Source organism: Halogranum rubrum (genome assembly GCF_900114455.1).
GTDB lineage: Archaea > Halobacteriota > Halobacteria > Halobacteriales > Haloferacaceae > Halogranum > Halogranum rubrum.
The window spans coordinates 53953-169295 of sequence record NZ_FOTC01000007.1; the positions used below are offsets into that span (position 1 = coordinate 53953).

107 protein-coding genes, 2 tRNA genes and 1 pseudogene (2 of these 110 only partly in view) are annotated in these 115343 nt (G+C 62.5%); 54 read left to right on the forward strand and 56 right to left on the reverse strand.

The features are described from left to right. On the reverse strand, nt 1-486 hold the 5' portion of the coding sequence (dacZ, locus tag BM083_RS19350; protein ID WP_009365465.1) for a diadenylate cyclase. It extends 324 nt beyond the left edge of the window; only the first 486 of its 810 coding nucleotides appear in the window; its start codon is at nt 484-486; the stop codon falls past the left edge of the window. A gap of 267 nt (nt 487-753) precedes the next feature. On the opposite strand from dacZ, the gene BM083_RS19355 reads away from it, so the two are divergent. Then, a complete protein-coding gene (locus BM083_RS19355) occupies nt 754-1536 on the forward strand; it encodes a hypothetical protein (RefSeq protein ID WP_089871767.1) in 783 nt (260 codons plus the stop codon). Here BM083_RS19355 and BM083_RS19360 read toward each other — a convergent pair. Then, entirely contained in the window at nt 1521-2552 is a 1032-nt protein-coding gene (locus tag BM083_RS19360; RefSeq protein WP_089871769.1) for a PAS domain-containing sensor histidine kinase, read from the reverse strand. The genes BM083_RS19355 and BM083_RS19360 overlap by 16 nt on opposite strands. Nucleotides 2553-2709: 157 nt before the next feature. Between BM083_RS19360 and BM083_RS19365 the strand changes: the two genes are divergently transcribed. Then, entirely contained in the window at nt 2710-3684 is a 975-nt protein-coding gene (locus tag BM083_RS19365; RefSeq protein WP_089871771.1) for a hypothetical protein, read from the forward strand. Between the two features lie 106 nt (nt 3685-3790). Here BM083_RS19365 and BM083_RS19370 read toward each other — a convergent pair whose 3' ends face one another. Continuing rightward, nucleotides 3791-4300, reverse strand: a complete 510-nt coding sequence (locus tag BM083_RS19370) for a DUF7344 domain-containing protein (protein ID WP_089871773.1) — start codon at nt 4298-4300, stop codon at nt 3791-3793. 1063 nt (nt 4301-5363) lie between these two features. Here BM083_RS19370 and BM083_RS19375 point away from each other — a divergent pair. The 3 genes from BM083_RS19375 to BM083_RS19385 are packed head-to-tail and all read left to right on the forward strand — an operon-like array spanning nt 5364 to nt 9520. Continuing rightward, nucleotides 5364-6347: a DUF2334 domain-containing protein gene (locus tag BM083_RS19375; protein WP_245756951.1), complete on the forward strand. Its 984-nt coding sequence runs from the start codon at nt 5364-5366 to the stop codon at nt 6345-6347. 4 nt (nt 6348-6351) lie between these two features. Then, entirely contained in the window at nt 6352-7845 is a 1494-nt protein-coding gene (locus BM083_RS19380; protein WP_089871777.1) for a glycosyltransferase family 2 protein, read from the forward strand. Nucleotides 7846-7894: 49 nt separating this feature from the next. Beyond that, nucleotides 7895-9520: a glycosyltransferase family 39 protein gene (locus tag BM083_RS19385; protein WP_089871778.1), complete on the forward strand. Its 1626-nt coding sequence runs from the start codon at nt 7895-7897 to the stop codon at nt 9518-9520. On the opposite strand, the gene BM083_RS19390 is transcribed toward BM083_RS19385, so the two are convergent. Together BM083_RS19390 and BM083_RS19395 are read right to left on the reverse strand one after the other, a co-directional pair. Further along, nucleotides 9499-10587, reverse strand: coding sequence for a glycoside hydrolase family 26 protein (locus BM083_RS19390; RefSeq protein WP_177197710.1), 1089 nt, complete (start codon nt 10585-10587; stop codon nt 9499-9501). The two genes, BM083_RS19385 and BM083_RS19390, sit on opposite strands and share 22 nt — an antisense overlap. 426 nt (nt 10588-11013) lie before the next feature. Beyond that, nucleotides 11014-11097 (reverse strand) — tRNA-Leu (locus BM083_RS19395). A gap of 89 nt (nt 11098-11186) precedes the next feature. Here BM083_RS19395 and BM083_RS19400 point away from each other — a divergent pair. Next, complete coding sequence (locus BM083_RS19400) at nt 11187-11495, forward strand: cyclin family protein (RefSeq protein WP_009365460.1); 309 nt, start codon at nt 11187-11189, stop codon at nt 11493-11495. A 21-nt stretch (nt 11496-11516) separates the two neighbouring features. Here the strand turns inward: BM083_RS19400 and BM083_RS19405 are convergent, their stop codons facing one another. From BM083_RS19405 to BM083_RS19435, 7 genes are all read right to left on the reverse strand, one after another. Further along, nucleotides 11517-12011, reverse strand: coding sequence for a phosphopantetheine adenylyltransferase (locus tag BM083_RS19405; protein ID WP_089871782.1), 495 nt, complete (start codon nt 12009-12011; stop codon nt 11517-11519). A gap of 56 nt (nt 12012-12067) precedes the next feature. Beyond that, nucleotides 12068-12607: a helix-turn-helix domain-containing protein gene (locus tag BM083_RS19410; protein ID WP_089871784.1), complete on the reverse strand. Its 540-nt coding sequence runs from the start codon at nt 12605-12607 to the stop codon at nt 12068-12070. Between the two features lie 84 nt (nt 12608-12691). Further along, on the reverse strand, nt 12692-13768 hold the full coding sequence (locus tag BM083_RS19415; protein ID WP_089871786.1) for a glutamate--cysteine ligase: 1077 nt from the start codon (nt 13766-13768) through the stop codon (nt 12692-12694). A gap of 104 nt (nt 13769-13872) precedes the next feature. Next, complete coding sequence (locus tag BM083_RS19420) at nt 13873-14562, reverse strand: TenA family protein (protein ID WP_089871787.1); 690 nt, start codon at nt 14560-14562, stop codon at nt 13873-13875. Further along, a complete protein-coding gene (gene tenA / locus BM083_RS19425; RefSeq protein ID WP_089871789.1) occupies nt 14559-15224 on the reverse strand; it encodes a thiaminase II in 666 nt (221 codons plus the stop codon). The genes BM083_RS19420 and tenA overlap by 4 nt, the downstream gene beginning before the upstream one ends. A gap of 82 nt (nt 15225-15306) precedes the next feature. Further along, nucleotides 15307-15951 (reverse strand): fibrillarin-like rRNA/tRNA 2'-O-methyltransferase, encoded by a 645-nt coding sequence (locus BM083_RS19430; protein WP_089871791.1) that lies wholly within the window; start codon nt 15949-15951, stop codon nt 15307-15309. Next, the gene (locus BM083_RS19435; RefSeq protein WP_245756952.1) at nt 15948-16826 is read right to left on the reverse strand and encodes an NOP5/NOP56 family protein; all 879 of its coding nucleotides are present in this window, start codon (nt 16824-16826) and stop codon (nt 15948-15950) included. Before BM083_RS19435 ends, BM083_RS19430 begins: the two co-directional genes overlap by 4 nt. 191 nt (nt 16827-17017) lie before the next feature. Here BM083_RS19435 and BM083_RS19440 point away from each other — a divergent pair, with 191 nt between their 5' ends. The 3 genes from BM083_RS19440 (at nt 17018) to BM083_RS19450 (ending at nt 19447) form a co-directional block, all read left to right on the forward strand. Beyond that, on the forward strand, nt 17018-17344 hold the full coding sequence (locus BM083_RS19440; RefSeq protein WP_089871792.1) for a DUF8106 domain-containing protein: 327 nt from the start codon (nt 17018-17020) through the stop codon (nt 17342-17344). An 82-nt stretch (nt 17345-17426) separates the two neighbouring features. Beyond that, nucleotides 17427-18653 (forward strand): tryptophan synthase subunit beta, encoded by a 1227-nt coding sequence (trpB, locus tag BM083_RS19445; RefSeq protein ID WP_089871795.1) that lies wholly within the window; start codon nt 17427-17429, stop codon nt 18651-18653. A 299-nt stretch (nt 18654-18952) separates the two neighbouring features. Then, entirely contained in the window at nt 18953-19447 is a 495-nt protein-coding gene (locus BM083_RS19450; protein WP_089871797.1) for a hypothetical protein, read from the forward strand. Between the two features lie 21 nt (nt 19448-19468). On the opposite strand, the gene paaE is transcribed toward BM083_RS19450, so the two are convergent. From paaE to paaA, 5 genes are read right to left on the reverse strand one after another with little or no spacing between them, the layout of a single operon-like run. Further along, nucleotides 19469-19639, reverse strand: a complete 171-nt coding sequence (gene paaE / locus BM083_RS23530) for a 1,2-phenylacetyl-CoA epoxidase subunit PaaE (RefSeq protein WP_009365447.1) — start codon at nt 19637-19639, stop codon at nt 19469-19471. 2 nt (nt 19640-19641) lie between these two features. After that, nucleotides 19642-20052 carry a 1,2-phenylacetyl-CoA epoxidase subunit PaaD gene (gene paaD / locus BM083_RS19455; protein ID WP_177197711.1) on the reverse strand — a complete coding sequence of 137 codons (411 nt, stop codon included), beginning with the start codon at nt 20050-20052 and terminating at the stop codon, nt 19642-19644. Between the two features lie 2 nt (nt 20053-20054). Further along, nucleotides 20055-20867: a 1,2-phenylacetyl-CoA epoxidase subunit PaaC gene (paaC, locus tag BM083_RS19460; protein ID WP_089871801.1), complete on the reverse strand. Its 813-nt coding sequence runs from the start codon at nt 20865-20867 to the stop codon at nt 20055-20057. After that, complete coding sequence (gene paaB / locus BM083_RS19465; protein ID WP_089871803.1) at nt 20864-21205, reverse strand: 1,2-phenylacetyl-CoA epoxidase subunit PaaB; 342 nt, start codon at nt 21203-21205, stop codon at nt 20864-20866. Before paaB ends, paaC begins: the two co-directional genes overlap by 4 nt. Before the next feature lie 9 nt (nt 21206-21214). Next, nucleotides 21215-22159 (reverse strand): 1,2-phenylacetyl-CoA epoxidase subunit PaaA, encoded by a 945-nt coding sequence (gene paaA, locus BM083_RS19470; RefSeq protein ID WP_009365443.1) that lies wholly within the window; start codon nt 22157-22159, stop codon nt 21215-21217. 94 nt (nt 22160-22253) lie between these two features. Between paaA and BM083_RS19475 the strand changes: the two genes are divergently transcribed. Next, a complete protein-coding gene (locus BM083_RS19475; protein ID WP_089871805.1) occupies nt 22254-22901 on the forward strand; it encodes a helix-turn-helix domain-containing protein in 648 nt (215 codons plus the stop codon). 262 nt (nt 22902-23163) lie between these two features. Further along, nucleotides 23164-23925, forward strand: coding sequence for an enoyl-CoA hydratase/isomerase family protein (locus BM083_RS19480; protein ID WP_089871807.1), 762 nt, complete (start codon nt 23164-23166; stop codon nt 23923-23925). Nucleotides 23926-23928: 3 nt separating this feature from the next. Here BM083_RS19480 and BM083_RS19485 read toward each other — a convergent pair whose 3' ends face one another. The 3 genes from BM083_RS19485 to BM083_RS19495 form a co-directional block, all read right to left on the reverse strand. Beyond that, nucleotides 23929-24819, reverse strand: a complete 891-nt coding sequence (locus BM083_RS19485) for a PhzF family phenazine biosynthesis protein (RefSeq protein ID WP_089871969.1) — start codon at nt 24817-24819, stop codon at nt 23929-23931. Nucleotides 24820-24825: 6 nt separating this feature from the next. Then, on the reverse strand, nt 24826-25707 hold the full coding sequence (locus BM083_RS19490) for an amidohydrolase family protein (protein ID WP_089871809.1): 882 nt from the start codon (nt 25705-25707) through the stop codon (nt 24826-24828). A 70-nt stretch (nt 25708-25777) separates the two neighbouring features. Beyond that, nucleotides 25778-26377, reverse strand: a complete 600-nt coding sequence (locus tag BM083_RS19495) for a TetR/AcrR family transcriptional regulator (RefSeq protein WP_177197712.1) — start codon at nt 26375-26377, stop codon at nt 25778-25780. Between the two features lie 130 nt (nt 26378-26507). Between BM083_RS19495 and BM083_RS19500 the strand changes: the two genes are divergently transcribed. Both BM083_RS19500 and BM083_RS19505 read left to right on the forward strand, forming a co-directional pair. After that, nucleotides 26508-27437 (forward strand): ABC transporter ATP-binding protein, encoded by a 930-nt coding sequence (locus BM083_RS19500; RefSeq protein ID WP_089871811.1) that lies wholly within the window; start codon nt 26508-26510, stop codon nt 27435-27437. Next, nucleotides 27434-28915 (forward strand): fluoroquinolone export ABC transporter permease subunit, encoded by a 1482-nt coding sequence (locus BM083_RS19505; RefSeq protein WP_089871813.1) that lies wholly within the window; start codon nt 27434-27436, stop codon nt 28913-28915. Before BM083_RS19500 ends, BM083_RS19505 begins: the two co-directional genes overlap by 4 nt. A 10-nt stretch (nt 28916-28925) precedes the next feature. On the opposite strand, the gene BM083_RS19510 is transcribed toward BM083_RS19505, so the two are convergent. Then, nucleotides 28926-29396, reverse strand: coding sequence for a MaoC/PaaZ C-terminal domain-containing protein (locus BM083_RS19510; RefSeq protein WP_009365434.1), 471 nt, complete (start codon nt 29394-29396; stop codon nt 28926-28928). A 405-nt stretch (nt 29397-29801) separates the two neighbouring features. On the opposite strand from BM083_RS19510, the gene BM083_RS19515 reads away from it, so the two are divergent. Then, nucleotides 29802-30266 (forward strand): DUF8009 family protein, encoded by a 465-nt coding sequence (locus tag BM083_RS19515; RefSeq protein ID WP_089871973.1) that lies wholly within the window; start codon nt 29802-29804, stop codon nt 30264-30266. Between the two features lie 78 nt (nt 30267-30344). Here BM083_RS19515 and BM083_RS19520 read toward each other — a convergent pair whose 3' ends face one another. Next, the gene (locus BM083_RS19520) at nt 30345-30539 is read right to left on the reverse strand and encodes a cold-shock protein (protein ID WP_009365432.1); all 195 of its coding nucleotides are present in this window, start codon (nt 30537-30539) and stop codon (nt 30345-30347) included. Between the two features lie 111 nt (nt 30540-30650). On the opposite strand from BM083_RS19520, the gene BM083_RS19525 reads away from it, so the two are divergent. The 4 genes and pseudogenes from BM083_RS19525 (at nt 30651) to BM083_RS19540 (ending at nt 34707) form a co-directional block, all read left to right on the forward strand. Continuing rightward, complete coding sequence (locus BM083_RS19525) at nt 30651-31484, forward strand: hypothetical protein (RefSeq protein ID WP_089871815.1); 834 nt, start codon at nt 30651-30653, stop codon at nt 31482-31484. Between the two features lie 81 nt (nt 31485-31565). Then, nucleotides 31566-31913 (forward strand): annotated as a pseudogene (locus BM083_RS19530) (hypothetical protein); the annotation flags it as partial. A gap of 131 nt (nt 31914-32044) precedes the next feature. Continuing rightward, entirely contained in the window at nt 32045-33277 is a 1233-nt protein-coding gene (locus tag BM083_RS19535) for a thiolase domain-containing protein (RefSeq protein ID WP_089871817.1), read from the forward strand. Then, a complete protein-coding gene (locus BM083_RS19540; RefSeq protein ID WP_089871819.1) occupies nt 33274-34707 on the forward strand; it encodes a zinc ribbon domain-containing protein in 1434 nt (477 codons plus the stop codon). Before BM083_RS19535 ends, BM083_RS19540 begins: the two co-directional genes overlap by 4 nt. Nucleotides 34708-34712: 5 nt before the next feature. On the opposite strand, the gene BM083_RS19545 is transcribed toward BM083_RS19540, so the two are convergent. Together BM083_RS19545 and BM083_RS19550 are read right to left on the reverse strand one after the other, a co-directional pair. Further along, a complete protein-coding gene (locus BM083_RS19545) occupies nt 34713-35117 on the reverse strand; it encodes a methylated-DNA--[protein]-cysteine S-methyltransferase (protein WP_089871822.1) in 405 nt (134 codons plus the stop codon). 159 nt (nt 35118-35276) lie between these two features. Next, nucleotides 35277-35645, reverse strand: a complete 369-nt coding sequence (locus BM083_RS19550; protein WP_089871824.1) for a hypothetical protein — start codon at nt 35643-35645, stop codon at nt 35277-35279. A 92-nt stretch (nt 35646-35737) separates the two neighbouring features. On the opposite strand from BM083_RS19550, the gene BM083_RS19555 reads away from it, so the two are divergent. The 8 genes from BM083_RS19555 to BM083_RS19585 all read left to right on the forward strand — a co-directional run bounded on the left by BM083_RS19555 (nt 35738) and on the right by BM083_RS19585 (nt 41501). Then, a complete protein-coding gene (locus BM083_RS19555) occupies nt 35738-36622 on the forward strand; it encodes a 3-hydroxyacyl-CoA dehydrogenase family protein (protein WP_089871826.1) in 885 nt (294 codons plus the stop codon). After that, the gene (locus tag BM083_RS19560; protein ID WP_089871828.1) at nt 36619-37446 is read left to right on the forward strand and encodes an enoyl-CoA hydratase/isomerase family protein; all 828 of its coding nucleotides are present in this window, start codon (nt 36619-36621) and stop codon (nt 37444-37446) included. The genes BM083_RS19555 and BM083_RS19560 overlap by 4 nt, the downstream gene beginning before the upstream one ends. A gap of 45 nt (nt 37447-37491) precedes the next feature. Then, nucleotides 37492-38097 carry a DUF2391 family protein gene (locus tag BM083_RS19565; protein WP_177197713.1) on the forward strand — a complete coding sequence of 202 codons (606 nt, stop codon included), beginning with the start codon at nt 37492-37494 and terminating at the stop codon, nt 38095-38097. Between the two features lie 65 nt (nt 38098-38162). Beyond that, the gene (locus tag BM083_RS19570; RefSeq protein ID WP_089871829.1) at nt 38163-38780 is read left to right on the forward strand and encodes a DUF6517 family protein; all 618 of its coding nucleotides are present in this window, start codon (nt 38163-38165) and stop codon (nt 38778-38780) included. Between the two features lie 49 nt (nt 38781-38829). Next, complete coding sequence (locus BM083_RS23535) at nt 38830-38991, forward strand: hypothetical protein (protein ID WP_177197714.1); 162 nt, start codon at nt 38830-38832, stop codon at nt 38989-38991. After that, entirely contained in the window at nt 38988-39965 is a 978-nt protein-coding gene (gene corA / locus BM083_RS19575) for a magnesium/cobalt transporter CorA (RefSeq protein WP_394327630.1), read from the forward strand. The genes BM083_RS23535 and corA overlap by 4 nt, the downstream gene beginning before the upstream one ends. A 252-nt stretch (nt 39966-40217) precedes the next feature. Beyond that, entirely contained in the window at nt 40218-41192 is a 975-nt protein-coding gene (locus BM083_RS19580; protein ID WP_009365419.1) for a transcription initiation factor IIB, read from the forward strand. 129 nt (nt 41193-41321) lie between these two features. After that, nucleotides 41322-41501 (forward strand): DUF7836 family putative zinc-binding protein, encoded by a 180-nt coding sequence (locus BM083_RS19585; protein WP_009365418.1) that lies wholly within the window; start codon nt 41322-41324, stop codon nt 41499-41501. Nucleotides 41502-41524: 23 nt separating this feature from the next. Here BM083_RS19585 and BM083_RS19590 read toward each other — a convergent pair whose 3' ends face one another. Then, nucleotides 41525-41932 (reverse strand): translation initiation factor IF-2 subunit beta, encoded by a 408-nt coding sequence (locus BM083_RS19590; RefSeq protein ID WP_089871833.1) that lies wholly within the window; start codon nt 41930-41932, stop codon nt 41525-41527. Between the two features lie 151 nt (nt 41933-42083). Between BM083_RS19590 and BM083_RS19595 the strand changes: the two genes are divergently transcribed. Then, nucleotides 42084-42320: a UPF0058 family protein gene (locus BM083_RS19595; RefSeq protein WP_049893391.1), complete on the forward strand. Its 237-nt coding sequence runs from the start codon at nt 42084-42086 to the stop codon at nt 42318-42320. 47 nt (nt 42321-42367) lie between these two features. On the opposite strand, the gene BM083_RS19600 is transcribed toward BM083_RS19595, so the two are convergent. Next, nucleotides 42368-42769, reverse strand: coding sequence for a DUF555 domain-containing protein (locus BM083_RS19600; protein WP_089871835.1), 402 nt, complete (start codon nt 42767-42769; stop codon nt 42368-42370). A 103-nt stretch (nt 42770-42872) separates the two neighbouring features. On the opposite strand from BM083_RS19600, the gene BM083_RS19605 reads away from it, so the two are divergent. The 3 genes from BM083_RS19605 (at nt 42873) to BM083_RS19615 (ending at nt 45552) form a co-directional block, all read left to right on the forward strand. Continuing rightward, a complete protein-coding gene (locus tag BM083_RS19605; RefSeq protein ID WP_089871837.1) occupies nt 42873-43298 on the forward strand; it encodes a GIY-YIG nuclease family protein in 426 nt (141 codons plus the stop codon). A 314-nt stretch (nt 43299-43612) separates the two neighbouring features. Further along, nucleotides 43613-44395 (forward strand): helix-turn-helix transcriptional regulator, encoded by a 783-nt coding sequence (locus BM083_RS19610; RefSeq protein WP_089871840.1) that lies wholly within the window; start codon nt 43613-43615, stop codon nt 44393-44395. Between the two features lie 44 nt (nt 44396-44439). Then, entirely contained in the window at nt 44440-45552 is a 1113-nt protein-coding gene (locus BM083_RS19615; RefSeq protein ID WP_089871842.1) for a pyridoxal phosphate-dependent aminotransferase, read from the forward strand. A 179-nt stretch (nt 45553-45731) separates the two neighbouring features. On the opposite strand, the gene BM083_RS19620 is transcribed toward BM083_RS19615, so the two are convergent. Next, nucleotides 45732-48854, reverse strand: coding sequence for an FAD-binding and (Fe-S)-binding domain-containing protein (locus tag BM083_RS19620; protein WP_089871844.1), 3123 nt, complete (start codon nt 48852-48854; stop codon nt 45732-45734). Between the two features lie 108 nt (nt 48855-48962). Next, nucleotides 48963-50729, reverse strand: coding sequence for an L-lactate permease (locus BM083_RS19625; RefSeq protein WP_089871846.1), 1767 nt, complete (start codon nt 50727-50729; stop codon nt 48963-48965). A 433-nt stretch (nt 50730-51162) separates the two neighbouring features. On the opposite strand from BM083_RS19625, the gene BM083_RS19630 reads away from it, so the two are divergent. The 5 genes from BM083_RS19630 to BM083_RS19650 all read left to right on the forward strand — a co-directional run bounded on the left by BM083_RS19630 (nt 51163) and on the right by BM083_RS19650 (nt 57027). Then, nucleotides 51163-51732, forward strand: coding sequence for a helix-turn-helix transcriptional regulator (locus tag BM083_RS19630; RefSeq protein WP_089871848.1), 570 nt, complete (start codon nt 51163-51165; stop codon nt 51730-51732). 112 nt (nt 51733-51844) lie between these two features. After that, nucleotides 51845-53650 (forward strand): Nramp family divalent metal transporter, encoded by a 1806-nt coding sequence (locus BM083_RS19635; RefSeq protein WP_089871850.1) that lies wholly within the window; start codon nt 51845-51847, stop codon nt 53648-53650. 68 nt (nt 53651-53718) lie between these two features. Beyond that, complete coding sequence (locus BM083_RS19640) at nt 53719-54264, forward strand: LutC/YkgG family protein (RefSeq protein WP_089871852.1); 546 nt, start codon at nt 53719-53721, stop codon at nt 54262-54264. After that, the gene (locus BM083_RS19645) at nt 54257-56494 is read left to right on the forward strand and encodes an LUD domain-containing protein (RefSeq protein WP_089871854.1); all 2238 of its coding nucleotides are present in this window, start codon (nt 54257-54259) and stop codon (nt 56492-56494) included. The genes BM083_RS19640 and BM083_RS19645 overlap by 8 nt, the downstream gene beginning before the upstream one ends. Nucleotides 56495-56736: 242 nt before the next feature. Further along, complete coding sequence (locus tag BM083_RS19650) at nt 56737-57027, forward strand: PRC-barrel domain-containing protein (protein WP_009365404.1); 291 nt, start codon at nt 56737-56739, stop codon at nt 57025-57027. 128 nt (nt 57028-57155) lie between these two features. Here BM083_RS19650 and BM083_RS19655 read toward each other — a convergent pair whose 3' ends face one another. Beyond that, nucleotides 57156-58628 carry a DHH family phosphoesterase gene (locus BM083_RS19655; RefSeq protein ID WP_009365403.1) on the reverse strand — a complete coding sequence of 491 codons (1473 nt, stop codon included), beginning with the start codon at nt 58626-58628 and terminating at the stop codon, nt 57156-57158. Between the two features lie 134 nt (nt 58629-58762). On the opposite strand from BM083_RS19655, the gene BM083_RS19660 reads away from it, so the two are divergent. The 3 genes from BM083_RS19660 to BM083_RS19670 all read left to right on the forward strand — a co-directional run bounded on the left by BM083_RS19660 (nt 58763) and on the right by BM083_RS19670 (nt 61027). After that, nucleotides 58763-58836, forward strand: a tRNA-Lys gene (locus BM083_RS19660). A gap of 627 nt (nt 58837-59463) precedes the next feature. Beyond that, the gene (locus tag BM083_RS19665) at nt 59464-59769 is read left to right on the forward strand and encodes a hypothetical protein (protein ID WP_089871856.1); all 306 of its coding nucleotides are present in this window, start codon (nt 59464-59466) and stop codon (nt 59767-59769) included. Continuing rightward, nucleotides 59756-61027 (forward strand): hypothetical protein, encoded by a 1272-nt coding sequence (locus BM083_RS19670; RefSeq protein WP_089871858.1) that lies wholly within the window; start codon nt 59756-59758, stop codon nt 61025-61027. Before BM083_RS19665 ends, BM083_RS19670 begins: the two co-directional genes overlap by 14 nt. Nucleotides 61028-61533: 506 nt before the next feature. Here the strand turns inward: BM083_RS19670 and BM083_RS19675 are convergent. The 3 genes from BM083_RS19675 to BM083_RS19685 form a co-directional block, all read right to left on the reverse strand. After that, nucleotides 61534-61944 carry a hypothetical protein gene (locus tag BM083_RS19675; protein ID WP_089871860.1) on the reverse strand — a complete coding sequence of 137 codons (411 nt, stop codon included), beginning with the start codon at nt 61942-61944 and terminating at the stop codon, nt 61534-61536. A 268-nt stretch (nt 61945-62212) separates the two neighbouring features. Next, nucleotides 62213-63004 (reverse strand): DNA-3-methyladenine glycosylase I, encoded by a 792-nt coding sequence (locus BM083_RS19680; protein WP_089871862.1) that lies wholly within the window; start codon nt 63002-63004, stop codon nt 62213-62215. Nucleotides 63005-63217: 213 nt separating this feature from the next. Then, complete coding sequence (locus tag BM083_RS19685; protein ID WP_143085775.1) at nt 63218-63997, reverse strand: HFX_2341 family transcriptional regulator domain-containing protein; 780 nt, start codon at nt 63995-63997, stop codon at nt 63218-63220. Between the two features lie 405 nt (nt 63998-64402). Between BM083_RS19685 and BM083_RS19690 the strand changes: the two genes are divergently transcribed. Continuing rightward, nucleotides 64403-64954: a hypothetical protein gene (locus tag BM083_RS19690; RefSeq protein WP_245756953.1), complete on the forward strand. Its 552-nt coding sequence runs from the start codon at nt 64403-64405 to the stop codon at nt 64952-64954. A 46-nt stretch (nt 64955-65000) separates the two neighbouring features. On the opposite strand, the gene BM083_RS19695 is transcribed toward BM083_RS19690, so the two are convergent. The 5 genes from BM083_RS19695 to BM083_RS19710 form a co-directional block, all read right to left on the reverse strand. Further along, nucleotides 65001-66014 carry a tyrosine-type recombinase/integrase gene (locus BM083_RS19695; protein ID WP_089871866.1) on the reverse strand — a complete coding sequence of 338 codons (1014 nt, stop codon included), beginning with the start codon at nt 66012-66014 and terminating at the stop codon, nt 65001-65003. A 302-nt stretch (nt 66015-66316) separates the two neighbouring features. Beyond that, nucleotides 66317-66472 carry a hypothetical protein gene (locus BM083_RS23540; RefSeq protein WP_177197715.1) on the reverse strand — a complete coding sequence of 52 codons (156 nt, stop codon included), beginning with the start codon at nt 66470-66472 and terminating at the stop codon, nt 66317-66319. A 3-nt stretch (nt 66473-66475) separates the two neighbouring features. Then, nucleotides 66476-66766, reverse strand: coding sequence for a hypothetical protein (locus BM083_RS19700; RefSeq protein ID WP_143085776.1), 291 nt, complete (start codon nt 66764-66766; stop codon nt 66476-66478). A gap of 121 nt (nt 66767-66887) precedes the next feature. Next, complete coding sequence (locus tag BM083_RS19705) at nt 66888-67244, reverse strand: hypothetical protein (protein WP_009365401.1); 357 nt, start codon at nt 67242-67244, stop codon at nt 66888-66890. 51 nt (nt 67245-67295) lie between these two features. Further along, nucleotides 67296-68483, reverse strand: coding sequence for a pyridoxal-phosphate-dependent aminotransferase family protein (locus BM083_RS19710; RefSeq protein WP_089871870.1), 1188 nt, complete (start codon nt 68481-68483; stop codon nt 67296-67298). Nucleotides 68484-68621: 138 nt separating this feature from the next. Here BM083_RS19710 and BM083_RS19715 point away from each other — a divergent pair, with 138 nt between their 5' ends. Continuing rightward, nucleotides 68622-70178 carry a Na+/H+ antiporter NhaC family protein gene (locus tag BM083_RS19715; protein ID WP_089871872.1) on the forward strand — a complete coding sequence of 519 codons (1557 nt, stop codon included), beginning with the start codon at nt 68622-68624 and terminating at the stop codon, nt 70176-70178. Nucleotides 70179-70183: 5 nt separating this feature from the next. Here the strand turns inward: BM083_RS19715 and BM083_RS19720 are convergent, their stop codons facing one another. Then, on the reverse strand, nt 70184-73171 hold the full coding sequence (locus BM083_RS19720) for an FAD-binding and (Fe-S)-binding domain-containing protein (protein WP_089871874.1): 2988 nt from the start codon (nt 73169-73171) through the stop codon (nt 70184-70186). A gap of 104 nt (nt 73172-73275) precedes the next feature. On the opposite strand from BM083_RS19720, the gene BM083_RS19725 reads away from it, so the two are divergent. From BM083_RS19725 to BM083_RS19735, 3 genes are all read left to right on the forward strand, one after another. After that, nucleotides 73276-73737: a hypothetical protein gene (locus BM083_RS19725; protein ID WP_089871876.1), complete on the forward strand. Its 462-nt coding sequence runs from the start codon at nt 73276-73278 to the stop codon at nt 73735-73737. Between the two features lie 66 nt (nt 73738-73803). Further along, on the forward strand, nt 73804-75096 hold the full coding sequence (locus BM083_RS19730; protein WP_089871878.1) for an MFS transporter: 1293 nt from the start codon (nt 73804-73806) through the stop codon (nt 75094-75096). Between the two features lie 92 nt (nt 75097-75188). Further along, the gene (locus BM083_RS19735; RefSeq protein WP_089871880.1) at nt 75189-76622 is read left to right on the forward strand and encodes an alpha/beta hydrolase family protein; all 1434 of its coding nucleotides are present in this window, start codon (nt 75189-75191) and stop codon (nt 76620-76622) included. Between the two features lie 8 nt (nt 76623-76630). Here the strand turns inward: BM083_RS19735 and thrS are convergent, their stop codons facing one another. Both thrS and BM083_RS19745 read right to left on the reverse strand, forming a co-directional pair. Then, nucleotides 76631-78559: a threonine--tRNA ligase gene (gene thrS / locus BM083_RS19740; protein ID WP_089871882.1), complete on the reverse strand. Its 1929-nt coding sequence runs from the start codon at nt 78557-78559 to the stop codon at nt 76631-76633. An 85-nt stretch (nt 78560-78644) separates the two neighbouring features. After that, nucleotides 78645-78914 carry a hypothetical protein gene (locus BM083_RS19745; protein WP_089871884.1) on the reverse strand — a complete coding sequence of 90 codons (270 nt, stop codon included), beginning with the start codon at nt 78912-78914 and terminating at the stop codon, nt 78645-78647. A 140-nt stretch (nt 78915-79054) separates the two neighbouring features. Here BM083_RS19745 and malQ point away from each other — a divergent pair, with 140 nt between their 5' ends. After that, nucleotides 79055-80548 carry a 4-alpha-glucanotransferase gene (gene malQ, locus BM083_RS19750; protein ID WP_089871886.1) on the forward strand — a complete coding sequence of 498 codons (1494 nt, stop codon included), beginning with the start codon at nt 79055-79057 and terminating at the stop codon, nt 80546-80548. 209 nt (nt 80549-80757) lie between these two features. Here malQ and BM083_RS19755 read toward each other — a convergent pair whose 3' ends face one another. After that, a complete protein-coding gene (locus tag BM083_RS19755) occupies nt 80758-80991 on the reverse strand; it encodes a hypothetical protein (RefSeq protein ID WP_089871888.1) in 234 nt (77 codons plus the stop codon). A gap of 169 nt (nt 80992-81160) precedes the next feature. On the opposite strand from BM083_RS19755, the gene BM083_RS19760 reads away from it, so the two are divergent. The 6 genes from BM083_RS19760 (at nt 81161) to BM083_RS19785 (ending at nt 88092) form a co-directional block, all read left to right on the forward strand. Then, nucleotides 81161-82117: a mechanosensitive ion channel family protein gene (locus BM083_RS19760; RefSeq protein WP_089871889.1), complete on the forward strand. Its 957-nt coding sequence runs from the start codon at nt 81161-81163 to the stop codon at nt 82115-82117. A 157-nt stretch (nt 82118-82274) separates the two neighbouring features. Beyond that, on the forward strand, nt 82275-83189 hold the full coding sequence (locus tag BM083_RS19765) for a DNA-3-methyladenine glycosylase family protein (RefSeq protein ID WP_089871890.1): 915 nt from the start codon (nt 82275-82277) through the stop codon (nt 83187-83189). A gap of 128 nt (nt 83190-83317) precedes the next feature. Then, complete coding sequence (locus BM083_RS19770; RefSeq protein WP_089871892.1) at nt 83318-83701, forward strand: hypothetical protein; 384 nt, start codon at nt 83318-83320, stop codon at nt 83699-83701. Nucleotides 83702-83741: 40 nt separating this feature from the next. Next, nucleotides 83742-84086 (forward strand): hypothetical protein, encoded by a 345-nt coding sequence (locus BM083_RS19775; protein ID WP_089871894.1) that lies wholly within the window; start codon nt 83742-83744, stop codon nt 84084-84086. Nucleotides 84087-84361: 275 nt separating this feature from the next. Then, entirely contained in the window at nt 84362-86683 is a 2322-nt protein-coding gene (locus tag BM083_RS19780; RefSeq protein ID WP_089871896.1) for a DEAD/DEAH box helicase, read from the forward strand. 752 nt (nt 86684-87435) lie between these two features. Beyond that, the gene (locus tag BM083_RS19785; protein ID WP_089871898.1) at nt 87436-88092 is read left to right on the forward strand and encodes a helix-turn-helix domain-containing protein; all 657 of its coding nucleotides are present in this window, start codon (nt 87436-87438) and stop codon (nt 88090-88092) included. 443 nt (nt 88093-88535) lie between these two features. Here BM083_RS19785 and BM083_RS19790 read toward each other — a convergent pair whose 3' ends face one another. After that, nucleotides 88536-89717: a sensor histidine kinase gene (locus BM083_RS19790; RefSeq protein ID WP_089871900.1), complete on the reverse strand. Its 1182-nt coding sequence runs from the start codon at nt 89715-89717 to the stop codon at nt 88536-88538. Between the two features lie 202 nt (nt 89718-89919). Here BM083_RS19790 and BM083_RS19795 point away from each other — a divergent pair, with 202 nt between their 5' ends. Beyond that, the gene (locus BM083_RS19795) at nt 89920-92067 is read left to right on the forward strand and encodes an ArnT family glycosyltransferase (protein WP_089871902.1); all 2148 of its coding nucleotides are present in this window, start codon (nt 89920-89922) and stop codon (nt 92065-92067) included. Between the two features lie 329 nt (nt 92068-92396). On the opposite strand, the gene gghA is transcribed toward BM083_RS19795, so the two are convergent. Both gghA and malA read right to left on the reverse strand, forming a co-directional pair. After that, the gene (gene gghA / locus BM083_RS19805; protein WP_089871904.1) at nt 92397-94805 is read right to left on the reverse strand and encodes a glucosylglycerol hydrolase; all 2409 of its coding nucleotides are present in this window, start codon (nt 94803-94805) and stop codon (nt 92397-92399) included. A 72-nt stretch (nt 94806-94877) separates the two neighbouring features. Beyond that, nucleotides 94878-96836 (reverse strand): alpha-amylase MalA, encoded by a 1959-nt coding sequence (gene malA, locus BM083_RS19810; RefSeq protein WP_089871906.1) that lies wholly within the window; start codon nt 96834-96836, stop codon nt 94878-94880. Nucleotides 96837-97066: 230 nt separating this feature from the next. On the opposite strand from malA, the gene BM083_RS19815 reads away from it, so the two are divergent. Continuing rightward, nucleotides 97067-101608 (forward strand): DUF7997 domain-containing protein, encoded by a 4542-nt coding sequence (locus BM083_RS19815; RefSeq protein WP_089871908.1) that lies wholly within the window; start codon nt 97067-97069, stop codon nt 101606-101608. 238 nt (nt 101609-101846) lie between these two features. Continuing rightward, entirely contained in the window at nt 101847-102842 is a 996-nt protein-coding gene (locus tag BM083_RS19820) for a peptidoglycan hydrolase (RefSeq protein WP_089871910.1), read from the forward strand. Between the two features lie 51 nt (nt 102843-102893). Here the strand turns inward: BM083_RS19820 and BM083_RS19825 are convergent, their stop codons facing one another. Continuing rightward, a complete protein-coding gene (locus tag BM083_RS19825; protein WP_089871912.1) occupies nt 102894-104480 on the reverse strand; it encodes an FAD-binding domain-containing protein in 1587 nt (528 codons plus the stop codon). A gap of 116 nt (nt 104481-104596) precedes the next feature. Between BM083_RS19825 and BM083_RS19830 the strand changes: the two genes are divergently transcribed. Then, nucleotides 104597-105094 (forward strand): SRPBCC family protein, encoded by a 498-nt coding sequence (locus BM083_RS19830; RefSeq protein WP_089871914.1) that lies wholly within the window; start codon nt 104597-104599, stop codon nt 105092-105094. Between the two features lie 12 nt (nt 105095-105106). On the opposite strand, the gene BM083_RS19835 is transcribed toward BM083_RS19830, so the two are convergent. From BM083_RS19835 to BM083_RS19885, 11 genes are all read right to left on the reverse strand, one after another. Further along, on the reverse strand, nt 105107-107494 hold the full coding sequence (locus BM083_RS19835; RefSeq protein WP_089871915.1) for a PAS domain S-box protein: 2388 nt from the start codon (nt 107492-107494) through the stop codon (nt 105107-105109). Nucleotides 107495-107552: 58 nt separating this feature from the next. Beyond that, nucleotides 107553-108500 (reverse strand): DMT family transporter, encoded by a 948-nt coding sequence (locus BM083_RS19840; RefSeq protein WP_089871917.1) that lies wholly within the window; start codon nt 108498-108500, stop codon nt 107553-107555. Nucleotides 108501-108549: 49 nt separating this feature from the next. Further along, nucleotides 108550-109320 carry a class I SAM-dependent methyltransferase gene (locus tag BM083_RS19845; protein WP_089871919.1) on the reverse strand — a complete coding sequence of 257 codons (771 nt, stop codon included), beginning with the start codon at nt 109318-109320 and terminating at the stop codon, nt 108550-108552. Nucleotides 109321-109404: 84 nt separating this feature from the next. After that, nucleotides 109405-110169, reverse strand: a complete 765-nt coding sequence (gene queC / locus BM083_RS19850) for a 7-cyano-7-deazaguanine synthase QueC (protein WP_089871921.1) — start codon at nt 110167-110169, stop codon at nt 109405-109407. A gap of 20 nt (nt 110170-110189) precedes the next feature. Continuing rightward, the gene (locus tag BM083_RS19855) at nt 110190-110963 is read right to left on the reverse strand and encodes a 7-carboxy-7-deazaguanine synthase QueE (RefSeq protein ID WP_089871923.1); all 774 of its coding nucleotides are present in this window, start codon (nt 110961-110963) and stop codon (nt 110190-110192) included. Beyond that, the gene (locus BM083_RS19860) at nt 110963-111424 is read right to left on the reverse strand and encodes a 6-pyruvoyl trahydropterin synthase family protein (protein ID WP_049893377.1); all 462 of its coding nucleotides are present in this window, start codon (nt 111422-111424) and stop codon (nt 110963-110965) included. Before BM083_RS19860 ends, BM083_RS19855 begins: the two co-directional genes overlap by 1 nt. A 106-nt stretch (nt 111425-111530) precedes the next feature. Then, nucleotides 111531-111935: an acyl-CoA thioesterase gene (locus BM083_RS19865; protein ID WP_009365365.1), complete on the reverse strand. Its 405-nt coding sequence runs from the start codon at nt 111933-111935 to the stop codon at nt 111531-111533. A 58-nt stretch (nt 111936-111993) separates the two neighbouring features. Next, nucleotides 111994-112443: an NUDIX domain-containing protein gene (locus BM083_RS19870; protein WP_009365364.1), complete on the reverse strand. Its 450-nt coding sequence runs from the start codon at nt 112441-112443 to the stop codon at nt 111994-111996. Nucleotides 112444-112530: 87 nt separating this feature from the next. Beyond that, nucleotides 112531-114135: an AMP-binding protein gene (locus tag BM083_RS19875; RefSeq protein ID WP_089871926.1), complete on the reverse strand. Its 1605-nt coding sequence runs from the start codon at nt 114133-114135 to the stop codon at nt 112531-112533. Further along, complete coding sequence (locus tag BM083_RS19880) at nt 114125-114937, reverse strand: alpha/beta fold hydrolase (RefSeq protein WP_089871928.1); 813 nt, start codon at nt 114935-114937, stop codon at nt 114125-114127. The genes BM083_RS19875 and BM083_RS19880 overlap by 11 nt, the downstream gene beginning before the upstream one ends. A gap of 144 nt (nt 114938-115081) precedes the next feature. Further along, nucleotides 115082-115343 carry the 3' portion of a DUF7999 family protein gene (locus tag BM083_RS19885; protein ID WP_089871930.1) on the reverse strand. 23 nt of this gene lie beyond the right edge of the window, so only the last 262 of its 285 coding nucleotides appear in the window; the start codon falls outside the window, past its right edge; it ends in the stop codon at nt 115082-115084.

A 115343-nucleotide genomic window follows, 5' to 3' on the forward strand; every position in this document is an offset into this window, starting at 1 on the left:
AGACTTGTTCATCACCTTGCCCGCGTCGCCGACGACGAACAGCGCACCGACGGGCTTGCCTTTCTGTCCCTTCTGCCCGAGTTCGATGGCGACTTCGAAGACGTCACGGATGACGCCGGGGTCGGCTCGAGAGTTGACGAAGAGGTCGTAGACGCCCGAGCGCATCGACTCCCCGACGCGGACCCGAATAGTGGTGTCGATGTCACCACCGAACGTCGAGACGACGCAGGCGACGACGTCACCCTCCTCGAACATGCCACGGTCCATCGCCCCCTCGATAGAGAACTTGACTCGGTCACGGACGTTGTCGAACTCCAGAGGGAGTTCGACGAACGTCTCTGCACCGACGGTGTTCTCCGGTGCGACGACGACGAGTTCCTCGTCGAGTTCGGTAAAGCGCTCGTAGTACGAGCTGCTTGGAGAAAAGAGAAACACACCATCGACATCCACCACGAGGTCCGCGAGGAGTTCGCTCAACGTCGCCATTGGCACGTAAAAATCAGGCTACGGAGAAAAAGGTTTGTGAGCGGGTACTGGTAGTAAGAGTGCCCGGTCGTTTGCGACTCGACGACGTGGGTCGTGTGCTCGTTTCACTTACTCGTCGCTGATGTACATCTTACTCGGCTGTCGTTATTCAGTTTATTTGAACAGTGTCAAAGTTTATAAACGTCCCACCTAACTCTCTGCCGATTGCCCTCTGTCATCACCCAGAAGGGTGAGGAGTCGACGAGACAGAGCGGTTGGAGAGGCGAGATGACGACACCAACCATATTCACAGACCGAATCGGACGCCGAAAGCTGCTTGCTGCGTTGAAGCGATTCGAGACGAGTGACGTCGACGTCACTGTCTCGACAGCGCTCCGCGCAGACGGAGGAGACGATGAGGAGTTGACACCGCTGGAGCCAACGGCGACCTACTTCGCCGTCTACACAGGTACTGGCACCGAACCCAACGCGTTTCAGTACCCCGACGGGCCGACAGATTTTCGCGGGTTCGACCCCGGCGGAGTGCTGTTCGACACGAGTGCGCTCTTGAAGACACACGATGGAACCGTTCTGCACTACGACTTTCACTTCACGCCCGACAACAGTATCGTCGGGTCGAAGAGACCGTACGTACTGGTCCACGAGGGCGATGGACAGTACCACTCACGTGGGCAACTCGCCGAGTTCGATGTCGAAGAGACGCCTCCCCTGTTCGAGTTTTTGACGCCAGGGACGTGGCGAGCAGTCGGGTTCGACATCGTCCAACTACACGAGAAAGGTGGACAGTTCGACTGGGCGGCCACGCGTGTCGACTTCTACCGACTCGACGGCGACCACCCCGAGTACGCAGTTTCGCTCGTCTACCTCCTCTGGAGTGACGAGTTCGGTAGTGAAGTGAGAGACCCAGAGAATCCACAGCGGGACGCGCCACAACTCGTCGTCGACGTCGGACGGACGCTCGTCGAGCGTGGTCCTCGGACCACGGCCCCACCAATCGAACGAGACGGAGACGAAAGCAGGGTCGAAGAGGACTGTTACGGCGGTGATTGACGGCGAAGGTAGAAGGTAAACACGGTTCCGCGTGGCTGGTTCGGTTCGAGGGAGATACGGCCGCTGTACTCGTTCATCAACTCGGAGACGAAAAAGAGGTCGATACCCTGGCCGTGTCGAACCTGGTCGCCTTCTTCGAGTCCGAGCACGAGATCGAGGTCTTCTTCGAGGATTCCCGGACCGTTGTCGGCGACGGTGACGATGACACTCTTCTCGTCGACGTCGAGCGAGACGTCGACGATCGGAGTTTCGGCGTCGTTGTGCTCGACGGCGTTTTCGAGGACGGCCTCGAACGCCTTCGTGAGCGCGGTGTTCGCTGTTGCGTAGGCTTCGGGGAACTCTCCGACCGAGAACTCTGCGTTCGGGAAGCGCTCACGTATCGCGTCGACCTCTCGAAGGAGCATCTCGTCGACACGAACCGGCTTGATGTCGATCTCTTCCTCTGCCGAGAGCAGGTCTTCGAGCGCGCGAGCAGTGTCTGCGCGAGCGAGCAGGCGAGTCAACCGGGATTCGGCGATGTCGATGCTCTCTGCTTCCTCCGAACCAGGTTCGAGAGCGCTTCGGAGGAGGTCCAGATGACCGAGGATGACGTTGGCGTCGTTCCGGAGGTTGTGTCGGAGGACACGGTTCAGGATGCGCGTCGTCTGTTCGGCACGGCGTCGTTTCGTGATGTCCACGAAGACGCCACCGTAGGCGATGACTTCGTCGCCGTCGTAGAGCGGGGTCGCCGTCGCGTAGCCGTAGCGAAATCGGTCGTCTCTTGCCTTCAGTTCGGTACTTCCGATCCACGGTTCTCCCGCGTACAGTGCTGGGGCGATTTCGCCGAAGAACAGTTCGGGGTCGGAGATGAGTGCGTCCGGCGTCTGACCGATGATCTCGTCTCGGTCGTACCCGGTAAACTCTAAGAGGGCATCGTTGACGTCGCGGATGACGTAGTCTCTCCCCGCGATGATGGCAGGGTTCGGTGTCTCCCGGAACGCCCGCTTGTATGCGACTAGCTCTATCTCCTCACCCATTCGTTAGTAAGAATCTGACAGCGACGTGGATAAACATTGTGCGCACACGACAGTACAGCGTCCGTTCTGGAGCGGAGTACATATTATCTGACAGTGAAATTTATAGACGACGAGAAATAACGGTAAAACAGTGACTCTTAATACGAGAAATTACACATTGAAAGAATCGAGAGGAGCCGACGGCTCGAAGATTCCGATCGAGGAGATCGACGACGTCGTGCTCCCGGAGTCGCTGACCGAACTCGTCGAGACGTACGAGGCCGTCGTACAGACACGAGACTCGTACATCTGGCGGTGGTTCTATTCGGTCTCACAGCAGTTCCAACTCTCGTGTGTGCCGTCTTCGAACCACGAGCACGCTCTCGAGCAGAAGTCGATACTCACCATGTTCGTGACGATGCTCGACGACCTCGCAGAACACGACGGCGACCGCCAGACGTTCCAAGAGGCACGCAAGATTCCGTTCCCGAGTGAGCACCCAGTCTCTGACAGAGACGGCGTCGATACAGCGTTCGTCGAGTTCGCCCAGCAGGTGTGGGAGGCGTTCGAGACACGTCTCCAGACGGCACCTCGATACGAGGAGTTCGTCGAGTTGTTCCGGTTCGACTTCCGACAAGTGATAAACGCTATCGACTACAGTCTCGTCACGAACGAACACCCCGACGCCTCGACACTCGGCGGATGTGAGCAGTACGACGCACACAACATGGTCGTCTTCTCCTACGTCGACGTCGACCTCATGCACTCGCCGTCGTTCGAACGAGACGAACTCGTCGAACTCCGAGACGTCGTCTGGGACGCACAGATGATGGCCCGTATCGGGAACTGGGTCACGACGTGGGAGCGAGAACTCGAAGAGGGCGATTTCTCCTCGGGCGTCATCGTGTACGCCCTCCAACGAGACATCGTCACCGTCGACGAACTCCGGAGTGACGACGTCGACGAGAAGGCCGAACTCGCCGAACGAATCCGTGACCACCAAGTCGAGGAGTACTTCATGACCGAGTGGGAGACGCGCTACAGTAGTTTGAAGAGTGGACGAGTGACGGCGTCGTCGGTCGATATCGACGCGTTCGTCGAGGGGATGAAGATGGTACTGACGTACCACCTCGCAAGTCGCGGGAAGAAGTGATTCGAGCCTCGGTCGAAAGAAACCGAGCGGGTATTCTTGGCTGTACGAGTGAATCGCTGTCGGGTAGACCGACGGTTTCGGTCGTTTCTCGTCTTCTCGCGTAGACTCACGGGACCCGGCGATAGTCGTCGTCGCCAGTGAAGAGATTCGAAGCGACAACCAAGAAAATCGCTAACGAGATACCGAGACTCACAAACTCGGCGCTCGTCGGGTCGAGGCCAAGAATACCGAGTAACACCGCAGAGAGAAACACCAGACTGACCAAACTCAACCCGAACACGAGTACGTTGATGTACCGACGTCGGTTGCCAGCGTGGGTGTATAACTCCACGTCGTCCAGTCGAGGTCCCCGGCGTATCGTGTTCGACTCGTCTTCGTAGTGGACGATGTTCCGTTCGTCGAGCACGGGAAGATGCGTCTGTTGAAGCGACACGTAGACGCTCTTGTAGGTGTCTTCGTCGCTCGCTTCGCCAGCGATGAATGTTGCGAGTTCGTCGAGAGCCGTCCGCTCGTGTTGTCGAACGTACTCGATGACGTGGCGGCGACGAGCGTTACTCAGTACGTAGAAGACGTCCTGCCAGTCGAGGGTTTTCGTCGTTAGAGTTGTCTCATTCATCGATAGTGAGTCGTGGTGGAGTGTCGCATTCGTTTGACTGCTCTCGAGAATAGTGTTTACAGGATCCAAGAAAAATGTTGCTGAATTTATAACTATGGCCGAAGGTGTGATATTCTGTACTGGCGGGCCGCAACGAATAGGTAGCCCATAACGTACTCACAGAGTTTCACAGAGAGGTGACTGTTCGGTACAACCAGAACTCGGCGAGATGTGAAATCGCTCCGGGTGGCAGTCGGTCGTACAGTCAGTGCGTAGTGCCGATTAATGTCGGTTTACTGTTGGGTTATCTACTACGTTCGGTTGCATCCGTCTCTCTGGTTACGAAGCACGCAGGCTATGACTGTAGTTCGAACCGTGTATGGCGTCGGATAAGCATACGTTATTTTTGCCGTTCTAGTTACGTTCCTGAAAAATGTCGAGATCTGTCGGCGCTGTGTAGGCGAGTTCTCTCGGTGTCTCTCGATACAGGGACATGATAAATAATGGATAGCAATGGGAGGAGAGAGTCACTCAGAGACACGACTGTCGTTCTACGCAGAGTGCGTATTAGTCAGGTTTACGGATGAAAGACAGACGTAACGACGGGCTAAGGAGATAGTACGCGCAGAATTACAATAGTCGTTTCTCTCGCAGGGCCCAACACATGACCAACAGGGACTCGGATGAGAGGAGTCCACCGTGTCCAGCGTGTGGGTCCTCTCAGATTTCTCCTCTCGAGATTGCCGAGCACAAACGGTGCGGCGCCGTAAAACCGCTCGAAGAGTTTCGAGTAGAGTCGGGGTACGAGTGTCCAGACTGCCATCTGGACTGTAGTACAGATAGTCTCTCTTCTGTCGGCCGTGGCTCGCTCGTCAGTTGTGCGGACTGTGGGAAGCGATACGACTCTGACGTCGCATCAGATGACGTTCGAGACCGAGAGACGTCGTTCAGTCGGGATTCGCTTCCCTCGTTCGGGAACGGAAATACACGAACAGGAGACCGACTCACCCTTCCAGTCGGTGGGCGTGTGTTTCGGAAGGCACTGACAGTCTTTCTCATGTTGTTTATCATCTCGTCGGCAGTTGTGACTGCGGTAGGGACCGCACCACTCCTGGAAGACCAAGCAGAGTCGAGTGGCGACTGGAAACAGTACCAGTCGGTCGTTATCTTCAGAAACGACGATATCCAACCGTACTATCGTCGGGCAGAGATGGAAGCCGTCGACGAAGTGTTCGTCGAAGAAGGAGTACCAGTCACACAGGGAGTGATTCCGAGAAACGACAACGAGTCACTCGACCCGAACCAACAGCTCTGTCAGTATCTTCGAGACAGAGCGACGGCGCATCCAGATCTCTTCGAGTTCGCACTGCACGGCTACACCCACGAGGAGTTGACCTCCTTCCACAGTGGAAGTGAGTTTGGGGGACTGGCCTACGAGAAGCAACACCACCGAATCAGCGAAGGGACGCGCACGCTCGAATCGTGTATCGGAGAGCGTCCACGCACGTTCATTCCGCCGCTCGACACCTACGACAACAATACGGTACGTGCACTGGTAGAAGCGAACTATACGGTCGTCTCCGGAGGAGGATGGTTCACGAACCAGTATTACGGAGAGACCCGTCCGTTCGAGACGAACGGTCTCCTCCACGTCCCGAACTCACAGTCGTTCGTCAAAAACTGGTCCACGAACGAGTTCTACAGCGAGCGAGCGATCGAGCGGCGGTTCGATAGAGCATACCAGAATCAGTCGTTGTACATGCAGATGCTCCACTATCCGACCTTCACCGACGAGTCGAAGCTGGAGACACTGCGTGGTGTCATCGAACACATGAAGTCGAAAGAAGGCGTTCGGTTCATGACCGTAGGGTCGTTCGCAGAGAAGTACCAGTCGGGAGAACTGAAGCGAGTCGACGATGGGTGGTTAGTGTGGGAGGAGAGCGACAGTTCCACGACGACACTCTCCGACCGTGTCGACGGCTGGATGCACGAGATAGGCGAGAAGGTTTCTTCGACGGTCCGAGTCACGGAGCCAGACGTTCGGCTGCTGAAACAGGAGGTGAACTGAGTCGATGGCCTCGAAACTCTCTGATGCGATTTCGGCCTTGATTTGCCTCGTCGCACTTATCCCGTATGGCCTACTTCTGGGAACGCTTCCCCAGCGCACGTTCTTCGCTATCGCGACGTTCACGGTCGTACTCGCGGGCTATCTCCTCTGGTCGTACTACGTCGTGGAGTGGCGTCCCGAGTACGAGTCCGTCTTCTCTGTTCGGGGTCTCGCCGTCGTCCTCGTACTGACTGCCGTCGGCGTCGTCCTACTCAAGTGGGTGCCGCCGTCACCGGTCGCGTTCGTCCACCTCGGGGCGCTCGTACTGTTCTTCTCGTACTGGCTCGTCATGGTCATCGCACTGTACCACGAACTACGGGCGAAAGACGAGTTCGTTCCGCTCTCTTCACCGGAACCGATCTCTGTTCTCGTCCCTGCGTACAACGAAGAGGGATACATCGGCGGAACGATCGAGGCGCTACTCGCGACCGAGTTTCCGAGAGACAAACTCTCCATCGTCGTCGTCGACGACGGAAGTACAGACGAGACGTACGAAGAGGCCGCAGCCTACGAGTCGGACATCGTCTCCGTGGTGCGAAAAGAGAACGGAGGAAAGTATTCGGCGCTGAACTACGGACTACTCTTCACCGACGACGAATTCATCGTTACGGTCGATGCGGACAGTGTCGTCCACCCGACTGCACTCACGGAGATCGTCACTCCACTCCAGACCGATTCGACCGTCGGGGCCGTCGCAGGCAACGTCAAAGTCTCCAACCGTGACTCGCTGGTGACCAAGTGTCAATCGCTCGAATACATCTTCGGAATCAACATCTATCGCCGAGTGTTCGACCACTTCGGCGTCGTCCCAATCGTCCCAGGGTGTCTGGGTGCGTATCGACGAGATGCACTGGAGGCGGTGTGCGCGTACGACCCCCAGACGTTGACAGAGGATTTCGATACCACGGTGAAGGTGCTCAAAGCCGGCTACGACGTTCGCGTGAGCAAGGCGCAGGTGTTTACCGAGGCACCCGATACGTGGAAAGACCTCTACAAGCAACGGCTACGGTGGTATCGCGGGAACTTCATGACCTTCCTGAAACACTTCGACGACCTGATGGACACGAGACACAGGATGGTCCATCGCCTCTGGCTCCCACTCAGCATCGTCGAGATGTTCTTTCTCCCCTTCGCGAGTTGGGTCATCCTCGGTGTCATCGTCTATCTGCTCGTCAGTGGACTCGTCGCCCAGACCATCGCACTGTTTGCGTTCTTCACCAGTATCGTGATTCTCATCAACGTACTCGCGCTCAAGATCGAGGGAGAAGAGTTCGAACACATCCTCTATGCGCCGCTGTTCGTCATCGGCTACAAGCATTTCCACGACGCGATCATGGTCAAGAGCCTGATCGACGTCGTTCGAGACACCGATATGCAGTGGACCAGTGCAAGCAGAATCAAACAGCGTGACCAGTCGAAGCCAGCAACTCACACGCAACCCGAGACTCGCTCCGACTGACACCTCTCGACCACCCTACAACAGTTTCGACGATATCCAGAGACACTTTATGGCTCACCAATCGAACGAATCTCGGCGAAGTACGCTCGTATCGGCGCTCCCATCGATTACGCGGACGCAGCTAACGCTCGGCGGTATTCTGCTCGTTGCGATGGGGCTTCGGCTCTACCGCTTGACGAGTACGAGCCTGTGGCTCGACGAAGTCACTACACTCACTGCGAGGGCAAACCTCCCCGTCGAGCAACTCATCTCAGTGGCGGTCAACTCTTCGCCTCATCCGCCAGGGTATTTCCTCGCGCTTCACTACTGGCTCTCGTTCGCCGGGACGACCCCGTTTGCAGCGCGGTTCTTCTCTGTCGTCTGTGGGGTCGGAGCGGTCTTTTTCACCTACAAGATAGGCCGTCGACTGTTCACACCACGGACCGGGTTGGGTGCCGCACTCCTCCTCGCGATATCACCGATGCACATTCAATACTCGCGAGAGGCCCGGATGTACGCACTCTTGTGCTTCTTGACGGTGGTCTCGATGTACTACTTCGTCCGACTACTCGAAGGGGAGAGAACGGTCTCTGTCTTCCTCGGCTACACCATCGGTAGCATCTGTCTGATGTATACGCACATGTTCGCGCTGTTCGTTATCCTCGCCCAGAACAGTTACGTGCTCTTCGTTACCGTCTGGAGCGGGTCGGAGTTGAAGCCTCGTCTGACCGTCTGGGTCGGATTACAGGCACTCCTCGGCGCGGCGTTCGCACCGTGGTTGGTTCTCATCCGCAGTTACCTCCTCGGCGTGCTCGAAGGAGGTGGTGGGTCGCTCATCGGTTGGCTCACCGAACCGACGCTCAAGACGCTGCTTCAGACGCTTCTCTCGTACACTGGTTACGTGAGGAACTACCCGTTTTGGTCCGACCAACTCTACAGCTATCTCATCTCGTTCGTCGTCTTGTTCGTCGCCCTCGCGTCGGTGGGGGTTGCATTCCTCGGCTATCGCTCCGAAACGATGGACTACTCACTCCGTGCGTATCTCCGACGGTACTGCGTCGTTCTCACGTGGGGCGCCGCTGCGGTCTTGGTTCCCTACGCCTTCTCACTCTTCGTCACACCGATTTACTACACCCGCTACACGATCGGTGCACTCCCGGCGTTCTATCTTCTTGCAAGCCGCGGAGTCGATACACTTCGTTCGCCGGCTATCCGGAGAACGATGGCTACTATTCTCGTCGGTGGGCTGTTGATAACCGCCGGTATCTACCACACCACTCCCTCCAGTGAGCAGTGGAAAAGCGCAGGGGAGTATATCGATTCGGAGTCCGAACCTGGTGAACTCGTCTTTCTCACACCGTCCTACCTCGACCGCCCAACGACGTACTACCTCAACGGGTCGAACCTCACGTTCGAGACCGTTCCACCTGCGGCCAGCGGGTTCGACGACGGGCCCGATCCAGAGAGGACGGTGTCCACGCGACGGTTCTGGGTCGTGACTGCGACGACGTACGAGCAATCGACTGGGTGGCTCGGTGCGATCAACTCGTCGTACACACTCCGTGAGCATCGCCGGTTCGGAAGTGTACAGGTCTATCTCTACACGACAGAGACGACGGCGTCGAACTCGACGACGAATCGTGTCACACCCCATCGAGAGCGCGAACAGTTCGCTCAGAAGTTACCGGCGAACTGATCGTCCGTCAACAGTCGTTCTGGCCGCTCTCCGTTCGAGAGGACGTCACGTGTCACCGCACGCTTGTACGAGTCGTAGACGTTGTACTGGCGGTCGTCGGTCTCGTAGGTGTCCGTCCCTCGCGTTCCATCGAATACGGCCCAGTCGGTCTCTTTGTCGACGTTGAACCAACACGCCATCTTCACGTCTTCGCGTCTCATGAACTCGTAGACGTCGGTAATCCACTGTGACTTCGCTGCCGGACGTGGAGTCCCCTCTTTGAACGACGTCGACCCGAACTCCGGAAACGCGACTGGCTTCTGTGTCAGCGTACGAACTCTCGACAGCATGGGAGCGAACACCTCGTCGGGCGACATCCACTCCGACCAATCCTGCGTGCTCCCAAAGTTGTAGCCGTCGATTCCGACCCAATCGACGAACTCGTCACCAGGATAGTACTCCTCAGTTGCGACGCCGCCGACTTCTCTGAAGTTGGGGTTCCACATCCACTGAACGTGTGTCGCTGTCAGCCCCGCCTCTCGGAACCGGTTGTAGAGATACTGCCACGCGGACCGATAGTCGGCCGGCGTCGTCTCTGTTCCGACCGCACTCCACGGCAGCCAGTTTCCGTTCATCTCGGGCAGTGGCCGAAAGTAGAGTCGTCTGTCTTCACCGTCGCCGTCGAGAACCCACTCCGTCAGTGCAGATATCCATCTGTCGATGATGTCGTCGTACTGGCCGGTGTGGATTCGGCGCTCGATATCCGCCGGCGTCTGTTCGGGAGTGCCGAGGTAGGGCAACCACGTAATCACCGGTACGTGTCCCGTCTGCCAGACCGGGGTCAACTGCGTGTCGAGGTAGTCCCGAATGCTGTCTTCCGAGAGATTGGCGTTCACGTACAGCGTGAGTACAGTCGGAACCCGGCCGAGCCACTTCTCGAACGGTCGAAAAGTCGCTGGCGACGCCGCTTTCCGACCGGGATAAAACCCGTGAAGGAGAGGAGAACGCGAGCCAGCGGCCTCTAAACAGCCGCTGCTGGCGACGACACAGCCAGTAGAGAACAGCGTGAGACACTCTCGTCTCTTCATGTCTGGCTCTTCTCGGCGGAATCCGTTATACTCTGTCATACAGTGAACGAATCACACTGCCAGTGCGAACGAACCGGTAGTGAGTTTCTACGGCTGTCCAGAGAGACTGGGGATAGCGAGAGTGCCAGTGAACACATAATCGAATGGAACTGGAGAGTGCCTCGGAGTTAGAGCCGAATACGGTCAGCAAAAGTAGAACCAGTCGTGTAGATAGATATCTAAATAAGTATTTAGATGGCAGAGGGATTGTCGAGTACGACGCCGTTTTCCGTTTCAACTCGGCCTCGCCCCACAGTCACGTGTCTGACTGCTGTTCGGACAGAATATGCATGGGACCGGATTTGAACCTCGGTCACTCCGCGTCGCTCCGTTCCCTGCCCCAAATCCGCTCGTGAGCATTCACTGCTCACTTCGTTCGCAGTAGAATGCGTGGGACCGGATTTGAACCGGCGGACTCCTACGAGACAGCGTCCTAAGCGCTGCGCCGTTTCCTGGCTTGGCTACCCACGCGCGTTCGTTGCTACAGGAAACGTCAGTAAGAAGGTGTCGTTCGACGTCGTCGCCGACCGTTTATATCCCGTCGCGCCGAAGGTCGGTCTATGTATCGTGCTCGTGACCACGTCGACAACGAGGAGTGGCTGGCCGCCATCGACCGGGCCGGAGACAGCCTCGAACTGGGGTCGGAGGCACGCTCGAACGCCACCGATCTCTTCTTGTCACACGTCCCCGACGCCGACCGGTCGAAACCGGCGACTGCCGCCGCGAGCATCTACGCCGGCGCACTCATCGCTGGCGAAGAACGATCACAGACGGCCGTCGCCGAGTCGATGGGTGTGACGCGACTCAGCGTGCAAAAGCGATGGAAGACGATTCTCGAAGATGCGGGGTTTCGACCGCCGAGTTGGTAGAGCGGTAGTGAACCGAGTGTCTCAGTCGAGAGACGTCTTCTCGCGGCCGTCGCGTTCCGGCGTCAGCTTGCCGTGTTCGTCGATTTCGCCCATGACGATACGCGTCGAGGAGATTCGTTCGCCGTCTTCGGCGGGGACGTGGTCGACGATTTCGAGACGAAGAGGCGAGAGTTCGTTCTCTGCACGAATCTCGTTGACGTGCTCGCCGCCGTCGACCGTCTCCGGAGAGACGATGAGCACGTCGAACCCCGCTTCGGTCGCGATGCCGGTCGGTTCGTCGAGACGGCGAATCGTGAACTCCCGGTCGTACTCGTCGGCGAACCGAGTCAGTTCGGCGCGCAGGTCGTGCGCTCGCTCTTCGTAGGGTCTGACGTACCGGTCGACGTGTCTCGTCGTGGGTGCGAGTTCGTCAGAAGTGAGTCCGACCGTCACGTCGCCGAGTTCGAACGCCCGGTCGAACAGCGCACGGTGCCCGTCGTGAATCGGGTCGAAAGTCCCGCCGAGCACGACGTCCATATTTCGGCGTAGATGCGGGAGGACTTAAACCGGTCGGCTGATTGCGGTTCGGTGGGTTACTCGTCGTTTCGTGCAACGACAGTCGAGCGGTCGTCACCGTTGACGGTGATAGTGACCGGGCCACTCTCTGCGTCGCGAGACTCGTCGTCGAGTCGCTGGTCGAGGTTGAACACCGTGTTCAACTGCTGTTGGACCTGTCCGACCGCGCCACGGACGAGTTCGCTCGGGGCAATCGCCTCGTACTCGTAGGGGTTGTTGCCCGCACCAGCGCTCTCGCGTTTCTTCCGTGAGACGATTTCCTCGCCGTGGAGTTCGGCGAGCGCCTCTCGAACGGTCGACGGGTAGAGACCGGTTCCGTCGGCGACTTCCTCGCTCGTGCTCTCGGAGCGTTTTCGGAGATAGACGTAGATACGGGCGCGGGTCTCGGTGTCGAGAAGCCACGCGAGCAGGTCGATGACGCTCTGGTCGAGTTCCTCGACGGCCCGGTCGGCGCTCTCTTCGATTCGCTCGCGTGCCGTTCGTCCCTCGTCACTCGGCGTCTCGTCTCCCGAATCGGTCCTCTCTGTGGCTTCGTCAGGAGCATCGTCTGCGGACATGTGTTCTGCACCGCAGGTCAGAACTACGCCGGGAAAAACGTTTGCTTGTCAGAGAGATCAGAGCGATTAGAGCGATTAGAGTAATCAGAGCAGGACAGACGTACAGAGCCCATCGAGTCCTTCTTTCTCGTGGATGCGGCGCTGTCGCTCGGCCCCACTCTCATGGTCGAACAGTTCGCGTAGTCCGGAGACGCCGAGTCGGTCGCACTCGTCGTCGACGAACGTCGCGAGGTCCACCGTCTCCTCGCACGAGCGGTCGAGGAAACTCGCCTCGTGGCCGTAGCGCATCGCTCGCCACTTGTTCTCGTCGAGCAGTTCGCGGCGGATGTCTGTTCCCGACTCGCCGTCGTCGTACCGCTCGGCGAGGTCCATCACGAGCGCGTGGACGTACTCGACGAACGCGAGGACGGCCTCGGGGTCCGACTGCCCGTCCGGCGTCCGGACTTCGACCGTCCCGTGGCCGGTGTGCGGGCGGACGTCGTACCAGAGTTCGCCTCGGTCGTCGATCGAACCCAGTTCGACCATTCGACGCTCGAACCGCTGGAACGCCTCGAAGTCCTCGAACGCCGACGGCATCCCGGTGTTCGGGAGTCCCTCGAAAATCTTCGCTCGCGCCGAGTGGAGGCCCGTATCGAAACCGTTCCAGTACGGCGAGTTCGCCGAGAGGGCGAGAAGCGGCGGGAGGAACCACCGCAGTTCGTTCGCAATCCACGTCGCCTTGTCCGCGTCGTCGACGCCGACGTGGACGTGAAGCCCCGCGGTCGTGTTCCGGTGTTGTGGATACTGAATTCGGTCGAGTTGCGCCCGATAGCGCGGCTTCTGTGCGTGGTCGAGTTCGCGCCACTTCGCGGCCGGGTGGAGACCCGCGCCCGCAATCTGGTAGCCGTGGTTGTCGGCGTGTTCGACGAGTGCGTCTCGAATCGAGCGGACTGCCTCCGGTGCGTCTTCGGGGTGTTCGATGAGCGGTGTCTGCGTCTCGATGGTGAACTGGAACAGTTCGTGGTCGAGGCGTCCTGCGAGTGGTTCCGGGGGTTCGTCGTCCCCGTACACCAGGTCGTCGATACCCGAGGTCGGTCGTCCCGCGTCGTCGACAATGTAGAACTCCTCTTCGACTCCGAGCGTTCCGAGTCGCGTGAACGACTCCGGCGACCCTAACTCCATTGCCCGCCCCTTCGAGTCGGTCCATTAAATAGGTCTTGGCATTGGCAGAGTAGACGAACACGCCCGACAGCGTTCAGCACGGCCGAATCCGTGTTCGAAGGCTGTCACTCGGGGCGATACGCGGCGTCGAAGAACGCGACTTCGAGGTGGACCGCTCGGACGAACAGCGAGGCGACGCGTCGCTGTCGACGCGGTGAGAGCGTCGGACCCAGCGTGTCCATCTCGTCACGAAGCCACGAGACGAACGACGCGAACCCGGGGTTGTCGTGGAGCGTCACCCACTCTCGGTAGGAGAACGGGTCGTCCGGCGTGTCGACCGATTCGGCCCACGTCAGATACACCCACTCGACGGGGAGCAACACGGCCAACGTCTCGGCGTAGCCACCGGTCGTCGCCGCTCTCCCGACCACGTCGCATAGCGCCGCCGTCGGTTCGGTGAGCGGCGGGTTCTCGTAGGCCGTTGGCGCGACACCGAGTGCCTCGAAGGACCGCTCGAAGTAGTCGTCCTCGTCGTCGGTGACCGTGTTAAGGAACTCGACGAGTCGGCGCTTCTGTGCCATCGTCGGCGCTTGGCCGGCGCCGTAGCCAACGAGACTGACGAGCGACTCGACGAACGCATAATCCTGCACGAGATAGTCGGCGTAACACTCCGAGTCGAGCGAGCCGTCGCCGAGTTCGTGGGTGAACGCGTGCGTCGTCGCGTCGGTCCACGCCGGTTCCGACTGTGCACGAAGCCACTCGGAGAACCCAGTTTCGTCGCTCTCGGCGAACGAGGGGAGGCGTGACTCGCTCATACAGACCACTCCTCTCGTCGCCACGCGGCGTCCCAGAAGGCGTACTCGTACCGGGCCGAGGTGAGAAACAGTTCTCTGTATCGCTTGCGCTCGCTCTCCGTCGCCGACGCCGCGACGTCGTCCACGAGGGATTTGCACCACTCGGTGAGTTCGGTGAACTCGTCGCTACTGTACGTTCGAATCCACTCGGTGTACCGTTCCTCGTCCGGTAAGCCGTCTTCGCGCAGTCGGAGTCCAGTGTCGTTGAACCCCCACATACAAGGGAGCAGCACGACGACGAGTTCGCCGAAGGTCCCCATCGAAGCGATGCGGACGAGGAAGTCGGTGTACGCCTGCGTCGTCGGCGACGCCGTCGTCGCCTCCAACTCGGCCGCAGAGATGCCGAAGTCGGCGGCGTACTCGCGGTGGAGGTCCATCTCGGTGTGGAGCGTCTCCGAGAGGAGCGTCGCGAACGTCCCCATCCGCTCCAGCGTAGGTGCTTGCGCCGCCCCGAGCGCAAACAGACGACAGTAGTCGACGAGATAGACGTAGTCCTGTCGCAGCCAGTAGCGAAAGTTCTCTTCGTCGAGCGTCCCGTCGCCGATACCAGCGACCATCGGATGGTCGTAGATGGCCGACCAGACCTCGTCGGCGTCGTCACGGAGTTCGTCGGTGAACGACATAGTGGACCGTTCTCGTCCAAGAACAAAATACCACTAGATGATACAACCACAGAATACAGCGACTGAGGAAGCCAACAGAGGCTTACTTCGGTCGAGCGACCACACCGAGATGGTCGTCGTGGAACCGGTCGAGTCGAGTCGTCTCCAGAATCTCGAACGCCTCCGCGAGTTCGTCGACGACGTCGTCGAACACGTCGCTCGGGTCGGCGGTTACGTCCTCGCTGCGGGCCTTGATGGCCGCGAGCAGTCGGCCGTCGTCCCGGAGGAACTGTGCGTTGCGAGCGGCGACGCGGGCCTGCCCGCGGGTGGCGACGTCTTGGACGAGAACGTCGACGTCGGCTTCGACGACGTGGGCGTACGTCTCGGGTTTCCGTGCGTCCTTCAGCAGCGGAAAGAGGTTGTCTCGGTCCTCGGCGACGCCGACGAGGTCACGGACGGGTCGAGGCGCAAACTCGACGGCGTAGGTCGGTCCGGCGAAGTCGGCGACGTGCGAGACGGTGGTTCCGCTCGCGGCGCCGAGATAGAGTACCGTCTCGTCGCCGACGAGACCAGTGTCCATCCCGAGTTCGAGCATCGCGCCGAGCTTCGACCGCCCTGCGTCCCAGACACGCCAGTCGCCGTCAGTCGGTTCGCCGTAGACCGGTAGTCCCTGCGTGGCGAGACGTTCGCGCTCGTCGAAGGTTCGGCGTTCGACACCCGACGGAAGCGATTGGTCGCGGTCGCTCACTCGTCGTCACCTCCGTCTTCGTCGCCCTCGTCGGCGCGTGCACGAATCGTCTCGATGCGCTCGCGCAAGTCGTCGTGGAGTTCCTGCTTGAACTCGTCGCCGTAGTGGTCGACTCGGGCGGCGAGCGTCAGTTTCCCGGCGAAGGCGCGAGCGGCGGAGCCACGGTCCTCGGAGCGAGTGCCGCGGACGTACTCGTGGGTGAAGATGACGCCGTGTTTCGGCGACGTCGCTCGACCGGCGAGGTGAGCGAACAGGGCGTCTTCGGCACCGAGAACTTGGACGGTGCCGCTCGGTTTCTTCGCCAGCGCGTCGAGACCACCCGCCAGCGACATGAGGCGGGCGGCGAGCACCGGCCCGGCCATCTCCGCGAGGTTCGGCGCGACGTCGGGGGCGCGTCGTTCGATGAACTCCCGGAGGTCGTCGGCCTCGTCTGCGAGGTCGGCGACGCGCCCGGCGAAGGAGACGACGGGCTGTTCTGCTGGTGTCTCCGCCTCTCTTCCGGCCAACTCGCGGGCGTAGCCCACGCCGGACCCGGCGTCGTCGAACAGCGTCCCGGCCCACTCGGCGAGTCGCTCGGCGAGTTCGTTGGCGGTGCGTTCGGCGTCGTCCATCGCTCTCACGGCGTGGACGAGTTGTTTGTCGTCGGCGCGTTCGCGCTCGGCGGCGGCCGTGCGAGCGGCGGCGAGCGTCGCGGCGCGGAGTTTCTGATAGTACTCCTCTTCGGTGGCGGCGAACCCGCTCTCGACGGCCTGCGCTGGCCAGTCGGCCGGAGCGTCGGCGCGCCCCTCGCGGATGTGCGCCACCGCCTCGTCCGTGTCGTCGGGCCCGTCGGATTCGTCGGAGGTGACCCCGGCGAACCACGCGTCGGTTGTCATGCGTAGGGCTTTCCCGCCCCCCGGATTAAACGTGCCTCGTTCGACTCCTCACGGGTACGGCATATCCGGTAACCGAAGCGACAGGTGCGCCGGCGCGAACCGCAAGGACATGCGGGGCGTTCACAAGGGTATTAATTCCGTTGAACTCACTAAGGAGGAGGCTTATCCCGCCCGAGACCGGACGACGAGTGATGACTCACTATGGGTCACAGTCCCCGCAGACGACCCTCGCCCCAGACCGGAAAGGGGTCTTGTTCTGTCCGTCGTGTGAACACACCAGCCCGTTCGACGGCGATTGGCGGGTTCGCGAGACGTGCGGTGGACTCACCTACCGTTGTCCTGTCTGCCACGAACTGGTTCAGCGGCGGCCCGTGTTCGACTCGACGCCGAGACCCACACCTGCGACGGCACAGGCGACACCGTTCGGCCCGTCGCCGAAGGCCGTCCAGAACTGGGCACGCGTCTGGTCCTCGTGGACGACGGCGTGGGTCCAGTTCGTCAGACAGAGCCAGCGCTGAGAACAGGCCACGACACCACGAGAGTGGAGCGAACGCTGTCACCACCGCAACACATTTGTGAGCGAACGAAAGCAGTTGTGCTATGAGTGACCACGAACCAAGCGACCGTTCCGGTAATGCAGTCGAGTCCAGCAAGTCCGACGAATCCGACGATTCCGGCGACTTCGGCGGCTTCGGCGGCCGATACGTTCCCGAGGTGATGGAAGAACCGCTCGACCAGTTGACCGAGGCGTTCGAGACAATCGTCCAGACGCCGGAGTTCCACGCCGAGTTCCGCGAGATTCTCGAACAGTACGCCGGACGGCCGACACCGCTCTACTACGCCGCGAACCTCTCGGAAGAGTACGGCGCGGACATCTTTCTCAAGCGCGAGGACCTGTTGCACGGCGGCGCACACAAGATGAACAACGCCGTCGGGCAAGCCCTGCTGGCGAAGAAAGCCGGGAAAGAGCGCCTCATCGCCGAAACTGGCGCGGGCCAACACGGGACGGCGACGGCGATGGTCGGCGCGCTGTTCGACCTCGACACCGAGATTTACATGGGGAAGAAAGATGCGAACCGCCAGCGGATGAACGTCTTTCGGATGCGGCTGATGGGCGCGGAGGTCAACGAGGTCACCCGCGGTGGGAAGGGCCTCGCGGACGCCGTCGACGCCGCCCTCGAAGACTTCGCCCACAACGTCGAAGACACCCACTACCTCGTCGGGTCCGCCGTCGGCCCGGACCCGTTCCCGTGGATGGTCCGAGAGTTCCAATCCGTCATCGGCGAGGAAGCCAGAAAGCAGATTCGAGAGCAGACTGGCTCGCTCCCGGACGCCGCCGTCGCCTGCGTCGGCGGCGGGTCGAACGCCATCGGCCTCTTCCACGCCTTCCGCGACGACGATGTCGCCTTCTACGGCGGCGAAGGTGGCGGCGAGGGCGCAGACTCCAAGCGCCACGCCGCTCCCCTCACCAAAGGACGAGACGACGTCATCCACGGGATGCGTACGAGGGTCATCGACGACGACGTAGAGGTCCACTCCGTCTCCGCCGGACTCGACTACCCCGGCGTCGGCCCGGAGCACGCGATGTTTCGCGCTATCGGCCGGTGTGAGTACCGCGGCATCACCGACGACGAGGCGCTGGAAGCGTTCCGGACGCTCAGCGAGACAGAGGGCATCATCCCCGCCCTGGAGTCGAGCCACGGGCTCGCGCTGGCGAAGCAGTTGGCCGAAGAGGGCGAACACGAGACTATCGTGGTGAACCTCTCCGGTCGTGGCGACAAAGACATGGAGCAGGCCGCAGAGCTGTTTTTCCTCCAGTCGGAGTGAGAAGACGAAACGGCGCGCGGCTTTCCAGCCTACGTGTCTCCGCGAGGGAATCGAGCGGAGACCAGCAAGAGCCTCTGGCTCTTGCGTCGCCGGAAGCCGCCTGTGCGAGGGAGGTGCTGGCTCTCGTGCCAGCACCGAGAGTCCCGCGAGCACCGCGAACGGGACGACGGAAGACGAACTCTTCCGGAATGGGGGAGGACTGAGGCTGTCGCGGGCGGGGCTTTCGAAGTGCTCTCAGTTCTATCTCTTCTCGAAACCCAGACGAGCATTATTGCGTTTTCACCACGAACAGTCAACTGATGAACAGAGCCGACAACGAAGCGTCGCTCCTCTTCGAAGGCCCCGACAGGAAGTGGGGGGTTGCCAGATTCTACAAAGATGCCACCTCCGAGACGAGGGTCGGAATCGACGAACTCGGCTGGAACGACGGATTCTGGCAGTTCCCGTCTCGGGCACTCTCGCAGGGGGACCGTATGGTAGCATCGGAGGCAGAGACAGTCACTGTGCCAGACCACCGAGTCTACCACGCCTCCTCTACCCGGACAGCACCCGAGTTCACCGTTCCCGAAGAGCAACCGCTCGACATCAGCATCACCTACGAACGGTTCGAAGGAGAGACAACCCTCAGTAACGACGAACTGTGGCTCGTAGAACCGCTGGAATACGACTCAGAGCGAGATTACTGGACGGTGGTTGCGGTCTACGCACTCCATCGTGACGACGGGGACCCGCTCGTATCGACGATTCAAATCCCCAACCACCGCGTCTACCACGTCGACGGTCACGAGTTCTGACGGTTCTCGGCCGACGACGACCTACCCAAACTTCTCGAACGGCTGTTCACAGCCGTTACAGTAGTGCATCGACCGGCAGAGACCCGGTCCTTTCGGGTGTTCCCGCACCGTCTCCGTCGAGCCACAGTAGGGACACTCCGCACCCTCCGTCTCGCCGCTGGTCGAAATCGACGGGTCGAACGAGCGTCTCATAGTTACACACTCAGGCCGAACTCACGCAAATGTTCTTTGCCCTGTTCAGTGACCATGTTGACGTTCCACGGCGGGTTGTAGCGGAGGTTCACCTCGGCGTCGTCGATACCCGAGGCGGTCATCGCCGCACACCGGACGTCGTTGAGAATCATGTCCCGCGCGGGGCACCCGGTGTAGGTCAGCGTCATCTCGACGATAGCCTTCGACCCGTCCACCTCGACGTTGTAGATGAGCCCCAAGTCGACGACGCTGACGGGCATCTCCGGGTCCTGTACCTCGTACAGCGCCTCCCAAATCTCGGCTTCGACGCCCGTCGCGCCCTCGCCGGTCTTCGGGAACTCCTCAGGAGCCTCACCCGGCGTGTAATCGGTGTAGGCGCAGGCGTCGGAACCGAGCGGCGCACCGGAGTCCATGCTCATCCCTCACCCCGGAGCCGAATCGGCTCTTCGAGTTCGAGTTCGTTGTAGGTGTGCGTGAAGTCCTCGTAGAGGTCGAACCACGCGTCGGTGTGGCTGGCGTCGCGGCCGGTCTCCTCGGGTAACGCCACCTCGTCCGGTTCGGGCACCGTCAGGTCGAGCGATTCGAGGAACGGCACGACGATTTCGAGCCACTCCTCGCGAAGGTCGTCGAGGTTCTCGGTTCGCAGACCGAGTTCGACGATGGCGTCCTCGTTCGGCCCGGCGGCGAACAGCGTCAGCGCGTACGGGAACAAGCGGTCGACGGCGGCCTGGACCTTCTCGTGGTGTTCACCACCCGTGAGCCGTTCGAGCCAACTCTGGGCGTGCTCGCGGTGGTAGCGCTCTTCGGCGAGCACCTTCGCAACGCGGTCGGCGATAGGTGGGTACGACGAGTCGACGAGCGCCTCCATCCGGAGATTCTCGGCGGTGTCGTAGAGGTAGCTCCGGAGGATGGCGTCCGCCCAATCGCCCTCCTCGAAGGGCTGTTCGACGAGCGTCGAGTGCGTCCACGTCGCCGGGTCGCGCTCCCAGATACACTCCTGCTCGCTGTAACCCATGTCCTGCAACAGGTCGTACCAGAGGCGTGCATGGCCGAACTCGTCCTGTGCGATGTTCGAGAGTGCGAGGTCGGATTCGAGCGTCGGCGCGAATATCTGCCACTCGATGTAGCGCTCGGCGGCGACGTACTCGTCGTCGGCCATCCGAAAGAGCAGTTCCTCGACTGCGTCCCGTTCGTCGGGGGTCAGGGAGTGGGGGCCGTCGAGGCTCACGAGTCAGCCTCCTCTTTCTTGGCCGCTTCGCGTTTCTTCGCGGCGGCGCGCTGTTCGGCTTCGGACTCGACGACTTCCTGGATGCCGCTGGCGTCGACGCGGTTGTACGTCATCGCCCAGCGGTACGCTTTGTCGGTCGTGCCGCCGAACGAGGTGTCTTCGTCGTCGACTTCGGAAATCTCGTCCTGCGGAGCGACCCAGATACTGTGCGTCTGCATCCGCCGACCGTGTTGAATCTGCGCGAACAGTTTGGCCATCTCGCGGTCCGGTGCGTGGACGTTCCCCACGTGTCGGTGGTAGCCGCCCGGTTTCTCTTGTCTGAAGACTTCCCAAATCATGGTTCTAAGTTAGTCGGCCGCCTGTGGGGCGGTTCCCGAGTGTGCGGTCTCGTAGCTGTCCATCTGTTCGCGGACCCACTCGACCGCCTCCTGGCGGTCGGCGCGGGAACCAATCTGCTCGTAGCTGCCGTCGTAGTCGTTCTTCGCGATGGTCCAGAACTGGTCCCAGTCGAGGTCCTCCTCGACGACTTCGTAGCGGCCCTCGTCCTCGTGATAGATAATCTCCGGCGTGTCCGGAATCTCCAGGCCGTAGCGTTCGGCCTTCGGGATGTACGTGTTGAGGAACGCCTGTCGGAGTTCGTCGTTGCTCTTGGTCTTGAGGCCGACTTCGGCCGCGAACCCGTGGTGGGTACTCTGGGAGTTGACGGGGCCGAAGAACTGGATGACGCGGGGCCACCACTCTTCGAACGCTTCCTGCGTGCGCTCTTGGTTGGCCTTCGAGGACGTCATCAGTTCGCGGAGCATGTCCTCGCCGTGTTTGACGTGGAACCCCTCCTCGAAACAGACCTTGTCCATCGCGTGCGCGTAGGGTTCCCACGACGTGCTCTTCAGCGTCGCCTGCCGCCGCATGGCCGCGCCGTCGACGAAGAAACCGATCATCGGCACTTCGTACCACGTCTTCATTGGGTAGTGGAAGCAGTTGAGGAACTTCCCCTTCCCCTCGGCCAACTCGTCGAGCATCTCGTCGCGGGTCTTCACGCCCAGCGATTCGGCGGCGCGGTAGAGCAACTGCGCGTGGCCGATTTCGTCCTGCACCTTCGCGGAGAACGCGAGCTTTCGGTCCAAACTCGGCGCTTGCCGAATGAACGGCTTTTCGAGGTAGCCACCCATCACCTCGGAGTTCGCGTGGAACTGGATCATCCGCGTCGCCGCCTCGCGGTACTCCTGTGGCATGTCGTCTTTGGGGCTGAACTGGCGCGGGCCAGCACGCTCCTTGACGGTGTCGAGGTCCATGTACGATAATTATAAATCCGACCACATACGAATTGGCCCGTCTATAGACTGGATTTATATATTCTGACAGCCTCCAGACGCTCGTGAGTGACCGATGATAGACGAGTGTCTCGTCGTGGAGTTCCGCGTCACCGGCGACGACTGCCCGCTCGCGGAGGCGTCGGCGGCGGCCGGGTTGACCATCGAGTGCCAACCACCACAACTTCGTGACGACGGGAACGCGCTCCTGCGGTTCGGTGCGCCCGCGAGCGACGAACTCGCGTCGGTGCTCGATTCGGATAATCGGATTCGCTACCTCCATCGCTCATCCGGGAGCGAGCGAACCGCCCGCGACGAGTATCGATGTCTCTCGAAACAGCCCTGTGTCGTCCACGAGTTGACCGACGCCGGGTTCATGGCCGAGTCGCTCACGTACCGCAACGGCGAGGAGCGATACACCGGTGCCGTCGTCGGCAACGACGTCCTCCGCGGCGTCCTCGAAGCCGCAGGTGCGACAGTCGGCGTCACCCTCGAACGGGTCTACCCACTGGGTCCAGAGGGAGAGACGTCGACGACGGGTCGGTGGGACGTCACACCGGCGCAGGAAGACGCGATTCGGACGGCGCTCTCGATGGGCTACTTCTCGGTGCCGCGAGAGGCGACGGCGAGCGAGGTTGCCAGCGAGTTAGGAATCAGCAAGTCGGCGTTTCTGGAACGGTTGCGACGCGGACAGTCGGGTCTCATGACGCAAGTGTTCGGCTAACGACGAGTGTGAGTTTACAACAGAAGTGTCGCTTCGGCGGTAAGTGGTCCGCTGACGCGTGGCGGCGCGTCAGCGTTCGCCACGAAACCACACGGGTCACGTCTTGCCTGAGACGGAACTCGCCGCTTCGTCCGGCGAACTGGATGTCGACGAGCAACTCAGTTGAGACCCGGGTGAAAGAAAACGGTTTCCTTTCTCTAGATTTCGTCTGACATCTGACCGACAGGGGCGACTTTACAACCACCCCCGACGATGCCCTTGCATGCGCATCTCTGACGAGGACGGCGTTCGACAGGTGACGTTCGACCGACCGGAAGCGATGAACGCGATGACGACGGACATCGCCGCGGACCTCGCCGACGCCTTCGAATCGCTCGACGCCGACGAACACGACGCCTGTATCGTCACGGGAGAGGGGAAAGCGTTCTCCGCCGGCGGCGACATCCAGATGATGGCTGACCGCGACTGGAACGCCCAAGAGTCCTACGAGGTGATGACGACGACGTTCGGCCGCGTCGCCGAGGCAGCCATCGAGTCACCGGTACCCATCGTCGCGAAGGTCAACGGCGACGCCGTCGGCGCCGGGATGGCCGTCGTGCTCGTCTCGGACTTCGCCATCACCGTCGACTCCGCGCGCTTCGGCGCGGGGTTCGTCAAAGTCGGCCTCGTGCCCGACACCGGGGGTACGTTCCTCATGCCGCAACTCTTGGGTCTCCGGACGGCGAAAGACCTCGCCATCACGGGGCGTCTTGTCGACGCCGCGGAGGCGGCCGAGATGGGAATCGTGAACCGAACGGTGAGCGCCGAAGAACTCGACGGCGCCGTCGCCGAACTCGTCGAGACGCTGAAGAAGCGACCGACTCAGACCATCGGTCTCATCAAAGAGGGCATCCACGGCAACGCCGGACGCGGGTGGGAAGACGCCCTCGACCGCGAAGCGATGCTGCAGGCGCGTGCCTACGACACACCCGAACACGAGGAGGGCGTGAGCGCCTTCTTGGAGAAACGTGAGCCGGAGTTCTGAGAGCTAGAGTAGGTGGCCTTCGAAGACGGGGACGACGCGCCCGCCGACGCGGACGTCGACGTCGCCGTTTTCCTTCGTCGCTCGCAGGTGAAGCCGCGACGGTCGGCCCATCTCGTAGCCCTGTTCGACCTGTACGTCGATGTCGCGTGAGCCGAAGTACTCGTGTTCGACGAGGTACGCGGCGAGACAACCGTTCGACGACCCTGTTGCCGGGTCTTCGGGCACGCCTGCGGAGTCGGAGAACACGCGGACGTGCAGGTCGGTATCGTCGACCGCCTCGGTCGTGAATACGAGGATGTTTACGTTGCCGTAGGGGTCGACGATGTCTCTCTCGTACGGGCCGTGATTCGTCGACGCGCGTTCGGCGGCGTCGAGCGAGTCGAGTGGAACGACGAGCGTCGGCAGACCGGTCGAGACGAACTGGATGGGGAAATCTTCGTCGACGTCTCTCGCGTCGAGTCCGAGCACGCGAGCGGCGGTTTCGTGGTCGAGTTCGTCTTCGAACGTCGGCGGAATCTGACGCATCCAGTACTGTTCGTCGACTGCGTCCTCCTCGACCCACACCGGAATCTGCCCGACGCCGAGGTTGAGCGTCAGTTCGTCCGGTCGGTCCTCACAGACGAACTCTCGAATCACGGCCGCCGTACCGAGCGTCGGGTGACCCGCGAACGGAATCTCCTCGGCGGGGTCGAAGATCCGAACGTCGTAGCCGCCGTCACGTGGCTCTACTGACTCGATGAACGTCGCCTCCGAGAAGTTGGTCTCGCGGATAATCGCTTGCATCTCCTCGGTCGAGAGGTCGGCGGCGTCGTGGACGACGGCGAGTTGGTTACCCGCGTACTTCTCCTCGGCGAACACGTCGACGACGTGCATTCGGTTTCGGTGACTACTCATCGTCACTCACAACCCGAAGAACGTCTCCGCGTTCTCCCAGAGAATCTTTCGCTCGACCTCGTCGGAGAAGTCGGTGTACTCCTCGAACTGGTCGAGCCACTTCTCGGGGCGAATCATCGGGTAGTCCGTCCCGAACATCACCTTGTCCTTCAAGACCGTTCCGGCGTAGTGGAGCACTTGCTCGTCGATATATTTGGGAAGCCACCCCGAGAGGTCCATGTAGACGTTCCCTTTCTGCTGGCAGATGGCGAGTTGCTGTTTCTCCCACGGGAAGGCGGGATGGGCGATGAGTATCTGGAGGTCCGGATGCTCGGCGGCGACGTCGTCGATGAGCATCGGATTTCCGTACTTGATCTTCAATCCCCGGCCGCCCGGACTGCCCGCGCCGAGCGTCGAGTTGCCGCCGTGGAAGACGACGGGGACGCCGAGGTCCTCGATAGTGCTCCAGAGTTCGTCGTGTTCGGGAGCACTTGGGTCGAACCCTTGGGCAATCTGTTGGAACTTGAACCCCGAGAGGTCGAGGTCCTCGACGCAGCGTTGGGCCTCCTCGATACAGTCGTCTTTCAGCGGGTCGATGCCTCCGAACCCGATGAGGAAATCCGAGTAGTCGTCGCGGACTTCGGCGACGTAGTCGTTCGGAACCGGTGGGTTACCAGTGTTGGTCTCGGCGTCCCACCCGAGCATGACCGCACGCCCGATACCGGCGTCGTGGTACTCTTCGAGCATCGCGTCGTAGTCCCACGTGTAGATGTCGGTGCCGAACTTCTTCGCGGCGTCTTGCATCATCTCACCGCCCGCGTCCCTCAGGAACTCCGCGGTCGGTTGATGGGCGTGAGTGTCGATGGCGCGAGGTTCGTCCTCGGCTTCGAGGATGGGTATTCGTGGCATACGACCGGAAAGGGTTGGTGACGAGAAAAACGTATGCAGCGGCTTCGAGTACAGTGCTCGCGGGTGAGTTCTACAGGTCTGAGAGGCCGGCGGCGACGGCGTCGATCAGCAGGTTGCGCGTGTCGGGATAGAGGTCCTCGCCGATGTCGTCCTGATGCAGTGTGATGAACACCGCCGCGCGGATGACGCTCGCGACGACTGTCGGGTCCGTGTCGCCGATTTTTCCCTGCTCCTGCCAGCGTTCGACGTACGGGAGAATCTGTGCCAGTTCGTCCTCTCGCTCCGCTCGCTTCTCGGCTTCGGTACCGCGGGCGACGTACTCGTGTGCCGTCCCGTCGACGAGCACGTGTCGCAACAGCGGATTCGACTCGATTTCGTCGAGGAGGAGTCGCAAGAACTGACGAATCGCCTCCTCGGGGTCGTCCGTCGACTCGAAGGAGTTCGCCATGATGGGGCCGACTATCTCCTCGCTCTCGCGCTCTAGAATCTCCGCGTACAACTCCTCCTTGGAGTCGAAGAACTGGTAGAACGTGCTCGGCGCGATACCGACTGGCTCGGTGAGTTCGGCGATAGTCGTCTTCTTCAAGCCGTACTGGGTGAACAGCTCCTGACCCGTCTCTACCAAGCCATCTCGAATCCGGTCGCGTTCGTCGTCGGTGAACCCTCTCACACACCACTCATGAATCGGTGAACGCTTAATTTTTCGCTATTCATTCGCCGTGTTCGGTCGCCACAGACGCTCTACCAACCGAAAATGAAAATACGATATATTCATAGGTTCGCACACCGAGAGAGAACGTATGAGTCAGACGGACCACGTCGACACGTCCCCCGTCGACGCTGACACCGAGGCGAGAACGTCCCACGCCGACCCAGCGATTCGCGTCGACGGGTTGACCTACACGTATCCCGGTAGCGACGAACCCGCGGTGCGAGACATCAGCTTCGACGTCGCGGAGGGCGAGATATTCGGCTTCCTCGGGCCGAGTGGTGCCGGAAAGAGTACGACACAGAAGATTCTCGTCGGCCTCCTCGACGGGTACGAAGGGTCTGTGACAGTGTTTGGAACCGAAGTCGCCGACCACGGCGGCGACTACTACGAGCGCATCGGCATCTCGGCGGAGGCACCGAACCACTACCTCAAACTGACGGGACACGAGAACCTCGCGCTCTTCGCCTCGCTCTACGGTGGCGAGACTCGTGACCCGAAGGAACTGCTCGCGCTCGTCGGCCTCTCGGACGCCGCCGACCAACCGGTAAGAGCGTACTCGAAAGGGATGCGGATGCGACTGAACCTCGCGCGGTCGCTCCTGAACGACCCCGACCTACTGTTTCTCGACGAACCGACGAACGGGTTGGACCCGGGGAACGCCCGGAACGTGAAGGACATCGTCCGCGAGTTGCGCGACGCGGGGACGACGGTGTTCGTCACCACCCACGACATGAGCGTCGCCGACCAACTCTGTGACCGCGTGGCGTTCATGATAGACGGCGAGTTGCCCGTCGTCGACACGCCGAAGGCGTTGAAAGTGCGCCACGGACGCCGACGGGTTCGTGTCGAAGTTCGCCGAAACGGAGCGGTCGAGACGGCAGAGTTCGCGTTAGACGGTCTCGCAGACGACGCCGCGTTCGACGACCTGCTGGCCTCCGGAACCGTCGAGACGATTCACACCGAGGAGGCGACGCTGGAAGACGTCTTCTTGCGTGTCACCGGCGAGGAACTACGATGACGGCGACGAGTCGTCTCTCGTCAATGCTCCGCTGGGACGTCCAGTTGCAGATACGGTACGGCTTCTACGCGGTCTACGCCGTCCTCGTCGCTATCTACGTTCTCGGTCTGTGGCAACTCAGCCCCGAACTCACGCCGACGGCGCTGACGCTCGTCGTCTTCGGCGACCCGGCGTTCCTCGGGTTCTACTTCATCGCCGCCCTCGTCCTCTTCGAGAAGCGCGAGGGCGTCCTCGAAGCGTTCACAACCTCGCCGCTCCGCGGCGACGAGTATCTGCTCTCGAAAGCACTCTCACTCACGTTCTTGGCCGTCGTCGCCAGTCTGGCCATCGTCCTCCTCACCGTTGGCATCGAGTTCGCACTCGCACCGTTCCTCGCGGGTGTCGTGCTCACCTCGTTGCTCTTCGTCTTCGTCGGCTTCGTCGCCGTCGCTCGCTTCGACACGCTCAACGCCTACTTCATGACGTCGCTCGTCTACCTGTTCCCCACGGGACTGCCGTTTCTGGACTACTTCGGACTGGTCGAGAGTCCGCTGTTCTACCTGATTCCGACACAGGCCTCGCTCGTTCTCATCGGTGCGGCGTTCGAGCCAGTACCGACGTGGCAACTGGCGTACGGTGTCGGCTACCTCAGTGTCACGACTGTCGTCGCCGCCGCGTTCGCCCGACGAGCGTTCCAGCGTCACATCGTCCGTGGGCAGTCCAGTGCTACGTCGCGGACGGCCGTCCCGCGCAGTTCGACGGTGGGCGCTGGCCGAGAGTTCGGCCCCGTCGCGACGCTCGCACTCGCAGACCTGAAAAACTGGTTCCGCGACCCGCTTCTGGCGTTCATCGCCACCGTTCCGCTGCTCTACGCCGTCGTCGGACGCTTCCTCACGCCGTCTCTGGCGACGCTCCTCGGACCCACGTTCGACATCGTCCCCTACTACCCGCTCGTCGTCGCGATGTTTCTGTTCATCTCGCCGGTGGTTCTCGGCTTCGTCACCGGGTTCTTGATGCTCGAAGAGCGCGAGCAGAACGTCTTTGCGGCCCTCTGGACGACGCCGCTGTCCGGACGTGGCTACCTCCTCTATCGCGGCATCTCGGTGACGGCCGTCTCGTTCCTCCTGATGCTCGTCGTCGCCCCGCTCGTCGGCCTCGTGTCTGTTCCGCTCACGCTTCTCGTCTCCGTCTCGCTCGTCGGGTCGCTGTGGGCGTTCGGGTCGGCGCTCCTGCTCGCGACGTTCGCCAGTAACTCGGTCGAAGGCATCGCGGTGAGCAAGTTCATGGGAGTGACGGTGATGGTGCCGCTCGTCGCCATCGCCGTCGTCTCGACGCCGTGGGTCTATCTCGCGGGCGTTCTCCCACCGTTCTGGCCGCTCCGAGCGTTCGTTCTCGGTCTCGGTGGCGCATCGGCGACGACAGTCGCGCTCCACCTCGTGGTAGGAGTCGTGGCTCACGCCGTCGTCGTCGGTGCGTTCGTGCGAAAGATTCGGCCGTAGCGAGAGTAGACTATTCGTCGGCCGCGCGGGTCTTGACGAGGAACTTCATGTCGCCTTCGAGGACGACAGTCCCGTCTTGTTTCGTCGTCGTGCAGTCGATGACGACGAGTCCGGCGTCGTCACGGCTACTCAACTCTTTCTGCTCGGTGACGACCATCTCCTGTGTGATGGTGTCGCCGACGAAGACGGGGGCCGGGAGGTCCATGTAGTTCATCCCGAGGAAGGCGATGGCCGTGCGCTCGACGATGCCAGAGCGGTAGACGAACCCCGTCGCCTGCACGAACGTCATCGGGCCGTGGGCGATGCGCTGGCCGAACTGCGTGTCCTCGGCGTACTCCTTGTTCGTGTGGAGTTCGGTCCAGTCACCCGAGAGCGCAGAGTGCATGACGAAATCCGCTTCGGTGACGGTCCGACCGACGCTCTCGAACTCCGTCCCGACGGTGAAATCTTCGAAGTAGTGTGGCTCGTAACTGTAGGCCATGTCCTCCCTTCCCGTAACGATGGTAAAAAATTATGTCCTTTGTAGAGGTCACACAGTGGCGGTAACATTTAACACACGTCGTGCCAAACACCGGCACGATGTTAGAACGGCGCCCGTTCATGTGTCAAGAGTGTAACACCCGCGTGAGCTCGATGGCCTATCGGTCGTGTTGCCCCGACTGCGGTGGGGGACTCAAACCGACGCGGGCGAACGGCTGAACGAATCTCCGACGCCTCGGCAGTCTCTCCAGAGCGTAGCGTGTTCGAGTCTTCCGAGTCGTGAGAGGCGCCTGAGAGCTTCGAGAGCGTCCAGAGAGTGCGAGAAGTCGACGGGTTCGAGAAGGTAGGCGAGGTAGGCGAGTCCGGAGTGGTCTTATCGACGTGGTTCCTACGGCGAGACAGAGCGATGAGTGACGAACGAGGAGACGACGTCGGCGGTCCAGACCCGAGCGTGATTCGGTCGGTCGCCGTGACGGTCGACGACGTGGTGGCGGCCGTCGAGGCGGCCGAACGGGGACGGCCTCGACTCGTCCTCCGTATCACCCCGCCGTTCTACGGCCGGATGCGTGCCCGAATCCACCGCGAGGGTGGCGAGGGCGACTACGGTGACTACGAGGGAAACGTCGACGCCGACCCGATTCACCTCGCACCCGAGCGGTTTCTCGCTGCCGACGCTCCACCCTATCCCGACGTCGACGAGGTCGAAGACCGACTCCGCGAACGCGGCGAGTACGACGTCGAGACGCACCGGTCAGCGTACACGGAGGCCGTCGAATCGTGGCGAACTGCCGTCCGCGATGCGTTCGTCGACAGCGTCACTGTCGACACGGAGGCAGGGCCACACGAGATACTGGTGAAGCGACTCGGGTAGATGGAGAGCGATAGCGACTGCTCGTCGGGGTGAAAAACGTGAAAAGTCCGTCTAGTGCCGATGCTACAGGGTCCGGCCTTACAGCCGCTGAAGGTTCGTTGCGCGCGGGCCCTTGTCGGCCTGCTCGATATCGAACTCGACTTCCTGCCCTTCTTCGAGGTCTGGGCCGCCGACGTCTTCCATGTGGAAGAACACGTCCTCGTCTGCGTCCTCAGTCTCGATGAATCCGTATCCGCCTGTGTCGTTGAAGAAAGCGACAGTACCTTTTGCCATTCGCAATTACTCCACCACCTACTCTATCAGAAGAACCTATATACCTGTGGGTTCGGTTCGAAACACCAGAACGACCCGGAACGTTATACATCGGGGGTCGTACTCACCGCTATGACGTCGTGGAGAGGAGGCGGAAAGCGAGCCAGCGCCGGTGTCGGTATCGGCGTGTTACTCGGTGTCGCCGCCCTCCTCGTCGGTATCCACGCGTTTCTCCCCGCATCGCTACAGACTCGACTCGCGTTCGACCACGACGGACCGACGTTGCTCTCGCTTCTCACGGCCGCCTACGTTCACGTCGACGACGCCCACCTCTTCGGGAACCTCGTCGGCTACGTCGTCGTCGCGTCGGTCACCTACCTCCTCTGCCGCCAACTCGACCGCGAACGGTGGTTCTGGCTGACGACGGCACTCCTCCTCGTCGCGCTGCCGGTGCTCGTGAACCTCGCGAACTACCTCGCACTGGCGACGTGGTTCCCGTGGATGGAGCCAGTCAACCGAGGGTTCTCGGGGGTCGTCGCCGGCTTCGGCGGCTTTCTGCTCGTCACCGTCGTCGTCCTCGTCGCAGACGACTACGGACGCCCCGTCGCGGTGTACGTCACCGAAGCGACGCTCCTCTTCTTGCTCGCGGAGGTGACGCTCATCTACACGGGGACGCTCTCGCTGCTCGCTGCTGGTGTCGCCGTACTCGGCCTCACGACGGCGGTGATGGGCATCCGTCTCGAACGACGTCGCGGAACCGTGCCGACAGAGCGCTCGCGGCGGCAGGTGACCGTCGACGCGTTGTTCGTCGCCTCGCTCGTCGCACTCGTCGCCGTGCTCGTCTACGGGTTGTTCCCGACGACGCTCGTCGTCGACGGGCGCTTGACGAACGTGTTCGCCCACGGCGTCGGCTTCCTGTTCGGGGCGGCGCTCGCGACGGGGACTGCACTCCTCGAACGCGTGTGAGTCGGCGTCGGGTCTCTCACGAGTCTCTCCTGGCAGGCGAGCGTCGAACGGCTTTTGAGGAGACGACTGTTGGTGTCGTATATGGACAGTTACCGACGTGGGAAACAGGTCGAGCGAAACCGAACCCGGCCACGGGTCCGGTCGCTGTACCGGAACATCCTTCCCGTCATCTGGGTTATCGGGGCCGTCCTCGCCTTCCTCGTCCTCCCGTTCGGGTGGGACGCCACGTTCGCCGTCGTACTCGTCATGCACATCTTCTTCGCTGGCCTCGTCTACGCCGACATCAAGGGCCTCCGCCGGCAGGGACTCGACTGGGGGTTCACCCGTCACCTCTGGTTCGCTGCGGCGTTCACACTCCCTTTCGTCGCCCTGGCGTACTACCTCTACAGTGGACGGCGCATCGAGCGCGAGAACGAGCGTCGGAACCTGCGTGAGAAGCCGTCGGAGTCGGCCGAGTCACCCGAGTCGACCGACCCGAGTGATTCGGGCGAGACCACGGGGACCACCGAGTCGGCCGACTGACCACGAGATATATCACGAACGACCCGGAACGTCCGAACATGTCTCTTTCGACCGGCGGTGGTGACACCGCCTCGGACGTCTATCTCGTCGGTGCAGGGCAGTCTCCCTACGGTGCCTTCCCCGACGAGAGCTATCGGTCCCTCTTCCGAACTGCCTACGAATCCGCCGAGCAGAGCGCCGGCGGTGTCGACCCCGGCGACGTCGACGAGGCGTTCGTCGGTACCCTCGGCGTCGGCGGGCGGCAACTGGGTCTCGCTGGCCCGGCAGTCACCGAACACGTCGGCCTCCACGGCGTCCCCTGTACCCGTGTCGAGAACGCCTGTGCGGCCTCCGGGTACGCCCTCCGACAGGCCGTGATGGCCGTCAAGAGCGGGATGGCTGACCTCGTTCTCGCGGGGGGCGTCGAAGTGATGACCGACATGTCCACCGAGGCGACGAAGTACTGGCTCGGCGTCAGCGGCGAGACGGAGTGGGAGCGGATGGCCGGGACGACTTTTTCGGGAGTGTACGCCCAGATGGCCGATTCCTACCTCCGCGAGCACGACGTCTCCCGCGAGGCGCTCTCGCACGTCGCGGTCAAGAACCACGCGAACGGCGCGAAGAACCCGGATGCACACCTCCGGTTCACCTGCACCGTCGAAGACGCCGAGTCCGGCCCCGTCGTCGCCGACCCGCTCACACTGTATCACTGCTGTCCGACCTCCGACGGCGCGGCGGCGGTGTTCGTCGCCAGCGAAGCGGTGGCCCAATCGTTCGACGAGAAGGTCAAAATATCGGGTGTCGGTGCCGCGAGCGACCGTGTTGGCCTCTTTCAGCGCGACTCCTACACGTCGGTTCCGGCGTCGAAGCAGGCGGGCGAGGCGGCGTACGAGATGGCCGGAATCGGTCCAGCGAATCTCGACTTCGCAGAGGTCCACGACTGTTTCGCCATCGCCGAACTGCTCGCCTACGAGGACCTCGGCTTCTGTGAACGCGGTGAAGCGGGTGCCCTCGCGACGTCCGGTGCGACAGCCATCGACGGCGAGATGCCGGTGAACACGTCCGGCGGCCTCAAATCGAAGGGCCACCCGATCGGCGCGACCGGTGCTGGCCAAGCCGTCGAGGCGTTCAAGCAGTTGACGGGGAAGGCGGGAGCGCGCCAACTCGACGACCCACAGCGCGGTCTGACGCACAACGTCGGCGGCAGCGGCGGCGCGGCCGTCGTCCACGTCTTCGAGCGCGAGGACGCCGACCCAGTGGCAGACGACGAGAACACGGAGGTGGTGAGATGAGCGGCGAGAGCCAGTCTGTCGGCGTCGGTATCGTAGGTGCAGGTATCTACCTCCCGCGGTACCGCATCGACGCCGACGAGATTCGCGAAGCGTGGGGGCGGTTTCGGGCTTCAGGTGTTCGGTCGAAGGCCGTCGCCGCCGCCGACGAGGACAGTCTGACGATGGCCGCCGACGCGGCGACCCGAGCACTCAACGCCACTGAGGTCGAAGCGAGAGAGATTCGCTGTCTCGCGTTCGGGACGACGACGCCGCCGCTGGCCGAGGAGGACCCGACGCCGCGACTCGGCGAGTTCCTCGGCGTTCCGGCCGACGCGACGCGACGATTCCTGACGGGGAGCACACGCGCGGGGACGCAGGCACTGCTCACCGCTGTCGGGACGGGCGCACTCCCGGCGCTCGTCGTCGCCGCGGACTGCCCGCGCGGCGAACCAGACAGTCCAGAGGGACACGCCGCTGGTGCGGGTGCGGCGGCGTTCGTGCTGACGGAAGGTGGTGCAACGAGACTCGCCGAGCACGCAGAGTACGCCGTCGACTACCCGGGCACACGCTTCCGCGAAGTCGGGAGCGACCGAGTCGAAGGCCTCGGCGTGAGCGCCTACGACCGGCAGGCGTTCGTCGAGTGCGTCGGCGGGGCCGTCGGGGAACTCGGCGAAGACGCCGACCCGGACACCGTCGCGTTGCACGCACCGGACGGAAAGTTACCGTATCGAGCGACGAAGGTGCTCGGCGTCGACACCGACGCCATTGCTTCAGTTACGCCGGTCCACGAGTTCGGTGACCTCGGCGCGGCGAGTCCGCTCGTCGCACTGGCGACGGCCCTCGAAACTGGTCACGAGCGAATCCTGACCGTCGGCTACGGGAGCGGTTCCGGGGCGGACGCGCTGTTGTTCGACGGCGATTCGGCGGCAGTCGAGCGCTCCGAGGCGGAGAGCGAGCAAGTGACCTACGCCGAGTATCTGCGACTCCGGGGTGAACTCACAGGTGACCCACCCGCCGGTGGCGGCGCAGCCGTCTCGGTGCCGTCGTGGCGACGAACCCGTGAGGCTCGGTACCGACTCGTCGCCGGGCAGTGTCCCGAGTGTGACGCACTGACGTATCCACCAGAAGGTGCCTGTCGAGCGTGCCACACGCTCGGCGAATTCGAGCGTGTGGCGTTGCCACGGCGGGGGGAAGTAGAGACGGTGACGACCACCTCGCCGGGCGGCGCGCCGCCGGAGTTCGCACAGTTCGGTGCGCAGGGTGGCGACTTCGCGGTGGCAATCGTCGCTTTCGAGCGTGACGGCCAGCGAGTGAGTATGCCCGTCCAAGTCGTCGACACCGCCCCCGAGGCAGTCGCCGCGGGCGACACCGTCGAGGCGACGATTCGACGCATCTACACGCAGGAGGGTGTGACGCGGTACGGGACGAAGGTCCGGCTAGTAGGCGAGTAACTAAACTAGACGAACCGCGCGAGCGACTCGCCGCTCTCCAGTGCGAGTAGCCGACGCTTGAGGTCGGTGCCGCCTTCCGCGGAGAAGCCGCCGAGTCCGTCGGCGGCGACGACGCGATGGCAGGGGACGACGATGGGCACGGGGTTGGCTCCGCAGGCCTGTCCGACCGCCTGTGCGGAGGAGTCCAGTTCGGCAGCGAGGTCACCGTAGGTTCGCGTCTGGCCGTAGGGGATGGCAGCCATGAGTCGCATCACGTCGCCGACGAGTCCCTCTGGGTAGGAGACGGGGACGTCGAACTCGCGTCGCTCGCCGCGGCCGTAGGCGGCGAGTTGTGCTCGGAGCGTGTCCTCGTCGATATCGAGGTGCGACTCGTCGAGGCTCATCTCCGAGTCCAGTAGTTCGAAGCGCATGGAAGTGGCTACGAGACGAGCGGATATGTAACCATCCGCTTCGTCTACGTTCGCCGACGACTCGCAGGTTATCAGTCACCCGGTCAGTCGGTGGTCACAATGTGGCATCGGGCCGCGAGCGACCGACGTGGCAGAAGAAATGAGACGGGAAGTGGAGTCCTACGACTCTCGCTCAGGGAGCGGTTCGATACGGAACACGTAGTCGTCGTAGGCGGCTTCCAGCCGTGTCGGTCCTTCCTCTTCGGTGTGTTCGGCACAGAGGAGTGCGACGGCCTCGACGGGACTCTGGGTGGTCTCTTCGATGTACCGTTCGAGGACCGAAAACGCCGCAGACTCCTCACAGCCGCGACGGTGGCACTCGCGAGGCGCATCCGACTCGTCGTAGTCGAGATCGACGTCCTCCGCGGTGTCGAGGTCGGCCGGTTCGCCTTCGTCACCTCGGCTAACGGCTTCCTCCATGTCGCGGCGGTACTGACGGCGGACTTCGTTTCGTGCCTGTTCGACGCGCCCTCGCTTCGTGTCACCCATGGAGTGAGGAAAGAGCGAGAAGGGGATAACACTGTGGCCCGCGGCGTCGACCGAAGAGAATGATTTAATCGGGCGGAGAGTGGCGATTCCTCATGAACGTCTGTGTACTTGGTGCGGGGACGATGGGCCACGGCATCGCACAGGTCAGCGCGATGGGCGGCCACGACGTCGTGCTCCGCGACATCGACGAGGACATCGTCGAACGGGGTCTCGACCACGTACGAGAGAACCTCCAGGGCGGCGTCGACCGAGGGAAAGTAACCGAGGCTGAGCGCGACGCCACGCTCGAGCGTCTCAGCGGGACGACCGACCTCGAAACCGCCGTCGCCGACGCTGACCTCGTGGTAGAGGCGGTGCCGGAGAACGAGGAGTTGAAACGGGACGTGCTCTCGGAGGCCGAAGAGTACGTCTCCGCGGACTGCGTCGTCGCCAGCAACACCTCCTCTATCTCGGTGACGGGCATCGCGAGCGCACTCGACGACCCCACGCGAGCAATCGGTCTCCACTTCTTCAACCCGGTTCACATCATGGGGCTCGTCGAAGTCGTCGTCGCCGAACAGACGAGCGAGTCGACCCGGAAGTTCGCCGAGGAGTTCGTCGAAGGAGTCGGGAAGACGGCCGTCGTCGTCGAGGACTCGCCCGGATTCGCGAGTTCGCGACTCGGCGTCGCACTCGGCGTCGAAGCGATGCGGATGGTCCAAGAGGGCGTCGCCAGCGCCCGCGACATCGACGCGTCGATGGAACTCGGCTACAACCACCCGATGGGTCCCATCGAACTCGGTGACGTCGTCGGCCTCGACGTCCGACTGGGTATCCTCGAACATCTCCGAGAGGAACTGGGCGAGCGGTTCCGCCCGCCGACGATTCTGCGGAAGAAGGTCCGGGCAGGCAAACTGGGTAAGAAGTCGGGCGAGGGGTTCTACGTGTGGGAAGACGGCGAGATAGTCGGCGTCTCTGGAGAGGGTGACGACGAATGACCGACGACACGACGGGCGTCCTCAACGTCGCCGCCGACTGTGGTCTCGTCCGCGCCGAGGTGGGTGAGCGCGCCGAATACGTCGCCACCGTCACCATCGACCGGCCGGACGCGCGAAACGCGCTGAACGGCCAGATTCGCGAGGAACTGAAGGCAATCTTCGACGCCGTCGCCGACGACGACGCGGTTCGAGTGGTCGTCCTCACCGGGGCCGACGAGGCGAAGGCGTTCGTCGCCGGGGCCGACGTGAGAGAACTCCGCGAACGCGGCGTCGTCGAACAGCGCGAGGCCAGCGAGCGCCCGCGAGTGTACGAGGCCGTCGCCGACTGTCCGAAACCGGTTATCGCACGGGTGAACGGTCACGCCCTCGGCGGTGGCTGTGAACTCGCACAGGCCTGCGACGTACGCATCGCTCGCGAGGACGCCAAACTCGGGCAACCCGAGATAAACCTCGGCATCATCCCCGGGGGCGGCGGCACCCAGCGGTTGACCAGACTCGTCGGCCCGGGGCAGGCGATGCGCCTCGTGCTCTCGGGCGAGTTAATCGACGCGACGGAGGCGGCCGACATCGGCCTGGTCGAAGAGGCCGTGTCGCCGGGAGAACTGGACGAGCGAGTGGACGAACTGGCCGGGAAAATGGCCTCGAAGAGCCCGCTCGCACTGCAGCGCGCGAAGGAGGCCGTGAAGGCGGCGTCACGGCTGGACCTCGACGCCGGACTCGACTACGAGAAGGAACTGTTCGTCGGTCTCTTCGCGACCGAGGACAAAGACGAGGGCATCGACGCGTTCTTCGAGGACCGCGACCCCGAGTGGCGCGGGCGATAGCGTAGAGCGCGTAGGTTTTTCAGATGGGGCGGTGGAGCGAGAGATATGGGCGCAGGTGACGACGACGAACGAGTCGGGAACAGCGAGACGAGGGGTGGAGAGCGTCCGACACGCCCGAAAGTCGACGACTTACTGGACGAGTTGGAGGTGCTAGAGGCGAAAGTTCACGCACCAGAGGCCAAAGAGCAGTTAGCCGAGACGATTCGGCTGGCGCGACGACTCGATACACGTGGCCCGTTCGGTAACGTCGTCACCAGCTTCGACCGGACCGACGCCGCAGAGGCACTCGTCGGCAGCGTCGTCTTCGGGATTCCGATGCTCGTCGAAAGCGGGACCCTGGAAGTCGGGACGTTCGTCGCGAGCCACGTCGGCTATCTCCTCGGGACGCTCGCGTTCACCGTCGCACTCGTCTACGGGTTGCTCTACGTCGCCGACTTTCAGGAGGTCAAAATCGTCGACCCCGTCTTCGGACTGGTTCCCCGACGGATGGTCGGCGTGCTCACCATCTCTGTGGTGACGGCGACGATGCTGATGACCGCCTGGGGACGCGTCGACTGGTCGACACCGTGGTTGGCCGCCTGTCAGGTGAGCGTCTGCTTCGTGGCGATGGCAATCGGCGCAGCACTGGGTGACATCCTCCCCGGGACCTAACCGGGGGTCGTGTTCGACACACGCACCCGGACGGTTTATCAGGAAGACAGAACGTACGGGCACGTATGACCACACGCAGACGTCTTCTCGTGGGGCTTCCAGGCCTCCTGGCGCTCGGGAGTGGCTGTACCGGGATACTCGACGACGCGAAGTCGTGGGAGGCGAAACCGGCGAAGACGGACGCCGCATCGAGCGCCGGGTACCAGTTGGAGGGTGTCGAAGACCTGACCGTCGAACGCGAGTTCGCCGGACAGACGGTCACAGTCGTCAACAAGGTGGCGACGTACGAGAAGGCACTGTCGATTCCACTCCTCGGCGAGGCGAGACTCGGCGTCTTCGCGACCATCTCGACGCCCGCAATCGAGATTGCGAATCAGACGTTCAACCCGGTCGGGGACTACGACAACGACCGACTCGTCGGGATGCTCCAGAGCAACTACGAGGGAATCAGCGACGTTCGAGAAGTTTCCTCGCAGACCGTCACAGTCCTCGGAAGCGACACGGAAGTGACTAAGTACGCTGGAAAGGCGGCGTTCTCCGGGCAGCAACTCGACGTGAACATCCACGTCGGGAAAGTGCGCCACGAAGCCGATTTCGTCGTCTGCTTCGGCGTCTATCCGACGCAGTTGAACGAGGAGAACAACGTGTTGTCGATGATGGCGGCGGCGGTCCACCCGGCCTGAAGAGGCAAGCCCAACAACGCTTTTCACCCCGGGCCGCAAGCGCGGGGGTATGAACGCCGAACGCGTCGCTGGCGTCGTCCTCACCGTCCTCGGAGTCGTCGGCTACGTCGTCGGCGTCGCCGCTCCGTATCCCGGTCGAGCCTTCTCACTGACCGGCGTGATGGTCGGACTCACGCTCCTCGCAATCGGGTCCGGGGAGGAAGACCAGTGATAGAAGCGATGGTGTACACCGCAGAGAGCGTCGACCGCTACACCGACCTGGACCGAGCGAAACGTGCAGACGGGACGACGTGGGTGCGGGCAGAGTCGACCGATACAGAGGAACTCCAACGCGTCGCGGACGTGTTCGGCATCCACCCACTCTCGGTCGAAGACATCTACCGCGACATTCGGCCGAAGACCGAGCAGTTCCCCAACCACACGTTCGTGCTCGTCAAGACCGCCACACTGCGGCGAGGTGAGACGACGTTCGACGAGGAGATTCACACGCGACAGGTCGGTCTCTTTCTCGGTCCAGATTGGCTCGTGACGCTCGCCGTCGACGACGTCGAGGCCGTCCGGTCGGTCTGGAACAACATCGAAGACGGCGAGTCGCGGGCGCGTCGCTTCGGACCCGATTTCACAGCCTACCGTGTCGTCGACCGCATCGTCGACGGCTACTTCCTCCTCTTGGACGACGTCGAGACGACCATCGAAGCTATCGAAGACGGCATCCTCGGTGGTCCGGACCCGGACGTATTGGAAGCACTGAACGCCGTCCGACGAGATCTGCTCTCGTTTCGGAAGGTCGTGTGGCCGACGCGAGAGGCGGTGAACGTGCTCGCTCGTGGCGACCCGGACGAGGTTCGAGATACGACGGAGAAGTACTACCGCGACGTGTACGACCACCTCGTCCAGTTGGCAGATTTGACCGAGACGTACCGTGACCTCGCCAGAGGCGCTCGTGACATCTACCAGAACGCCGTCGCGCAGTCGACCAACGAGGTGATGAAGCGCCTGACCGTCGTCGCGACCATCATCCTCCCGCTGACGCTCGTCGTCGGTATCTTCGGGATGAACTTCTCGGGTGGTGCGTTCAACATGCCCGAACTCACGTGGGCGTACGGCTATCCGGCGGTGATGCTTGGGATGGCCGCCGTCTCGTTCGTTCTCCTCGCCTACTTCCGACGAGAGGGGTGGCTCTGAGGAATTCTAAAGAAAGGCTTATATTCTTAAAACACAGCCGAACGGCGGAACAGTTAATACCGTACCCCACAGCCAAAGTAGAGTCAGATTTGGGAGTAAATTGGGCCAGAATGGGCGCTATCGCTTGGTTTCGAGATATGCACAGCACCGATAACTTTATATAGTTTTCGTGCTTACTATGTGTAAGGACGCTACCCCCGGAAGTTCTCTCTTCTTTCCCTTCCTCGAGAGGTCGCCGTCCGCCCACCCATCATGAGCGAAACGAACATCAGACGACACAAGACCCGCACCAGCACCTCCGAAACGGAGCGAACGCAGACAGAGTCGGTACGAACCTGTCCCGAGTGTGACGGCCGTCTCCTCACCGACGAAGAGCACGGAGAACTGGTCTGCGGTGACTGCGGTCTCGTCGTCGAAGAGGCCAACGTCGACCGCGGTCCGGAGTGGCGCGCATTCGATAGCGCCGAACGTGACTCGAAGTCCCGCGTCGGTGCGCCGACGACGAAGATGATGCACGACAAGGGGCTATCGACCAACATCGGCTGGCAGGACAAAGACGCCTACGGCAAGACGCTGTCGTCGCGACAGCGCCAGCAGATGCAGCGCCTCCGCACCTGGAACGAGCGGTTCCGCACCCGCGACTCCAAAGAGCGCAACCTGAAGCAGGCGCTCGGCGAAATCGACCGCATGGCGAGCGCACTGGGCCTCCCACAGGCCGTCCGTGAGACGGCGTCGGTCATCTACCGCCGCGCACTGGCCGAAGACCTCCTCCCCGGCCGCTCCATCGAAGGTGTCGCGACCGCCGCTCTCTACGCGTCGGCTCGACAGGCCGGCACGCCGCGGAGCCTCGACGAGATTGCGAGCGTCTCTCGCGTCGACAAGATGGAACTGACTCGGACGTACCGCTACGTCGTCCGCGAACTCAAACTGGAGATTCAGCCCGCTGACCCGGAACAGTACGTTCCGCGGTTCGCCAGTGACCTCGGTCTCTCTGACGAGGCCGAACGTCGAGCACGCGAACTGCTCCGCACGGCCAAAGAAGCCGGCATCCACAGCGGAAAGTCGCCGGTCGGCCTCGCGGCCGCCGCCGTCTACGCCGCTGCACTGTTGACCAACGAGAAGGTCACGCAGAGTCAGGTGTCGAGCGTCGCCAACATCAGCGAAGTCACCATCCGCAACCGATACAAAGAGCTTCTCGAAGCCGCAAACATCGGTCTGTTCGCCTGATTGGGTGACGCGGACGGCAGTCCGTCCAACGTTTTTCCGGTATTTCGCCGAGTAGAGCGCCAGCGGTACGCCCGTATAACAGTCTGTTGGCGCGCAAACGTTTATTGAGTCGGCAGACGCACTGTGTGTATGGTCGAAGCGTTTGTCCGTCTTCTGTGCCCGGAGTGTACGAAGGAGTGGGAGTCGACTCCCACCAACCTGCCAGAGACCCGTCAGAACTTCAGCTGTCCGAACTGTCACGCGACACGTCGGCTGACGGAGTTCATGCGGACAGAACGCGACCTCGAAATCGTGCGTCAGTTCGAGTGACGAACTGAAGGCGTCGCCGTCGCTTACGAGTCGGGAACCGACGACAGCGCACCACAGGCGTCGCACTTCAGGACGGTCGCTCCCTGTTCGTCGACGAGTCTCGTATCCGGGAGTCCACACTCCGAACAGCGGACGAACTTCGCGACGTAGCTTTCGAGTGCGTCGGCGACGCGTCGCTGTTTGAACTCACCAGTGAATCGTGCGCGCCCTCTGTCGTCGAGGTGCGCGCTCGTCCCGAGTTCCGACTGGAGAAACCGGAGGAGATGACTGTCGTCGCGGCCGAGTCGGTCGGTCGTCGACTGGAAGTTCTCGTAGATGGTGGCGTTCCCTTCCGAGCGAACCTCCGGGTCGGGGACCTCGAAGCGACTTCCAGTGTCCTGGACGTCTGGTGTCTCTTCCAGGGCGCGGTCGAGATGGTCTTCGTAGCCCATACAGTCAGTACCGACTTCGGAGCCAAAAAACGTTCAGAACCATTGAAGTCTCAGCGGCGATATCTGCCGTTTTTCAGGGTTCTGACGGGGTCGTGTGCTAACGAGGCTCAAGATAATAATATAACCCTCCAGCGGTAACTTCGCGTTGCTCATGAAGAAGCAGGAGCTCATCCACCTTCACGGCCTGCTTGCAGAGGTACAGAACCAGTGCGAAAAATGGGAGGGGAACGAATTCCCAATGACCCAGTATGAAGAACTCGGCGTGCGACCAACATCAATACACAAATCAAAGACGGACCACAAAGCCGCTGTTTTTAAACTCGCCAAAGGAATCACGAAGTCGGTAGACGAACCCGAAGTCGAACCACTGGCACCCAAAGCCGACTAATTCGACATCTGTCCCCGCTACGTCTCACACCACTGAGCGGTTGCGCTCTACTTTGCTCCGCCGTCGCCCTCTTCACCACTGCCGTCGGCCTCGACGCCCGTTTCGGTCTCTTCGCCCGGAAGAACTTCGACGGAGAGGACTTTCAGCGGAATGTGTTCGAGCCGTTTTCCGATCTCCTTGCGAGCGATACGTCTCGCGTGTTCCTCACGTTCGACGTTGAACACAGTCATCTCTAGTTCGAGTGCGACGAGCGCTTCGTCTGCTGCGATGAACGCCGGAGAGAGTTCCTCGCCCGACGGTGACTCGCGGTGGCCCATGCTGATTTCGACGTAGTTGAGGTCAGGGTTCAACATCTCACCTGTCTTCGAGATAGCGATTCGGACCGCTTCGTCGGTGGTTTCGACGTCGTAGACGGGTACTGCTGCTTCGACGACGACACAACAATCCATGTATAATGTTTGTTCATCATCGTCTAAGAAGCTTCGGCCGGAGTGAGAAGGGTGGTCGAACCGGTCACTAACGATTTCCGACGAGAGCGTGTGGTTCCGCTACATGAGTGAATACGGTTCGGAACCGGGGACGTACACGCTCGTCGCCGAACTACCGGAGACGACGAGACTCGACGTAGGGGCACTCGGCCGCGTCGAGTTGCCTGCTGGTGGGTACGCCTACACTGGGAGTGCGTTCGGTCCGGGTGGACTGTCACGCGTCGAGAGACATCGCCGCGTCGCCGCGGGCGAACACGACGTTCGCCACTGGCACATCGACTCGCTACTCGGCCACCCTTCGGTTTCGATAACCAGTGTCGTCGTGACGCGAGAGACCGATATCGAGTGTGTCGTCGCGTCGGCACTCGAGAGCGGTCCCGTCGACGGCTTCGGGTCGTCAGACTGCACGTGTCTCTCCCACCTCTCGTTCCGCCCGTCGGTCGAAGAACTCGAAGCGGACGTACGGGACGCTCACAGGCGAAATCGATGAGTCGATGAGAGAGATGAGGGGAAACCCCTCGCGGCGGACCAGTCCGGGCAAGACCAGTCCACCGATGAAGATAGCGAAGGGAAGCGTTCTTCCCACGACGGTCCCGTCGATCCGGGCAGAAACGACAGGACCGTGTTCGCTGCCGGTGTTTGTCAGAGGCACCCCGGCGTCTCTGTCTACAGAGTGTTCCATCTTTACTTCACGGCTCGGCGAGATTCGTCATCGGATGAATCCTATTATTAAAACGCTGTGGTCATTTATATTGTATACGCGCATCCGAACCCTTATAGTCGCAGTGCCGACTAAATTAGCCGATGGCACGACCGGACCCCACTGAGGTGATGGCTGTCGTCGCACGCCGGGGAACGGTGCTGCGGGCAGTCGACACGGAGGGGGTCCCGAAACGTGATCTCGTCGAGGCGTTGTCCGTCTCACGGTCGACGATTGACCGAGCGGTTCGCGAACTGGAGGCAATCGGCTTCATCGAACGACAAGACGACGGGAGGTACTGTCGGACTCTTCCGGGCGAACTCGCACTTTCCGAATACGACCAGTTCGCGAGTCGAATGGACGGACTCGTCACGGGCGTCGACATCGTCTCGTTACTACCAGCAGATACTCCGTTCGATACGTGCGTCCTCGAAGACGCGACCATCGTCGCCGCCGAGCGACACTCACCGCTCGTCCCGGTCGAGTCGCTGAGTGATTTGGTGAACCGAGCCAACGAGGTGGACGCAATCGCTCCGGCAGTACTTCCACAACAGGTCGAGGTCTACCACGCGAAACTCGTCGAGGGAACACTCGATGCACGACTCGTCGTCACCGACGTCGTCGTCGAACGGTTGGTGAGCGCCTACGGGGTAGAGCTCAGAGAGTCACTCGCCACCGGCCGGTTGTCAGTTCGCCAGACCGGTAGGTCGATACCGTACAGCCTCGTCGTCGCAGAGACAGACGAAGGTACGGAGATGGGACTGTTGATATACGCCGACAGCGGCGTTCAAGGATTCATCGGGAACGATACACCCGGTGCGGTCGAGTGGGCGCGAGGCGTCTTCGACAAGTACTGGAACGCTTCGACGCCCCTCCCTGAGGCGTAGGAGACAACAGATAGCTATTCACACCCGCAGTGACACGAGCTACTATGTTCTCCCCGATGCCGTATCTGGAGTGGATCGAGGGACGACCCGAGGAGGCGAGCTACGACCTCGGGTCGAGCGATCTCCGTCGAAGAACTCCGACAGACGACGTCGTCCCCGAGCAACTCGTCGACCTTCCGAATCCGACCGACGGGACGACGCTCCGAGCACAGATCGCTGCGACGTACGGGGTCGAAGAAACGGAAGTTCTCGTCACCGCCGGTGCGACACACGCGAACTTTCTCACGGCGGCGACGGTGCTCGGCCTCGGCGAGACAGACGAAGGCGAAGGCGAAGAACCACCCGAACAGCAGATACTCGTGGAGAAGCCGGGATACCAACCGCTCGTAGCGACACCCGAAGCAGTCGGTGCCCGTGTCGACCGATTCCTTCGCCTCGCCGAAGACGACTACGCACTCGACCCGTCACGCGTCGCTAACGCCGCGAGTGACAACCTATCGCTCGTGACGGTGACGAACCGGCACAACCCGACCGGTCGGTTGACCGACCGCAAGTCGCTTGCCGCCGTCGCACGGGCCGCTGCAGATGCCGGTGGGTATCTCCTCGTCGACGAAGTCTACGCACCGTACGTCGAGACGGCGACGAACGGCCAGGCGTTCGGTGGTGTGACGGCCGCAGGGCTACCGAACACGATAGTCACCGGGTCGCTCACGAAGTTCCACGGACTCGGCGGACTTCGCATCGGTTGGCTCATTGGCCCCGAGTCGTTCGTTCGACGTGCGAAGGCGACGACGATGCACGTCCCGGCCGTCGCCCAACCGAGTCGAGCCCTCGCTCGACGGGCGCTGCACAACGACGAGACGCTCGTCGCGGACTCACGGTCGCTCCTCCGAGAGAATCACGAGCGGTTGACGACGTTCGTCGAGGAACGGACAGATCTCTCGGGAGCCGTTTACGAAGGAAGCAGTTTCGCACTCTTGTCTCACGACACTGCCGACGGCGACACCGTCGCCGAGAGAGCCTGGGAAGAGGGAGTGTTGGTCGTTCCAGGACGCTTCTTCGACCAAGGAGAGTCGTTCCGTCTCTCACTCGGTCGGTCACCGGAGGAGATAGACGAGGGGCTGTCGGTGCTCGGTGACGTGTTAGCGTCGCTGTAGCGGCGGCATCGCTCCTTGGACGCTGAAACAGTGTGCAGACAGACGACGCACGATGTTACGGCAGTAGTCACGAAGTAGTGCGCCGTACTCCCGCAGACCACTCCGTGCCGATGGTCAGGTCACAGCGAGAGTGGCCGCGTAATGGGTAGTAAACCCTCGGCGCGCCGGCGGTGACTGGGCTATCGAATCGCGGCTTCGAACCGCTCGATGGGGTGCGGCGGGTCGCTCGTCTGTCCCGTCTTCTCAGCCAGTTGTGACCGACAGGACGCGCCGGGGGCGACGACTTCGTCGCCGTCGCTGGCGTCGACTTGGTCGTAGAGCAGTCGACCGATAGCTTTGCTCATCGAGAGATGTTCGGCCTCGTAGCCGAACGACCCGGCCATCCCGCAACACGTCGAATCGAGCGGGGTGACGTCGTAGCCAGCACGGCGGAGGGCACCGACCGCGTGGTGGTCTTTCCGCGTCGACTTCTGGTGACAGTGACCGTGATAGATGAGCGACTCGTCGGTGTCGCGGAACGTCAGTTCTTCGTCGAGTCGGAACGTGTCGATGTACTCCATGACGCCGTAGCTGTTGGCGGCGACTTCGGCCACGTTCGCCCCCGAGAGTAGGTCGAGGTAGTCGAGTTGGAACATCACCGCGTCGGAGGGTTCGACGACGACGACGTCCCAGTCTTCGCGAATCTGCGGGGCGAGGACCTCGACGTTCTGTTTCGCCTCCTCGCGAGCCTTGTCGAGCATCCCCTTCGAGTGCGCCGGACGGCCGCTGCTGGCGACGCCGTCGGGGATACGGATGTGGGCGCCTGCGGCTTCCAGCGCTCTGACGGCGGCCTTGCCCGCCTCGGGGTGGTTGTAGTTGGTGTAGGTGTCGGGGAAGAGGAGGACAAAACGTGTCGCCTCCGACCTACTCACCTTCGCCCCGCCGCGGTCGTCGAACCAGTCTTCCAGCGTCTCACGGTGGAACGTCGGTAGTTCTCGGTCCTTGGCGATACCGAGCGTCGACTCCATCAGTGAGCGGACGCCGGGAACTTTCGTCGCCCAGTTCGACACCGGCGCGAACGCAGAGCCGAGTTTGGAGAAGGTGTCGATGTTGGCGAAGACGTAGTCGCGGAGACTGGTGCCGTTGCGCTGGTGGTAGGCGTGCGTCACCTCGGCTTTCATCTTCGCCATGTCGACCTCGCTGGGACAGTCCATCGTACAGCCTTTACAGCCGACACAGAGGTCCAGTACCTCGTGGACGAACTCGTCCGTGAACTGCTCGCCCTCCGAGAGGTCACCACTCATCGCCTGCCGGAGCATGTTGGCTCGTCCCCGGGTCGCCTGAATCTCCTCTTCGGCGGCGCGGAAGGTCGGACACATCACACCGCCAGTCGTCTCCTGCGGACCGCGACAGCCCGCACAGCCGTGACAGAGTTCGACCATCCCCTGAAAGCCGTTCTCGTTCTCCCAGTTGAGCGTCGGTTCGAACCCGGCATCGAACTCGTACTCCGGGGAGAACCGGAGGTGTTCGGTCATGTCGTGTGCGGGTTTCGCGTTGCCGTCGCCCGCGTCGAGTTCGTCGTCGCTCAGCCCGCAGATGTTCCCCGGGTTCAGTAACCAGTCGGGGTCGAACGCGGTCTTCAGGTCGCGAAACGCCCACCAGAGGTCGTCGCCGTACAGCTTTCGGTTCCACTGGGTTCGGGCGCGGCCGTCGCCGTGCTCGCCGGACACCGACCCGCCGTACTCTACGACGAGGTCCGTCGCCGCGTCGGCGATGGCCTCGAACGTCTCCAGTCCGTCGACCGTCTTCGTGTTGACCAGCGGACGGATGTGGAGTACACCCGGACCGGCGTGGGCGTAGTACGAGGCGAACGTGTCGTGTTCGTCGAGGATAGCCTGGAAGTCGGCGACGTACGCCGGGAGGTTCTCCGCCGGGATGGCCGTGTCCTCGATGTAGGCGATGTGTTTGTCGTCCGTCGTCCGGGAGAGCAAGATTGGCAGCCCCGACTTCCGCATCTTCCAGAACTTCGCGCGGGTGTCGGCGTCGTGCGCTTCCATCGCCTTGACCGCGTACTGGTCTTTCTCCGTCCTGACGCGGGTCTCGCTCGGGTCGACTTCGGTTATCTCGCCCGGCACTCGGTCCGCGACGAGGTCTGCGACCTGCTGACGCCCGTGGTCGTCGTCCTCGGCGTAGAACTCGACGAGCAGTACGGAGTCTGTCCCCTCCGGTAACATCCCGACGACGTCGCTGAACTCCGAGGTCTGTCGAGCGAGGTCCAAGAGAACGTCGTCCATCACCTCGACTGCCGCGGGGTCGTGTTCGAGGATGGGTTCGACGTCCTCCATCGCGTCGAGGACGTCGTCGTAGGTGAGTAGCGCGACGGAAGCCGTGTTCGGAATCGGTTCGAGCGACACCGTCGCCTCGGTGACGATACCGAGCGTCCCTTCGCTCCCGGCGAGCAGACGCGCGAGGTTGACGGTTCCCGGTTCGTTGTCGGGGTCGAGACCCTTGTCGTCCGGCGTCCGTCGCTCACCGCGGTACTCGTCGAGGAGCATGTCGAGGTTGTAGCCCGAGACGTTCCGCTTCAGGTCGGGGTAACGGGCGTCTATCTCGTCGGCCTCTTCGTCCAGGATGCGGACGACTTCGGCGTAGATTCGTGGGAGCAAGTCGTCAGAATCGGCGTCGGCGTCTTCGCGCAACTCGTCGACCGAAATCTCGCCGAGACGAGTGACCGTTCCATCGGCGAGGACGACTTCGGCCGATTCGAGGTAGTAGTCGGTCTTGCCGTACTTCAGCGAGTGTGACCCGGTGGAGTTGTTGCCAATCGCTCCGCCGAGTGCGGACTTGTCGCCCCACGCCGGGTCGGGGGCAAACTTCAAGCCGTGCGGTTCCAGCGTCGCGTTGAGGTCACCGAGTCGGATACCGGCCTGTGCGCGGGCCGTCTCCGACCCCACGTCGACGTCGACGACGTCGCTCATCTCGGGCATGAAGTCGAGGACGACTGCCTTGTTGACCGTCTGTCCGGCGAGACTCGTGCCGCCGCCTCGCGGGAGCACCGGAATCTCGCGTCGAGCGCAGTACTGCATCACGGCGGCGACGTCCGCCGTCGATTCCGGCATGACGACGCCGATGGGCGTCTGCTCGTAGGCGCTCGCGTCCGTGGCATAGAGTTCTCGCGAGTACGAGTCGAACCGGACCTCGCCGTCGACGAGCGATTCGAGGTCGTCGACGAGGCCCGGTCGAGCGACGTCGCCGCTCGTGTAGTCGTAGTTCCCCTCTGTAGCGGGGTCTCCGTGAGTGTGTTCTGAAGGGTGAGATGCCATTTTGTGAGTCCTTGGTGTGTCTGTGTATAAAAACCGGGTACTACTGCAACCCGTGCGGGTGTTCGGCGGACGATTCGGATAGCCGTCGGCGACGTGCAGCCAGCAGTATCAGAACGTCCCCGGGAAGAGGACGTAACTGAACAGCAGCGTCAGGATGCCCGTCGCCGTCGCGTAGTAGACGAGTGGGATGAGTTCCAGTCGGATGACGCGGCCTTCCTCGCCGACGAGACCGACGACGGCGAGGGCGGCGACGACGTTGTGAACGGCGATGAGATTCCCGATAGCTCCGCCGACCGCCTGCGCGCCGAGCATGATGGTCTTCGACGTGCCAATCTGCTCTGCGACGCCGTACTGGAACGTGCCGAACAGGATGTCCGACACCGTGTTCGACCCAGCGAGGAACGCGCCGAACGCGCCCACGTAGGCCGCGAAGAACGGGTAGATGCCGCCCGCGATATCTGCCATCCCCTCCGAGAGGACGATGAGCATACTGTCCGTATTGGTCGCCGCACCCGACTGGAGCATGATTTGCACCGTCGCGACCGCGAACAGTAGGGCGACGACGGCCGGAGCGACTTTCTCGATGGTCTCGGCCCACGACGCTTTGATCTCCGCACCGCTCATTCCGTGGAGCGGAATCGTCATCAGGTGGACGGCGACGAACACCGCACCGGGGAGGTAGAGCAGTGCGAAGTCGTTGGTGAGGCCCGTGCCGAGGATGCTCTCACCGGCGAACGGCAGTTCGCTCCACGTGATAGTGAAGAACTCTGCGGTGACGAACGCGTTCACCGGGTCGACGACGCGGGTGACGACGAGCAGCAGCGCGACGAGCGCGTACGGCATCCACGCCTTCCAGAGCGGCATCGTGTTCAGGGAGGACGGCATACCGGACTGGACGGAACCACCGTCGGCGGCGACGGCGACGTCGTCGCTCGTAGACTCGCCCGGTTCGATGTCACCCACCCAGTGGTCGGGCCACGTCGACTCCGGCGCGAAGTCCCACTCCTCGTCGGGGTGGAAGAACCCGGCCTTCAGCGCACCGACCGTCGCGGCCAGTCCGATCATCGACCCGAGCAGGCCCGGGAACTCCGGCCCGAGGAAGTAGGCGGTGAGGAAGTACGGTATCGAGAACGACGCCCACGCAAACAGCGTGAGCGGCAGCACTTCGAGCGCCGGTTTGATAGAGCGCTCCTCACCGAAGAAACGCGTCATCATGGCGACGCCGATGAACGGCAGGGCGACGCCGACGATGACGTGGAAACTCGCCGCGAAGACGGCGATTTCGGTCACCCACGCGGCGATGGAGGCGAATGGGCCGTTGGCGACGACGTCGGTGGTGATGGACTCGACGCTCTCGAAGATGTCTATCATCCCGATGATGAGCGGTGTGCCGACTGCGCCGAACGTGATGGCCATCAGGTTGCCCGTGAGTGCGACGACGACGGCCGCCATCGGCGGGAAGCCGAGACCGACGAGCAGCGGACCGACGATGGCCGCGGGCGTCCCGAATCCGGCGGCGGACTCGATGAACGACCCCATGAGGAACACGAGCAGGACGACCTGCACGCGACGGTCCTCACTGATGGAGGCGAACCCGGCGTTGATAGCGTCGAACGCGCCGGTTTGTTTGAGCGTGTAGAGGAGCAGTATCGCCCCGAAGACGATGTACAGAATGTTCGCGGCGGTGATGAACCCGTTTATCGTCGAAGCGACGATCCATTGGGCGTTCATTCCCCACCCGACGACGCCTGCGACGATTGCGACCAGCCACGCTACCGGCATCGCTCGCGTGGCGGGCCAGTAGAGACCGACCATCAGGACGGCGATGGTGGCGAGTGGGAGCAACGCGATAGTCGCGTCGACGAGACTAACCATCGGTCACCTCCGTGGTTCCAGTGGTCTTCCTGTCTCGCTGCCCGTCTATGTGTGAGCGCCGACTCCCGCGTGCTGTGTGCGTCGCGGGCGACGGTACCGTGCCAGCTTCATGCCTGATTCGGTGTGGCATGAGCGCAACTCTACAAAGGCGATGATAAATAAGCATCGTTCGTTTCAGTTCGTGATAGATTTCGAAGACGGGTACACTCGTGTGTAGCACTCCAGTAAACACGTGTGCATCGGTTACATCGCCGTTTCAGACTACGATGTGGCGTCTTTCGATTTCGGCTGTTCGACGGTGACACGGACCGCGCCGCGCCACGTAATACGAGTGTAGAGGAGTTAGCGAGCGACGAACGGGAAGTCCACACGAATGAACAGGGAATGTACTCGTGTGCATAGGCTTATCACGGCTCAGACGGTGACTTATCGCATGGACGAGACGGCGCGCGACCGGACGCGAGACGAACACGGGCAGTACGCCGACCGGATTCCGCCCGAGTCAGTCGTCGACGTGTTCGAGGCACGTGAGGACCGCGCGCGCCCGCTCACCGCGAGCGACGTGATGGACGCTCTCGACTGCTCGCGACGGACCGCGCACAACAAACTCAACGCGCTGGTCGAGCGGGGGACACTCGACACTCGAAAGGTCGGCGCGCGCAGTCGCGTCTGGTGGGTTCCCATCGAACGCCCGGCGGGCGTCGGCGACGAGTCGAATCGGTCCGACGCCGTCTCCACCGCGATCCGAACGGCCACGTTACCTGGAAGCGGGCCGACACTCGAAGCCCGTCGAGAAGCGCTCTCGGCAGCCTACGACTATCTCACCGAACACCCCGAGGCGACGAAGGCGGACTTCCTTCGCGACGTTTACCATGACCACACCGCCGGCTACGAGTCTGCCGAAGGTTGGTGGAACGCGATTCAACCCGCACTCAAAGGACTCCCCGGTGTCGACCCGCCGGAGGAACGCGGTCACCTCTGGCACTTCCTCGGTGGCGACTGACAGCTAATCACGGGGGTTTATCATGCGATAGCACCCCGCGTCAACTAGTGGCAACGAGGAGACAGCGACGGCCAGGCGATGGCCTCGGAGGACACACGGAGAGTGGGAAGCGATGACACTCGATGACTCCGACGCGCCGACGGTGGAGGACGGAGCGGCCGACGCTGGTGAGGCGGATGCGGAGAGCGAAGCGAACAGAGACAGCGAGAAACGAGTGTACGCCTCGGAGGCAGAGGCGCGCCAGTACCGCGGGACGTGGTATCTCCCGCTCCCGTACGACCAGTTGAAAGAAGCCCCCGAGTCCGACGACTACCCGGAACGCGGTGACGGCGGTGCGTTCCGTCTCACCGACCTGCCGCGCGTCCCGCGCGTGCGGCACATTCTCGGACCGAGCGCCATCATGCTCGGCGCATCGTTGGGCAGCGGCGAGACGCTCTTCTGGCCCGTCCTCGTCGCCCAACACGGCTGGGCCGTCTACTGGGCGTTCGTCGTCGGCGTGTTCACACAGTTCTTCATCAACACCGAACTTCAACGGTGGACCGTCGCCACCGGCGAGAGTATCTTCCGGTCGATGGCTCGCATCCACCGCGGGTGGCCGACGCTGTTTCTCCTCTTCGGGTTCGCCAGCCTCGGGTGGCCGGGGTGGGCTGCCGGGGCGGCGCAAGTGGCGACGACGGCACTCGGACTCGACGGCGTGAGCGTCGGTGCGTTCGGTCTCACGCTACCGAGTTGGAAGCTCCTCGCTATCGGACTGATGCTTCTCATCTGGCTCTCGTATCAGATTTCGTCAGTCATGTACAACGCCGTCGAGGCGTTTCAGGTCGGGTTGCTGTTCATCGCCACCGGGACAGCAGTCGTGTTGGTGCTCTACGCTGGCTCTCTCGGCGAGTTGACGAACCTCTCTGCGGCGGTTGTCAACGTCGGCCGACTTCCCGAAGGAATGGACATCGCCGTCTTCCTCGGCGGGTTAGCGTTCGCCGGGGCCGGTGGCTACCTCAACCTCTCACAGAGTCTGTGGGTCCGCGAGAAGGGATACGGGATGGGAAACTACCAGGGCCGAGTGAAGAACCCGCTCATCGGTGACGACCCGGAGCCTATCGAGCGGGACGGGTTCACCTTCCGACCGACGGAGTTGAACGTCCGTCGCTGGCGTGGCTGGTGGCGCGCCGTCCAGTTGGAGCACTTCTTCACGTTCGTCGTCGGCCTCCTGTTCGTCGCGACGATTCTCATGAGCGTGTCGAGCAAGTACGCACCCGGGACGACGACGGACGCCATCGGGATGTGGCTCACCGAGATTGCGCCCGCCCTCGGCGGCGTCGGCGCGTTGTTGGTCTTCGTCGTCCTCTTCGTCGCCCTGTTCACGACGGAGTACGCCATCGTCGAGTCGTTCGTGCGCAACAGCGCCGACGCGATGTACGAGGTGTTCGGTCGCGACGCCGGGTGGGACCTCTCACAGATATTCTGGCGACTCCTGACCGTCTTCACGGCGTGGGGCGTGCTCATCATCCTGCTCTTTACGACACCGTTCGAGGGCCAAGAGCCGTTCTTCTTCCTCGTCGTCGGCGCGGCGCTGTCGGGCGTGATGATGTGGCCCTACACGGCGTTGACGCTCGTTATCAACACGACGCGTCTGCCCGAACACCTCCAACCGGGGTGGCTCCGCGTCGTCGCCATGTGGTGGGCCTCGGGCTTCTACGGCTACTTCAGCGTCCTCCTCGTCGGACAGACCTTGGCGACGTGGACGGGCGAGACGTTCCGCACCACCGCAGGCGTCGTCGGGAGTGGACCAGGCGGGTACGTCCTCTGGACCATCTTCTTCCTCGTGCAGACGTACGCCGTCGTCCGGTCGATACAGGGGAAGCGACGGGCCGCCGGAACGGTCGACGCGGCCGACGGCCGTGACCGACTGTTCTCCTGAGTTCTTGAGGAGGCGGCCAACATCGGGCGAAGGCAAAGACCAATACCTCGGTTGCGACAAGGTGACATATGGCAACTGGTACGGTGTCAACCTTCGAGGACTCCCTCGAACGACTGGATGTGGGGTGGACACGGACGTCGCCCGAAGCAGTCGAATCGACGCTCGCAGAGTTGATACGTGGACCGGCAGTCGGCGTCGCACTCGCCGAGTCGCTGTCGCTCCCCGAATCGGTTCGACGCGACCCGACGCCCGCGGACCTCCGTGAGGCGAAGACGGGAGTCACGATGGCGAGTCTCGCCATCGCCGACTACGGGAGTCTCGTCCTCGAATCGACGCCGGAGGGCGCAGAGCAGGTGAGTCTCTTTCCGGACCTGCACGTCGCCGTCCTCTACGAGTCGGACATCGTCGACGGCATGGAAGAGGCGTTCTCGTGGCTCGGACCGCGTCTCCGTGAGGGCGGCACAGACGGGAAGAGCGCGATTCTGGCGACGGGACCGAGCGCGACGGCCGACATGGGGTCGCTCGTCCGTGGCGCCCACGGGCCGAAGGCGGTCCACGTAGTCATCGTCGCGGACGACGAAGACGAAAACGAAGCGGAGAGAGTCGATGAGTAAGTCTACGTCCCGTAACGAGAAAGCCGAGAAGATTCGCCGACTGATGGTGACGGAGGGCGACGCCGTCGCCACGAACACCCGCGGATTCAACACCGGACGCTACGAGTCCGTCGCGAACCTCGACGACTACGAGGAACTCAAACAGGAGGCGCGAGCCATCAAGGAGGACGCCATCGAGCGACTTCCAGAGCTGTTAGAACAGGTCCGCGAGACCGTCGAGGCCAACGGTGGTACGGTCTATCTCGCCAACGACGCGGCCGACGCGAACCGCTACATCCGCGAGGTCTGCGAGGACGAGGCGGCAGAACGCGTCGTCAAGAGCAAGTCGATGACCTCCGAGGAGATAGAGGTCAACGAAGACCTCGAATCGGCGGGGATAGACGTCGTGGAGACGGACCTCGGCGAGTGGGTGTTGCAAGTCGCCGACGAAGCTCCCTCTCACATCGTCGCCCCGGCCATCCACAAATCCCGACAGGGAATCGCCGACCTGTTCAACGAGGTGTTCGCCGACGAACTCGACGACCCGTTGGAGACGGCAGAGGAACTCACCATGTTCGCTCGCGAGCAACTCGGTGAGAAAATCGAGGGTGCGGACGTGGGGATGACGGGCGCGAACTTCATCACCGCCGACACGGGGACGCTCGCACTCGTCACCAGCGAGGGGAACGCCCGGAAGTCCGCCGTCGTCCCCGACACGCACGTCGCTGTGGCAGGTGTGGAGAAAATCGTGCCTTCGGTCGAAGACCTCCAACCGTTCGTCGAACTCATCGGTCGGTCCGGGACGGGACAGGACATCACCTCCTACATCTCGCTTCTGACGCCGCCGGTCGAGTCGCCGCCGGTCGACTTCGCGGACGACGAGACGCCGATAGCCGAAGGCAGTAAGTCCGACCGAGCGTTCCACCTCGTGCTCATCGACAACGGTCGGTTGGCGATGCGCGAAGACGAACAGTTGAAAGAGACGCTCTACTGCATCCGGTGTTCGGCGTGTTCGAACGTCTGTGCGAACTTCCAGAGCGTCGGCGGGCACGCCTTCGGCGGGGAGACGTACTCGGGCGGTATCGCGACGGGGTGGGAGGCCGGTATCGAGGGACTCGACACTGCCGCCGAGTTCAACGACCTCTGTACCGGGTGTAGTCGCTGTGTCGAGGCCTGTCCGGTCGGAATCGACATCCCGTGGATAAACACGGTCGTCCGCGACCGAATCAACCGCGGCGAGAGTAGCGAGTTCGACTGGTTGGTCGACGGACTGACGCCCGACGAAGAGTCGGGAGGGATGGACCTCGGAAAGCGGTTCTTCGGGAACTTCTCGACTGTCGCGAAGGTAGGAAGCGCGACGGCACCGCTGTCGAACTGGGTGGCGCAGACGAGTGTCGCGCGTACCGCGATGGAGCGCGTACTCGGTATCGACCGTCGCCGCGAGTTACCCGCCTTCCAGCGCCAGACGCTGGTGAAGTGGTTCGACACACGTGGTGGGTCACGAGTGGACGCCGCCGACGCGACGAGAGAGGCCGTCCTCTACCCCGACCTCTACACGAACCACGTGCAGGTCGAGCGTGGACAGGCGGCCGTCCGCGCGTTGGAAGCACTCGACGTTCACGTTCGGATTCCCGATATCTCGTCCAGTGGCCGCGCGCCGCTCTCGCAGGGGATGATTGCCACCGCCGAACAGCACGCCCACGAGGTGTACGGCGCACTCGCCGAACACGTCGACGCCGAGCGAGACATCGTCGTCGTCGAACCCTCGGACTTGGCGATGTTCGACCGCGAGTACGAGAAGTTCCTGCCCGCGAAGTCACACGAACGGTTGAGTGAACACAGCTACGAGGTGATGGAGTATCTCTACGGACTGCTCCACAACGGCGGCGACGCGTCGGTGCTACGGAACGCGGGCGACCGTTCCGCGGAAACCGACGCTGTCGCGTACCACAGTCACTGCCAGCAGCGGACGCTCGGACTCGAAGGCCACACTGTCGCGGTGTTGGAGAACCTCGGCTACGACGTGCTCACCTCGGAGACGGAGTGTTGCGGGATGGCCGGGTCGTTCGGCTACAAGAGCGAGTACTACGAACTGAGCATGGACGTCGGAAGTCGACTCCAAGACCAGTTCACGGCCCCCGAGGGGCAGGGGCGAACCGTCGTCGCCAGCGGAACGTCGTGTCTGGAACAACTGGACGCGTTGCTCTCGCGACCGACGCAGCATCCGGTCGAACTGGTCGCACCGAAATAGTTGGTCGAGGACTACGAACCGCCCCGTCGACGCTGTCGGGCACGTGTCGGACAGTGGAGAGTGCTGTCAGACGATGGGCATCGAAGGGGACAGACAGACAGTCTATTTTCACGGATTGTCTGACGTAATCCGTCGGTTCGTCTGACGGTCGTCTGCTGTCTGTACGCCGCGAATTCGTTGCTTTTGGCCCTCTGAACGACCTTCTACGAACAATTAAGGCCCGGGACTTCAACAGAAGTCGTATGGACGAGACACCACAGGAGATTACCACGCTCGTCGGGCGAGAGGTCTACTCGAACAACGGCGTGTTCGTCGGCGAGGTCGAAGACGTTCGTCTCGATCTCGACCAGGAGGTCGTCACCGGCCTCGCACTCGGTGCGCTGAACGACGAGTTGTTCGGGGGACGAATCGAACGCGGCATGGGTGTCCTACTGCCGTATCGCTGGGTCCGTGCCGTCGGTGACATCATCCTCGTCAACGACGTCATCGAGCGACTCGAGAAGCCCGAAGAAGACAACGAAGTCGTCGCCTAGACGACTGACGTAGCGACAAAGAGTCTCTCACTTCTACCGACGTCGACCCAGCGAAGAGCGGCGCGACGGTGGTGTGTCGAACTTTCGACTTCGAGTAGTCGGACCTGACCGAGCGGTCCCGGTTCCGTTCAGTTACCGTTCGCGCTCTCACCCGTGGTCGTACTACTCGCACCCTCGACACCCATCGCCTGGAAGAGTTTTCGACGGACGGCTTCCTCGGTCAGCGAGAGCAGCGTGTCACGGTTGTTCTCGCTGGTCTCGATACCGGTGAAGATGCCGAGCGGAATCTCGACGCTCCCCTGTGTGGAGTGGCCGCCGGCCTCGCCGATGCCTTGGAAGGCGTCTTGGAGGACCTTCCCGATGTTCATGCGGATGTCCTTCGAGCGAGCGGCGAGGTAGATTTTGTCGTCGGCGATGCCGAAGACGGCCGTCGTCGTGATTCCCTCCAAGTTCAAGAGGTGGGACGCGGCCTGCGTCAACGCGTCGCGGTCACGGATGAATCCGGCGTTCGAGACGAGGTGGCTGCCCTGTACCTCGCGGTTCTGGATGGCCTCGGCGAGCACGTCGAGTGTCTCGGGAGACATCGACGGCGACTCGACCTGTTCGAGGGTGTCGTGGTTCGCGAAGGGGTAGAGGTACGCCGCGGCGGTGAGGTCCGCCGGCGTCGTGTCACGTTTGAAGTCGAGCGTCTCGGCGCGGATACCGTAGAGCAGCGCGGTAGCGACCGCTTGGGACGGACTGAGGTCGAACTCCTGGATGTACTTCGTGAGAATCGTCGAAGTAGAGGAGACGTTGGGGCGGACGTCCATGAACGCGGCGTCGATGCCCTCGTCGGGTTCGAAGTGGTCGATGAAGATGTCGACGTCGACGTTGCCTTCGAAGTCGCCGGACTTCATGTGGTCGACGAGGGCGACGGCGCCGTACTCCGAGAGTGGGGGCGACTCCTCACGCGAAGTGAGTTCGATACCGAGGAGGTTGACGAACGCGCGGTTCTCCTGGTGACCGATGTCGCCGCGATAGAGGATGTCCGCTTCGAGGTCGTACTCGCGGGCGATCATCTGGAGCGCGACGGCGGAGGCGATAGAGTCGGGGTCGGGGTTGTCGTGGGTGAGGATGGCCAGCGTCTCGTCGGTCTCGGTGAGGATGTCGGCGAGTTGCCGGGCTTTGTACTCCAGTTCGCCCGATTCGAGCGTCCGGAGTGCAGAGTCGGCGATTACCGTCGAAGGGTTGATGACGATGTCGGCGCCGAGGTCCTTCAGTTCGTCTTCGGAGACGGGGTCCGAGGCGCGGACGACGATGAACTGGTCGCCGCCGTGGTCACGGATGGCCGAGACGGCGGCTTTGTTCGCGTCGACGTCGGAAGCGAGGATGAGAATCACGTCGCGGTCGGAGACGGCGTCGGCGACTTCACCCTCGCTGATGTCCTGCTGTTGGGCGTTCAGGTCCTGGTCACGGAGCGCCTCGACCCGGCTGTCGTCCTTGTCGAGGATGAGGACGTCTTTCCCGTCGTCGACTAGTTCCTCGGCGACGATGTGGCCGACGCTACCGCAGCCAAGAATCGCGTACGTCGACATCGAGGAGATGCTGACCCCAGTGCTCATCAGTAGGGTCAGCTATCCACGGACGACACTTAACACCCACCGTTTGCCGCCATCACGGGTGTGAGAGCCACTGCCGACGCTGCCGAAAAGGGAAACGCCTTTTAACGTACCACCGAAACGGGTGAATGCACACAGGGCCGGTAGCTCAGTTAGGCAGAGCGTCTGACTCTTAATCAGACGGTCGCGTGTTCAAATCGCGCCCGGCCCGCTTCCTTTCGGAACACTTTGCATTGACGAGACAGCTCTGTGTCTCGTATATACTCGTCGTCAACACCGCGAGCGATTCTGTTTTGTAGCGAAACGCGAGTCACCGCTATCGTGCCTTTGCGTATGATTTAATGCGCCGTGCTAGCATAGGCTTTGCCCACATCTACAACGCAAACAAGTTCCCGAGATATATCGAAAGCTAGCCACATACGAGAAAACAGTGTGCTGGTAGAACTTTATCCACCGAATATTAGAGTAGGAATACCAGGAAGCGTCTATCTCGAGACTTTGCTATTCAATCCGTTAATTATCTCTATCCAACATTTATAGCCCGGTTTGGAGATAATCGACAGACAGCGTCGCCTCGCCGTACCGTTTATCATATTAGCACCACACGTTACTCGTATGTGACTGATAATCGAGAAATCGGCGTGTGGTCGTCTTCTCTGGACAAGGAACGACCACGCGACGATTTTTCACTTTAACCTAAATTGGTCGCAAAGCACTTCGACCAACACAGAGCGCAGAAACGCCCTGCGGGTGAACGTTCAATCGCCGAGTCATTGAATGTTCGCCTGTATGCGTTCACCTCCTCTGTGTCCCTAGCGATAGTCCAAACTCTAGATAAATGAACACAAACGCAAACAAGAACGTCGAACAGTTCGATGGACGTGACCTCCTCGCAACGTGGGAGGTCATCCCCCTGAAGCAACGCGTAAAGCAAACGACTGGCGCGAGACAAGACACGCACGGGTTAATCTACGAGGCGGATATCGAAGCGGTCGCATCAACCATCGCACGCGAGGACGGGTGTACGAAGGATGAGGCGTATCACGCTCTCCGAGAGTTCGGATACGCGTTCGCCCTACGACCGTGCGATGATGGACATCTGCGTATCGAGGGCAAGGAGGTTATTCTTCATGTCCTCCGATGACGGCTCAAGTGGGAACTGGCTCGACCAAATAGAACCCGCAGGCACATCGTCGAACTCGAACGGCGATGAGAATAGCATTGATGAGAGCGCGCCAACCTCGGTTGAAGACGTAGAGGAGCGAGTCATTGAGCACTTTGACGCCCAAGCATGGAACGTCATCGAGGTTATCCTCTCGGCTCACGCGACTCACCTCATCAAGGGGACGAGCAGTTGCTTCGGTCTCGTCGTCGAAGGACCGTCAGGAGCAGGGAAAACAACGTGTCTGAGGCCGTTCATTGGGCTCGACAGTCAGTTTTACCGTAGTGACGATTTTACCCCTGCCTCACTCGTAAGTCAGGATTCGTCGCGCACCGACGAAGAGCTCGAAGAACAGGACCTCCTCCCACGTATTCGCTACAAGACCGTGCTGAACCCGGACATGGCCAACTGGTTCGCCGGTGACTGGGCCGAGCGCAGTAAGAAGATGCAGGTCCTCGTCCGCGTCATGGACGGTGAGGGCTACGTCCGTGATGCTGGAACACATGGACGTCGCGGTTACGAGGGCGACTACCCGTTCAATTTCATCGGTGCGACAACGCCTCTTGACCGACAGGCGTGGAAACTGATGGGACACACGGGTAACCGATTCCTGTTCCACGAGATGACCTCGACTGATGACGAAGAAGCAGATATCGAGGCAGTCTTCGGTGCGCACGAATACGAACAGAAAGTACAGGAGGTCCGTGAGGTCGTCCATGCATTGCTCAAAGAGCTATGGGAGACATACGGTGGAGTCAATAGTGCCGATTGCTCTAACCAACCGACGCGAATCCTGCAGGAGCATATCGGCTACTTGGCCAACCTCATTCGCCATGCTCGTGCGCCGATTCATGACGATGGAACGGCGGGGTTTGAGGACCGGAAACGAGTGATGGGGTTGCTCCACAACTTGGCGCGTGGTCACGCGCTCATCAATGGTCGACAGGTTCTCCAAAAGAACGACCTGCAGGTCTGTGCTCGTGTCGCGCTGAGTACGATGCCACGAGAACGACGCCCGCTTGTTCGAGCACTCTTACGCTCGAACGGGTCGCTGCGAACGCGGGACGTAGAGACCCTCCTGAACATCAGCAAGCCAACAGCAGTGAAGCGGATAGAACTCATGAACACGCTTCAAATCGGCAACTGCTCTGAGGATACTGTGAAAGGAGGGAAATCGAAGCGGATTACACGGAACCCAGATCTCGACTGGCCATCGGACATCTCCATGCCCGACTTCTAACCGCACACCTTCATTTCAATTTTTCAAAGTGTAAAGCCGGAACAGGTGGGCGTGTACGAGTATCGAACAAAATCATTGGTGTGTGATAGAGTCCTGTTGATAGCTACAGTACTGACGTAGATGCACGCCTACCCGTTCCCCTTTTACACTTTTACTTTCTGATACGAATTAGACAGTAGATGTCTACAGTTGTAGTGAGACAGTCAATGACGAAGAGTGTTCGATGGGTATGTGAGGATACAGAGAGCAGTTCTCCTCGTTCGTTGCACTTGTCCGGTTGGTCCGTCCGTCCCAATTGTCACTCGTTATTCCTCTATCTCGAATTTGGCAGGGGATGGATTCAGCACGCTTCTGACAGCGTTCGGTGAGGTTTCTGTGGGCGTGCTGAATAGAGCGCGCGAATCGGTCACGAGACATGCGTCATCTCGAAGCCCAATCATGAGAAAATAACTAATAGTGTGATTGACGGGTGGTGCGGAAACGCAGCACCGATTGCATTGGGCCACTCAGTATTCAGACCCCGACTTACTAGTCTGGCTGGTTAGTATCCGGACGAGTAGTTCGAGGATGAACACCGAGACCGCGTAGATGCCAACGATCGCGAATCCGTTGTTTAGAAGGACGCGATCGATGTTGGTCGACGGAACTACCGCCCAGCGGGCAACGAGCAAGCCAAGATACAGAACTAGACCGACCAGAATGGCCACAGGAACTCTGAACATGGATGAGTAGTTTCGTACGAGTTCAGTTGCGACTGTGAATGCGAGACCGACACTGAAGCCTAGCCCGATGACCTGACCTATGATGTAGTAGGTGTTGAGCCCACCACCGCCTTTTGTTGAGTAGATGAACCCAAGTGAAAATAGATAGCATACGAGAAGTAGGACAGCTAGAATCCGTGTTCGACTCCAGTTCATGATAGATACGAGGTAATATTCGGGACAGTGTAAGTAGTTTATGTGGACATGTTCTTGAGACACTGCGAGATACACTCTCTATATTCAGCACGCGACTTCTGACAGCACTTGGGTAGGTCAACAAGTCCGGTGATTTTCTCATGCACATCTCGAAGAGACCGACGTGGAGACTCGTTTTGTTGTTTGCCGGGATGCGAACGTCGATTGATAACGTGAATTTGTTTCTCGCGTATATCTCCGCGTTTGCTCGCGTTGTGATTCACGTTCGTCAACCCTGGTACGGGGTCTGTCGGGTTTCGCAGTTGGACACTTGACATCGAGAACAATTCGGAGCTTTCGCACAAACAGGAGCAAGCCCGATTTCATCAAGTCCAGCACCATGAAGCCAAATCACGCGGTCGATGAGACTGAGCGATTCGCCCGTCACGTCCGACATCTCCTCTAGCACTTTGTCGATACCCTTGATGTCTTCTTCATTCTCAATGAGACCGATTCGGTGCACAATGCGCTTCACGTGGACGTCACGCTTGATGACGGAGGCATAACCGATTTCCTTGAGAAACTCACGGGTCGTTTCGGGGCCGAGGAATTTGAACTTGGACTTCACATCGGTTATCGCGGGAGCCGGTTCGTCGAAGGTGTCTAGGTACGACGCGAATGACCCGTAGTCATCAACAACTGCGCTGAACGTCGCGGCGTTCGCGGACATCCCTCGTATTTTCCCCTCGTGCCTAATGAGCGAGGAATCGTCGAGGAAGCGTTGAATGTCGTCTTCGCTGTAATGAGCGGCGTGTTCGTAGTCGCCAAATACTTCGCGTAGTCGTGGCGCAAAGGCGAGGTACTTTGACCAACTGAATCCCGAGGAGAACACACTCGCAATCATGTGTTCGAAGATCTGCTCGTCGGTAAGGTCGTGATAGTCCTGATTGCGCAGGGCATCGAGGTGGTCGTGCAACCCGTCTGTGTTGTCGGCTTCTGTTTCGAGTGTCCCCACGAGGTCTGTGTATAGCTCTCGGAGTTTGTCGCCATTTGTGCCGTCGTGAATGTTATTCCATCCCATATTCGAATGCGAGAGGCTACGGTATTATGTCTATCCCCGAACACTACGTGGAGAGCAATCAACGCCTGAAAGCTTGAATTAGAGGACAGTCACAACGTTTAGTTACGAGCAACGAAGGGGATGCAATAGTTCTACAGGATACTTGGTGTTAGGACAACGGCAGTTCTGGCATCACCGTTTGGAGAACTTGTGTAGAATGTGGAATTCGACTGCTCAGTCTTCTTGTTCGTCGCTTAGCAATATATCCCAGTTCTGGTCCACGTCAACCATCCATCGAAACGCGTTCAATGCGGCTTCACCATCTCGAGAGATACTGATAACCTTGTTTCGACCTTGTTTCGTTACATCCACCCATCCTCTCTCCATTAATGGTTCAAGAATATCGGTGTCCAATAGACGGTATTTCCCTTTTCCAGCAACGTTTCGACGAATGTAGGGAAGACCAGCGCGCTCACTGAAATGAATGATGTCACCCTTTGTTGGAGGTTCCTCAACGGTTTCTTGATTTAGATACCGATGTATGTACTCCATGACAGTGACTTGCTCTGATGCTGGTGCATCAATCGGATAACTCGGGAGCTCAGCGACCTCTCCAATGCCCGATGGTCGTTCTTTGTATGTTTCCGCTTTACCGTAGTAGGCTGTTGAGCCCATTACCATCGACGCAATCATACCAGCGATGGCGGTTACTTTGCTCCCGGCTGAAACATTCACGTAGACATCATCGTCTTCGTGCTCAAATATCAATTCTGCAATCTTCCCGAGTGATTCATACAGGTTGAAAATGTCGCATCGATGGATCTCATAGTCTATGTTTCGTTGTGAGAGACCTTCTTCAACTAGTTCTAAACACTCGTCTGCTTCAGGGTCGTTTTCGGTATGTGTGACGACCTCAACTTTGTCTGCTCGAAAATTCTCTGCTGGAAGGACAATACGCTCTACCTCATATCCCATCGGCATGATGTGAATCCGTTCACGAACACTCAATCCCATACGTTGGGACTCATTCCCATAGTACTAAAGTTCTGTGACTATCGTACTAGTTCGGCTTTGACCGTACTATGGAACTATAGATAGTATGGTGGTTGGGGAAAACCCTTAAGTGAGAAGGTGCGTTATTGTCAGTTAGATATACGTCGGACTTCCCGACCTAATCGATGGTAAACACGTAGGAAAACTCGACCCGCGCACTCCTGGCAGGGAAACTCGCGGGTCGATGGGATAGCCACATTGATACCCGGCACAGTTGCCGAGGGATTCAGGCCCCTCGTTGGGTAGGTATCAAGGGCTTAGCCGAACGTTTGGTGGCCCTAGTAATATACATTACCCTTCTTTCAAGGTGACGTGTCACTGAGACATTTGAGCTCCACATCAAACTCATCTAACCCCGGCAACGGGATGACGAACTGGGAGGACCTCTCCCGCTCGCGCAAGCGAGTTGCAAAGACTATCAGCCACGTTCACGGCCCATCGACGTTTGAACGCCCCGAACTCCGCAAGGACGTGAAGGCGTCAACGACGGTAGAGGATTCTATCGACGACAAATATAGCGTCCTTACTTCGTTGAAGTACACAACTCTCCTGAACGGACTCGTCGAAGACGGGTATCTCGTCAAGGAGTATCAGGGCGGTAAGAACCCTATCATCCTCGACCTCGAGTATGATAAGGACCGTGACAACACGAACGCGGCCCCGTACGGCAATGCAAGCAAACTTCACTCGGTCGTAGACCAAGTTCTGGACCGAGAAGGCATGGGCCGAGGTGCTCTCGGCAATGTCAACTCGAATGACTTCAACGGCGTTCGGGACGCGGTGAACCGTACGCTAGGCCGAACGGTTCTCGTTACTGTCTCAGAAGCGAGTGAATACCGCTTCACACCGAGCGGATACAGTCTCGCAGACGAAATGGCGAGAGACTTCGAGCCGGAAGAAGACGAAGACGCTTCGTAGCCTCACTTCTGCGACACGGCTGCGAGGCTACACAAGGTTTTCTTTTTTAGATGTTTCCGAGATAGCCACGTCGTTGCTCTAGCTTCTGTTCCTCGCTACGCCGGTCGTAGTGTGCATCAAGCACTTTCTGCCCGACGTTCATGCGGTCGCTAACGACTTTCTCAGGCACGTCACTCGAAAGATGATGCGTGATACTCCCACGCCGAATCGCGTGTGGGCTGATACTCGATGGACATCCATGTGCCTGTCCGTAACTCGTTGCCTCACAGTCGTCGATTGAACGCCCGTGCGGGCATTCTCCGGTATAGTAGCAAGGTGAAGTGACGTGGTAGACGTACGCTCTCATCGTGTTCTTATGCAATCGTCCTCGCTTGCTCGCAAACAATGGGTTTCGGTCATAGTCATCGGTCACGTTTGGACGGATGGTATCGAGCCAGTCATCTACGACACGACAGACACGTTCGTTGAGTGCGACGAATCGTTCGCCTTGCTTGCCGTTCTTCAGCCGTGTCTCGGTCTCTGGCCGATGTCTGAGTTTGAGACAAGCTTTGCGTGGGTAGTAGTCGTCAACGTCGAGACTGTGTGCGCTCCCTGTTCGTATGCCTGTGTGCCAGAGGATCTCCAGAAGGGTGTGACGACAGGAGGCGTATTCGAATTTGTGGAGATATTCGAGTACGTCTTCGGCTGTGTCGGCTTCGAGCATCACGTCACGCTGGTTTTCGCCGTGTTTCAGAGTGGGCGAGATAACCTTGTCATGCAGGTTGTCTTCGACAGCGTTGATGCCCTCGCAGAATCGTATGAACACGCGGAGCGTGTCGAGCTGCGTTTTCAACGTGACGTTGTTCAGGTCGCCGTCGTCACGCCGCCATAGTCGGTAACGATGCACCGAACGCCCGTTGATGTCGTTGAGGTTGTCGATGTCGTACTCGTTGCACCAGCGTATGAAGTGGTTGAGTCGGTAGTTGTGCGCTTTGTACGTTGCTTCTGTGACCTCGTCTTGTCGTGAGGCGAGGTACATTTCTTTCGCGTCGGCAGGTGTTATTGGTTCGAGTTCGCTCATGCGTTCACCTGCAAAGGACTCGTGTGCGTTGTGTCGCGTTTGAGGTTCGCGTCTGACTCGTAATCGACGGTCGTGTTCCCCGCGAACTGTGTGAGCGGGGGCTAGTCGGGCTACGCCCGACGTTGGTGAGAATCGCGCCCGGCCCGCTTCTCTCGGAACTACCTCGACAGCGAGCGCCTCGTGCGCTCGCAACTCGCAGTTTCGCGGGTGCGGGTGTCGAAGCGATTTGAATCAGGGAACGAAACGAGCGTCAGCGAGTGGAGTGACCGTGGTTCAAATCGTGCCCTGCTCTCACGTATCTCTCACCGACTCCTCGGCGGCTCGTAGTCGTCAGAGAGGAAGATACTGTCCTGTTTAGGGTCGAAGTATACTTCGAGCGCACGCAACGTTCCGGCGTACGCTGCGCCCATGACGAACACGAAACCGGCGACGAGAGGGAAGACGAGTTCGGCGACCATTTGTTATCGGCCCTCATTCAGCAGTAATAAATCGGTTTCGAAAAAGCGACTCAGTCCCCGCCACCGCCACCACACCAGATACAGCAACAGCACGCCGTCGACGACGAGAAACAGGCCGAATCCGTATCCGAGTAGATTCGGCGAGGCGTGTGGCGACAGCACCATCGCCGCACCGACCCACATCGCGACGACGGCGACGATGGTCCAGAAGAGGTCTCCCACCGCACCGACGATACCGTCCCGAACTGCCCGCGCAGTAACCTGTCGATGCTCGACTCCTGTGTCGCCGCTCATGTCCACCATCTAATCAGTCGGTGAGTATATTTCTGTGGGTTTGTGCGTGCATAGAGGTGGGCCGCCGACACCAGTCGCTATCGACTTTGCGTCGAAGAGAAAGTGAGGGTCGTCTCGGGAGTTAGTCTTCGGTCTCTTCGTCGAAGTCGACGTCGACGCTCGGGTCGTCGTCGGACGAACCGAACGGGCCGACGCCCTTCGACTGTGCGAGGACGGCGAAGACGATGACGAGAAGCAGCAGCACGACGGTGCCTAGTCCGGGACCGGAGCTACTGTCGTCGTCGACGTCTTCCTCTTCGGTGTCGTCGACGAACTGGAGCGTCGACTCCGCGAGCACTTCGCGGACGGCCTCTTTGATGGTCTCTTTGTCGACGCCCTGCTCTGCGTCGGTGAGTTCTTTGATCTGCTCGGCGTCGATGCTGATCTCTTCTGGAGTCGTCTCTGTAACGTCGTCGGCGGACTCGTTGCTGTCGCTCATGACACCTGTCTCAACGGACGGGGAATATGTATGGTTGGCGGCCCCGGACGCTCAGTCCGACAGTTGGTCGGCCATCGCGTCCATCCCGGCGTCGGGGGTCACGTCCGCGCCGTTGGCGTCGAGCGCCTCGCCGAGCGCCGAGAGCAGGTAGGTGACGTTCTTCGGGCGTGCCGAGTAGCCCATACAGCCGATACGGAAGATGTCGCCCGCGAGGTCACCCAGACCGCCGGCGATTTCGAGGTCGTAGTTCTCCAGCAGGTAGGAGATGACCTCGCCGTCGTCTGCGCCGTCGGGGACGCGCACGGCGTTGAGACTCGGTAGCCAGTACTCGTCGGGGGCGTTCATCTCCATGCCCATCCCTTCGAGACCCGCTTTGAGCGCACCTGCGACGTGGAGGTGGCGGTCCCAGCGCTCTTCGATGCCTTCCTCGGCGACGAGTCGGAGTGCCTCGCGGAGCGCGTAGACGTTCGTGATGGGTGCGGTGTGGTGGTACGCCCGTTCCTCGCCCCAGTAGCCTTCGAGCAGCGAGAGGTCGAGGTACCACGAACGGCACTCGGTCTCTCGACCGAGCACCTTGTCCATCGCGCGGTCGTTGAGCGTCAGCGGCGACGCGCCCGGCGGACAGGAGAGACACTTCTGTGGGCCGGAGTAGGCGACGTCGATGTCCCAGTCGTCGACGCGGAGTTCCACGCCACCGAGCGAGGTGACCGAGTCGGCGACGACGTAGGCGTCGTGGTCGTGGGCGATGTCGGTGAGTTCCGGTACGTCCGGTTGTTTCACACCGGTACTCGTCTCGGCGTGGACGAACCCGAAGATGTCTGGCTGGTGTTCGTCGAACGCGTCGGCGACGTCGGTGGAGTCCAGCGGTTCGCCCCACGGCGCGTCGACGTGGACGACGTCGCCGCCGGCGCGCTCGGCCATGCTCTGCATCCGCCCGCCGAAGTAGCCGTTCGTCGGGACGAGCACGGTGTCACCCGGTTCGACGAGGTTGGCGATGGCCGCCTCCATCGACGCCGACCCGGTGCCGGAGACCGGAATCGTCCACTGGTTGTCCGTCCGGAACGTGTAGCGCAGGAGCTCCTGCACCTCGTTCATAATCTCGATGAACGAGGGGTCGAGGTGGCCGACGAGCGGCGTACTCATCGCCTTGAGCACGCGCGGGTGAACGTCGCTCGGGCCGGGACCCATCAGCGTTCGTTCCGGTGGTGTGAGTTCGTCGACATCGGGTGTGGGTGGCATACTCACTGGTCGTTCGTGAGGAATTAAAAAGCCATGGGAGTGGCCGGTCGTTGCCCCATTCGACGCGCGTGAAAAGGGTTAGTGTATCGACAGACGGCGATAACGGTTAACTTGTTGTTCGAAAAATCGGGCAACGTCATGCCTGCAGAGACGTACGGACTGGTGAGCCTGCTTCCGGCGTTCCTCGCAATCGTCCTGACGTTGGCGACGCGACAAGTGCTCATGTCGCTGTTCGCCGGCATCTGGATCGGGTCGACCATCCTCGTGGGATGGAACCCGATTGCCGGGGCCGCACGCTCGCTCCAGTTCGTCATCGCCAACGTGACCGACTCGTTCAACAGTACCATACTGCTCTTTACCTTCCTCATCGGCGCGATGCTGGGGATGGTGTTCCTCTCCGGCGGGATGAGTGCACTCGCGAACCGCATCGCGAGTCGTATCAAGACCCGCCGGCAGGCAGAGATCGGAACGTCGCTTCTCGGGATGCTCATCTTCGTCGACTCCTACGCGAGTACGATGATTACGGGGTCGGTGATGCGTCCCATCACGGACAAGTTCGACATCAGCCGCGAGAAACTCGCGTACCTGCTCGACTCGACGACGGCCCCGACAGCCAGTATCGCCGTCGTCTCGACGTGGCTCGGCTTCGAAGTCGGCCTCATCAAACAGCAGTTCGACGCCGTCGGCGTGCAGGCGGACCCGTTCGTGGTGTTCCTCCAGAGCATCCCGTTCCGGTTCTACAGCCTGCTCGCACTCGCACTCGTCTTCGTCGTCGTCCTCGCGGGATGGGACTTCGGACCCATGCAACGGGCCGAGCGCCGCGCCCGCGACGAGGGAAAACTCGTCGGCGACGACTCGACGCCGCTCATCGAGACACAGGAAGACGACATCGAGACGCCCGACCACGTCGACCCGCGCTGGTGGTACTTCGCCGCGCCCATCGTCGCACTCGTCGCCGTGACGGCGTTCGGCCTGTTCTACAGCGGTGGCATCCTCGAAGGCCGCTCAGTCGTCGACTCGCTCAGTAACGCGGCCACCGGCAAGGCCATCCTCTGGGGGGCGTTCGCCGGTTGTGCGACAATCCTCGCCATCCTCGCCGGCCACGCTCGAATCGACCTCGACGACGTCGACGACTCCATCTTCGAGGGGTTCAAGATGGTGATGTTCCCCATCGCCATCCTCTCGCTCGCGTGGAGTATCGGTGCGGTCAGTCAGGCACTCGGCGTCGGCGCGTACGTGTCGGGCGTCGCCGAGGGCATCATCACGCCCACCATCCTCCCGATGATCATCTTCCTCTCGGCGATGATCATCAGCTTCTCCATCGGGACGTCGTGGGGAACGATGAGTATCCTGTTCCCCGTCGCGGTGCCGCTCGCAGCGTCGTTGAGCGCACCGTTCGACATCACCATCGCCGCCATCCTCACCGGGTCGCTGTTCGGTGACCACTGTTCGCCCATCAGCGACACGACGGTGCTGTCGAGCATGTTCGCCGCCAGCGACCACGTCGACCACGTCAACACGCAGATTCCCTACGCGCTGCTCGCCGGGTCTATCGCGACGGTGCTGTTCCTCGCGGCGGGGATGGGGATGAACGTCTGGGCGGTGCTCGTGGGGGGAGTCATCGTGCTGGTTCTCGGCGCGTACGTGCTCTCGGAGCATCTGACCGTGCCGAAGGTGGCGTTCTTCGACTCCTAACCCGTTCAGCGCAGCGCTTTTTCGACTAACTCGACCGGATGCGGTGGCCGCCTCGCGCCCGCTCTGTCGCCGAGTTGCGTCCGACACGACGCACCCGATGCGGCGACGACGTCGCCGCCGCTCTCGTCGACCTGTTCGAACAGAATCGACCCAATCGCTTGCGACAGGTCGTAGTGTTCGGCTTCGTAGCCGAACGACCCGGCCATCCCACAGCATCCCGAGTCGAGGGCGTCCACCTCGTAGCCGACGGCCGCGAGGACGGCCGCCGCGTGGTGGTCTTTGTTGAGCGCCTTCTGGTTACAGTGGCCGTGATACGTGACTCGCTGTGTCACCTCTCGAACCGGTAGCGACGTGGCGAGTCGGTAGGTGTCGAGGAACTCCAACACGCCGTAACTCGACGCGCCGACGCGCGCTACCGCATCCCCTGCGAGCAAGTCCGCGTACTCGTCTTGGAACATCACCACGTCCGAGGGTTCGACGAAGACGACGGACCACCCCTCGTCGACGAGCGGCGTGAGCAGGTCGACGTTGTGCTCGGCCCGCTTCTGCGCTAAATCGAGAAAGCCGCCGGAGTACGCCGCCCGACCGCTCGGTGCGGCGTCGAACGGGACGGCGACGTGGACACCCGCGGCTTCGAGCACGCGCACGGCGGCTTTCCCCGCCTCGGGGTAGACGTAGTTGGTGTAGGTGTCGGGAAAGAGCAGGACGCGATGCTCGGCAGTCTCGGGTGCGACGCGACTCCCACGGCGACTGAACCACGTCTCGAAGGACTCCGAGGCGAACGTCGGCGGGTCTCGGTCGGCGGCGATGCCGCCGACTCGTTCGAGCAGTCTCCCCGAACCCGGAATTCTCGACGCGGCGTTGGCGACGGGGGCGAGTGCGCTCCCGACCGAGGCGACTCGGTCGATGTTCGCGAACAGACGGTCCCGGACCGTCGCGCTCCCTTGCTCGTGTGACTGGTGTTTCACCTCGGCTTTCAGTTTCGCGAGGTCGACCCCCGTTGGACAGTCGTTCTGACAGCCTTTACAGCCGATACAGAGGTCTAACACCTCCGTCTGGAACCGCTCGGAGGTGAGTTCCTCTTGCGGGAGGTCACCGCTGATAGCCGCTCGAAGGAGGTTCGCCCGACCACGGGTCGTCTCCGCCTCGTCCTTCGACGCGCGATACGTCGGGCACATCGTGTCGCTCCCTGTCTGTCGACAGGTTCCACAGCCGTTACAGAGTTCGACGAGGTGGGCGAACCCGCCGTCGCCGTCGAAGTCGAGCGTCGTCTGCGGTTCGACCGACTGGTAGGCCGGACCGTACCGGAGATGCTCGCGCATGTCCGTCGGGTCGTCGTCCTGAAAGACGACTTTGCCGGGGTTCAACCGCCAGTCGGGGTCGAACGTCGACTTCACCTCTTTGAACGCCGCCCAGAGAGTGGGACCGTACATCTTCGGGTTGAACTGCGTCCGCGCGAGGCCGTCGCCGTGTTCACCCGAGAAGGAGCCGTGGTGTTCCAACACGAGGTCGGTAATCGCCTCCGAGATGCTCCGCATCGTCTGAATCTCTTCGTCGCGCTTGAGGTTCAGGATGGGCCGGATGTGGAGCGTCCCCGACCCGGCGTGTGCGAAGTAGGCGGCAGAGGTGCCGTGGTCGGCCAACACCGCCTCGAACTTCCGAACGTACTCGGCGAGTTCTTCGGGTGGAACGGTCGCGTCCTCGATGAACGGGTACGGTTTCGGGTCGCCCTCCATCGACATGAGGAGCGGAATCGCCGCCTTCCGAAGCTTCCAGAGGTCGGCTTGTTCCTCGTCGGTGTACGCGTGAACCGAGTGGAACGCGTTACCCTCACTGACGAAGTGTGCGTCTGTCGCCGTGACCGCGTCTCGGAAGTCGTCGTGGCGTTCCGAGTCGAACTCCAGCATCAGCGCGGCGGCGGCCTCCTCGGGTATCGGTGCGGCGTACTGTGCGAACTCGGGTGACCCACGCGCGAGTCGAAACACCTCGTCGTCCATCAGTTCGACCGCGCTCACGTCGAATTCGAGCGCCCGAGGGACGGCCTCCATCGCTTCCACGAGGTCACGGTAACAGTAGAGGACGAGCGCCGTGGATTCGGGTTTCGTGACGAGTGAGAGCGTCGCTTCGACGACGATACCCAACGTCCCCTCCGCACCGACGAAGAGCTTCGAGAGGTTGATGACTCGCTCGCCGTCCGTGCGTTCGTAGACCACCTTGTGGAGGTTGTACCCCGAGACGTTCCGCTTCAATTTCGGGTAGCGCGTCTCGATTTCGTCGGCGTTCTCCTCGACGAGCCTTCGAACAGTTCGGTAGAGTTCGGCCTCTCTATCGTCTCGCTCGACGATATCGTCCCACTCCTCGCTGTCGAGAACGACCTCTCGGGTGTGAATCAGCGACCCGTCGGCGAGCACTACGTCGAGTTCCTCGGTGTAGGCGTCGGTGATGCCGTACCTGACCGAGTGTGCGCCGGTCGAGTTGTTCCCGATGCCCCCGCCGACGGTTGCACGGTTCGACGAGGCGGGGTCGGGAGCGAACTTCAGCCCGTGGGGTTCGAGTGCGGCGTCGAGGTGGTCCTGCACGACGCCGGGTTGGATGCGTACACGCTTCTCTTCGGGGTCGATGTCGAGGATGTCGTTCAGATGTTTCGAGAGGTCGAGGACGACACACCCCGGCCCGACGGCCTGTCCCGCCAACGACGACCCGGCCCCGCGGGGGAGGATGGGCACGTCGTGTTCGGCCGCGACGCGGACGGCCGCCTGCACGTCGTCGACGTCGCGCGGGATGACGACACCCGCTGGCCGGGCCTTGTAGATACTGCCGTCCGTCGCGTAGAGCAGTTGGCTGTACTCGTCGAACCGCACGTCACCAGTGACGTGTTCGCGGAGGTCGGAGGCGAGTGCCGTGTACGCCGCAGCGTCACGGACGTCGTAGTCCCGTGTCGCCTGGAACGCCGCGAAGTCGTGTCGGCCACTCGCTGGCTGGTCAGCCGCCATGTAGTCTTGTACGAACGATAATGTAAAATTCTATGGGTGAGAGTGGCACACAATCGAAAGACACTAGAGCAAACTGATACGTGTCCCGGCGACAAGGTGCAGCTATGTCGAACAGTACAGATACCGTCTCGTTCCGCGAAGTCCAACGATTTCGACAGCCGTGGCTGTGGGCACTGCTCGCCTTCGTCGGTGTCGTCTCTGTCGTCGCGGGCGGTCCCATCGGCGTCATCGTCGCCGGTGTCATCGTCGCGTTCGTGTGGTCGTTGAAACTGGAGACTGAGGTCAGAGCCGACGGTCTCTACGTCAAGTTCGCGCCGCTTCATCGGTCGTTCCGGCACGTCGCGTGGGCCGACGTCGACTCCGTCGAGGCGGTGACCTACCGACCGCTTCGCGAGTACGGCGGGTGGGGAATCCGGTTCCGACAGGGTGGACTCGCTTACAACGTCAGCGGGTCGGAGGGCGTCCGAATCGGTCGGCCCGACGACAGAGAGTTGTTAATCGGCTCACAGCGACCGTACGACCTCGCACGGGCGATGCGAGACGCGATGCAGAACGCGGGGTACTGACGCCAACTGTGGGCAAAAGACCCTACGAATCGAAATCACTTTTCGCCGTCTCGTCGCACCCCCACCGTGGACGACACAAAACTCCAGTTCTACGCCCTCTATCTGACGCGCTTCGCGGGCGGGTTCGGGTTCATCACGCTCGTCACCCTTCTTCCGAAGTTCATCGACTATCTCGAACCGTCAGCGGTGACGCTGCTTGGCTTCTCACTCAGCGCTGGGTTCGTCATCGGGATGTACAAGACGGGATTCACGCTCGCACAGACGCTCGCCGTCGTCCCCCTCGCGTGGGGCGGTGACCGCTTCGACAAACGACTCGTGCTCGTCGGGTCGATGGCCCTCGGCGTCGTCGCCTACGCGCTCTTCCCGCTGGCAGATACGAGTCTCTCGTTTATCCTGGCACGCGGCCTGCAGGGCGTCGCCGTCACCGGTGCGGGGCTGATGTCGCTCGCACTCGTCGGTGAGATTGCGGACGAGGGAACACGAGCGAATCACATCGGAAAGGCCAACGCGTCGCGGTTCGCCTCCTCCATCATCGGCGCAGCCACCGCGGGCGGCCTCTACGACTATTTCGGCTCCGACGGTGACGCATTTACGCCTATCTTCGCACTCATCACTGTCATCCTCGCCGTTGCGACGGTCCTCACGTGGCTGTCACTCAACCCAGACCGGACCCGAATCCACGGCTTTCCGTTCTCGGACCTCGCGCTCAACCGCCGCATCATCTCGCTCACGAGTTTCCGCGCGCAGTACGCCGTCGCCGTCACGCTCGTCCGGACGTGGGTTCCCATCTACGCAGGCGTTACTGCGGCCAGTGGTGGTCTCGCCTACGGCGCACTCGCGGTCAGTCTCACCGTCATCGCAGAGAAGTTCTGTAACATGCTACTGCAACCCTACACGGGGAGGGTTTCCGACCGTAGCGGCCGCGCGCTGTTCATCTTCTTCGGCGGCGGCCTCTACGGACTCGTCGCCCTCGCCGTCCCCTTCTCCCCCGCCATCGGCGCGGCGCTCGGTCTCCCGTCGACGCTCCCCGTCCTCGGCCCGCTCTCGTCCGCGTTCATCCCCCTCGTGACGCTCTCGGGCCTCCTCGGCGTCGCCGACAGCTTCCGCGAACCGGCGAGCATGGCACTGTTTGCCGACGAGGGAACCGACGACGGTGGCGTCGCCAGCAGTTTCGGGATCCGCGAACTCGTCTGGCGTCCCGGCAGTGTCGTCGCACCGCTCCTCGGCGGCTACCTGATGGCGGAAGTCGGCATGGAGTGGGTGTTCTACGTCGGCGGTGTGTCGGCCATCACGGGCGTGCTGACGTTCCTCGGCGTCCTCTCGTACTTCCACGGACCGAGCGCACTGACCGAGTGGTAGTCGCGAGAGTCGCGGGAGTCACGAGAGTCGCGGGCGTCGCGGGAGTCCCGTTGCAGGCCTAGTGTCAATACGGCAACGGCCGTACAGTCGGTATGGACACACTCGCTACACCCCCAATTCACCGAGTTTTGACCTCACCAGTCGGCCGGCTACTGGAGACGAACACGATAGAGCGGTTGGGTCTCCGTGGACTTCGTCGTCAGTTCGCTATCGGGCGTGCCCGTGCCGCCGCCGACGTCTCGCTGGGCCACGGTCCCGCTGCCTTTCTCGAAGCGGTCGGGGCCCCACCCGCACCGCATCTCCACGACCGCATCGAGCACGCACTGGCCGAGTACGCGACACGGCGCGAGGCGTTCGACGAAGCGAACGAGCGCTGGGAGACGGCGTTCTGGGGACCCGACGACGTCGACGTCCGCAAACTCGTCGCCGTCGAGCGCGAACGCCGTGAGGCGGCCGACCACCGCGCGCAACCGACTGGTCTCTTCCGATTCCTCGACACCGAGCATCTCTTGCCACCCGTAAAGTACGACGTGCCGACACCGGACGAGGCCGTCCACCAGTGGGAGGGCTATCTGAACACACCCGAACGACTGTACGGGTTCGACGGCCCCCTGCCGACCGTCGAGCGCTCACGGGTGGTTCGCGGTCCCGGTACACGCGAGTCGTTCCTGCGGTTCGAGTCGCCGTCGCCGTACTTCGAGACGGCGACGGCCCGCGTGTACGAACCGAGCGAAGAGAGACGAGAACTGCCGACGCTCGTCTTCAACCACGGTCTCGGCATGATGAACGATACGATGGCGTACTGGCCACCGGAGGCCGCCCTCGCCAGACCGCTCGCTCGCGAGGGGTACCGCGTCGTCCTGCCGGACGCACCGTGGCACGGTCGCCGGGAAGCACTCGGCTCCTATAGCGGCGAACCGTACCTCGCGAAGGGGCCAGTGGGGATGTTCCATCTGTTCTCGGCGGCGGCGCTGGAGAACGGCGTCCTCGTCGACTGGGCGCGAGGGGAGAATGCACCCGCCGTCGCCGTCGGCGGCCTCAGCCTCGGCGGCATCACGACGCTCCACGTCGTCGGCCACTGTGGGTCGTGGCCGGCGTCGACTCGGCCCGACCTCGCGTTCCCCGTCGGCGCACCCGGCGTCATCGACGAGACTATCGTCCGAAGTCGCTTGCTCGAACTCCTCGACACCGGTGACGCGCTTCGGGCGGCCGGGTGGACACCGGCGCGACTCGGCGAGTTCGGACCACTTCTGAACCCGCCGACGACGTGCGGTATCGACCCCGCTCGCGTCGTCTGTTTCACCGGGTCACGAGACGAAGTCGCTCCGGCCGACACGACTCGGTGGCTCCTCGACTCGTGGGACGTTCCTCCTGAGAACCGCGTCGAGTGGGACGTCCGACACATGGGTGTGCTGATGCAGATGCTCAGACACGACGAGTTCAGAGACCGAGTGAAATCGGAGTTCGAAGCGTTAGAAGCAGTGAACGAAGCGAGAACAGACGAATCAGAACCGAAAGCGCAGTAGCGCAGTAGTTACTCGTCGAGGAAGTCGGGTTCGGCGCGTTTCTCCTCGCGTTCGTCTTCGAGGTGAGCACGGAAGTCGTCGATTTCGACGTCCTTGCGCTCGCGTTCCTTCCGGTCACGCACCGAGATGGTCTGCGTCTCCTGTTCGTCGCCACCGACGATGATCATGTACGGCACACGGTCTTCCTGCGCTTCGCGAATCTTCCGGCCGAGCGTCCACGAGCGGTCTTCGACGCCGACGCGGAAGTCACCGAAGTCGCGGTTCTGGAGGCGCTTCGCGTAGCCGAGTTGGTCGTCGCTGATAGGGAGGATTCGGACCTGTTCGGGGGCGAGCCAGAACGGGAACTTCCCGTTGAAGTGCTCGATGAGCACCATGAAGAACCGCTCGTAACTGCCGTAGAGCGCGCGGTGAATCATCACCGGCTGGTGTTCCTCGTTGTCCTCGCCCGTGTAGGTCAGGTCGAAGCGGTCGGGCATGTTGAAGTCCAACTGCACGGTCGGACCGTCCCACTTGCGACCGAGGGCGTCCTTGAATGCGAAGTCTATCTTCGGGCCGTAGAACGCGCCGTCGCCGGCCTCGATACCGTAGTCGATACCGCTGTCGTCGAGGACGGCCTTCAGTTGCGTCTCTGCCTGCTCCCAAATCTCGTCGCTGCCGACGGACTTCTCGGGGCGCGTGGCGAGGGCGACTTCGGCTTCGAGGTCGAACGTGTCGAAGACCTCCAAGATGTTGTCGATGATGAGGTTTATCTCGTCTTCAATCTGGTCGGGGCGGACGAACAGGTGACCGTCGTCGATAGTGAACGACCAGACGCGCGAGAGACCCGAGAGTTCTCCGCGCTGCTCTTTCCGATACACTTTGCCGTCCTCGAAGTAGCGGACGGGCAGGTCGCGGTAGGACCACGACTGCTGGTCGAAGATGGTCGCGTGACCCGGACAGTTCATCGGCTTCAATCCGTACTCCTCGTCGTTGACGTCGAGGAGGAACATGTCGTCGACGTAGTTCTCGTAGTGGCCCGACTTCTTCCAGAGTTCCGTCCGGAACAGGTGTGGCGTCTCGACGGGGTCGTAGCCCGCGTCGAGGTTGAGCTGTTTCGCGTAGTCGGCCAACTCGTCGAGGATGCGCTTCCCGTTGGGGTGATAGAGCGGCAGACCCGGCCCCGTCGTCTCGTCGATGGAGAAGAGTTCGAGTTCCTGTCCGAGCTTTCGGTGGTCGCGCTCTTTGGCCTCCTCTTGCATCTCCAAGAAGTCGTGGAGGTCGGACTCGGAGGCGAACGCCGTCCCGTAGACACGGGTGAGCGTCTCGTTCTCTTCGTCGCCGCGCCAGTAGGCCGAGGAGATGTTGAGGAGTTCGAACGCGCCGATTTCGCCCGTCGACTCGACGTGCGGCCCCTTACAGAGGTCTTCGAACTCGCCCTGTTTGTAGAAGGAGATGGGGTCGTCGCCGGCGGCCTCGGTTTCGAGAATCTCGCGTTTGAACTCGTTGTCCTCGTACTTCGCCAGCGCTTCCTCGCGGTCGACGAGTTCGCGCTCGATTGGGAGGTCCTCCTCGACGATGTCGGCCATCTCGGCTTCGATGTCCTCCAAGTCGTCCATGTCGAGGTCGACGTTTGTCACGTCGTAGTAGAACCCCTGGTCGGTCCACGGGCCGATGGTCAGTTTGGCTTCGGGGTGGAGTCGCTGGAGTGCCTGCGCGAAGACGTGGGCCGCAGAGTGTCGAAGGACGTCGAGATACTCGTCACTCTGGTCGGTGACGATGACGAGATTCGCGCCGTCGTGCAGTGCCGTCGCCTTGTCGACGAGTTCGCCGTCGACGACACCGGCCACCGTGTCCTTGCCGAGACCCGGGCCGATTTCGTAGGCGGCGTCCGCTACGGAGGAGCCCTCGGGGACGGAGAGTTCCGACCCGTCGGGAAGAATGACTACGATGTCGCTCATACGAAAACGGAATCGGAGCGTTCGGATAAGTGTTGTTGAGACGCGCGGCGGTGTATCAGTGCCGAGAAAGCCTTTTCAACTGCGATTAGATGAGGACTACGAATATCAGCACCAAGACCAGGGCAAACCCGGCGAGTCCGAGAAGGGTGACACCGACTTTGTACAGCACGGATTTGAGAAGCGGGCTGCCCGACATGGCGGCGTCTTCGGTTACCGCGGCGTCGCCCTCGCTGTATCCCATCGCGGTGAGCGTGGACTCGCTGCGGTTCGTCGACTCCGAGAGGCGTTCGACGTCGTGGGCCTCCTCCTCGTACCCACCCGCGCCCCAGATGTCGTCACCGCTGTCTATGTCCATACGCGACTTCGCACGTCCACACTCACAAACGTTTCGACGACCCGTCACGTCTGGTTCCAGTCGTCGAGACGGGGAACGTCCATCTTCCGAACAAGTGTACGACCAAACCCTTCAAACCCCCTCCACGACATACCTCACCCATGCGATTCGACCGCCAAAGTGGCGTCTTCATGCACGTTACCTCTCTCCCCGGCCCGCACGGCATCGGCGACCTCGGCGACGGGGCCTACGCCTTCGTCGACTTTCTCGCCGACGCCGACCAGTCACTGTGGCAAGTCTGCCCGCTCGGCCCGACGTCCGCCGCGATGGGTAACTCGCCGTACCAAGCCTACTCGGCGTTCGCCGGCAACCCGCTTCTCGTGAGTCTCGAACGGTTGGTCGACGCCGGTTATCTGACCGACGACGACCTCGAACCAGTCCCCGAAGCGTTCGACCCCCACGAGACGAACTACGGGGCCGTCGACGAGTACAAGAAACCGTTGCTCCGCACCGCCTTCGAGCGGTTCGAGGAGTCCGCGAGCGACGAGGACCGCGAAGCGTTCGAGGCGTTCTGTGAACGCGAGGCCGAGTGGCTCGACGGCTACGCACTGTTCATGAGTCTCAAAGAAGAGTTCGACGGCGCGCTCTGGACCCAGTGGCCTCACGACGTGAAGGTCCGCGACGAGAGCGCCCTCGACGAGTATCGAGAAAAACTGGCCGACGATATCCGGTACCGGGAGTTCGTCCAGTTCGTCTTCGACCGCCAGTGGCACGACGTCCTCGACTACGCCCACGAGAAGGGCGTGGAACTCGTCGGCGACTTGCCCATCTACGTCGCCCTCGACAGCGCCGACGTGTGGGCCGCCCCGGAGGCGTTCGACCTGAACGACGAGCACGAACCCGCCTCCGTCGCGGGCGTCCCGCCGAACGCCAACGACGACGGCCAGCGCTGGGGCAACCCGCTGTACGATTGGGAGACGTTGCAAGAGACGGGCTACGAGTGGTGGATCGCCCGACTCGACCGTCTGTTCGAGATGGTCGACGTCACCCGACTCGACCACTTCAAAGGCTTCGACGAGTACTGGGCCATTCCCGCCGACGCCGACAGTCCCGCCGCCGGCGAGTGGCGCGACGCACCCGGCTACGACTTCTTCGAGACGGTCGAAGCCAAATTCGGCGACCTGCCGTTCATCGCAGAGGACCTCGGGTTCATCGACCAGCAACTCATCGACTTCCGCGAGGAGTTCGACTTCCCCGGCATGAAGGTGCCGCACTACGCCAACTGGTGTCAGGGCGGCGACCCGAACCAACCGATGCACTACCCCGAAAACGCCGTCGCCTACTCGGCGACGCACGACACGAACACCACCGTCGGCTACTACCATTCGCTCCCCGACGAACAGAAAGACTGTCTCCACTACAACCTCGGTGTCGACGGCAGCGACATCCACTGGTCGATGATAGAGGCCGTCTGGAACTCCAACGCCGTCATCGCGCTCGCGCCGATGCAGGACCTCCTCGGACTCGACAGTCACGCTCGGTTCAACACGCCCGGAACGGCCGAAGGCAACTGGGACTGGCGCTGTACGAGAGACGGGTTCGCCGACGACGTGTCTGGGCATCTCTCCATGCTGACGGACATCCACATTCGGTAACTCGGGCACGCTCCCCGACTCGCACTCTCTCGTTCTCTCGCAGCCTCTCAGTTCTCTCGAATCCCCACTCTCACTCCTCGACAGCGACACCCCTGGAGTCGAACCAATCGTCGAGCGTCAGCCATAGCTATTCAGCGCGTGAAGACGGAGAAAGACAGTCGTGGGTGGTTGTCGGACGCGTTACCGTCAGTGGGTGGTTGTCGGACGCGTTACCGTCGCGGGTGGAGGACGCCGTCGATGTTGACGAAGTGATCACGAGTGCCGACGTGACGGCCGGTCGCGCGGACGAGTCGCCACGTCGTGACGAACAGACTGACCAGGAGACAGAGACCGGCGAGTGCGACACCGAACGTCGACACCGTCGCGAGCGTGAGGAGTTCACCGGCCGCCACGAGGACGAAACCGAGGACTGTTCCGAACGAGGCCGTTTCGAGTGTATCCATGGTGATGTACTCCGGTACAGAGCCGTATAAGCCGCACGTTCGGGAGGCTCAGCGCTTCTCTGTGCCATGGTCGGGAGTGTCGTGTGACGGTGTTGCAGCAGGGTCGCGTGAGACAGCACAGACGGCGAGGTGACACAACGGTTTTGTCACGCCGATTCGACGAGCGAGTGTGAAACGGCCACTCGGATACGTGTCGCTCGTCCTCGCGGCAGTCGCCGCCCTGTTCGGTGGGTTCGTCCAAGCAGCGGCCCCGTTCGGTTCGGTCGCTGTCGGCGATACCTCCCTCGACGTCGTCGTCGCCAAAGTCCTCCTCGCCTCGGCCGTCCTGCTCGGGCTGAACGGCCTCTATCTACTCGTGACACGACTCCTCGTCGACCGGAGCGTGAGCAAGCGCCGCGCACACGACGTGCGGAACCTCTTTCGTCTCGTGTTCGGCGCCGTCGCGCTCTTCGCCGTCCTCGGCATCGTCACCGAGCAGTGGGTCGGCGTGCTGTTCTCGCTCGGTATCGTCGGATTCGCGGTGACGTTCGCGCTCCAGCAACCGCTGCTCTCGCTTCTGGGGTGGGTCTACATCATGCTGCGGCGACCCTACACCGTCGGTGACCGGGTGAAGATAGCCGAGTCGAAAGGCGACGTCATCGCCGTCGACTTCCTCGCGACGACGATTTGGGAGATAAACGGCGACTTGGTCTCGTCGAATCAACCCTCGGGACGAGTCGTCACCGTCCCGAACAGTGTGGTTCTCTCCTCGCAGATAGTCACCTTCGGCGGCGAGGGATTCCCGTTCGTCTGGAACGAGATTTCGATTCAGGTGTCCTACGAGACGGACCTCGCGTTCGCCTGTGACACCATCGCCGCCGAGGCAGACGACTACCTCGGCGACCAGATGGCGGCCAACATCGCTCGGTACCGCGAGGAACTCTCGGAGACACCGGTCGAACTCGAAGTGCAGGACCGACCGACCGTGAACGTCGCACAGGGCGAGTCGTGGGTCGAACTCCGTCTGCGCTATCTCGTCCACCCGCGCCGCGGGCAACGAGTCAAGAACGAACTCTACCGGCGGATACTCACTCGTTTCAACGAACATCCGGACCGCGTCGGATTCCCTGTCGGTCGCAACCGCTGACCGGTGTCGAGACCGAACCGTTCACGCGGTCTACGCCGACGGTGAAGGCCGACGGTGAAGGGGCGGCGGTGACCGGAGATAACACGGGCGACTGAGGGGTGCTGGCGACCGACCGCGACCGAAACCCCGAAAGCCGCGCTCTCCGTTCGTTCGCTCGATGGAAACCGGCGCGATTCCGCTGACCGACCTCGACGGCGACTTCGACCTGCAGGCGACCGTCGAGAGCGGACAGAGTTATCTCTGGGACCGAGCGGACGGCGGAATGTACGACGAGATGAGCGTCCACGGCGGCGACGAGTGGTACGAGACGGTCGTCCCGCCGCTCTCGGGCGTCTCCGACGAACAGGCCGTGGTTCGCGTGCGCCAGACCGACGGCGTACTGGAGTGGGAGTCGACGACCGACGCGGTGCCGATTCTGACGCATCTGCTCCGTCTCGACGACGACCTCGATGCGATTCTCGACGCGACACCCGACGACGGCCTGCTCGACCGGGCCTACGCCGCGTATCCGGGGATGCGCCTCGTGCGCGACCCGCCGTTCGCCTGTCTGATTTCGTTCATCTGCTCGGCGCAGATGCGCGTCTCGCGCATCCACGGGATGCAGATGGCGCTCGCCGAAGCGTTCGGGAGCAGCGTCGAGATGGACGGCGAGGAGTACCACGCGTTCCCGACGCCGGAGCAACTGGCGGCGCGAACGGAGGACGAACTCCGTGACCTGAAACTCGGATACCGGGCGCCCTACGTCCAGCGGACGGCGGAGATGGTCGCCGACGGCGAGGCGCACCCGGACGAAGCACTCGGTCTGGCGTACGAAGACGCCCGTGAGTCGCTGACGCGGTTCGTCGGCGTCGGCGACAAGGTAGCCGACTGTGTGCTCCTCTTCTCGCTCGGGTTCTTGGAGGCAGTTCCGCTGGACACGTGGATTCAGAGCGCGATTGCGGATTACTACCCCGACTGCGAGCAGGGGAGTTACGCCACGACGTCGCGGGCGATTCGGGAGGCGCTCGGGGGGCAGTACGCGGGCTACGCACAGACGTACGTCTTCTACTACCTCCGCGCCGGTGGTGAGTAAAGGCGGCCGAGCGACGAGCGAAGCTATTCGAGTAACGAGTCGGTTCTGAGTAAACAGCGAGCGACTGGCGGTATCTGACCACATCCGAGCGTATTTGTACCTCCGAAGATGGGTAGGAAGCACGAACGATGACGCCCCTCTCCGATACGCTCGACTCGCTCACTTCGGTCAGTGCGGCCGACCTGGTCGGCGGGTTGCTGGTGCTCTGGGTGCTGACGCTCGGTAGCGTGCTCACGAGCAGCGTCGACCCGGCGACGCCGCCGACCTGGTGGGGCGTCGCGGGCCTCTTGTTGACGCTGGCGAGCGTCACCGTCGCGGCCGTGTTGTCCCGCCAACTCACCGACGCGGGGACGCGGATGGAGACGGTTTGGGAAGTGACGTCCGAGCAGGGAGTCGAAGGCGTCGAACACGCCGCCTCGGACCCACACGTCGACGCCGACGACGCGTGGTCACGAGAGTCCGCACAGACGCGACGCGACGAGAGCGACACCCACTCGCGACACAACCGCTGAGGTGTCAAACTATTTGTTAGTAGCGTGCCAAGTGGCGAGCATGGCCTCCGAAACGACCGGTTCGTCGCTCCCACGCGCAGTCCTGACGGGTGTCGCCGTCGCCGTACTGGTGTTTCCGTTCCTCACCGCGTTCGGTATCCTCGGCAGTCTCACGTGGTGGGCCTTCGTCGGCCTCTTCGTCGGACTCGTCGGCGTCGTGACCGCCGCCGTCGTGGCTCGGCGACGAGGGGATAGAGCCGACGGCGAGAGCGTCTGGGACGCGATTCCCGACTGGCAGTACGACGGCCGCCACGTCGAGTCCGGCGGGTTAGCGCGAGGTGAGCAGGAGAAGGCGCTCCGTCAGTTACAGCAACGCGCAGAGTGGGAGCAAGAGCGGTCGGAGTGAGGTGCGGTAGGACGAGTTCTTTTTTCAGAGTACAGTTAGGGCAGTTCGGATGAGTTCGTCTTCGAGACAGCGACGACAGCACTCGCGAGGCGGCCTACGACTGCTTGACAGGCGAGACACCACGTCCTCCCCAGCCGACTCGCTCGTGCACTCCGTTTACTCGCTCCTCCCTCGCACGAACTCGGCAGTCGACGGAGCGACTGCCAGCGCGCGCCACGGTGGGTAGTCGATTACCTGACCACAACCGTTAGGCGCGCTCGCTCCCGAGTTCGACCGTGGACGACATCGTCGAGTGGCTTCGAAGCCGACCGTACTACGAGGGGCAGATTCGCGAGCATCGCCGGGTCCCCGCCCGCGACCCCACCTTCGTCGACGTCGAACTCGAATCTCGACTCGCGTCGGCGCTCGAAGACGAAGGCATCACGCGTCTCTATCGACACCAAGCGCAGGCTATCGAGGCCGTCCGCGACGGCGGCAACGTCGTCCTCGCCACCGAGACGGCGAGTGGAAAGAGCCTCGCCTACACGGTTCCGGCGTTCGAGCGGGCGATGGACCACGGTGGAAGAACGCTGTATCTCGGCCCGCAGAACGCGCTCATCGCCGACCAAGAGGAGACGCTGTCGGAGTTAGAGCGGAAACTCGGCTTCGGGAGTCGCGTCTCCGTCGCACAGTACACCGGGCGACTGAGCAAGACCGAGAAGCGGAAGGTCCGAGACCGGATGCCGACCGTCCTGCTCTCGAACCCGGACATGCTGCACTACGCGCTGCTCCCGCACAACCACCGTCTGTGGGACTGGTTCTTCTCGTCGCTGGAGACCGTCGTCGTCGACGAGATTCACGGCTACCGCGGTGTCTTCGGGAGCCACGTCGCCTTGACACTCCGGCGACTGCGACGAATCTGCGACCGATACGACGCACATCCGCAGTTCGTCTGCTGTTCGGCCACCATCGGCAACCCCGTCGACCACGCGGCACGCGTGACCGGCGAACACGAGTCGTCGTTCACGCTCGTCGACGAAGACGCGAGCAAGACTGGGCCGCGCCACTGGGTGCTGTGGAACCCGCCGGAGTACGAAGGGGGAGGAGGCGGAAGCGGTCGTCGCCGGTCGAGTCACGTCGAGACCAAGAACCTCTTCGTGGACCTCGTCGCGCAGGGCTACCAGACGCTGGCGTTCACCCGCGCGCGACAGGCCGCCGAGCGGTACGCCACGGACAGTTCGAAGGAACTCCGACAGCGCGGCGAACACGACGCCGCCGGAGGCATCGAGGCGTATCAGGCCGCGCTCAACCACGAGCGCCGCCGCGAGATAGAGGCGGGGCTACACGCGGGCGACGTTCGCGGCGTCTGGAGTACGAACGCGCTCGAACTCGGCGTCGACGTCGGTGGACTGGACGCCGTGCTCCTCGACGGCTACCCCGGAACCAGAATGTCGGCGTTCCAGCAAGCAGGACGTGCAGGCCGCGGCGACGACCCAGCGCTCGTCGTCATGGTCGGCGGCGAGGACCAACTGGACCAGTACCTGCTGAACCACCCTGAGGACTTCTTCGACGCCGACCCCGAGCAGGCGCTCTCGAACCCGGAGAACGACCAGTTGCTTCCAGGGCATATTCAGTCGGCGGCTAGCGAGAACTGGCTCTCGACCGACGACGAGCGATACTTCGGGTCGCTGTTTCCCGGCGTCGTCTCGGACCTCGAAGCGACGGGCCGACTCGAACGCCGCGATACGGATGGAGGAATCCGGTGGACGAACGCCAGTGGGAGTCCACAGCACGAGATGAGCCTGCGGACCATCGACGACAGAGAGATAGACCTCCTCGACAGCCGTCGAAACGACGTCATCGGGTCGCTCTCGTTCTCGGACGGCCTGCGCGACGCACATCCCGGCGCCATCTACCACCACCAGGGGCAGTCCTACGAGGTGACGGCCCTCGATTTGGACCGCGACGTCGCCGAACTGCAACCGACGTGGGCGGACTACTACACCCGAATCCTGAGCGACAAGGACATCGTCGTGGAGGCGGACCTCTCGACGAAGCCGTTGTCGGCGCGGCCAGACGTACAGGTCAGATTCGCCGACGTAACCGTGACGACGCAGATTACCGGGTTCGAGCGACGCGACCCGAAACGCGGCGAGGCCATCGGTCGCGAGTCGTTGGACCCCCCGGCGACGACGCTCCGGACGAAGGCACTCTACTACACCGTTCCGCCGGACGTCGAAGATGACTTGCGCGAGGACCACGGCGAGTGGGGGTTCAACGGCGGAATTCACGCCGCCGAACACGGCACCATCTCGCTGCTGCCGCTCTCGTTGCTCTGTGACCGCGGCGACATCGGCGGCATCTCAACGCCGTACCACGCCCACACCGACCGCAGTACGATATTCATCTACGACGGCTACCCCGGCGGCGTCGGCATCACCCGCGGCGGGTTCGACAGCATCGAGACGCTGCTCGCTCGGACCGCTCGACTCATCGACGACTGTGACTGCGCCGACGGCTGTCCGGCCTGCGTGCAGTCACCGCAGTGTGGAAACGCGAACGAACCGCTCGCGAAGGAACCGGCCGTGGCGTTGTTGCGGGCGTTGACCGAAGAGTGAGAGGGAGTAGAACGGCTCTGCGGAATTGAAATGAATCTAATAATTAGCGGCGTGTAGAGGGTAGAGCGTGCCCTACCCAGTGTGTGCAGCTACCTTCGTCGGCGGTGGCCGCGTCGGAGAGTACAGTCGATGGGAGACCACGCGACAGCACAAGTGGATTGTCTGAGGCACACGATGGCTGTCACATGGTCGAAACGTGTCAGAGACGCTCCTCACCGAGAGAATCGATACATGTGTCGACGGTGGTTACTGACGCTGTGTAGGGCTGTCAGAGGCATATCAGGCACAGCAACGGGAATCGTCTCCCACACTTCCCTGGACCGAGCCTTCACCCTCGGTGTGGCCGTCAGAGCACATGTACTTCGTTACATCAGTTGACCCCAGGTAGTACCGACGGGTGACTTCGTACCCCAGTTATAAGTGAAGAGAAACCAGTCAGTGCATTCGAACTGCTAGTCTCTCCGCGTCGAGAGTCGTCGCATACTTGTTTTTAAGAGCAGTGCGAATGCACCCAGTAGGAGTATCCGTGTCGGGAACAAAGAGAGGGTAAGCACTCCGTATTCACGGCTCACACATACACACCCTCGATTCTCGTTCTATGGTCCGCTCCAGTGCGAAGCGGGACGACGTGAGGGGTTACTCGCGTCCGTCCATACGGCGGTACCCACTGACGGCGGGGAGTGCCGTCCGTCATCCCTCATGCACGCGCACTACAGCGACTCCCCTCGACTGACTACTAGAGGTATCGACTGATGACGGTGATTGCCGGTATCGCCATCGCAGCCGAAGACTTCGATATCGGGCAGGCCCTCTCGGCCACGAAGACCCGTATCGAACTGACGCAGTTCATCCCCGTCAACGGTCAACTCGTCCCGTACTTCTGGAAAGAACACGGTGGTGACAGCGACGAGTTCGAAGCGGCCGTTCGAGCCAACGGGCGGGTCGCGTCGTTGACGAATCTCGATGGGCGAGTCGACGCCCGCCTGTACCGTATCGAGTGGAACGACGTCAACGGCTTCCTCACAGCGTTACACGACCACGACATCATGGTCGAGGAGGGGCGGACCAGCGGCGACGGCACGTGGTTCTTCCGACTCCGAGCGCCGACCAAAGAGGAGCTCTCGTCGTTTCAGAGTACCTGCTTCGACGCTGGTGTCAACCTCGACATCCGCCGAGTGTACCACAACCCGAGCGCATCGTTCGGCCGAGCCGACCAACTATCGGAGAAACAACACGAAGCGCTCCTGTTGGCAATCCGCAGCGGTTACTTCGAGATACCACGCAGACGTTCACAGGAGGAACTGGCCGCCGACCTCGGTATCTCCCGACAGGCGTTCAGTCGCCGTTTGAAGCGAGCGCAGAATAACCTCTTCAAAGACCTCTACTGGTCCGAACTCGCCGATACGTAAATCGGGTCTGGGGGTGCATAGGCACCCGTCAGTCCCACCTGAATCGATGCACTCCCGTTCTCTATTCAGCACGCTTGCTGAAACCTACTCAGAAGTGGTCAGAACTCGCGTGCCGAATATAGGGCTGTATCCAACAACTCCAGGGACAACACGACGGCGATTCCCTGAGACCAACTTTCGATTCATGTCCGAACCGGGTGAAATCTCTAATCGACTGTTACTGACGTTAGCTGTCGTCAACCTCTCTGCGGGCTCTCTAGACCTTTTCGTAGCTTTCACAGAGGGAGACTCGACGTTGGGGACAGGTACGTCGTTGGCATTTCTCCTACTCGGCACAGTTTTCAGTTACAGCTACTACAGGCGAACTCGGGAGTCACACAGAACTAACTCTGCGACTTGACTTGCGAAATAAGTGCTCTACATTCAGCACGATTTCGGGAAGCTTACTGCGCTGTCGAGTGTGACCGACGGAGTCGGAGCATCACCGTCGACCCTCCGTGCTCCGGTTCCTCGAACCCGAGGACGCCCCCCGAGACGTCGGCGACGGCTTTGACGACCCAGAGGCCGAGTCCGTTCCCGTGTTGAAGTTGCGTCAGTTCGTTCTCGCCGGTGATGAGCGTCTTCTCGTGGACGGGGATGCCCGGCCCGTCGTCGTGCACGCCGAGTGTCACCCACTCGTCGTCCGCATCGAGCGAGATATCCACGGACGGCGTCTCCGAGTCGTTGTGTTCGACGGCGTTCTCGACGAGTTCTGAGAGTGCGAGCGAGAGCCCCGAGTCGGCGTCGGCCCGGCACTCGCCGGTGACGTCGTCGTCGACAGTGACCGTGACGGACGCTTCGGGGAACGAGTTCGCTGTCTCGTCGGCGACTTCCTCGACGGCTGCAGTGACGTTTCGCGGGCGGACGTCGCTCGGACCACGCTCGTACACCTGAATGACGCGCTTGGCGTTCTCTGCGAGGCTCCCGATAGTCGCGGCGTGCTGACTGATGACCTCGGCCGAGCGAACGAGCGACTCGTCGGTAACGCTCTCGGCGAGGATGTCGCCGTGTCCCTGTAACACGGTGGCGCTGTTGCGGAGGTTGTGTCGGATGACGCGGTTCAAGACGGCTATCTTCTGGCGTTCTTTGGCGAGTTGCTCGGCCCGGACACGGCGAGCGTCGTAGAACCCGATGATGACGTGTGCGGCCGCACCGAGTGCCAAGAGGTTCGCGATGGTGAACATCGGCTCTCGAAGCTCCGTCCCGAGTTGCCCCTGGTAGAGGAGGTTCGCGACCATCACCGACCCGAGGACGACGACGCCGAGCAGGTTCCAGACGGAGATGCGGACGACGTTCGTCGTGGAGAACCCACTACGTGCGAGCACGACGCCGACGAAGAGGAGGCCGAGTGAGACCAGCGAGCCAACAGTCGCGAGCACGACGCCGAGTATCGGCCCGCCATCGGCGAGGTGGATGAGATGTGGAACCAACAGTGCGAGTCCGGTGAGACTCACCGACCCGCTGGCGACGAGTCGCCCGACACTACCTCTCTCTCGTGCGCGAGAGACCTCTGCCGGCCCGTCGAGAGAGTCCAACATGAGTGCGTCGCGAACGAGCGCCCGGAACGAGTTCGTAGATTCGCCCATGAGGGTCTCTCGATGCCGAAGAGGTATGTAAGTTTGTGAGAAATTCTCTAGTCTGAGAACTGAAGGACGAAAGCGTAAACAACAGCTATTCTTCACCCGGCTAAAAACGGACGACAATGAGTCAGGACACCGGTGTCGTCGTTCCGGCGATTCGAGCGTACGAGAGCACACACGACACGGTTCCGCTCGACACCGACGACTGATGCGGCGACAACGTCGAGAACGACTGTACGCGCTGTTCGGTCTCGTCGTCGCGCTCCTCGCCGGCGTCGTCGTCGCGCTCCTCGCGACGAACCTCTTTCCGTACCACTCGGTCAACGACGACGAGGGCGTCGCTCTCCTACAGGCGGCGATGCTCCTGAAGGGACAGATGTTTCTCCACCCCGGTCAGTTGGCAGACGTCGTCCGCCCGTGGTCCTTCGTCGTCGCCGACGCACCCGCCGAACTCGGCGGTGTGAAGATGTACGGGAAGGCCTCTCCGGTGATTTCCGCGCTGTTCGCGCTCTCGAAAGCGTCGACCGGAGAGTTCGACGTCGTGCTCAGTGTCGTCGCCTTCGGGACGACGGCACTCGTCTACGGTATCGCCGCACAGGCGTTCGACCGCGAGACGGGCGTGCTCTCTGCACTCCTCCTCCTCGGGTCGCCGCTGTTTCTCGTCACCTCGGCGACGTTCCTCCCCTACGCACCGACGACGCTGTTCGCCCTCTTGTTCGGCTTCTCGTACGTTCGAGCCACCCGCCGCGAGAGTCTCTCTTGGAGTCTACTCTCCGGAACGGCAATCGGCGTCGCCTTCTTCGCGCGACCCTCCACGGGCGTCCTGTTCGCGCTCCCCTTTCTCGCTCACTCGCTGATGTCGCTGTGGCGGGCGCGGAAAGGAGCGAGATTCGAGGCAGTCCTGCGACGGTATCTCGCTATCGCCGTCCCCGGCCTCGCTGTCGTCGTGTTGGCGCTCGTCTACAACGCCGTGGTGACGGGCGACCCGTTCGTCTTCCCCTACGCGGCGTTCGCGCCGGACGACGGACTCAGACTCGGGCACCGTGAGAGTCTCGGGGCCGAGCAGAGTTACACGCCCGCACTCGCCGTCGAGACGACTGGTCGCCTGCTCTGGCTCTTCGCGACGAAGTGGACCACTGCCGGTCTCGTCGGGACGCTCGCCTTCGTCGTCGGTCTCGGCGTCTCGCTTCGACGGGCGCTGACGAGAAGGGGACCGGCCCGCCGCCCGTCGCCGCTCTCGAAGCGCGGCCGCGCGGCCGCCAAGATGCCCGAACGCGAGGTCCAGCTCGTCCTCGCCGCCGTCGTCGTGAGTGTCGTCCTCGGCAACGCCTTCTTCTGGGGAACGCTCGACAGCCTACAGAACGGACTCGTCCGCCTGCTCGGGCCGTTCTACTACTTCGACCTCCTGCTTCCGCTCTCGGCGTTCGCCGCCGCCGGCATCCTGACCACTGCCCGGACGCTCCGCCGAGAGTCGCGAGCGCGGTTCTCCCCCGCGGAGGTTCGCGGCGTGCTCCTCCTCGCCCTCGTCGTCTCCGTCCCCGTCGCTGCGACGACGGAGATGCAGGTGCTCTCGGACCCCTTCGCCGAGAACGGCCAGCGGACGGCGAATCTGGCAAGCACGTACGAACCGATTGTAGAGACGGAGTTCGACGACGCCGTCGTCTTCCTTCCCACCCCCTACGGCGACTGGCAACAGCATCCGTTCCAGTATCTCCGGAACGACCCCGGATTCGACGGTGAGGTGCTCTACGTGCTCGACGAGGAACCGGAGCGAGACTTCGAGACGTTGGGCCTCACCGAGAATCGGACGCCGTATCGGTTCACCTACCGCGGCGAGTGGACGGGCGCAGTCGACCCGGTGACGCCCCAACTCCAGCAGTTGGACGTGCTGGAAGGCCAGCGAGTGAACGCGACGTCGACGCTCGGCGTCCCGGCGCGAGCGTCGAACGCGACGGTCCGTATCGAGACGGTAGAAGGAGACGCCCGCTACGACGTCGCCGACGTGAATCCGAATGGGACAGTGACCGCCGAGTGGACCGTCGGACCCGACGACGCGCGAGTGACGAACCTCCCCGCGGCGACAGCGAACGAAGCGGTGCGGCTTCCAGCGGGCGCGAGCGAAGTCGACCTCGTCGTCACCTTCGTCACGCAGTCGGGCGCGACGGTGACGTATCGGCAAGAGGCGACAGTCGAGGTGAGCGACGAGCGTGTCCGCGTCGTCTGGCCGCCGGAGACGCGCGTCTGTCGGTCGACGACGGAGTGCGGGACGGAGGGGACGTACGTCGGTCCGGAGGGAGACTACGTGTCGGGCGTGTCGGTGGAGACGGAGGCACGAGTCGTGAACGAGACGGCGTGAGGACGGAGAGTTCACATGGCGCGCGCTGGCGATTCCTCCGTGAATCGCCAGTCAGCGTGCGAGGGACGACTGAGTAAACGAGCGAACGCGAGTGACCGAAGGAGTCGGCTGGGGAGGGTGTGGCTGTACCGTGGGCGGGGCTGAAAGGGGACGCACTCTCGACGAACCCCGGCGACGAAAGCACCGCAGGAGCGAGTGAAACGAGCGACGAGGAGCACAACGAGTCGCGGGAGTCGAGAGTGTGTGGGCTTTCTCGAAGGCTGGTTCAGAACGGGGGTTCGGAGATGAACGGTCCCCTATACAGCGTGACAAAAGGTGAGGAGGGAAGTCTACAACTCGCGCGTCCAGACGACGGCCTGACTGTTCGCTAACTCGAACTCATCGCTATCCTCGTCGACACCGGGCGCGGCGAGTTCGACGTTCCACCCCTCTGCCGCCACAGGCACTTCCATCTCCTCGCGCAGGAACGCCGGCGACACTTCGACGGGGACGCCCTCCATGTTCGCGGCGAACAGCACCTGCTCGTCGCCGTCGGGCGACTCGCGCAGACCGTAGTAGACCACGGTTCCCTCCGTCGGGTGGACGTAACCGAAGTCCTCGCGGTCGTAGTCCAAGTCGTCGAGCAACCACTGTCGTTCTTGGCGGAACTCGCGAACCGAGAGGTCGAAGGCGGTGCGGTCGTCGTCTTGGGAGTCGTGCCAGTGCGTGAGGTTGGCGAAGTCGTGGACGTCCTGCATCCACGCGTAGGCGTAGGCTTCGAGGTCTTCAGCCGAGAGGTCGTCGCCGAGCGGTTGCTCCATCGCCGACAGCATCTCGGCCATCACGTCGAGGTCGTAGTCAGTGGCCTTCACCGTCGCCGAGAGTGCGTTCATGAATTTGCGCAACTGGTCTCTGCTCTCGAAGCCCATCTCCTCGATGCGCTGGAAGTGCTGTTCGTGCTGGAAGTCCTGTGGGCGCACCTGCCAGTAGAGGAACTTCGACTCGTCGGAGACGACTTTGACGTTCCAGAGCGAGTCCGTGTCGCGGACGAACCCCCACGGCGCACGCATGTTCGCGTGGATGAAGTCCATCGGGACGCCGGGGAGCATGCAGTGAAAGAGCATCGACGACGCCGGGTTGTTGTAGGCCTCGTCGAGCGTCTCCGGCAACGTCTCGCCGAGATAGGGGTTCACGGGCGACTGGTTGAACTCCACCGTCGGGTCGATTTGCGTGCCGCGGCGGATGGTGTCGTGGTTGGCGACGCCGGTCAGCCAGTTGCCGCCGAAGTCCGCGACTTCGCGGACGCGCCACCACTTCGTCGCCCAGAACGTGAGCAGAGCGGGCGTGTTGTGCGCGAACGTGATGGGTGACCACTGGAAGGAGTGGGGGTGTTGTTCGATGAGCGCTCGGTAGCTCGATGCGAGTTCCCAGTCCTCTCGCGGCCACGGGCGGCCATCCTCGTAGATCATCCACGGGCGGTACTCCTGGCCGCCGACTTCCTGGACGATGTGGTCCATCTCCGCGAGGTAGTCGTCGTCGTGGATGCTCTCCTCTAACTCGGGGTCCCAGTTGGTGAAGTCCTGCGCACCGTCGACGCGGATGCCGTCGGCACCGAAGTCCATCTTCCGGCGCTGCATCTCCAAGAGGACCGCGCGGACGACGGGGTGGGGATATTCGAGTTCTTGGCCGTACATCCCCGGTCCCTCGAAGTAGTAGTCGTTGAGGAGTTTCAGACCGCCGTTGTCCGAGTGACCGAGAGCGACGTCGAAGACGATGCGAATCGGTTCTGGAAGGTTGTGACAGGTGGCGATGAAGTCGACCAGTTCGTCCGGACGACCAGTCTCCAGAATCGCGGGGTTCGTCGCCGAGAACGCGGAGATGACGATATCGTACCCCCAGTTTATCATGTCCGGGCGGTCGACGGCCACCTCGATTTCGCCCGCCTCGTCGCCCTCCGTCTCGACGGCCCAGAACTCGTGGATGTCCTCGTTCTCGGTGATGGGTTCGACCGGCATCACCTGAATCGCGTCGTAGCCGACGAAGTTGCGCTCGGCGGGCGTCAGGTCCTCGCCCGCGCGGAGTTTGTCGCCGATGTCCTCGTACTGGCGAGCGAGGCCACCGAGTGACCCCGCTTCCGTGGCCGTGCCGGGGTGAATCTCGACCATGCTCGTCGCCGGGTCGACGCGTGGCACGCCGTCGTCTTCGCTCGTCGGGATACGCTCCTCGTCGGTGCCGAAGGCTTGGAAGTAGTCGCGGTCGGCGCGTTCTCGGTCCAATCGCTCCATGTCGTACAGTTCGGCGGGCGCGAACGCACCGAACGGGACGGAGTAAGCCAGTGGGTCGGGGACCGTCTTCCACTCGCCGTCGTCTTCGTAGGCGAGTTGGTAGAGCGACCCGAGTTGCTCGCGTGTGCCGGGTTTCATCCCGTCGACGACGCCCCAGTGGAACTCGCCGTTCCGTTCGAGCGGAACGCGTTCGCGGGTGAACGTCAGCGAGTCGTGGCCGTAGGGCTGGACGTCTTCGGTCGGCGTGAGTACTTCGAGGTAGACGTCGCCTTCGGCGATGTCGGCGTCGAGCAGTTCGGGCGTCCAGAAGCCGACTTCGGCGCGGCCGTCGGTGTAGTGTGCGCCGAGGCGCTGGACGACCTCTTTCATCGCTTCAAATTCTTGGTCGTGGCTGGCGCGAACGTCGTCGTGCCAGTCGACGAGTTCGGCGGTCTGGGCGTCGAGTAGGGTGCAGTCTCCGTAGGTGTCGCTCATGTAGTGGTTGTGTTCGGGTCTGTGAATCGGGATGTAGTCGGTCGGCGGTACACGGAAAATGGAGTCGGGGCGTCAGCCCTGAATCGGGAGGACGACGACGTCGTCGACGGTCAACTCGCCGTCGACGAGGACGTCCTCGCCGGAGACGACGTCGCGCGTCTCGACGGACTCGGCGACGGAGAACGTCGCTCGCTCCGCGCCGAAGTTGAGCGCGACGACGTAGCCCTCGCCGCCGTCTTGGCGGACGAAGGAGGTCACGCGGTCGGAGTCGGACTGGTAGTCGACGCGGTGGAAGTCGCCCTCGAACTGGAGGGCGGGAATCTCGTCTCGCGTGTCGATGAGCGTCTCGTAGTGGCTTCGGAGGGTCTCGTTCGCGTGTTCCCACGCGAGTGGGTCGCGGCGACCCTGCTGGCCGAGTTCCTGTCCGCCGTAGAGCATCGGGACGCCCGGGAGCGTGAACAGCGCGCCCGCGGAGGCGAGCGCCGCCGGTTCGCCGCACTCGACGACGTAGCGCGTCTCGTCGTGGTTCTCCTGATAGAGCATGAACGACGCGTGGTCCGGGAAACCGACTTCGGTGCGCTGTTCGATGGCGTCGAGGATGGCGTCGGCCGACTGGTTGCCGTTGCCGACCTGTCGCATCGTGAAGTACAGCGTCGTGTCGAAGTGCATGTCGAACATCCCGTTGTGGAAGTCGGCGATGTACGGGATGGTCTCGTCGAGGAGCAAGAACTCGCGGTCGTAGGACTTCACGCGGTCACGGAGTTCCTGCCAGAAGGCGTTGGGGACGGCCCACGCCATGTCACAGCGGAACCCGTCGGCGACGCGCGCCCACTGGTCGACGGCGTCGAGCAGGTACCGGCGGACCTTCGTGTTCTCGAAGTTCCAGTTGGCGATGAACTCCCAGTCGAAGTACGTCCCCGGTTCGCCGCTGTCCTGCCATTCGTACCAGTCGTAGTACTCCGAATCGGGGTTCTTGTACGCGTCCTCGAAGTAGGGATGGTCGCGTGCCGAGTGGTTCATCACGAGGTCGAAGAGGACTTTCATCCCGTGGTCGTGGGCGGCGTCGACGAACGCCTCGTAGTCCTCGCGCGTGCCGAGGTCCTCGGCGATGTCGAAGAAGTCGACGATGTTGTAACCGTGCGGCGCGTGGTCGTTCTGAAGGACGGGCGTCAGCCAGAGACAGTCGACGCCGAGGTCTTGGAGATAGTCGAGACGCTTCGTCAGTGCCTCGAAGGTGTTGTCCGACTCCTCGTCGTCGGAGGCGAACCCGCGGACGTAAATCTCGTAGAGTGTGACGTCTTTCGACCACTCCGGCGGGTCGTTCAGACGGACGAACGAGACGGATTCGCCAGCCTTCTCGACGGAGATGGAGTCAGGGACGGAGTAGGACTCGGCGATGGCGACGCCGTGGACGCGGACGCGGTCACCGAAGGCGTCGACCGGGATGTGGACTTCGCGGTCACCGATGGAGACGTCGCCGCGAGAGATGTCGTCGCGGTCGTCGAGCAGGAACTCGACGTCCAAGTCGTCGGCCGAGAGTTTGCTCTTGGGGTGCGGTTGCGGGTGGGCTTCGACGACGACGGTGTCGCCCTCGATGCGACCGTGGAGTTGGATGCGAGGACGGCCACCTTCTTCGCTCTCTTTCTCCGCGCCGCGTGCGCCGCTACCGGAGCCAGAGAGACCGGAGACGTTGGAACCAGAGAGACCGGAGACGCCGGAGACGCCACTCCATCCACTCATCCCGCTCATGCCGGAGGCACCGAGACCGGTGCCGCCGACGGGGCGGAGCGACCCGGGGAACGCCCGGATTGTAAGTTCGTGGATACCGTCTGGTGCGTCTAGCTCGATGGTGTAGCGACCGGGTGCGTCGGGAGTGAACTCCTCTACGTCGTCGGTGCCGACCGTCGCCTGACTGGAGACGGGTGCACTCTTGACGTGCCAGTTGTACGTCGCAGTGGGGTCCGGGTCGCGCGGGGCGAGTTCGAGCGTATCGCCGACCGCAGCGAACCGGGGGGGCCCAGGATGATGCATATATCACTCCATCCATCAGCGCTACTTTTGTTTTTCTCCTTGTCGAAGTATTGTGTACACCCGTAGTAAAACTCGTAGTAACAGTTATAAGCGTGCTCTGACCACTGCTGTGTAGCACACGGGTGGGAGACCGCAGATTCACCGGGAAGAGCGTGAGCTATATCCGGAGTTCAGAAACGTGCCTTGCGGATTCCGCCAATATTTATGTAGTGGGACTCGCGTGTCACTCTATGCGACTGCGAACCGCGCTGAACGATTACAAACGCAATCGGGGTGCGCGTTTCCCGGAAGAGTGTCCGACGGCGTCGGGTGCTTTCTCGGGACACGGGGACCGATTGGTCTACGTCGACCCCGGTGGCTTCATTCGCGACTACTCCTCGCCGTTGTCGGGGCTGTACGGTATCGACCGGTCACGTTTCGGTATCGAGACGGCCGAGGAAACCTACTGGTTCGACGAACTCGACCCGGTTCGGCAGCACTACTACCGCGAGACGAACCTCGTCGAGACGGAGTACGACGCCGGGGCCTTCACCGTCCACCAGTACGACCTCACGCTCGGTCGTGCCCACGTGACACACGTCGAACTGCGCGGTGCCATCCCCCCCAACGCCCACCTCACAGCCTTCCTCACGTTCGCCCCCGAGGGGCGCGAGACCCGAGTCGGCCGACTCATTCACGAGAACGGCGGTCCCAACGGGACGAAAGCCGTCGAAGTGTTCCACCGTAAGGAACACGACTACGTCACCGCTTCGACCGGTCTCGACGACGTCCGCGGCCAGATTCCCGAGCGTTTCGACGAGATGCTCTCGGACGACTACTTCGACTTCCCACGCGAGGCAGTGCTCAACCGCTACGAAGACACGCACCTGAGCGGCGACGTCGTCGTCAGCGCACCGCTCGAACGGACCGGCCGGGCCGCCCAGACGACGCTCGTCACCCAACTCTCGAACCACGACGAAGTGAGTCGCGAAGAGGCGCTTGCGGACCTTCGCCACTGTGCGATTCACCACGGTGACGCGGACTCGCTCCGCGAAGCGGGCCGAGCGCACGCCGAAGTGACCGTCCCCGAGAACGCCCCACGGTCGAATCTCGTCCGCGCGGACCTCCGTGTACTCTCGCTGTTGACGGCCCCGACCGGGTCGCACATCGCCGGGCCGGAGTTCGACCCGTTCTACGCGCACACGGGAGGATACGGCTACACCTGGTTCCGAGACGACGCCGAAGTCGCCAGCTACCTGCTCGACGTCGACCGCGTTCTCGACCTCCAAGTCGACGAGCAACTACAGACGAGTGCTCGCTTCTACTGCGATACACAGCAGGACGACGGCACGTGGCCGCACCGCGTCTGGGCCGTCGACGGGTCGCTCGCCCCCGGGTGGGCACACGCTCGCGTCGAAGGCTCCGACCAACCGGAGTACCAAGCCGACCAGACGGCGAGCGTCGTCGCCTATCTCGCGACGCTCCTCCGGCACCGCGGCAACGGCCTGCCACACGACCTCGCGAGCGAGATTCGCGAGAGCATCCGTGCGGGCATCTCCGGTCTCGACGACACGCTCGAAGAGGACGGCCTCCCCGAACGGTGTCAGAACCTCTGGGAGAACATGAACGGCCGGTTTACGCACACTGCAGCGACGTTCCTCAAGGCGTACACCACCGTCGCTCGTGCACCCGTCGACGAGGGGCTTCGACAGCACGCCGCCGAACGCGCGACGTGCGTCTACGACGCGCTCGACGACCTCTGGGACGAGGACCGCGAAATCTACGCACTGCGTCTAGAGGGCGGCAGCCTCGACACACGGTACGACTCGGCGACGTTCGCGCTCGTCGACGCCCTCGACGAGTACGACTCGCTCGAAGGGCTGACGGCCGAAGACCTCGAACGGATCACGACCCACGTCGAAGAGACGCTCGAAGGCCTCTACCGTGACCCACCGGGCAGTCCTGTCGCCGGAATCATCCGGTTCGAAGAGGACTACTGGCGGAGCCAGAACCAAGACTACGAGAAAGTGTGGTCGGTGTCGACGGCGTGGGGGGCGAACGTCGCCGCCCAACTCGCGACGATGCTCGACTCCTACGGACGCACCGACGACGCGGAGTTCTTCTTCGACCGCGCCGGCGAACTCTACGAACTCATCGAAGACGACGGACCGTTGTGTACCAACGCAGGCTACCTCGCCGAACAGGTGTTCGACGATGGCACACCCGACAGCGCCGCCCCGCTCGGATGGTCGCACGCCATCCGTCTGCACACGACGGCACTCCTCCGGAAGTACGACGCACTCCCCTCGGCGAAGAAATCGCCGTCCGGTCCGGAAGGTCGCCCACGGTGGACGACTGGCGAGAAGTACGGTGTTGGAACCGTCGCCGACCACACCGAGGAAGACCCCTCGAAGGTCTGGTTCACGCTGACCGAAGGCGCACTGACCGAGGTTCGCTTCCCTCGAGTCGACTTGATGAACCTGCGGACGCTGGACTTCCTCGTCGTCGACACGGACCCGAAATCCGAGTACACGGCACGGACACACAACGAGACCCGTCGCGACGACGACGCCGACACCATCGAACGGCGCGCCGAGATGGCCGAAGACGACGCTCTCGTCTTCCGGCAGACCATCACCGAGCAAGGTGACGGCCGTGGTCACGAGTGGACGCTGACCGTCGAGTACGCCACGGACCCCGAACACGACGCGCTGCTCACGGACATGCAGTTCGAGGCCGACGACGACAAGGAGTACGAAGTCTACGCCATCGCCGACACGGCGTTGACGAACACGGGCAACATGGACCGTGGCCTCCGTCTCGGCCAACCCGGTCGATACCACCTCGTCGCACGCGACGCCAGCGCCTACGACACGGGCCACGAGGACGACCCGCTTCTCATCGACGAAGACGGCAACAAGTACAGCATCGCCGTCGCGTTGACCGCCACGGAGCGGTTCGACTGGGCGACAGTCGGTGTCGCCGGGTCGGACTACCTCGCGCAACTGTTCGGACAGGGTGAGCTTCCGGACTCCCAAGAGCGCATCGACGACGAGAACGTCGTCCTCGTCGGCCGAGTGGGTGGCGGGACGAGCGTCGAGCAGACGCTCGCACTCGGGTTCGCGGAGAACGCCGACACCGCCGCCGCACTCGGTGAAGCCGTCGGGGCGCTCACTCGCGGTTACGAGGCCGTTCAGTCGCAGTACGTCGAGACGTGGGAGTCGTTCCTCGAAGACAAACCGATGCCGGCGTCCGTCGCGGACGACCGGTCTCTCGCCAACCAGTACAAGGCCTCGTTGATGGGTCTCCGTGCCGTCGAAGACAAGACCTTCCTCGGAGCGGGTATCGCCTCGCCGTCGGTGCCGTGGGGCGAAGCCGTCGCGGCCGAGGAGTCGAAGGGGTACGGCTACAACTTCGTCTGGTCGCGCGACCTCTATCAGGTCTTCACTGCCTTCTGGGCCGTCGACGACCTGAAGACGGGAACCGACGCGCTGGAGTACATCTACAACTACCAACAGGACGACCAAGGGTTCATCCCGCAGAACACCTACCTCAACGGGAAGACCCGCTGGGGTGGCGAACAGATAGACAACATCTCCTTCCCGCAGGTGATGGCGTACATGCTCTGGGAGTCGGGCGTCGACTTCGAAGACACGGACTACGACTTCACGCACGTCAAGCGCTCTGCGGACTACGTCGCGCGCAACGGACCGGAGACGGCCCAAGAGCGCTGGGAGGAGGAGGCGGGCTACTCGCCGTCCTCTATCGCCGCCGAAATCGCCGGACTCGCGTGTTCGGCCGCAATCGGTCTCGACGAAGGCCACGACGCCGACTCGCTGGTCTGGTTGGCACTGGCCGACGAGTGGACCGACCGCGTCGAGGAGTGGACCGCCACGGAGACGGGGTCGGACCTCCACACGAACACGCCGTACTACGTTCGCGTCACTCGCGACGGCGACCCGGAAGCGGGACACCTCCGGACGCTCGCCAACAACGGGCCGACACTCGACGAGCGTGAAATCATCGACGGCGGGTTCCTCGAACTCACGCGGTTGGGAATCAAACCGTGGGACGACGAGGTTATCTTGAACACCATCCTCGAAGCCGACGAGACTATCCGCGTCGACACGCCGCACGGTCCGGCGTGGTACCGATACAACGGCGACGGCTACGGTGAACAGGGTGCCGACGCCGAGGGTGCGCCGTGGACCATCGAGACGAAGGGGAAAGGCCGACTGTGGCCCATCTTCACCGGCGAGCGCGGTGAGTACGAACTACTCAAAGGAACCTCGGAAGGCCCACTCGAACCGAACCGACTGCTCCAGACGATGCAAGGGTTCGCGAACTCCGGGCGGATGCTCGCCGAGCAGGTGTGGGACCGCGAACACACGACGGCGTACAACTGGCACATCGGCGAGGGAACCGGGTCGGCGACACCGCTGGCGTGGAGTATGGCCCAGTACGTTCGCCTCGCACACAGTATCGACGTCGGCCAACCAGTCGAGATGCCCGCGTTCGTCTACGAGCGCTACGTCGAGACAGAGCGACCCGACGGCCCGAGTCTCCGCGTGGACACGCGCTTCAGCGGCGACCACCTCGAAGTGATGGGCGAGACGGAGGGCGCAGTCGTCGCCGTCCGGACGCCGACGGAGACGGTGCTCGTCGAACCCGAAGACGGCGAGTTCGAGACGACGGTCAGCATCGAGTACGGAGAGAATCAAGTGACCGTCGCCGCCGCGACGGACGAAGACCTGACCAAGGCGGGGACGACGGTTCGCCGATTCACGCTGTAACTCGGCGACCAGCGAACGCGTCTTTTCGACCGCGATTCTCGACGCTCGATGTCGACGTCGGCATCGGCGACACAGACACCGAGTGTCGACTACCTCGACGACTCCCCGGCTAGTCCAACAGTTGAACAGTCGAGAGACCGTCTCGACCGAACAGTTCGAGCGATGTGGACCTATATTCTCCATATAATTTCTGATAGAAAGTGTGAAATAATTGTGGCGAGAGTGTCGACTCGAACCGATGGAACACTCACGACGGACCTTCCTTCGACTCGCGGGCGGCACCGGACTCACAGCACTCGGCACGTCGGCACTCGCCGGCACTGCGGCGGCCGCGCGGTACGACGTCTACACCGACCTCCGCGGGACGGCGAACGTCACCGGCAGTGAACTCGACGACGCCATCCTGCAGGTTCGCGGCGACTGTCCGCTCGTCGGCCTCGGCGACGTCTGGGTCGACGTCGGCCAGCAAGAGAGCATGAACGCCGTCTACATGGCCGCTCACGCCGCGTGGGAGTCGGCGTGGGGGACGAGCAACATCGCTCAGGACAAGAAGAACCTGTACGGATGGGGCGCGTACGACAGCGACCCCTACGACGGCGCGAAGCGGTTCTCGTCGTTCGAGGCGTGCATCCGGCACGTGATGCCCCGGGTCCGCGACCTGTATCTCACGGAAGGCGGCACCTACTACGAGGGACCGCACCTCGCCGGGATGAACGAGCACTACGCCACCGACACGAATTGGGCCAACGGTATCGCGGGCGTGATGAACTCGCTCGCCGACCACATCGACTTCGGCAGCGGAGGCGGCGGGTCGTCGTACGCGTGGCCGTACTACTCGAACGGCGACCAAGGCGAGGGCGTCTACACCGTCCAGTACCTCCTGCAAGCGCAGGGCTACGACCTGACCTACCTCGACGGCATCTACGGGTCGGAAGTCGAGACGGCAGTCGAGGACTTTCAGGCGACACAGGGACTCTCCGTCGACGGCGTCGTCGGACCGAACACGTGGGAGGCGCTGTACGTGCCCGTCGTCAGCGCGAGCGACGACCCCTACTGGGCCACCTACGCCGCACAGCACAACCTCCGCGACGGCCACGGGTACAGTATCAGCGTCGACGGCTACTACGGGTCGGAGACGAAGAGCGCTGTCGAGAGCTTCCAAAGCGGCGCGGGACTCGCCGTCGACGGCGTCGTCGGCCGCAACACGTGGCGGGCGCTGGTGGCGACGCTCTGAGACGCCGAGAACCGCGGAAACGGTCGGACGAAGAACCGACCCGGCGGTCGCTCACTCCGAGAACCGTTCGAGACTCGCTTGCTGGTCCGTCTCTTCGCCGTCGTCGTCGCGGTGCGCCTTCTGTAACGCGTCCTGTCTGCTCTGTCCCTGCCGCGACAGCGACGCTCGGCGGAACACCTCCGGGTCGCGGAGCGCTTCACGCGCCTCCTCGCGGAGGTCGGTGAACGTCTCCAGTACGGTCTCTCGCTCGTGGTCGTAGTCGACGACGGGATACGGGTAGTCCTCGCCGACGTCGACGCCGAGTTCGTCTTGCAGGTGCAGTGGCATCCGCTCGGGTCTATCGAGATGCGTCGTCGGGACGGGTTCGAGTTCCGGCACCCACCGCTTGACGAACGTCCCCTCCAGGTCGTGGTCGCGGACCTGCTTGCGCGGGTTGTAGACGCGAAGCGCGCCGACGCCCTTCAGGCCGCTCTGGCTCTGCCACTGCGTGTAGTTGATGGCCGGGTCGGCGTCGACGAGGTGGTAGTACATGTAGTCCGCTCCGACCTGCCACGGTTGTTTGAACACGAGGCTGAAGACGGAGGCACACATCGCTCGCATCCGGAAGTTCAGCCATCCCGTCCCGCGGAGACAGCGCATCGAGGCGTCCACCATCGGAAACCCCGTCTCGCCGCGTTTCCACGCGCGAATCAGCGTCTCGTCGTGGTTCGACGCGTAGAGGTCTTCGAGCACCGGATTGACCGCGGTGTCCATCCACCCCGACCAGTCGGCGAGTTTCTGCGTGTAGTGGCGGTTCCAGAACAACCGCGAGACGAACGACTCCTTGCCCCGACTGTCGACAGCGTCGTCGAGCGCCCGGTACACCTCTCGGACCGAGAGCGACCCGAACCGGAGGTGTGGCGAGAGGCGACTCGCGTACGTCTCCGCGCCGAGTGGGCTGCTGATGTGGTCTTGGTACTCGTGAAGGACGTCGAGAAAGCGGTCGAGACGGGCGAGTGCGGCCGTCCGCCCGCCCGAAGGGACCGCCGTCTTCGACGGGTCGACGTCGTACGTTCGCTCGACACGCTCGACGACGTCGGGCGTGAGTTCGGCCGAGACGGCGTGGCGACCGAACCCCGACTCGTGCGGTCGGTTCGGCGACGCCTCGAAGTACGACTGGGCGTGTTCTTGCCACCCATCTCTGTTCTCTTGGTCGTGTCTGATACCGTCCTCGGCGACGAAGGTGACTCGGTCGCGGGCCTCGACTGTCTCGTCTCGGCGTTCGCCGTACCGACCTGTCACGTCGCGGGTGGCGACGACGTCCCATCCGCTGTCGAGTGCGCCGTCGAGTATCTCGACCGGCGGCCCGTGCCCGTAGACGAGTGACGTTCCAGCGTCCGCGTAGGCGTCGGCGAGGTCGGTCAAACACTCGTGGAGGAACCGAACTCGAGCGTCGCAAGCGAGACCGGTCGACCGGTAGAACCGCGGGTCGAAGAGGAACGCGGGACAGACGACGTCGTACTCGGCCGTCGCGTACTCGACGGCTCGATTGTCTGGAAGGCGAAGGTCACGTCGGTGCCAGAGAACGCAAGCGTCACCGCTCGGTACAGAGGAGAGTTCGTCGGTGAGGCCGACCGAGATTGAGTCGCGACACGACATCGTGTGTACCACGGGTGCGAGTCGAATAAGGTCGCTGGCAGGCGGTGTGTCGAACAGAGTAGGCACGGACCACCGCGGCGGATGCGCTTTTCCCCGCGCCGTTCTAACGCTGATACATGCCGACGTACCACCGGCAGGTTCGGGTCGATGCGCCGCTCGACGAGGTGTGGGACTTTCACTCGCGTCTCTCGGGACTCGAAGCACTCACGCCTACGTGGATGAACCTCGAAGTCGAGGCCGCGAGAGGCCCCGACGGCGAAGCGGACCCCGAACTGCTCGAACAGGGGGCACAGGTCCGGATGTCGATGCGACCGCTCGGCGTCGGTCCGCGACAGCAGTGGGTCTCACGCATCATCTACCGCGACCGCGACGACGAGAGCGCAATCTTCCGCGACGACATGCAGGGTGGTCCGTTCAAGAAGTGGGTCCACACCCACCGGTTCGTCGCCGACGACGACAGCACCATCGTCCACGACAACGTCGAGTACGAACTCCCGCTCGACGGACTCGGGACGGCCCTCGGTCCGTTCGCCGTCGTCGGCTTCGAGCCGATGTTTCGATACCGACACAAGAAGACCAGAGAGCTGTTAGAGTCGCCGGGGCGTGTCGACTGAGCGTCGAGTGGGTCACTTCACCGACTCGGCTTCGACTGGCGGAGCGTCCGTCTCTGCGGGTTGGTAGGTGATTTCGAACCTGGCGCCGCCGTCGGCGCTCTCGGTGACACCGACCGACCAATTGTGCGCTTCGACGATGGTCCGAACGATAGAGAGTCCGAATCCGGTTCCCCCTCGTGAGGTCGTATATCCGTGTTCGAAGACGGCGTCTCGTCGGTCGGGAGGAATCCCGGGACCGTCGTCGGCGATGTAGAACCCGGGACCGTCGGTGAGTGGGCCGACGTCGATAGCGACGTCGTGACCGCCGTGTTCGACGGCGTTCCGAAAGAGGTTCTCGACGGCCTGCGAGAATCTCGTCTCGTCGGCCGTGGCGAACCCCAAATCACCGGTCAGCGTTATCGACGCGTCGAACGTCTCGACGGCATCCCATGTCCGGAATATCGACTGCGCGAGGTCGAACTGTGACGTCTCGCCGACGGCCTGTCCCTGGCGTGCGAGCGAGAGAACGTCACCGACGAGGCGGTCGATACGGTCGAGTGCGCCCTCGACTCGGTCGAGATAGCTGTCGTCACCCGTCTCACGCGCGACGTCGAGAAAGCCCTGTGCGATGTTCAGTGGGTTTCGCAGGTCGTGGGAGACGACGCTCGCGAATTCGTCGAGGCGTTCGTTCTGCCGCCGGAGTTGAGCGCGGTGATGAAGTTCGTCGGTGACGTCACGAGTGATACCGGCGGTGCCACGGAACGAATCTTCGTACGGCAGCAGTCGTGTGTGTGCTTCGTAGACTCGGGTTTCTACGTTCTCCGAGAGGCTGACCTCGACTTCGAAGACGTTCTTCTCCCGGTCACCCGAGAGCATCGCTTTGATCCCTTCGACGTACTCGTCTGCGATGTCCGGTGGGACACAGCCCTCGTCGACGAGATCGAGGAACGGTCGACCGGTGAGGTCGTCGGCGTCGAAGCCAAAACTCGACGCGAACGCTTCGTTGACCTGTGTCAGATATCCCTGCTCGTCGAGAAGGAAGACGCCGTCCGGGACGGTTTCGATGATGGTCTTGTACCGTGCCATCTCGCGCTCACGTCGACGGCGTTCGAGCGTCTGTGCGACGAGGTCTCCGAGCGTCCGTAACAGACGAACCTCTCGGTCGGACCAAACCCGTTCGCCGTCGTGGCTGGCGAACTCGACGACGCCACAGAGAGACCAGTTACTGACCAGCGGAACGGCGGTGAGAGACGTCACACCCTGCCGTTCGAACCGTTCGCGGAGCGAGTCGGCTTCCGGCGGCATCGAGGAGAGCGACTCCACGCGGACGTTCTCGAAGCGGCGGAACTGGTCGAGCCACCACTCGGCACCGGCACAGCCGTCGGCCGTCGCGTCGGCAGGAGTGATGCCCGGCGCACACCACTCGTGTGTCTTCTCGATATCTTCGAGACCGACCGAGACGTCGAGACCACCAGTGGAGACATCCACACTAGTGACGTCGCCACCTTCGGTAGCGCTGAAAACCGTCGCTCGGCCCGCACCGACGTACTCCGCGACGCTCTGGAGCGTCCAGCGGAGTTTCGTGTCCACTTCGTCGGCTTCGGCGCTCATGAGTGTCGTCGACGTGTCGAGTATGAGGTCGGTCAACCCGTCGTAGTACTGTAGGTCGGTGAGTTCGTGGAGGACGCCGACGACGCTCTCGGCACTCTCACCGGTGAACTGACGCGCGGTGAGATGACAGCGACAGCGACGGACCTCGTCGCTCGCACTGACGACGTCGGCCTCGAACTGGACCGTATCCGGACCCTCGGCGTCCACCAGCGACGCGAAGTTCTCGGACAGTGTCCCGTCGGCATCGAGTGCCGATATCGGCGTCCCGAGCGCCGCCTCACGGTCGTAGCCGGTCATCTCCAAGAAGACGTCGTCGACGGACGTGAGACGGCCCTCACCGTCGAGGACGTAGACGGCGTTCTCCAGTGCCTCGATGGCCGCACCGTACTGTTCGGAGGTAGCCTCCGCTCGGTGTTGAGAGACGGCGTTGTGGATACGCTTCGCTAGCACCGTATACTGGTCGGTGCCGGGACCTTTCTGCATGTAATCGGTCGCCCCGACTTGGAAAGCGTCGCGGGCGACTTCTTCGCTACCTTTCCCCGTGAACAAGATGAACGGGATGTCTGGGTATTGGCACCGAACTGCTTCTAAGAGTTCGAGACCGTCTGTCTCGGGCATCTCGTAGTCACTGACGATGCAGTCGATATGCGACCCGCCGAGTCGGTCCTGTGCCTCGCGGGCGTTCCCAACCGCGACGACTTCGAGAGTCACGTCGGCCTCGTACCGTTCGAGATACGTGGCAGCCAACTCGCCAAGCACTGGCTGGTCGTCGACGTAGAGGACTCGTACCGGCGCGTCCGACCGTACCATACGGGTATTGACACGGTGCGTGTATTGACTCTTGTGACGATATTATCAAGACTGATAGTCATTCGGCCGGTGTCGACTCCGCTCCCTCTGGCGAACTGTCGGGCGGGTTATCGGATTTGGAAGTGAGATAGATGCCGCCGAGGACGACTGCACCGCCGACGAGTGTCGGACCCGTCGGCACCTGTCCGAGGAGGACGAGTGCGAGCAGGGTGCTCCCGACCGGTTCGCCCAGGAGTGAGACGCTGACGACGCTCGATTCGAGATGAGCGAGTGCCCAGTTGATGACCGTGTGACCGAACAGCCCCGGACCGACGGCCATCGCGAGAAAGAGTATCCACTCACGGGGTGGGTAGCCGACCAGTGCGTGGCCCTCGGCGAGGGTCAAGCCGAGGAGAACGACGGCACAGACGCTGTAGACGACGGTGACGTACGGGAGGAGCGCGATTCGTTGGCGGAGCGAGCGCCCGGCGAGAACGTAGCCCGCGGCCGTCACCGCACCGACGACGGCGAGTGCGTTGCCGTACAGCGGTCTGGGGGCGGCGACGGCGACACCGGAGAGGAGGTCACCGACGGACATCACGACCATGCCGACGACGGCGACGAGGATGCCGACGACCGTCCGTCCCGTGACGCGTTCGTCGAGGAGCGCCCACGCGCCCACCGCGACGAAGAGCGGTTGTGCTTGGACGAGCGTGACGCTCGCAGCGACGGTGGTCCACTCCAGACTCTCAAACCACGAGGCGAAGTGGAACGCGAGAGCGACGCCGGAGGCGGCGGCGACGAGTAGGTCTCGTCGTCGTATCTGTCGGAAGTCACTCGCGTGTCGCGTGACGGCGAACGGTGCGAGTAGGAGCGTCGTGAACAAGACTCGATAGAACGCCTTCACGAGGCTCGGTGCGTCGCTCCACGTCACGAGGATGGCGCTGGTGCTGACTGCGAGGATGGCGACGGCGAGGGCGGCCAGCGGAGGAACGTGGCGGTCCAGTCGCGACAGTCGTGACGACACAGGTGAACCTCGGCCGTGGGTGGGTTAGCGGTTGCGACTCGCTGCCACGCTACCGCTTCGTCGCTCGAATCAGTGCCTTCGGGTTGGCAAAAGACTGGACGTCGCCTGCGTCGTCGAACTCGACGGCGAACCGCTCGTGTGCCCCCTCGGGAGCCTCTCGGAACCGTTCTCTGAGTTCGTCACGGTCGGGTTCGGATACGTCGGTCCGCTCGACCCACGCCTCGAAGTCGAGCGTGATGGCCGCCGACTCGACCGTCTCGATAGCGAGTCCCGCGGACTCGAACCACTCGCGCCACTGCTCTACCGTATAGAGTTCGACGTGCGTCGGGTCGCGGAGTCGCTCGACGCCGTTGAGAAACGTCGCTAGGTCTGCCTCCTCGGGCGCGACGTTGTCCTCGAAGGCGAAGGTGCCACCCGGTTCGAGGACGCGAGCCACCTCGCTCACGAAGGATTCCGGGTCGGGAAAGTGGTGGGCGGCGATGCGACAGGTGACGGCGTCGAAGGCGTCGTCTCGAACCGGGAGGCGTTCGGCGTCGGCGAGCGCACCCTCCACGTCGTACTCGCGAGTCGCCACCGTGACCATCTCCGGAGAGACGTCGCCCGCGACGACGAACGGGACGCCAGCGGCGGCGAGTGCGCCCGCCGTGTGCCCGCCGCCGGTGGCGATATCGAGCGCGCGGTCTGCGTCGGCACACCACGCGGCGAGCGTCCGCAGGTCGTCGCTCCCGCGGTGGACGGCGCTCTCGAAGTAGTCCTCGGCGGCGGCCCCGAAACTCGCGGCAGTGTCGCGTTTGTGGTCGTCGCGTCGCTGGTCGCTCATGGGAGTGGGTTCGTCGGGTGGCGAGAAAAGTCGTTCTCGAAGAGGAGAAACTGCGAAGGAGTGTGCTCGTGACGACTGACAGGCTTACTCCGCGTCGACGTACTGCGGACGCTCTTCGTAGGCGATGGGGTCACGGGTTCCGATGTTCTGGAACGCTTGGAGTCTGAAGGCACAGGAGTCACAGGTGCCGCAGGCGGGTTCCTCGGCGCGGTAGCAGGACCACGTGTGCTCGAAGGGGACACCGAGTTCGACGCCGCGTCTGGCAATCTCGGTCTTCGAATCGTGGACGAACGGCACTTCGAGCGAGATGCTCGTCTCGGGTTTCGTGCCCACGTCGACCATCGCCTCGAACGCCTCGAAGAACTCCGGGCGGCAGTCCGGATAGCCGGAGTAGTCCTCGCTGTGCGCGCCGACGAAGACGGCGTCGCACTCGTTGGCCTCGGCGTAGGAGACGGCCATCGAGAGCAGATTCGCATTTCTGAACGGGACGTACGAGGTCGGAATCTCGTCGCTGTTCATGTCGGCGTCTTCGACGGCCATCTCGTCGTCGGTGAGACTCGACGCGCCGATGGTCGAGAGGTGGCTGGTCTCGATGTGGAGGAAGTCGTTTGCCCCTAGCTCGTCAGCGAGTCGCTCGGCACAGGCGAGTTCCTTCGACTCCGTCTTCTGGCCGTAAGAGGTGTGGAGCGCGTAGATGTCGTAGCCGCGCTCTTTGGCCTCGTAGGCGGCGGTGGCGCTGTCCATCCCGCCAGAGAGGAGGACGACGGCGCGTTTGGGAGTCTGTTCAGTCGAATCGGTCGATTCGGTCGATTCGGCGGTTTCAGTCGAGTCGGAGTCTGTGTCGGTCATAGATGGGTGAGAGAGTCTACCTACGTCTCGGGTGCGTCGTTCCAGAGGTCGACGTGGAGTCGCGGAGTGTACCGGTAGCCGTACTCCAGTGCGAGGTCGGCGACGACGTTACGGGTCTCGGCGAGTCGCTCGCGAGTCTGTCCTTCGGGCATCAAGAGAACGTCCGTGTCGGGGATGTCGACGTCCGCCCCGGCGCGAATCTCGGCCAGTAAGGACTCGATTTCGTCCATATCCTCGGGACCGGTGACGACGAACTTGAACTGGCGGTCGTATCGTTCTGCGAACGTCGCCAGCGCCCCGACGTCGATGCGGCGCTGTTCGTGTCGCTCGGCCCACTCGCCGTCGCCTTTCGGGTCTCTCTCCTGAACTGGCGTCGACGACGCGAGTTTCGGGCTGACGCTCGCGAGGGCTATCGGGACGTCGGCGTCGGGAACGATGGTGCCGTTCGTCTCGACGGTGGTGTGGTAGCCCAACTCGCCGAGTCGCCGGAGCAAGTCCTGTGACGACTCGTGGACGAGCGGTTCACCACCGGTGAGGACGACGTGGTCGGCGTCGTACTCCTGAATCTCCTCGACGATAGCGTCGAGGTCCATCCACGCGTGGGTCGGTTCCCACGAGGTGTGATAGGAGTCGCAGAACCAACAGCGAAGGTTACAGCCACTGGTGCGGACGAAGACACTCGGGACACCCGCGAGGGTTCCCTCGCCCTGGAGGGAGACGAACAGTTCGTTGATGGGAAGCGCGTCGCCCTCGGGAGCGCCGTCGGGGCGCTCGACCGTGGACGTGACCGGCATCAGAACGACCCGCCGCAGAGTTCGCTCGTCTCCGACACCTGCACCGAGACGTCTCGCACGTTGTCCGGCAGTTCCTCGGCGAGACGTCGTTCGAGGACGACACTCATCACTTCCGCCGTCGGCGGGGCCTCGAAGAGCACGACTGCGTCACCGTCGCCGCTAGCTTCGAACGCCTCTACGAGGGGGTCGCCCTCTTCCAAGAGGAAGCGGTGGTCCCAGCGGTCGATGACCGAGGTGACCTCGCCTTTGTCGACGACCCATCCCTCTTCGGTGAGGTCGCCGACGATACGGACGGAAATCTCGTAGTTGTGGCCGTGCGGGCGGCTACACTTGCCGTCGTGGTGCATCAGTCGGTGGCCCGAACTGATGCGGATAGGTCGGTCTCGCCCGATGTGGAGGACTCGCGCGCCGGTTCCTGCGAGTCCCGCCTCGGTGGGTTCTCCGAGTGTTCTCTGGGTCATATTTAGAGAATATCGTTCGAAGGTATAAAACCGTGTTCACCAGCCGATACTGTGGGAATCGATGACGCGAAATCGCGGGAGGGGAGCTGGATTGGGCGAGACCGAGTCAGTCCAGTCCTTCGAACGCCGCAACCTTCTCGCGTCGGTCGTCGCTGATAGCCGTCGGCTTCCCCGTCTCGGCGTCGACGATGACCTGCGTCGTCTCGGCGGTGGCGACGACGTCGTCGCCGACGCGAACCTCGTACTCCATCGGGTAACTCGACGTCCCGAGGGAGGGAACACGAATCGCGACGGTCACCTCGTCGTCCAGCGTGACCGACTGTTTGTAGTCGATTTCGAGGTTGGCGATGACCATGTCGATGTCCTCCAACTCGGCGTCGAGCACTTCGTCGAGGTAGTCGACGCGGGCGTGTTCGAGATAGGTGACGTAGACGGCGTTGTTGACGTGGCCCCACGGGTCGAGGTCGCGGTAGCGGACGGAGAGGGTCGTCTCGTGGTTGAACTCGCTCATGCAGAGAGACCCACACGCCGCAGGTGAAAACACGGTGGTCGATGCGGGGTTTGCCGGGTTATTCGTCGGTCGCGTTCTCTGCGACCGAGTCGAGAAACCGGCCGACCGGACGGTCGAACCGCCAACGGCGTTCCTGAGCGTCGTCGAACGATACCCACGTCGGCCTGCCTTCCCACGACGACTCTGCGAGGGGAGTCTCTCGCTTCGGTTCGCCGACGAAGAGGCGTTCGACGCCGCCGTAGGCGTTGAGTCCCTCGTTCACACAGTCGCCGAGAACGACGTCGACACCAGTCTCCTCGCGTGCCTCGCGGTGCGCTGCGTCGGTGAACGTCTCGCCCGCTTCCAACCCGCCGACGGGGAGCATCAGGTAGTCACCGGTGTCGATAGCGAGCACACAGTCGTCGTGGAGAACGAGCACGCCTGCCGTCGCTCGTGGCCAAATGAGTCGACCGAAGAGCGCCGCGAAGGGGAGGCCACCCTTCCAGAGATACCACGAGCGAAGTCCCATACGTGGCTCTGTTCCGGCGCGCTCGAAAGAGTTTCTGCTCGGCCTCGGTCGTCCCCCGGTCGGCTTTGGCCGACCGAGCAGACCGAGTTACGACTCGCCGAACGCCGCTTCGACCGCCTCGCGGTCGAGTTTCGACGGACCGCTCGTCGGCATCTCGTCGACGAACGCGAGTCTCTTTGGAACTTTGAACCGAGCGAGTTTCCCGTCGAGGAAGTCGCGTAACTCGTCGAGCGTCAGGCTCTCGTCGCCTTCGACGACAGCTTTTCCGACTTGTCCCCACTGCTCGTCCGGGACGCCGACGACGACGACCTCCTCGACTTTCGGATGCGTCGAGACGACGCTCTCGACTTCGGCCGGATAGACGTTCTCGCCGCCACTGACGTACATGTTCTTCGTGCGACCGACGATGTAGTAGTAGCCGTCGTCGTCGAGACGAGCGAGGTCACCGGTCGACACCCAGCCGTCACCGAACGTCTCTTCGGACTCCGCCGGAGCCTGCCAGTAGCCGTCGGCGGCGTGGAATCCGGCGAGTTCCAGTTCACCGACCTCGCCCTGTGGAACTGGCCCGTCGTCGTCGACGATGCGAGCGTCGACGTGCATCGCGGGGACGCCAACGCTGTCGGCCTTCTCTTGGAAACTTCCTTCGGGCATCGCGAAGTTGTTCGGTCCGCACTCGGTGAGACCGTAGCCCTGCGAGAGGTCGACGTCGCGTTCCCACCACGCCTCCATGACGGCCTGTCGGCAGGGGCCGCCGCCGCTCTTGACGAACCGGAGCGACGAGAGGTCCGTCTCGGCCCAGTCGTCGTGGCGGCACATCGTCCGGAGGACGGCGGGCACGCCCACGAGGACGGACGCGTCGTACTCGGCAATCGAACGCAGGACTGCGCTCGCGTCGAACTCGCGGGCGACGACGACGGTGCCGCCGACGTGAAACAGCGGGACGGTGAGTACGTTCCACCCGCCAGTGTGGAACATCGGAAACACCATCGGCGTCGTGTCCTCGGGGCGCAGACCCCACGCCGTGACGGTGTTGAACGAGTTCCAGACGATGCTCTGGTGGGTGACGACTGTCTCCTTCGGGACGCCGGTCGACCCGCCGGTGTGGAGAAAGAGATGCGGGTCCGACAGGGAGACGTCGGCGCGGTGGACGGGCGAATCGTCGTCAGGGAGTTCATCGTCGTATCGGGACCAGTCGTCCGGGTGACTCCCGTCGTCGGATGAGTCAGCGACGACGAGTACCTCGACGTCAGCGGTGACGCTGCAGTCGTCGTGTCCGAGCACGTCGCGGGCGAGGTCCACGAACGGCGACTCGACGACGAGGAGTTCGGGGTCGACGGTCGAGAGCATCGTGGCGAGTTCGGGCGGCGCGAGTCGGTGTGAGAGCGGTGCGAGGACGCCGCCGGTCTTGCCCGTGGCGAAGAAGCAGTCGACGAGTTCGGGTCGATTTCGAGACAGTGTGGCGACCCGCCCGCCGTCGGCGACGTCGTGTGTGCGGAGGAGACGGGCCGTCTGATTCGCCCGCGCGTCGAGTTCGCGGTAGGTGAACGCCCGTCCGCTCGTCGCGTCGACGAGTCCAGTTTTCTCTGGGGAGAGACGGGCGCGACGCTCGCTCCACGCACCGACCCACTCGAACGTCTGTGCTGTCGGTGCCGTTTGTGTGCTGTCTCCGCTCTCTCCGCCGTCAGTGACCATCGAGGAACTCCCGGAGCCGAGCGGTGACGCTGTCGGCACGCTCGACGAAGAAGAGGTGTGAGCCACCGTCGACGCGCTCGAACGTCGTGTTCGGGAGGCGCGCGGCCAGTCGCTCGCCGTTCTCGATGGGGAGGACTCTGTCGGCGGTTCCGTGGAGGACGAGCGTCGGGAGCGTGAGTTCCGTCAGTCGGTCGCTCACGTCGAACGTCGCCACCGCCGTCGCCTGCGCGGTTCGGGCGTCCTCGTCGGCGTCGCTGTCGAGTCGCCAGTCGACGATTTGGGCGAGCAGGTCGTCGTTCGAAGCGGCGAACTCCTCGGTCATCGCGGGAGCCATCTTGTACCGAATCGCCTCCCGTTCGTCGAGTTCTTCCGGTACGTCGAACATCTGGGCCTGTGTCTCTGGGGGCGTCGGGACTGCCTCTTCGCCGCCGAGACTCGTACAGAACAGCGCCAGCGACTCGGCGCGGTCGTAGTCGAGCGCGTACTGCAGAGCGATCATCCCGCCCATACTCGCGCCGACGACGTGGGCCGATTCGACGCCCGCGTGTTCGAGGACGGCGTCGAGGTCGGCGGCCATCGTCTCGACGCTGTACGGACCGGGCGGTGCGTCGGAGTCACCCGTGCCGCGGTTGTCGACGACGATGGTGTCGTACATCTCGCTCAGCGGGTCGCGTTGCCAGCGCCACATCCAGCGCCCGTAGGCGAGTCCCTCGACGAAGACGACTGTCTCGGCGTCGTGCGGTCCCTCGCGCTCGTAGCACAACGAGACGCCGTCGTTGGTCGCGTACGCTGCGTGTGCCATGGTTGGGTCTCGTACGGGAGACGTATCAACCTATCAACGGTGAGACGACGCGTCGCTCTGCGTGCCTGCCAAACAACTCGAAAAGTGGGGTCCGTGGTGCCAGCCACGGGGTCGGCGTCGAACGGTGAGACGGTAAGACGGTGCTCAGTCGACGAGCGGGACCGCCGTCTCGTCCCGGCTAGCGGTCGACGCGCCCATGCCGACGGCGCGCCAGACGTTGGAGCGCGCGCCGATTGGCTCCAGTTGGAGCGGAACGGTCGCACCGACGGGAAGCGCCGTGAGGGTCCGTTCGAGGTCGGCCGAGTCGTACTCGACGACGTATCGAGTGGCGTTCGAGTCGACCACCTCGACCGTCATCGTGTGATGGTCGTTCATCTCCCGCCTGATGCGTACCATCTCGACATCC

Coding starts and splice junctions, on each gene's coding strand:
- BM083_RS19355 (WP_089871767.1), top strand. CDS start 754: ATGACGACACCAACCATATTCACAGACCGAATCGGACGCCGAAAGCTG.
- BM083_RS19360 (WP_089871769.1), bottom strand. CDS start 2,552: ATGGGTGAGGAGATAGAGCTAGTCGCATACAAGCGGGCGTTCCGGGAG.
- BM083_RS19370 (WP_089871773.1), bottom strand. CDS start 4,300: ATGAATGAGACAACTCTAACGACGAAAACCCTCGACTGGCAGGACGTC.
- BM083_RS19380 (WP_089871777.1), top strand. CDS start 6,352: ATGGCCTCGAAACTCTCTGATGCGATTTCGGCCTTGATTTGCCTCGTC.
- BM083_RS19385 (WP_089871778.1), top strand. CDS start 7,895: ATGGCTCACCAATCGAACGAATCTCGGCGAAGTACGCTCGTATCGGCG.
- BM083_RS19390 (WP_177197710.1), bottom strand. CDS start 10,587: ATGAAGAGACGAGAGTGTCTCACGCTGTTCTCTACTGGCTGTGTCGTC.
- BM083_RS19400 (WP_009365460.1), top strand. CDS start 11,187: ATGTATCGTGCTCGTGACCACGTCGACAACGAGGAGTGGCTGGCCGCC.
- BM083_RS19405 (WP_089871782.1), bottom strand. CDS start 12,011: ATGGACGTCGTGCTCGGCGGGACTTTCGACCCGATTCACGACGGGCAC.
- BM083_RS19410 (WP_089871784.1), bottom strand. CDS start 12,607: ATGTCCGCAGACGATGCTCCTGACGAAGCCACAGAGAGGACCGATTCG.
- BM083_RS19415 (WP_089871786.1), bottom strand. CDS start 13,768: ATGGAGTTAGGGTCGCCGGAGTCGTTCACGCGACTCGGAACGCTCGGA.
- BM083_RS19420 (WP_089871787.1), bottom strand. CDS start 14,562: ATGAGCGAGTCACGCCTCCCCTCGTTCGCCGAGAGCGACGAAACTGGG.
- tenA (WP_089871789.1), bottom strand. CDS start 15,224: ATGTCGTTCACCGACGAACTCCGTGACGACGCCGACGAGGTCTGGTCG.
- BM083_RS19435 (WP_245756952.1), bottom strand. CDS start 16,826: ATGACAACCGACGCGTGGTTCGCCGGGGTCACCTCCGACGAATCCGAC.
- BM083_RS19440 (WP_089871792.1), top strand. CDS start 17,018: ATGACTCACTATGGGTCACAGTCCCCGCAGACGACCCTCGCCCCAGAC.
- trpB (WP_089871795.1), top strand. CDS start 17,427: ATGAGTGACCACGAACCAAGCGACCGTTCCGGTAATGCAGTCGAGTCC.
- BM083_RS19450 (WP_089871797.1), top strand. CDS start 18,953: ATGAACAGAGCCGACAACGAAGCGTCGCTCCTCTTCGAAGGCCCCGAC.
- paaE (WP_009365447.1), bottom strand. CDS start 19,639: ATGAGACGCTCGTTCGACCCGTCGATTTCGACCAGCGGCGAGACGGAG.
- paaD (WP_177197711.1), bottom strand. CDS start 20,052: ATGGACTCCGGTGCGCCGCTCGGTTCCGACGCCTGCGCCTACACCGAT.
- paaB (WP_089871803.1), bottom strand. CDS start 21,205: ATGATTTGGGAAGTCTTCAGACAAGAGAAACCGGGCGGCTACCACCGA.
- paaA (WP_009365443.1), bottom strand. CDS start 22,159: ATGGACCTCGACACCGTCAAGGAGCGTGCTGGCCCGCGCCAGTTCAGC.
- BM083_RS19475 (WP_089871805.1), top strand. CDS start 22,254: ATGATAGACGAGTGTCTCGTCGTGGAGTTCCGCGTCACCGGCGACGAC.
- BM083_RS19480 (WP_089871807.1), top strand. CDS start 23,164: ATGCGCATCTCTGACGAGGACGGCGTTCGACAGGTGACGTTCGACCGA.
- BM083_RS19485 (WP_089871969.1), bottom strand. CDS start 24,819: ATGAGTAGTCACCGAAACCGAATGCACGTCGTCGACGTGTTCGCCGAG.
- BM083_RS19490 (WP_089871809.1), bottom strand. CDS start 25,707: ATGCCACGAATACCCATCCTCGAAGCCGAGGACGAACCTCGCGCCATC.
- BM083_RS19500 (WP_089871811.1), top strand. CDS start 26,508: ATGAGTCAGACGGACCACGTCGACACGTCCCCCGTCGACGCTGACACC.
- BM083_RS19505 (WP_089871813.1), top strand. CDS start 27,434: ATGACGGCGACGAGTCGTCTCTCGTCAATGCTCCGCTGGGACGTCCAG.
- BM083_RS19510 (WP_009365434.1), bottom strand. CDS start 29,396: ATGGCCTACAGTTACGAGCCACACTACTTCGAAGATTTCACCGTCGGG.
- BM083_RS19515 (WP_089871973.1), top strand. CDS start 29,802: ATGAGTGACGAACGAGGAGACGACGTCGGCGGTCCAGACCCGAGCGTG.
- BM083_RS19520 (WP_009365432.1), bottom strand. CDS start 30,539: ATGGCAAAAGGTACTGTCGCTTTCTTCAACGACACAGGCGGATACGGA.
- BM083_RS19525 (WP_089871815.1), top strand. CDS start 30,651: ATGACGTCGTGGAGAGGAGGCGGAAAGCGAGCCAGCGCCGGTGTCGGT.
- BM083_RS19535 (WP_089871817.1), top strand. CDS start 32,045: ATGTCTCTTTCGACCGGCGGTGGTGACACCGCCTCGGACGTCTATCTC.
- BM083_RS19540 (WP_089871819.1), top strand. CDS start 33,274: ATGAGCGGCGAGAGCCAGTCTGTCGGCGTCGGTATCGTAGGTGCAGGT.
- BM083_RS19545 (WP_089871822.1), bottom strand. CDS start 35,117: ATGCGCTTCGAACTACTGGACTCGGAGATGAGCCTCGACGAGTCGCAC.
- BM083_RS19550 (WP_089871824.1), bottom strand. CDS start 35,645: ATGGGTGACACGAAGCGAGGGCGCGTCGAACAGGCACGAAACGAAGTC.
- BM083_RS19555 (WP_089871826.1), top strand. CDS start 35,738: ATGAACGTCTGTGTACTTGGTGCGGGGACGATGGGCCACGGCATCGCA.
- BM083_RS19560 (WP_089871828.1), top strand. CDS start 36,619: ATGACCGACGACACGACGGGCGTCCTCAACGTCGCCGCCGACTGTGGT.
- BM083_RS19565 (WP_177197713.1), top strand. CDS start 37,492: ATGGGCGCAGGTGACGACGACGAACGAGTCGGGAACAGCGAGACGAGG.
- BM083_RS19570 (WP_089871829.1), top strand. CDS start 38,163: ATGACCACACGCAGACGTCTTCTCGTGGGGCTTCCAGGCCTCCTGGCG.
- BM083_RS23535 (WP_177197714.1), top strand. CDS start 38,830: ATGAACGCCGAACGCGTCGCTGGCGTCGTCCTCACCGTCCTCGGAGTC.
- BM083_RS19580 (WP_009365419.1), top strand. CDS start 40,218: ATGAGCGAAACGAACATCAGACGACACAAGACCCGCACCAGCACCTCC.
- BM083_RS19585 (WP_009365418.1), top strand. CDS start 41,322: ATGGTCGAAGCGTTTGTCCGTCTTCTGTGCCCGGAGTGTACGAAGGAG.
- BM083_RS19590 (WP_089871833.1), bottom strand. CDS start 41,932: ATGGGCTACGAAGACCATCTCGACCGCGCCCTGGAAGAGACACCAGAC.
- BM083_RS19595 (WP_049893391.1), top strand. CDS start 42,084: ATGAAGAAGCAGGAGCTCATCCACCTTCACGGCCTGCTTGCAGAGGTA.
- BM083_RS19600 (WP_089871835.1), bottom strand. CDS start 42,769: ATGGATTGTTGTGTCGTCGTCGAAGCAGCAGTACCCGTCTACGACGTC.
- BM083_RS19605 (WP_089871837.1), top strand. CDS start 42,873: ATGAGTGAATACGGTTCGGAACCGGGGACGTACACGCTCGTCGCCGAA.
- BM083_RS19610 (WP_089871840.1), top strand. CDS start 43,613: ATGGCACGACCGGACCCCACTGAGGTGATGGCTGTCGTCGCACGCCGG.
- BM083_RS19615 (WP_089871842.1), top strand. CDS start 44,440: ATGTTCTCCCCGATGCCGTATCTGGAGTGGATCGAGGGACGACCCGAG.
- BM083_RS19620 (WP_089871844.1), bottom strand. CDS start 48,854: ATGGCATCTCACCCTTCAGAACACACTCACGGAGACCCCGCTACAGAG.
- BM083_RS19625 (WP_089871846.1), bottom strand. CDS start 50,729: ATGGTTAGTCTCGTCGACGCGACTATCGCGTTGCTCCCACTCGCCACC.
- BM083_RS19630 (WP_089871848.1), top strand. CDS start 51,163: ATGGACGAGACGGCGCGCGACCGGACGCGAGACGAACACGGGCAGTAC.
- BM083_RS19635 (WP_089871850.1), top strand. CDS start 51,845: ATGACACTCGATGACTCCGACGCGCCGACGGTGGAGGACGGAGCGGCC.
- BM083_RS19640 (WP_089871852.1), top strand. CDS start 53,719: ATGGCAACTGGTACGGTGTCAACCTTCGAGGACTCCCTCGAACGACTG.
- BM083_RS19645 (WP_089871854.1), top strand. CDS start 54,257: ATGAGTAAGTCTACGTCCCGTAACGAGAAAGCCGAGAAGATTCGCCGA.
- BM083_RS19650 (WP_009365404.1), top strand. CDS start 56,737: ATGGACGAGACACCACAGGAGATTACCACGCTCGTCGGGCGAGAGGTC.
- BM083_RS19655 (WP_009365403.1), bottom strand. CDS start 58,628: ATGAGCACTGGGGTCAGCATCTCCTCGATGTCGACGTACGCGATTCTT.
- BM083_RS19665 (WP_089871856.1), top strand. CDS start 59,464: ATGAACACAAACGCAAACAAGAACGTCGAACAGTTCGATGGACGTGAC.
- BM083_RS19670 (WP_089871858.1), top strand. CDS start 59,756: ATGTCCTCCGATGACGGCTCAAGTGGGAACTGGCTCGACCAAATAGAA.
- BM083_RS19675 (WP_089871860.1), bottom strand. CDS start 61,944: ATGAACTGGAGTCGAACACGGATTCTAGCTGTCCTACTTCTCGTATGC.
- BM083_RS19680 (WP_089871862.1), bottom strand. CDS start 63,004: ATGGGATGGAATAACATTCACGACGGCACAAATGGCGACAAACTCCGA.
- BM083_RS19685 (WP_143085775.1), bottom strand. CDS start 63,997: ATGGGATTGAGTGTTCGTGAACGGATTCACATCATGCCGATGGGATAT.
- BM083_RS19690 (WP_245756953.1), top strand. CDS start 64,403: ATGACGAACTGGGAGGACCTCTCCCGCTCGCGCAAGCGAGTTGCAAAG.
- BM083_RS19695 (WP_089871866.1), bottom strand. CDS start 66,014: ATGAGCGAACTCGAACCAATAACACCTGCCGACGCGAAAGAAATGTAC.
- BM083_RS23540 (WP_177197715.1), bottom strand. CDS start 66,472: ATGGTCGCCGAACTCGTCTTCCCTCTCGTCGCCGGTTTCGTGTTCGTC.
- BM083_RS19700 (WP_143085776.1), bottom strand. CDS start 66,766: ATGAGCGGCGACACAGGAGTCGAGCATCGACAGGTTACTGCGCGGGCA.
- BM083_RS19705 (WP_009365401.1), bottom strand. CDS start 67,244: ATGAGCGACAGCAACGAGTCCGCCGACGACGTTACAGAGACGACTCCA.
- BM083_RS19710 (WP_089871870.1), bottom strand. CDS start 68,483: ATGCCACCCACACCCGATGTCGACGAACTCACACCACCGGAACGAACG.
- BM083_RS19715 (WP_089871872.1), top strand. CDS start 68,622: ATGCCTGCAGAGACGTACGGACTGGTGAGCCTGCTTCCGGCGTTCCTC.
- BM083_RS19720 (WP_089871874.1), bottom strand. CDS start 73,171: ATGGCGGCTGACCAGCCAGCGAGTGGCCGACACGACTTCGCGGCGTTC.
- BM083_RS19725 (WP_089871876.1), top strand. CDS start 73,276: ATGTCGAACAGTACAGATACCGTCTCGTTCCGCGAAGTCCAACGATTT.
- BM083_RS19735 (WP_089871880.1), top strand. CDS start 75,189: ATGGACACACTCGCTACACCCCCAATTCACCGAGTTTTGACCTCACCA.
- thrS (WP_089871882.1), bottom strand. CDS start 78,559: ATGAGCGACATCGTAGTCATTCTTCCCGACGGGTCGGAACTCTCCGTC.
- BM083_RS19745 (WP_089871884.1), bottom strand. CDS start 78,914: ATGGACATAGACAGCGGTGACGACATCTGGGGCGCGGGTGGGTACGAG.
- malQ (WP_089871886.1), top strand. CDS start 79,055: ATGCGATTCGACCGCCAAAGTGGCGTCTTCATGCACGTTACCTCTCTC.
- BM083_RS19755 (WP_089871888.1), bottom strand. CDS start 80,991: ATGGATACACTCGAAACGGCCTCGTTCGGAACAGTCCTCGGTTTCGTC.
- BM083_RS19765 (WP_089871890.1), top strand. CDS start 82,275: ATGGAAACCGGCGCGATTCCGCTGACCGACCTCGACGGCGACTTCGAC.
- BM083_RS19770 (WP_089871892.1), top strand. CDS start 83,318: ATGACGCCCCTCTCCGATACGCTCGACTCGCTCACTTCGGTCAGTGCG.
- BM083_RS19775 (WP_089871894.1), top strand. CDS start 83,742: ATGGCCTCCGAAACGACCGGTTCGTCGCTCCCACGCGCAGTCCTGACG.
- BM083_RS19785 (WP_089871898.1), top strand. CDS start 87,436: ATGACGGTGATTGCCGGTATCGCCATCGCAGCCGAAGACTTCGATATC.
- BM083_RS19790 (WP_089871900.1), bottom strand. CDS start 89,717: ATGGGCGAATCTACGAACTCGTTCCGGGCGCTCGTTCGCGACGCACTC.
- BM083_RS19795 (WP_089871902.1), top strand. CDS start 89,920: ATGCGGCGACAACGTCGAGAACGACTGTACGCGCTGTTCGGTCTCGTC.
- gghA (WP_089871904.1), bottom strand. CDS start 94,805: ATGAGCGACACCTACGGAGACTGCACCCTACTCGACGCCCAGACCGCC.
- malA (WP_089871906.1), bottom strand. CDS start 96,836: ATGCATCATCCTGGGCCCCCCCGGTTCGCTGCGGTCGGCGATACGCTC.
- BM083_RS19815 (WP_089871908.1), top strand. CDS start 97,067: ATGCGACTGCGAACCGCGCTGAACGATTACAAACGCAATCGGGGTGCG.
- BM083_RS19820 (WP_089871910.1), top strand. CDS start 101,847: ATGGAACACTCACGACGGACCTTCCTTCGACTCGCGGGCGGCACCGGA.
- BM083_RS19825 (WP_089871912.1), bottom strand. CDS start 104,480: ATGTCGTGTCGCGACTCAATCTCGGTCGGCCTCACCGACGAACTCTCC.
- BM083_RS19830 (WP_089871914.1), top strand. CDS start 104,597: ATGCCGACGTACCACCGGCAGGTTCGGGTCGATGCGCCGCTCGACGAG.
- BM083_RS19835 (WP_089871915.1), bottom strand. CDS start 107,494: ATGGTACGGTCGGACGCGCCGGTACGAGTCCTCTACGTCGACGACCAG.
- BM083_RS19845 (WP_089871919.1), bottom strand. CDS start 109,320: ATGAGCGACCAGCGACGCGACGACCACAAACGCGACACTGCCGCGAGT.
- queC (WP_089871921.1), bottom strand. CDS start 110,169: ATGACCGACACAGACTCCGACTCGACTGAAACCGCCGAATCGACCGAA.
- BM083_RS19855 (WP_089871923.1), bottom strand. CDS start 110,963: ATGCCGGTCACGTCCACGGTCGAGCGCCCCGACGGCGCTCCCGAGGGC.
- BM083_RS19860 (WP_049893377.1), bottom strand. CDS start 111,424: ATGACCCAGAGAACACTCGGAGAACCCACCGAGGCGGGACTCGCAGGA.
- BM083_RS19865 (WP_009365365.1), bottom strand. CDS start 111,935: ATGAGCGAGTTCAACCACGAGACGACCCTCTCCGTCCGCTACCGCGAC.
- BM083_RS19870 (WP_009365364.1), bottom strand. CDS start 112,443: ATGGGACTTCGCTCGTGGTATCTCTGGAAGGGTGGCCTCCCCTTCGCG.
- BM083_RS19875 (WP_089871926.1), bottom strand. CDS start 114,135: ATGGTCACTGACGGCGGAGAGAGCGGAGACAGCACACAAACGGCACCG.
- BM083_RS19880 (WP_089871928.1), bottom strand. CDS start 114,937: ATGGCACACGCAGCGTACGCGACCAACGACGGCGTCTCGTTGTGCTAC.